The organism is Litchfieldella xinjiangensis, from assembly GCF_000759345.1.
Lineage (GTDB): Bacteria > Pseudomonadota > Gammaproteobacteria > Pseudomonadales > Halomonadaceae > Litchfieldella_A > Litchfieldella_A xinjiangensis.
The window spans coordinates 113,062-228,404 of record NZ_JPZL01000003.1 but is presented as its reverse complement, the minus strand read 5'-3'; the positions used below and the strand labels follow the sequence as shown (position 1 = coordinate 228,404).

Annotated in this window: 105 protein-coding genes, 1 tRNA gene and 1 pseudogene (2 of these 107 only partly in view); 68 read left to right on the top strand and 39 right to left on the bottom strand. The window is 61.7% G+C overall.

Going from position 1 to position 115,343, the window contains the following annotated elements; all coding sequences use genetic code 11:
• Positions 1-360: the 3' portion of a tRNA (uridine(34)/cytosine(34)/5-carboxymethylaminomethyluridine(34)-2'-O)-methyltransferase TrmL gene (trmL, locus tag JH15_RS13300; protein WP_043531134.1), read on the top strand. It extends 129 nt beyond the left edge of the window; the window shows 360 of its 489 coding nt (coding positions 130-489); its start codon lies off the left edge, out of view; the stop codon is at positions 358-360.
• A 2-nt stretch (positions 361-362) separates the two neighbouring features.
• Entirely contained in the window at positions 363-2,414 is a 2,052-nt protein-coding gene (gene rep / locus JH15_RS13295) for a DNA helicase Rep (protein WP_043531132.1), read from the top strand.
• Positions 2,415-2,491: 77 nt separating this feature from the next.
• Here the strand turns inward: rep and JH15_RS13290 are convergent, their stop codons facing one another.
• Positions 2,492-3,352, bottom strand: a complete 861-nt coding sequence (locus JH15_RS13290; protein ID WP_231566441.1) for a c-type cytochrome — start codon at positions 3,350-3,352, stop codon at positions 2,492-2,494.
• A gap of 394 nt (positions 3,353-3,746) precedes the next feature.
• On the opposite strand from JH15_RS13290, the gene JH15_RS13285 reads away from it, so the two are divergent.
• A tRNA-Arg gene (locus tag JH15_RS13285) sits at positions 3,747-3,823 on the top strand.
• A 1,093-nt stretch (positions 3,824-4,916) separates the two neighbouring features.
• Here the strand turns inward: JH15_RS13285 and JH15_RS13275 are convergent.
• Together JH15_RS13275 and JH15_RS18130 are read right to left on the bottom strand one after the other, a co-directional pair.
• Positions 4,917-5,660, bottom strand: a complete 744-nt coding sequence (locus tag JH15_RS13275) for an SDR family oxidoreductase (protein ID WP_197053322.1) — start codon at positions 5,658-5,660, stop codon at positions 4,917-4,919.
• Complete coding sequence (locus JH15_RS18130; protein ID WP_156105320.1) at positions 5,644-5,793, bottom strand: hypothetical protein; 150 nt, start codon at positions 5,791-5,793, stop codon at positions 5,644-5,646. Before JH15_RS18130 ends, JH15_RS13275 begins: the two co-directional genes overlap by 17 nt.
• Before the next feature lie 237 nt (positions 5,794-6,030).
• On the opposite strand from JH15_RS18130, the gene JH15_RS13270 reads away from it, so the two are divergent.
• Genes JH15_RS13270 through JH15_RS13260 form a run of 3 tightly spaced genes read left to right on the top strand, consistent with a single transcriptional unit; the run spans position 6,031 to position 10,904 of the window.
• Positions 6,031-7,749 carry an NADH-ubiquinone oxidoreductase-F iron-sulfur binding region domain-containing protein gene (locus tag JH15_RS13270; protein WP_043531126.1) on the top strand — a complete coding sequence of 573 codons (1,719 nt, stop codon included), beginning with the start codon at positions 6,031-6,033 and terminating at the stop codon, positions 7,747-7,749.
• A gap of 11 nt (positions 7,750-7,760) precedes the next feature.
• Complete coding sequence (gene fdhF, locus JH15_RS13265; RefSeq protein ID WP_043531125.1) at positions 7,761-10,613, top strand: formate dehydrogenase subunit alpha; 2,853 nt, start codon at positions 7,761-7,763, stop codon at positions 10,611-10,613.
• A gap of 51 nt (positions 10,614-10,664) precedes the next feature.
• The gene (locus tag JH15_RS13260) at positions 10,665-10,904 is read left to right on the top strand and encodes a hypothetical protein (RefSeq protein ID WP_043531124.1); all 240 of its coding nucleotides are present in this window, start codon (positions 10,665-10,667) and stop codon (positions 10,902-10,904) included.
• Between the two features lie 86 nt (positions 10,905-10,990).
• Here JH15_RS13260 and JH15_RS13255 read toward each other — a convergent pair whose 3' ends face one another.
• Positions 10,991-12,022, bottom strand: a complete 1,032-nt coding sequence (locus JH15_RS13255; protein WP_043531121.1) for a GlxA family transcriptional regulator — start codon at positions 12,020-12,022, stop codon at positions 10,991-10,993.
• Positions 12,023-12,528: 506 nt separating this feature from the next.
• Here JH15_RS13255 and gbdR point away from each other — a divergent pair.
• The 7 genes from gbdR (at position 12,529) to etfB (ending at position 21,919) form a co-directional block, all read left to right on the top strand.
• Complete coding sequence (gene gbdR, locus JH15_RS13250; protein ID WP_156105336.1) at positions 12,529-13,671, top strand: choline metabolism transcriptional regulator GbdR; 1,143 nt, start codon at positions 12,529-12,531, stop codon at positions 13,669-13,671.
• 211 nt (positions 13,672-13,882) lie between these two features.
• On the top strand, positions 13,883-14,860 hold the full coding sequence (locus JH15_RS13245; RefSeq protein ID WP_043531119.1) for a dipeptidase: 978 nt from the start codon (positions 13,883-13,885) through the stop codon (positions 14,858-14,860).
• A gap of 181 nt (positions 14,861-15,041) precedes the next feature.
• The gene (locus JH15_RS13240; RefSeq protein WP_043531117.1) at positions 15,042-15,575 is read left to right on the top strand and encodes a 4-vinyl reductase; all 534 of its coding nucleotides are present in this window, start codon (positions 15,042-15,044) and stop codon (positions 15,573-15,575) included.
• Between the two features lie 11 nt (positions 15,576-15,586).
• Complete coding sequence (gene dgcA, locus JH15_RS13235; RefSeq protein ID WP_043531115.1) at positions 15,587-17,659, top strand: dimethylglycine demethylation protein DgcA; 2,073 nt, start codon at positions 15,587-15,589, stop codon at positions 17,657-17,659.
• A 174-nt stretch (positions 17,660-17,833) separates the two neighbouring features.
• Positions 17,834-19,840 (top strand): (Fe-S)-binding protein, encoded by a 2,007-nt coding sequence (locus tag JH15_RS13230; RefSeq protein ID WP_043531113.1) that lies wholly within the window; start codon positions 17,834-17,836, stop codon positions 19,838-19,840.
• Entirely contained in the window at positions 19,837-21,120 is a 1,284-nt protein-coding gene (gene etfA, locus JH15_RS13225) for an electron transfer flavoprotein subunit alpha (protein WP_043531111.1), read from the top strand. Before JH15_RS13230 ends, etfA begins: the two co-directional genes overlap by 4 nt.
• The gene (etfB, locus tag JH15_RS13220; RefSeq protein WP_043531108.1) at positions 21,110-21,919 is read left to right on the top strand and encodes an electron transfer flavoprotein subunit beta; all 810 of its coding nucleotides are present in this window, start codon (positions 21,110-21,112) and stop codon (positions 21,917-21,919) included. The genes etfA and etfB overlap by 11 nt, the downstream gene beginning before the upstream one ends.
• Before the next feature lie 44 nt (positions 21,920-21,963).
• On the opposite strand, the gene JH15_RS13215 is transcribed toward etfB, so the two are convergent.
• From JH15_RS13215 to JH15_RS13200, 4 genes are all read right to left on the bottom strand, one after another.
• Complete coding sequence (locus JH15_RS13215) at positions 21,964-22,860, bottom strand: DMT family transporter (protein ID WP_043531106.1); 897 nt, start codon at positions 22,858-22,860, stop codon at positions 21,964-21,966.
• Between the two features lie 105 nt (positions 22,861-22,965).
• Entirely contained in the window at positions 22,966-24,708 is a 1,743-nt protein-coding gene (locus JH15_RS13210) for a sodium:solute symporter family protein (RefSeq protein WP_043531685.1), read from the bottom strand.
• 160 nt (positions 24,709-24,868) lie between these two features.
• A complete protein-coding gene (locus JH15_RS13205) occupies positions 24,869-26,461 on the bottom strand; it encodes a BCCT family transporter (protein ID WP_043531104.1) in 1,593 nt (530 codons plus the stop codon).
• Positions 26,462-26,690: 229 nt separating this feature from the next.
• A complete protein-coding gene (locus JH15_RS13200) occupies positions 26,691-27,977 on the bottom strand; it encodes an aromatic ring-hydroxylating oxygenase subunit alpha (RefSeq protein WP_043531102.1) in 1,287 nt (428 codons plus the stop codon).
• A 361-nt stretch (positions 27,978-28,338) separates the two neighbouring features.
• On the opposite strand from JH15_RS13200, the gene JH15_RS13195 reads away from it, so the two are divergent.
• Complete coding sequence (locus JH15_RS13195; protein ID WP_043531100.1) at positions 28,339-29,445, top strand: FAD-binding oxidoreductase; 1,107 nt, start codon at positions 28,339-28,341, stop codon at positions 29,443-29,445.
• Positions 29,446-29,595: 150 nt separating this feature from the next.
• On the opposite strand, the gene fdhA is transcribed toward JH15_RS13195, so the two are convergent.
• Positions 29,596-30,783 carry a formaldehyde dehydrogenase, glutathione-independent gene (gene fdhA, locus JH15_RS13190; protein WP_043531098.1) on the bottom strand — a complete coding sequence of 396 codons (1,188 nt, stop codon included), beginning with the start codon at positions 30,781-30,783 and terminating at the stop codon, positions 29,596-29,598.
• 381 nt (positions 30,784-31,164) lie between these two features.
• Between fdhA and glyA the strand changes: the two genes are divergently transcribed.
• From glyA to ruvX, 17 genes are all read left to right on the top strand, one after another.
• Positions 31,165-32,490 (top strand): serine hydroxymethyltransferase, encoded by a 1,326-nt coding sequence (gene glyA / locus JH15_RS13185; protein WP_043531096.1) that lies wholly within the window; start codon positions 31,165-31,167, stop codon positions 32,488-32,490.
• Positions 32,491-32,536: 46 nt separating this feature from the next.
• Positions 32,537-33,787 (top strand): sarcosine oxidase subunit beta family protein, encoded by a 1,251-nt coding sequence (locus JH15_RS13180; RefSeq protein ID WP_043531094.1) that lies wholly within the window; start codon positions 32,537-32,539, stop codon positions 33,785-33,787.
• Positions 33,788-33,799: 12 nt separating this feature from the next.
• A complete protein-coding gene (locus JH15_RS13175) occupies positions 33,800-34,204 on the top strand; it encodes a sarcosine oxidase subunit delta (RefSeq protein WP_043531092.1) in 405 nt (134 codons plus the stop codon).
• On the top strand, positions 34,201-37,245 hold the full coding sequence (locus JH15_RS13170; protein WP_043531090.1) for a sarcosine oxidase subunit alpha family protein: 3,045 nt from the start codon (positions 34,201-34,203) through the stop codon (positions 37,243-37,245). The genes JH15_RS13175 and JH15_RS13170 overlap by 4 nt, the downstream gene beginning before the upstream one ends.
• Entirely contained in the window at positions 37,238-37,873 is a 636-nt protein-coding gene (locus JH15_RS13165) for a sarcosine oxidase subunit gamma (RefSeq protein ID WP_043531088.1), read from the top strand. Before JH15_RS13170 ends, JH15_RS13165 begins: the two co-directional genes overlap by 8 nt.
• 62 nt (positions 37,874-37,935) lie before the next feature.
• Positions 37,936-38,802 carry a formyltetrahydrofolate deformylase gene (purU, locus tag JH15_RS13160; protein WP_043531086.1) on the top strand — a complete coding sequence of 289 codons (867 nt, stop codon included), beginning with the start codon at positions 37,936-37,938 and terminating at the stop codon, positions 38,800-38,802.
• A gap of 261 nt (positions 38,803-39,063) precedes the next feature.
• Complete coding sequence (locus JH15_RS13155; RefSeq protein WP_043531084.1) at positions 39,064-39,552, top strand: pyridoxamine 5'-phosphate oxidase family protein; 489 nt, start codon at positions 39,064-39,066, stop codon at positions 39,550-39,552.
• On the top strand, positions 39,545-40,111 hold the full coding sequence (locus JH15_RS13150; RefSeq protein WP_231566440.1) for a CAP domain-containing protein: 567 nt from the start codon (positions 39,545-39,547) through the stop codon (positions 40,109-40,111). The genes JH15_RS13155 and JH15_RS13150 overlap by 8 nt, the downstream gene beginning before the upstream one ends.
• Positions 40,112-40,167: 56 nt before the next feature.
• The gene (locus tag JH15_RS13145) at positions 40,168-40,512 is read left to right on the top strand and encodes an FCD domain-containing protein (protein ID WP_081949053.1); all 345 of its coding nucleotides are present in this window, start codon (positions 40,168-40,170) and stop codon (positions 40,510-40,512) included.
• Positions 40,513-40,789: 277 nt separating this feature from the next.
• The gene (locus JH15_RS13140; protein WP_231566439.1) at positions 40,790-42,730 is read left to right on the top strand and encodes a methyl-accepting chemotaxis protein; all 1,941 of its coding nucleotides are present in this window, start codon (positions 40,790-40,792) and stop codon (positions 42,728-42,730) included.
• A gap of 201 nt (positions 42,731-42,931) precedes the next feature.
• Complete coding sequence (locus JH15_RS13135; protein ID WP_043531081.1) at positions 42,932-43,354, top strand: rhodanese-like domain-containing protein; 423 nt, start codon at positions 42,932-42,934, stop codon at positions 43,352-43,354.
• Between the two features lie 48 nt (positions 43,355-43,402).
• Positions 43,403-43,915 (top strand): protein-export chaperone SecB, encoded by a 513-nt coding sequence (gene secB, locus JH15_RS13130; RefSeq protein ID WP_043531079.1) that lies wholly within the window; start codon positions 43,403-43,405, stop codon positions 43,913-43,915.
• Positions 43,916-43,930: 15 nt separating this feature from the next.
• Complete coding sequence (locus JH15_RS13125) at positions 43,931-44,659, top strand: 16S rRNA (uracil(1498)-N(3))-methyltransferase (protein ID WP_043531077.1); 729 nt, start codon at positions 43,931-43,933, stop codon at positions 44,657-44,659.
• Between the two features lie 106 nt (positions 44,660-44,765).
• A complete protein-coding gene (locus JH15_RS13120) occupies positions 44,766-45,500 on the top strand; it encodes a CvfB family protein (protein ID WP_043531075.1) in 735 nt (244 codons plus the stop codon).
• A gap of 67 nt (positions 45,501-45,567) precedes the next feature.
• A complete protein-coding gene (gene gshB / locus JH15_RS13115) occupies positions 45,568-46,527 on the top strand; it encodes a glutathione synthase (RefSeq protein WP_043531073.1) in 960 nt (319 codons plus the stop codon).
• Positions 46,528-46,622: 95 nt separating this feature from the next.
• Positions 46,623-47,180 (top strand): YqgE/AlgH family protein, encoded by a 558-nt coding sequence (locus tag JH15_RS13110; RefSeq protein WP_043531071.1) that lies wholly within the window; start codon positions 46,623-46,625, stop codon positions 47,178-47,180.
• 13 nt (positions 47,181-47,193) lie between these two features.
• A complete protein-coding gene (ruvX, locus tag JH15_RS13105; protein ID WP_043531068.1) occupies positions 47,194-47,640 on the top strand; it encodes a Holliday junction resolvase RuvX in 447 nt (148 codons plus the stop codon).
• Between the two features lie 2 nt (positions 47,641-47,642).
• Here the strand turns inward: ruvX and JH15_RS13100 are convergent, their stop codons facing one another.
• Complete coding sequence (locus JH15_RS13100; RefSeq protein WP_043531066.1) at positions 47,643-48,323, bottom strand: MFS transporter; 681 nt, start codon at positions 48,321-48,323, stop codon at positions 47,643-47,645.
• Between the two features lie 170 nt (positions 48,324-48,493).
• Entirely contained in the window at positions 48,494-49,525 is a 1,032-nt protein-coding gene (locus tag JH15_RS13095) for an aspartate carbamoyltransferase (RefSeq protein ID WP_043531064.1), read from the bottom strand.
• Between the two features lie 176 nt (positions 49,526-49,701).
• On the opposite strand from JH15_RS13095, the gene JH15_RS13090 reads away from it, so the two are divergent.
• Positions 49,702-50,625, top strand: a complete 924-nt coding sequence (locus JH15_RS13090) for an SDR family oxidoreductase (protein ID WP_081949029.1) — start codon at positions 49,702-49,704, stop codon at positions 50,623-50,625.
• Positions 50,626-50,650: 25 nt separating this feature from the next.
• Here the strand turns inward: JH15_RS13090 and JH15_RS13085 are convergent, their stop codons facing one another.
• Together JH15_RS13085 and uraD are read right to left on the bottom strand one after the other, a co-directional pair.
• Positions 50,651-51,502 carry an IclR family transcriptional regulator domain-containing protein gene (locus tag JH15_RS13085; protein WP_043531060.1) on the bottom strand — a complete coding sequence of 284 codons (852 nt, stop codon included), beginning with the start codon at positions 51,500-51,502 and terminating at the stop codon, positions 50,651-50,653.
• Between the two features lie 113 nt (positions 51,503-51,615).
• Positions 51,616-52,143: a 2-oxo-4-hydroxy-4-carboxy-5-ureidoimidazoline decarboxylase gene (uraD, locus tag JH15_RS13080; protein ID WP_043531058.1), complete on the bottom strand. Its 528-nt coding sequence runs from the start codon at positions 52,141-52,143 to the stop codon at positions 51,616-51,618.
• A gap of 144 nt (positions 52,144-52,287) precedes the next feature.
• Between uraD and uraH the strand changes: the two genes are divergently transcribed.
• The 3 genes from uraH (at position 52,288) to JH15_RS13065 (ending at position 54,655) form a co-directional block, all read left to right on the top strand.
• The gene (gene uraH / locus JH15_RS13075) at positions 52,288-52,641 is read left to right on the top strand and encodes a hydroxyisourate hydrolase (protein ID WP_043531057.1); all 354 of its coding nucleotides are present in this window, start codon (positions 52,288-52,290) and stop codon (positions 52,639-52,641) included.
• Between the two features lie 4 nt (positions 52,642-52,645).
• Positions 52,646-53,851 (top strand): urate hydroxylase PuuD, encoded by a 1,206-nt coding sequence (locus JH15_RS13070; protein WP_043531055.1) that lies wholly within the window; start codon positions 52,646-52,648, stop codon positions 53,849-53,851.
• A 69-nt stretch (positions 53,852-53,920) separates the two neighbouring features.
• Positions 53,921-54,655, top strand: a complete 735-nt coding sequence (locus JH15_RS13065) for a GntR family transcriptional regulator (RefSeq protein ID WP_043531053.1) — start codon at positions 53,921-53,923, stop codon at positions 54,653-54,655.
• Between the two features lie 72 nt (positions 54,656-54,727).
• Here JH15_RS13065 and JH15_RS13060 read toward each other — a convergent pair whose 3' ends face one another.
• The 4 genes from JH15_RS13060 to JH15_RS13045 all read right to left on the bottom strand — a co-directional run bounded on the left by JH15_RS13060 (position 54,728) and on the right by JH15_RS13045 (position 60,422).
• Positions 54,728-56,197, bottom strand: a complete 1,470-nt coding sequence (locus tag JH15_RS13060) for an NCS1 family nucleobase:cation symporter-1 (protein ID WP_043531051.1) — start codon at positions 56,195-56,197, stop codon at positions 54,728-54,730.
• Between the two features lie 28 nt (positions 56,198-56,225).
• Positions 56,226-57,590: an NCS1 family transporter gene (locus JH15_RS13055; protein WP_052384117.1), complete on the bottom strand. Its 1,365-nt coding sequence runs from the start codon at positions 57,588-57,590 to the stop codon at positions 56,226-56,228.
• Between the two features lie 149 nt (positions 57,591-57,739).
• Complete coding sequence (locus JH15_RS13050) at positions 57,740-58,489, bottom strand: aspartate/glutamate racemase family protein (protein ID WP_043531049.1); 750 nt, start codon at positions 58,487-58,489, stop codon at positions 57,740-57,742.
• 220 nt (positions 58,490-58,709) lie between these two features.
• Positions 58,710-60,422, bottom strand: coding sequence for a catalase (locus tag JH15_RS13045; RefSeq protein ID WP_052384116.1), 1,713 nt, complete (start codon positions 60,420-60,422; stop codon positions 58,710-58,712).
• 249 nt (positions 60,423-60,671) lie between these two features.
• On the opposite strand from JH15_RS13045, the gene puuE reads away from it, so the two are divergent.
• The 3 genes from puuE to JH15_RS13030 are packed head-to-tail and all read left to right on the top strand — an operon-like array spanning position 60,672 to position 62,966.
• Positions 60,672-61,607, top strand: a complete 936-nt coding sequence (gene puuE / locus JH15_RS13040; RefSeq protein WP_043531047.1) for an allantoinase PuuE — start codon at positions 60,672-60,674, stop codon at positions 61,605-61,607.
• Positions 61,608-61,624: 17 nt separating this feature from the next.
• Complete coding sequence (locus JH15_RS13035; protein WP_043531045.1) at positions 61,625-62,461, top strand: bifunctional allantoicase/(S)-ureidoglycine aminohydrolase; 837 nt, start codon at positions 61,625-61,627, stop codon at positions 62,459-62,461.
• 10 nt (positions 62,462-62,471) lie between these two features.
• Positions 62,472-62,966, top strand: a complete 495-nt coding sequence (locus JH15_RS13030) for an ureidoglycolate lyase (protein ID WP_043531042.1) — start codon at positions 62,472-62,474, stop codon at positions 62,964-62,966.
• A 16-nt stretch (positions 62,967-62,982) separates the two neighbouring features.
• Here the strand turns inward: JH15_RS13030 and JH15_RS13025 are convergent, their stop codons facing one another.
• The 3 genes from JH15_RS13025 to serA form a co-directional block, all read right to left on the bottom strand.
• On the bottom strand, positions 62,983-63,210 hold the full coding sequence (locus JH15_RS13025; protein ID WP_043531040.1) for a hypothetical protein: 228 nt from the start codon (positions 63,208-63,210) through the stop codon (positions 62,983-62,985).
• A gap of 81 nt (positions 63,211-63,291) precedes the next feature.
• On the bottom strand, positions 63,292-64,251 hold the full coding sequence (gene trhO, locus JH15_RS13020) for an oxygen-dependent tRNA uridine(34) hydroxylase TrhO (RefSeq protein ID WP_043531038.1): 960 nt from the start codon (positions 64,249-64,251) through the stop codon (positions 63,292-63,294).
• Between the two features lie 118 nt (positions 64,252-64,369).
• Complete coding sequence (gene serA / locus JH15_RS13015; protein WP_043531036.1) at positions 64,370-65,620, bottom strand: phosphoglycerate dehydrogenase; 1,251 nt, start codon at positions 65,618-65,620, stop codon at positions 64,370-64,372.
• A gap of 269 nt (positions 65,621-65,889) precedes the next feature.
• Here serA and JH15_RS13010 point away from each other — a divergent pair, with 269 nt between their 5' ends.
• Genes JH15_RS13010 through djlA form a run of 4 tightly spaced genes read left to right on the top strand, consistent with a single transcriptional unit; the run spans position 65,890 to position 69,801 of the window.
• Positions 65,890-66,171, top strand: coding sequence for an exodeoxyribonuclease VII small subunit (locus JH15_RS13010; protein WP_052384115.1), 282 nt, complete (start codon positions 65,890-65,892; stop codon positions 66,169-66,171).
• Positions 66,161-67,051 (top strand): (2E,6E)-farnesyl diphosphate synthase, encoded by an 891-nt coding sequence (gene ispA / locus JH15_RS13005; protein WP_052384114.1) that lies wholly within the window; start codon positions 66,161-66,163, stop codon positions 67,049-67,051. The genes JH15_RS13010 and ispA overlap by 11 nt, the downstream gene beginning before the upstream one ends.
• Before the next feature lie 30 nt (positions 67,052-67,081).
• Positions 67,082-69,025, top strand: a complete 1,944-nt coding sequence (gene dxs / locus JH15_RS13000; protein WP_043531034.1) for a 1-deoxy-D-xylulose-5-phosphate synthase — start codon at positions 67,082-67,084, stop codon at positions 69,023-69,025.
• Positions 69,022-69,801, top strand: a complete 780-nt coding sequence (gene djlA / locus JH15_RS12995; RefSeq protein ID WP_043531032.1) for a co-chaperone DjlA — start codon at positions 69,022-69,024, stop codon at positions 69,799-69,801. The genes dxs and djlA overlap by 4 nt, the downstream gene beginning before the upstream one ends.
• Here djlA and trhA read toward each other — a convergent pair.
• Positions 69,794-70,483 carry a PAQR family membrane homeostasis protein TrhA gene (gene trhA, locus JH15_RS12990; RefSeq protein WP_052384113.1) on the bottom strand — a complete coding sequence of 230 codons (690 nt, stop codon included), beginning with the start codon at positions 70,481-70,483 and terminating at the stop codon, positions 69,794-69,796. The two genes, djlA and trhA, sit on opposite strands and share 8 nt — an antisense overlap.
• 74 nt (positions 70,484-70,557) lie before the next feature.
• Positions 70,558-71,193, bottom strand: coding sequence for a GTP cyclohydrolase II (ribA, locus tag JH15_RS12985; RefSeq protein WP_043531030.1), 636 nt, complete (start codon positions 71,191-71,193; stop codon positions 70,558-70,560).
• Positions 71,194-71,402: 209 nt separating this feature from the next.
• Between ribA and hemE the strand changes: the two genes are divergently transcribed.
• From hemE to JH15_RS12955, 6 genes are all read left to right on the top strand, one after another.
• Positions 71,403-72,479, top strand: a complete 1,077-nt coding sequence (hemE, locus tag JH15_RS12980) for a uroporphyrinogen decarboxylase (protein WP_043531669.1) — start codon at positions 71,403-71,405, stop codon at positions 72,477-72,479.
• Positions 72,472-72,855 (top strand): VanZ family protein, encoded by a 384-nt coding sequence (locus JH15_RS12975; protein ID WP_043531028.1) that lies wholly within the window; start codon positions 72,472-72,474, stop codon positions 72,853-72,855. Before hemE ends, JH15_RS12975 begins: the two co-directional genes overlap by 8 nt.
• A gap of 284 nt (positions 72,856-73,139) precedes the next feature.
• Positions 73,140-74,168, top strand: coding sequence for an amino acid ABC transporter substrate-binding protein (locus tag JH15_RS12970; protein ID WP_043531026.1), 1,029 nt, complete (start codon positions 73,140-73,142; stop codon positions 74,166-74,168).
• A gap of 110 nt (positions 74,169-74,278) precedes the next feature.
• The gene (locus JH15_RS12965) at positions 74,279-75,469 is read left to right on the top strand and encodes an amino acid ABC transporter permease (RefSeq protein WP_043531024.1); all 1,191 of its coding nucleotides are present in this window, start codon (positions 74,279-74,281) and stop codon (positions 75,467-75,469) included.
• A gap of 9 nt (positions 75,470-75,478) precedes the next feature.
• On the top strand, positions 75,479-76,579 hold the full coding sequence (locus JH15_RS12960) for an amino acid ABC transporter permease (RefSeq protein WP_043531021.1): 1,101 nt from the start codon (positions 75,479-75,481) through the stop codon (positions 76,577-76,579).
• A gap of 61 nt (positions 76,580-76,640) precedes the next feature.
• The gene (locus JH15_RS12955) at positions 76,641-77,369 is read left to right on the top strand and encodes an amino acid ABC transporter ATP-binding protein (protein ID WP_043531667.1); all 729 of its coding nucleotides are present in this window, start codon (positions 76,641-76,643) and stop codon (positions 77,367-77,369) included.
• 113 nt (positions 77,370-77,482) lie between these two features.
• Here JH15_RS12955 and JH15_RS12950 read toward each other — a convergent pair whose 3' ends face one another.
• Positions 77,483-77,965, bottom strand: a complete 483-nt coding sequence (locus JH15_RS12950) for a hypothetical protein (protein WP_043531019.1) — start codon at positions 77,963-77,965, stop codon at positions 77,483-77,485.
• A 353-nt stretch (positions 77,966-78,318) separates the two neighbouring features.
• Between JH15_RS12950 and fdhF (JH15_RS12945) the strand changes: the two genes are divergently transcribed.
• The 6 genes from fdhF (JH15_RS12945) (at position 78,319) to JH15_RS12920 (ending at position 88,418) form a co-directional block, all read left to right on the top strand.
• A complete protein-coding gene (fdhF, locus tag JH15_RS12945) occupies positions 78,319-81,291 on the top strand; it encodes a formate dehydrogenase subunit alpha (protein ID WP_043531018.1) in 2,973 nt (990 codons plus the stop codon).
• Positions 81,291-81,776, top strand: a complete 486-nt coding sequence (locus JH15_RS12940; protein ID WP_043531016.1) for a helical membrane plugin domain-containing protein — start codon at positions 81,291-81,293, stop codon at positions 81,774-81,776. The genes fdhF (JH15_RS12945) and JH15_RS12940 overlap by 1 nt, the downstream gene beginning before the upstream one ends.
• Positions 81,777-81,942: 166 nt before the next feature.
• Entirely contained in the window at positions 81,943-82,365 is a 423-nt protein-coding gene (locus JH15_RS12935) for a host attachment protein (RefSeq protein WP_043531014.1), read from the top strand.
• A gap of 180 nt (positions 82,366-82,545) precedes the next feature.
• Entirely contained in the window at positions 82,546-84,210 is a 1,665-nt protein-coding gene (locus JH15_RS12930) for a methyl-accepting chemotaxis protein (RefSeq protein WP_052384112.1), read from the top strand.
• Between the two features lie 199 nt (positions 84,211-84,409).
• Complete coding sequence (locus JH15_RS12925) at positions 84,410-86,302, top strand: methyl-accepting chemotaxis protein (RefSeq protein ID WP_043531012.1); 1,893 nt, start codon at positions 84,410-84,412, stop codon at positions 86,300-86,302.
• Positions 86,292-88,418, top strand: a complete 2,127-nt coding sequence (locus JH15_RS12920) for a methyl-accepting chemotaxis protein (RefSeq protein WP_043531010.1) — start codon at positions 86,292-86,294, stop codon at positions 88,416-88,418. Before JH15_RS12925 ends, JH15_RS12920 begins: the two co-directional genes overlap by 11 nt.
• Positions 88,419-88,477: 59 nt before the next feature.
• Here the strand turns inward: JH15_RS12920 and JH15_RS12915 are convergent, their stop codons facing one another.
• Positions 88,478-89,404, bottom strand: a complete 927-nt coding sequence (locus JH15_RS12915; protein ID WP_043531007.1) for a LysR family transcriptional regulator — start codon at positions 89,402-89,404, stop codon at positions 88,478-88,480.
• Between the two features lie 142 nt (positions 89,405-89,546).
• On the opposite strand from JH15_RS12915, the gene JH15_RS12910 reads away from it, so the two are divergent.
• A complete protein-coding gene (locus JH15_RS12910) occupies positions 89,547-90,323 on the top strand; it encodes a ferredoxin--NADP reductase (RefSeq protein WP_043531005.1) in 777 nt (258 codons plus the stop codon).
• Positions 90,324-90,409: 86 nt separating this feature from the next.
• Here the strand turns inward: JH15_RS12910 and glnK are convergent, their stop codons facing one another.
• The 3 genes from glnK to JH15_RS12895 all read right to left on the bottom strand — a co-directional run bounded on the left by glnK (position 90,410) and on the right by JH15_RS12895 (position 92,586).
• A complete protein-coding gene (gene glnK, locus JH15_RS12905; protein WP_043531003.1) occupies positions 90,410-90,748 on the bottom strand; it encodes a P-II family nitrogen regulator in 339 nt (112 codons plus the stop codon).
• A gap of 171 nt (positions 90,749-90,919) precedes the next feature.
• Positions 90,920-92,170 carry an ammonium transporter gene (locus JH15_RS12900; protein WP_043531001.1) on the bottom strand — a complete coding sequence of 417 codons (1,251 nt, stop codon included), beginning with the start codon at positions 92,168-92,170 and terminating at the stop codon, positions 90,920-90,922.
• Positions 92,171-92,247: 77 nt separating this feature from the next.
• A complete protein-coding gene (locus JH15_RS12895) occupies positions 92,248-92,586 on the bottom strand; it encodes a P-II family nitrogen regulator (protein ID WP_043530999.1) in 339 nt (112 codons plus the stop codon).
• Positions 92,587-92,867: 281 nt separating this feature from the next.
• Here JH15_RS12895 and JH15_RS12890 point away from each other — a divergent pair, with 281 nt between their 5' ends.
• The 3 genes from JH15_RS12890 to JH15_RS12880 all read left to right on the top strand — a co-directional run bounded on the left by JH15_RS12890 (position 92,868) and on the right by JH15_RS12880 (position 96,113).
• Complete coding sequence (locus tag JH15_RS12890; RefSeq protein WP_043530997.1) at positions 92,868-93,302, top strand: accessory factor UbiK family protein; 435 nt, start codon at positions 92,868-92,870, stop codon at positions 93,300-93,302.
• Positions 93,303-93,399: 97 nt separating this feature from the next.
• Complete coding sequence (locus JH15_RS12885; protein WP_043530995.1) at positions 93,400-94,908, top strand: YifB family Mg chelatase-like AAA ATPase; 1,509 nt, start codon at positions 93,400-93,402, stop codon at positions 94,906-94,908.
• A 167-nt stretch (positions 94,909-95,075) separates the two neighbouring features.
• Positions 95,076-96,113 (top strand): sodium:calcium antiporter, encoded by a 1,038-nt coding sequence (locus JH15_RS12880; protein ID WP_043530993.1) that lies wholly within the window; start codon positions 95,076-95,078, stop codon positions 96,111-96,113.
• A 16-nt stretch (positions 96,114-96,129) separates the two neighbouring features.
• Here JH15_RS12880 and JH15_RS12875 read toward each other — a convergent pair whose 3' ends face one another.
• Together JH15_RS12875 and JH15_RS12870 are read right to left on the bottom strand one after the other, a co-directional pair.
• Positions 96,130-96,621 (bottom strand): hypothetical protein, encoded by a 492-nt coding sequence (locus JH15_RS12875; protein WP_043530992.1) that lies wholly within the window; start codon positions 96,619-96,621, stop codon positions 96,130-96,132.
• On the bottom strand, positions 96,618-97,622 hold the full coding sequence (locus JH15_RS12870) for an alpha/beta hydrolase (protein WP_043531664.1): 1,005 nt from the start codon (positions 97,620-97,622) through the stop codon (positions 96,618-96,620). The genes JH15_RS12875 and JH15_RS12870 overlap by 4 nt, the downstream gene beginning before the upstream one ends.
• 258 nt (positions 97,623-97,880) lie before the next feature.
• On the opposite strand from JH15_RS12870, the gene JH15_RS12865 reads away from it, so the two are divergent.
• The gene (locus JH15_RS12865; protein WP_043530991.1) at positions 97,881-100,058 is read left to right on the top strand and encodes a malate synthase G; all 2,178 of its coding nucleotides are present in this window, start codon (positions 97,881-97,883) and stop codon (positions 100,056-100,058) included.
• 158 nt (positions 100,059-100,216) lie between these two features.
• Entirely contained in the window at positions 100,217-100,642 is a 426-nt protein-coding gene (locus JH15_RS12860; RefSeq protein ID WP_043530989.1) for a PaaI family thioesterase, read from the top strand.
• Here JH15_RS12860 and JH15_RS12855 read toward each other — a convergent pair.
• Positions 100,606-101,010, bottom strand: coding sequence for a DUF423 domain-containing protein (locus tag JH15_RS12855; protein ID WP_043530987.1), 405 nt, complete (start codon positions 101,008-101,010; stop codon positions 100,606-100,608). The two genes, JH15_RS12860 and JH15_RS12855, sit on opposite strands and share 37 nt — an antisense overlap.
• A 174-nt stretch (positions 101,011-101,184) precedes the next feature.
• On the opposite strand from JH15_RS12855, the gene JH15_RS12850 reads away from it, so the two are divergent.
• From JH15_RS12850 to trmB, 4 genes are all read left to right on the top strand, one after another.
• Positions 101,185-102,654, top strand: a complete 1,470-nt coding sequence (locus JH15_RS12850) for an alanine/glycine:cation symporter family protein (RefSeq protein WP_043530985.1) — start codon at positions 101,185-101,187, stop codon at positions 102,652-102,654.
• Positions 102,655-102,738: 84 nt separating this feature from the next.
• Positions 102,739-102,939, top strand: coding sequence for a sulfur carrier protein ThiS (thiS, locus tag JH15_RS12845; protein WP_043530983.1), 201 nt, complete (start codon positions 102,739-102,741; stop codon positions 102,937-102,939).
• Between the two features lie 21 nt (positions 102,940-102,960).
• Positions 102,961-103,758 (top strand): thiazole synthase, encoded by a 798-nt coding sequence (locus JH15_RS12840; protein WP_043530981.1) that lies wholly within the window; start codon positions 102,961-102,963, stop codon positions 103,756-103,758.
• A gap of 27 nt (positions 103,759-103,785) precedes the next feature.
• Positions 103,786-104,541, top strand: coding sequence for a tRNA (guanosine(46)-N7)-methyltransferase TrmB (gene trmB / locus JH15_RS18365; RefSeq protein WP_081949027.1), 756 nt, complete (start codon positions 103,786-103,788; stop codon positions 104,539-104,541).
• A gap of 10 nt (positions 104,542-104,551) precedes the next feature.
• Here trmB and JH15_RS12830 read toward each other — a convergent pair.
• A pseudogene (locus JH15_RS12830) lies at positions 104,552-105,403 on the bottom strand (DMT family transporter); the annotation flags it as partial.
• Positions 105,404-105,490: 87 nt separating this feature from the next.
• On the opposite strand from JH15_RS12830, the gene JH15_RS12825 reads away from it, so the two are divergent.
• Positions 105,491-106,408 (top strand): LysR family transcriptional regulator, encoded by a 918-nt coding sequence (locus tag JH15_RS12825; protein ID WP_052384110.1) that lies wholly within the window; start codon positions 105,491-105,493, stop codon positions 106,406-106,408.
• Positions 106,409-106,603: 195 nt separating this feature from the next.
• On the opposite strand, the gene JH15_RS12820 is transcribed toward JH15_RS12825, so the two are convergent.
• A complete protein-coding gene (locus JH15_RS12820; protein ID WP_043530977.1) occupies positions 106,604-107,521 on the bottom strand; it encodes an AEC family transporter in 918 nt (305 codons plus the stop codon).
• A 129-nt stretch (positions 107,522-107,650) separates the two neighbouring features.
• On the opposite strand from JH15_RS12820, the gene JH15_RS12815 reads away from it, so the two are divergent.
• The gene (locus tag JH15_RS12815) at positions 107,651-108,160 is read left to right on the top strand and encodes a hypothetical protein (RefSeq protein WP_043530975.1); all 510 of its coding nucleotides are present in this window, start codon (positions 107,651-107,653) and stop codon (positions 108,158-108,160) included.
• Positions 108,157-108,759, top strand: a complete 603-nt coding sequence (locus JH15_RS12810; protein ID WP_043530973.1) for an SCO family protein — start codon at positions 108,157-108,159, stop codon at positions 108,757-108,759. Before JH15_RS12815 ends, JH15_RS12810 begins: the two co-directional genes overlap by 4 nt.
• Positions 108,760-108,778: 19 nt before the next feature.
• Here the strand turns inward: JH15_RS12810 and JH15_RS12805 are convergent, their stop codons facing one another.
• From JH15_RS12805 to JH15_RS17585, 7 genes are all read right to left on the bottom strand, one after another.
• Positions 108,779-109,843, bottom strand: a complete 1,065-nt coding sequence (locus JH15_RS12805; protein WP_043530971.1) for an extracellular catalytic domain type 2 short-chain-length polyhydroxyalkanoate depolymerase — start codon at positions 109,841-109,843, stop codon at positions 108,779-108,781.
• A 10-nt stretch (positions 109,844-109,853) separates the two neighbouring features.
• Positions 109,854-110,540 carry a BamJ family beta-barrel-assembly machinery protein gene (locus tag JH15_RS12800; RefSeq protein ID WP_043530969.1) on the bottom strand — a complete coding sequence of 229 codons (687 nt, stop codon included), beginning with the start codon at positions 110,538-110,540 and terminating at the stop codon, positions 109,854-109,856.
• A gap of 98 nt (positions 110,541-110,638) precedes the next feature.
• Positions 110,639-111,076 (bottom strand): universal stress protein, encoded by a 438-nt coding sequence (locus JH15_RS12795; protein WP_043530967.1) that lies wholly within the window; start codon positions 111,074-111,076, stop codon positions 110,639-110,641.
• Positions 111,077-111,097: 21 nt separating this feature from the next.
• Positions 111,098-112,384 (bottom strand): TRAP transporter large permease, encoded by a 1,287-nt coding sequence (locus JH15_RS12790; protein WP_043530965.1) that lies wholly within the window; start codon positions 112,382-112,384, stop codon positions 111,098-111,100.
• 29 nt (positions 112,385-112,413) lie between these two features.
• A complete protein-coding gene (locus JH15_RS12785; protein ID WP_043530963.1) occupies positions 112,414-112,992 on the bottom strand; it encodes a TRAP transporter small permease in 579 nt (192 codons plus the stop codon).
• Between the two features lie 172 nt (positions 112,993-113,164).
• Positions 113,165-114,181 carry a TRAP transporter substrate-binding protein gene (locus JH15_RS12780; RefSeq protein WP_043530962.1) on the bottom strand — a complete coding sequence of 339 codons (1,017 nt, stop codon included), beginning with the start codon at positions 114,179-114,181 and terminating at the stop codon, positions 113,165-113,167.
• An 83-nt stretch (positions 114,182-114,264) separates the two neighbouring features.
• Positions 114,265-114,801, bottom strand: coding sequence for a TIGR02444 family protein (locus tag JH15_RS17585; RefSeq protein ID WP_052384109.1), 537 nt, complete (start codon positions 114,799-114,801; stop codon positions 114,265-114,267).
• Positions 114,802-114,854: 53 nt separating this feature from the next.
• Here JH15_RS17585 and JH15_RS12770 point away from each other — a divergent pair, with 53 nt between their 5' ends.
• On the top strand, positions 114,855-115,343 hold the beginning of the coding sequence (locus JH15_RS12770) for an ATP-binding cassette domain-containing protein (RefSeq protein WP_043530961.1). 1,452 nt of this gene lie beyond the right edge of the window; 489 of the gene's 1,941 nt are visible here — the first part of the coding sequence; its start codon is at positions 114,855-114,857; its stop codon lies beyond the right edge, outside the window.

Here is a 115,343-nt window from a genome sequence, read left to right as displayed (position 1 = left end):
CTGCGCCGTGCCGGGCTCGATTACCACGAGTGGGCCGCCGTGCGAGTGCACCGCGACTGGCCAGCATTCATGGAAGCCGTGGCGCCACAGCGGGTTTTCGCGATCTCCACCCGAGGCCGCACCGGCTACCACGAGCCCAGCTATCGTGCAGGCGATGCGCTGGTGTTCGGCCCCGAGACCCGCGGCCTGCCCCAGGCGATGCTCGATGCACTGCCCGAATCGCAGCGCCTACGTATCCCCATGCTGCCTGACAGCCGCAGCCTGAATCTCTCCAATGCCTGTGCGGTGATCGTCTTCGAAGCCTGGCGACAGTTCGGCTTTGCGGGTGCCGTCAATGTCGGCGTTGCCGACAAGGAGTAAGCGTGTCGATCCGCCAACGCCTCGCCAAGCTTAACCCGCGCCAGCAGGAAGCGGTGCGCCATATCGACGGGCCCTGCCTGGTGCTGGCCGGTGCCGGCTCGGGCAAGACCAGCGTGATCACCACCAAGATCGCCTACCTGGTGCAGGAGTGCGGCATGAGCGCTCGGCGTATCGCGGCGGTGACCTTTACCAACAAGGCCGCCCGCGAGATGAAGGAACGCGTGGGCCAGATGCTCAAGGGCAAGGAGGGGCATGGCCTCACCGTGTCCACCTTCCACACGCTGGGGTTGAACATCATTCGCGCCGAACTCAAGGCGCTGGGCTATAAGCCCGGCTTCTCGCTGTTCGATCCCGACGATGCCAAGGCCTTGCTCCGCGACCTGATGAACAAGGATGCCCAGGTCGATGCCGAGCAGATAAATGCCGTGCAGGGGCAGATCTCGCAGTGGAAGAACGACCTGGTGCTGCCCGGCGAAGCGCTGTCCCATGCCGCCAACGACGACGAACAGTTCGCGGCGCGTGTCTACGAAGCCTATGGCCGTCATCTCAAGGCCTACAACGCGGTCGATTTCGACGACCTGATCCTGCTACCCGTGGTGTTGCTCCAGCGCGACCCCGAGGCGTTGGCCCGCTGGCGGCGCAAGATCCACTACATGTTGGTCGACGAGTACCAGGACACCAACGTCACCCAGTACCTGCTGGTCAAGCTGCTGATGAGCGAGCGCGCGACCTTCACCGTGGTGGGTGACGACGATCAGTCGATCTATGCCTGGCGCGGGGCGCGCCCCGAGAACCTGGTCACCCTGGGTGAGGATTTCCCGCGGCTGAATGTGATCAAGCTGGAGCAGAACTACCGTTCTACCGGAACCATCCTGCGCGCCGCCAATACGCTGATTGCCAATAACCCCCACGTCTACGAGAAGACCCTGTGGTCCGAAATGGGCCCTGGCGTGCCGATCCGTGTAGTGGTCAACCGCCACGAGGAGGCCGAGGCCGAACGCGTGGCCAGCGAGATCCTCACCCGGCGGATCAAGGAACGTTCGGAGTGGCGCGATTTCGCGGTGCTCTATCGGGGCAACTTCCAGGCGCGGTTGCTGGAACTCAAGCTCCAGCACTACCAGATTCCCTACAAGCTCTCGGGGGGCACCTCGTTCTTCTCGCGGGGCGAGATCAAGGACGCCATGGCCTACCTACGTCTCCTGATCAACCCCGCCGACGACAATGCCTTCCTGCGCATCGTCAACGTGCCGCGGCGGGAGATCGGCCCCGGCACGCTCGAAAAGCTCGCCAACTACGCTACCGAGCGGGGTGGTTCGCTGTTCGCCGCCTGTCATGAGCTGGGGCTGGAGCAAGTATTACCGACACGGGCGGTGGAGCGTCTGTCGCGATTCACTCATTTCATCGACGGGGTTCGTCGTCGCATGGATCAGGGCGATGCCCTGGCAGCCATACGCGACATGATGCGCGACATGGATTACGAGGCCTGGCTCTACCAGAATGCCAGCGCCCCGACCATTGCCGAGCGACGCATGGCCAACGTCTGGATTCTCATCGACCAGCTCGAGAAATCGATGCAGCGCGACCCCGAGGAGCGTGAGGCCAGCGAGGACACTGAAACCGACAGCGTCGAGGCGGCCATTTCGCGACTGGTACTGCGCGATATCCTCGAGCAGCAGGCCGAGGAGGACGACTCCGACCGCGTGCAGTTACTGACCATGCATGCTTCCAAGGGGCTGGAGTTCCCTCATGTCTACCTGCTGGGGCTTGAAGAGGAGTTGCTGCCACATCGCAACGCCATCGAGGCCGGCACGGTGGAGGAAGAGCGCCGCCTGGCCTACGTGGGCATCACCCGCGCCCGCCAGACCCTGACCCTGACGCTGGCGCGACAGCGCAAGGCCTATGGCGAACTGATGGATTGCACGCCGAGCCGCTTCCTCGACGAGCTACCCGCCGACGATCTCGAATGGGAAGGGCGCGCCGACAAGGAAGACCCCGACAAGAAGCAGGCCCGCGGCAAGGACGCCCTGGCAGGCATTCGCTCATTGCTGGGGTAAGCCCCGCGTAAAATCGCGGCATTAAAAAAGCGCGCCTGGGAAGGCGCGCTTTTGCTTGTTGAAGCGGAGGCTTCAGGTTACTGCGACTGCTCGACCATGTGATCGACGATTGCTTTAACCTCGTCATCGGAGAGACTGGTATTGCCTCCCTTGGGCGGCATGGCGCCAATGCCGTTGATGGCGCTGGAGTAGAGCTCTTCCTTACCCTTCTCAATGCGTGGTGCCCAGTCATCGGCATTGCCTACGATAGGCGCGCCCGCGGCACCGCTGGAATGGCAGGCTGCGCAACCGGCGCCGGCGTACAGCGATTCGCCATCCAGATTGCTGGCGCCTTCACTGGCCGCTTCACCCTCTTGAGCCGCGTCACCTTGCTGGGTAGTGGCCTCTGCATCGCTCTCGCCGGACGCGGCCGCAGCGGTTTCTGCCTCGGCGGCATCGCCATTGGATTCAGCCTCGGCCTGAGTGGCTTCACCTTCACCGCCCCCACCGATTTCGGGCAGGTCCTCCATCAGCGGGTCGACCAGGTGGTTGACGGCGGCCTTGACCTCGTCATCGGAGAGGCTGGGGTTACCGCCCTTGGGCGGCATGGCACCGATACCCGTGATGGCGTGCTCATAGAGTGTCTCGATACCCTGGTCGATACGAGCGGTCCACTGGTCCTCTTCACCACGAACCGGAGCCCCGGCAGCGCCGCTATCGTGACAGGCGGCGCATACATTACCGTAAATGCCACTACCGGAAATCTCGCCGCCCCCACCGCCTGAGCTTGCCGCGGGTGCAGAAGCCGAACCGCAATCCTGGCCCTGCATGCAGAGCTGGCCGACCGGCTTGAGTCGTTCGGCGATGGCCTCGTGCTCGGCATTGTCCTGGGCGTGAGCCGTGCCTGCCAGCGACAGGCCCAGGGTGGCCAGACACCCCATGATCAATTTGAATTTCACTCTCACCACCTCTTCACGGTCCTGTAATCGGTTCTTATGCACCCGCACACTTATATACCCGCACAAAGGGGGACAGTATACCGGCAACCCATTTGACAGGAAAATGCCGCGCCTCGCCTATTCGGCGTAGTCTGCCTTATGTCAGGAAGGCGATCGGCACGATGGAGGCTGGACAGGCCAAGGCCCGGGCGGGTAGGATACGCGCGTCGACTGCGCGCTCATGTCGCAGTCTTCCGCCCTTAGCTCAGCTGGGCGGAGCCGGAAATGCAGAAGCCTAGCTTCTGTCCGGCGAAGCGCCTTTGCGGTGTAACGCAAAGGCCGGCCCCGAAGGCACAGCCTGAGGGGAGTGTTGCCGGCATCGCACAGCGATGCCGGTAGCCACAAAACGAGTTACCCGCCCTTAGCTCAGCTGGATAGAGCGTTGCCCTCCGGAGGCAAAGGTCATAGGTTCGAATCCTATAGGGCGGGCCAGAACAGCAAGGCCCTGCGAGCAATCGCAGGGCCTTTTTTCATTTCTTTGTGGCCAGCCTTAAGCTTAGGAAGAGGGAAGGGGATCCCATCAGGCCATCGCGCCACTAGACCAAACCGAGTCAGCAAGAGCCTCGATCAAGATACTCTGCAGGACGCGTTGGCTTGTCGATGAAATGGGGCTGGCGGGCAAAGCTTATAATAGGATTTCTTAAGCGAATCATGCCGCGTGGTGGGAGTACCTCACTTCATTCGGCCAGATGCCGCCAAGGAAAGCACTGACCAGCAGCGGGCAGTTATATTCAATACCCTGCAGCTTAGGATTTGCCACTACAAGCAGTACTGGCCGAATAACATGCTCGACCGGGACAGCAATTGCTTTGCCAAATTGCCTCCATGTTGATTCGTAATGGCTTTGAAACCACTGGGCTGAGGACACACCTAATAATTCACCGCGCCCTGGCAGCAGCCGGAGGCGAGGACCATAACGACAGGGAAATAAACCATGGGTCTCCTTCTATGCATCGCCGTTTGCTTCCTCACAGACGCAATTGCCGCCCCAGCCGCACAGCGGGTTAGTTGTTCTAACGCCAAGGCGTGGCTGTTTACCGCCTGTACCTTGGTGCTTGCGTTCGCGTTTCTGGGCGAGAGCTATTTGCTGGCCACTGCCGTGAGTGAGGTGCTTCCGCACCCGCTGGGCTGGGAGCCTCCGGTAGCAGAGATACCTCGACCACTACCCGGGAGCGGAACGATTACATTGGCGAGCGTGCAGCACTACGGCGTGATGGGCCTTATCTATTTTGTCTTTCCCTTGATGGTGGCCTTGCTGGGCATTGTCATGCATCGGCTCAGAAAGCAACGTAAAGCGGCCCTGGTTGCCGAGGCTTCGAGCAGTCGGGCGTCTGCAGTCGACGATCTAACAAGGCCAGCTGGCCCCTAGCAGTAAACGAACACGGGATTTCGTCCTCTATTGCCATGGCCCCTATAGGACGGCCAGAACAGTAGATAATGCAGTGTGCCCATTAACGCCGAGGCCACACCCGCCTTGGAAAATGGCCCTATCGGCCATTTCCTTGTCAGTAGTGACTCAACCGGCCTACCAGGTCAGCGTCTGGCCCTCGAAATCGACAAAACGCTGCTCAACCTGCCCCAATGCGTCCTCCATCACGTTCACCAACCCGGTCACGCTCTGCTCGATCGTGACCGGTGCCTCGCTTCCGCCCATGTCGGTCTGTACCCAACCCGGATGCAGATTGAGCACACCGATACCGGCGGGTAGCGCCTCATTGATGGCAAAGCCGCGTGAGAGGCTGTTGAGCGCTGCCTTGCTGGCCCGATAGAGCTCACGATCACCGGTATCGTTGAGCGACACGCTGCCCATCCTGGAACTCAGAAAGCCGATCACGCCGCCCGATGCCATGATCGGCAACAGCGCTCTGGCGATACGCAGCGGGGCCATGGCGTTGATATCAAAAAGCTCACCGACCGATTCAGGCGTGACCTGCTCTGCGCGCTGGTGACCCGGCCCCATGATGCCGGCCGAGATGATCAGCAGATCCAGGGCCTGCGATCCGAGTGACTCGGCAAGGGTGGGGAGCCGGGAGGGCTGGGCGAGGTCGAACTCAACGATCTCCAGTGCAGCGCCATGTGCGTTTTTCAATTCCGAGAGCGCCTGTGGCGTGCGCGTGGTGTTGCGTATCGTGGCGGTCACCTGCCAGCCGTGCGCGAGCAGCACGCGCGTGATTCCCAGTCCTATCCCGCGGGAGGCACCGATCACCAGCGCCCGGCGCGATGAGTGCTCAGCGGATGCGGTGCCGATCATGTCATCTCCAGTCGTCATCGAGGTGCTCCGTCATGTTGCCCAGTGGTTTAATATGAAAATCGTAAAATAAAATTAAAGGAGATGTCTTGCCGGTATGCTCGGCAAGCTTGGCTTCTACCTTTTTTGTTCCCGCCACCGCTGCGACAGGCATGACGTTTTCAAAGCATTGTTCGTCGTATTCAGGTGCAATGGAGCCGGTAAGGGGCGTTACCCTTGCGGGAAGCCCCTCTTGGATCAGGAGCGTCGCTTTTCTCCGCTAGCGTAATGCGCTTCCGCGATATCCCTCTTTTTATGAACAGAGCGAAACCATCCGGGCCGGTGGCCACGTCACAATAGGCCAGTCACACCAGCGCCCGGGCAAGTGTCCATCGATAACAACGAGCATGCCATGACCGTCGAGACTGTCACTCCCAAGCGCCGTTTCCGCGGCAGGCCCCGCGGCCGCGACCTGTCCCCCGTTGCCCTGGCTTCGCTGCGCGAGTTGCTCGGTGACGAGCGCATCGATCCGAGGCTGCGTCAACGCGATCGGCTGATCGAGCACCTGCACGTCATCCAGGATATCCACGGTCACCTGGCGTTGGCCAATCTGCGAGCGCTGGCCGCCTACATGAACTTGCCGATGGCAGCGGTCTACGAGACGGCGACCTTCTATGCCCACTTCGATGTCGTGCATGACGACCAGACGCCCCCGCCAGCGGTAACGGTGAGGGTCTGCGACTCACTCTCATGTCAGCTGGCGGGCGCGGCGACACTCAAGGCGGAACTGGAAGCCGGCGCCGATCCTGAAGCCGTGCGGGTGGTGCGCGCCCCTTGCATGGGGCGCTGCGAGACCGCGCCGGTGGTGGAAGTGGGGCATCACCACGTGTTGTTCGCTACCCGCGAGGGCGTCGAGTCGGTGGTCGAAACCGGTCATTTCCATCCTGAAACGATCCTCTGGCAGCGCCTCGCCGACTATCGTGCGGCTGGAGGATGCCGGCTGCTCGACGAGTGTCGCGCTGGCCGCGTGACCGTGGAGACGCTGATGCAGACGCTGGAGGCGGCCAACCTGCGCGGCCTGGGCGGTGCCGGCTTCCCCACATTCAAGAAGTGGTACTTCGTGCGCCAGGAACCGGGGCCGCGCTACTGCGCCATCAACGCAGACGAGGGCGAACCCGGCACGTTCAAGGATCGCTACTACCTGGAGCGCTCCCCGCACCGTTTCCTCGAGGGGGCGCTGATCAGTGCCTGGGCGGTGGAGGCCGAGGCACTCTATATCTATCTGCGTGACGAGTACCCCGGGCTGCACCGGGTGCTTCACGAGGCGATCGACGAACTCGAGGCCGCTGGCCTGGTGTCGTCGGGCTACATCGTGCTCCGTCGTGGTGCCGGAGCCTACATCTGTGGCGAGGAGTCGGCGATGATCGAGTCCCTGGAAGGCAAGCCCGGCAAGCCTCGCCATCGTCCCCCCTTCGTCGCCCAGAAAGGGCTCTTCGATCGTCCGACCCTGGTCAACAATGTCGAGACCGTCTACTGGGTCCCGTTGATCTGGGAAAAAGGGGCCGATTGGTTCGCCGGTCACGGTCGCCATGGGCGCAAGGGGCTGCGGAGCTTTTCCGTTTCCGGTCGGGTAAAGCGTCCGGGTGTGCACCTGGCACCCGCCGGCATCACACTCAACGAGTTGCTCGAAGAATATTGTGGCGGCATGGCCGAAGGGCATCGGCTTGCCGGCTACCTGCCCGGCGGCGCCTCGGGAGGAATATTGCCCGCGAACAAGGCCGATATTCCGCTGGATTTCGACACCCTGCAGCCGGAAGGCGGCTTCGTCGGCTCAGCGGCCGTCATCGTCCTGTCGGACCGAGATGATCTCAGGGAGGTGGCGACCAACCTGCTGGCTTTCTTCGCCGACGAATCATGCGGGCAGTGCACCCCGTGCCGGGTCGGCACCGAGAAAATGCTGACGCTGCTCGAGCGCGACGAATGGCAGATCGATGAGCTGGAGCGGCTGTCCCAGGTGATGATGGATGCGTCCATTTGTGGCCTGGGCCAGGCGGCGCCCAACCCGGTGCTCGGGCTGTTGCGGGGCTTTCGCAGCGAACTCGCCAGCCAGAACGTGATCGTGAAAGGGTAAGGAGACTGACAATGGTACAAGACATTTTTACCCTGACATTGGATGGTGCCGAGGTGACGGCATACCGGGGCGAGACCTTGTGGCAGGTAGCGAAACGGGCTGGCGAGACGATTCCTCATCTTTGCTTCAAGGACGCCCCCGGCTACCGCTCTGACGGGAATTGCCGTGCCTGCATGGTGGAGATCGAGGGCGAACGTGCGCTGGTGGCGAGCTGCCTGCGCGAAGCCGGTCCGGGAATGGTGGTGCGCAGCGCCACGTCAGAGCGGGCCCGCGTGTCCCGCGAAGGCGTGATGGAACTGTTGATGGTCGACCAGCCCGAGCGTGACGATAGCCCCGACCGCTCGAGCCACTTCTGGGCGATGGCCGAGTTGCTCGCCATCGATGCCGCGGCGGTGCGCGAGCGGCTGCCGGCGCGGGCCGAGCGGGAAGCGCCCACGGTGCATCATGTCGCCGAGCGGGCGGCCTCGCTCCCCCATGCCCACGGCCATGACACCACTCATTCGGCGATGAACGTCAATCTCGAGTCCTGCATCGAGTGCAACCTCTGTGTGCGCGCTTGCCGCGAGGTACAGGGCAACGACGTCATCGGCATGGCCCATCGCGGCGCGGCTTCCAAGGTCGTCTTCGACTTCGACGATGCCATGGGCGACAGCACCTGCGTGGCCTGCGGCGAGTGTGTCCAGGCCTGCCCCACCGGGGCGCTGATGCCGGCGACCCTGATCGACACCGCGGGCCGTGGCGACTCCAAGGCGGCCGATCGCACCGTCGATTCGGTCTGTCCCTATTGCGGAGTGGGCTGTCAGCTCACCTACCACATCAAGGACGAAAAGATCCTGTTTGTCGAAGGACGTGACGGACCATCGAACCAGAACCGGTTGTGCGTCAAGGGGCGCTTCGGATTCGACTACCCTAATCATCCCTCACGCATCACTACGCCGCTGATCCGCCGGCCGGGTGTGCCCAAGGGGCTCGACCCCGACTTCGACCCGCTCGCGCCGCTGACCCACTTCCGCGAGGCGAGCTGGGAGGAGGCGCTGGATGCCGCCGCCAAGGGGCTTGTCGATCTCAAGGGAGCTCATGGGCCTGACGCCCTGGCTGGCTTTGGCAGTGCCAAGTGCTCCAACGAGGAGGCCTGGCTATTCCAGAAGCTGGTGCGTACCGGCTTTGGCTCCAACCATGTCGACCATTGCACCCGGCTCTGCCATGCCAGTTCGGTGGCGGCACTGATGGAGTGCATCGGGTCGGGTGCGGTGACAGCCTCCTTCATGCAGGCGCTGCAAGCCGACGTGGTGATACTCACCGGGTGTAACCCGGCGATCAACCACCCGGTGGCGGCCACCTATTTCAAGCAGGCGGCAAGAAACGGCACCAAGCTGATCATCATCGATCCCCGCGGCCAGGCGCTGGATGCCTACGCTCACCACAGCGTGCGCTTCACTCCCGGTGGCGATGTGTCGCTCTACAACGCCATGCTCAACGTGATCGTCAGTGAGGAGCTCTACGACCAGGACTATATCGACGCCCACACCGAGGGATTCGAGGCACTCAAGGCCCATGTGCGCGAGTTGACCCCCGAGGCCATGTTCCCCGCCTGCGGCGTCGAGCCGGAATTGGTTCGTGAGCTCGCCCGGCTCTATGCAACCGCCGACAAGGCGATGATCTTCTGGGGCATGGGCATCTCACAGCACGTGCATGGCACTGACAATGCGCGCTGCCTGATCTCGCTGGCGCTGGCCTGCGGCCAGACCGGTCGCCCCGGAACCGGCCTGCATCCGCTACGCGGCCAGAACAACGTCCAGGGGGCCTCGGACGCCGGCCTGATTCCCATGGTGCTGCCCGACTACCAGCCGGTCACCGACGCCCAGGTACGTGCCGCCTTCGAAGAGCTGTGGAACACCCCGCTCAATGAGACGCCGGGGCTCACCGTGGTCGAGATCATGGATGCCATCGTGGCGGGAACCATCAAGGGGATGTACATTCAGGGCGAGAATCCTGCGATGTCCGATCCGGACCTCGACCATGCCCGGGCGGCCCTGGCCAAGCTCGAGCACCTGGTGGTGCAGGACCTGTTCGTCACCGAGACCGCCCAGTTCGCCGACGTGATCCTGCCTGCATCGGCGTGGCCTGAAAAGAACGGCAGCGTCACCAATACCAACCGCCAGGTACAGCTGGGGCGTGCCGCCATGCCGCTGCCCGGCGAAGCGAAGCCTGACTGGTGGATTATCCAGGAAATCGCCAATCGCTTTGGCCTGGGTTGGCAATACACCCATCCCCGTGAGGTGTTCGACGAAATGAAGCAGGGCATGTCGTCACTCGACCACATCACCTGGGATCGCCTGGAGCGAGAGGGGTCGGTGACCTATCCCTGCCCGGCCGATGACGCGCCGGGGGCAGACGTGGTATTCAGCGATGCCTTCCCGACTGGCAGCGGGCGGGCGAAGTTCGCCCCGACCCGGCCCCTGCCGCCCGACGAGCCCATCGATGGGGATTTCCCCACGGTGCTGACGACCGGTCGCCAACTGGAGCACTGGCACACCGGTTCCATGACACGCCGCACCCGGGTGCTCGACGATCTCGAGCCTGAGGCCGTGGCGAGCTTGGCTCCGGCCGAGCTGGTGCGTTTGCGTATGGCGCCGGGTGAACCGATCGTCATCACTACCCGGCGCGGGGCTATCACGCTGAAGACGCGGGTCGATCCGTTGATGCCTGAGGGTCTGGTATTCGTGCCCTTCTGCTATGTGGAAGCGGCAGCCAATATCCTGACCAACCCGGCACTGGATCCTTACGGGAAGATCCCCGAATTCAAGTACGCCGCTTGTCATCTGAGTCGTGCGCAAGCACCGGCGCTAGTGGAAAGTGAATGAGGCGCCGCGCATGAGTGTAAATGCCACATCCGTGTCGCAGGAGGATAGCCCATGATGATCGTTGACCTGATCGATGGCGATGATTTCCGAGATCGCCTTGTGTCGCTCGGTATCAGCCTCCCTGAGGGGGCCAGTCCGGATGCCTGCGCTCGTATGGCCCAGCTCATGCATGCTGAGGTGGGGGTGCCCGGGTTACAGGCGTTGGTACGGGAGCTTGGTGAGCAGACCGATATCATGCTGCCCTCGGTGCGGTCGGCGCTGGAGCGGTTCCTCCTGCCGGTCCTGAGATAGTGGAACCGAGCGGCCTGTGGCATTGGCGGCGGGTATTTCGTGCAGCGTCGGGGCTTCTAATGTTCGGTATGAACATTAGAAGCCTCTCAAGGAGTCTGGTGGTAAAAATCCTTGCGGAATCGCCCGGGCGAGACGTCGAACAATTGTTGGAAGCACCGACGAAAGTGAGAGATGCTGACAAAGCCGGTCGCTACGGCCACCTCAGCGATCGGCTTGTTGGTTTGCTGGAGTAACTGGCGGGCATAGGTAAGGCGTAGTTCGAGATAATAGCGTGATGGGCTGGCGTCGAGATGGAGGCAGAATAGCCGCTCGAGCTGGCGCCTCGAGATGCCGACGCAGTGGGCGATTTCACTGATTGAAAGCGGTTCGTCGATATTGCTGTGCATCAGCTCCAGCGCCGACTTGAGTGGCTGGGGCAGGGTCGGGTTGTTGTCCACGCTGAGCACCGAGACATCAATGACTTCGGTCATCTTGTCGCAGCTCAACACTTCTTCGATGGCGTTGGCAAAGGGCTTGCCGCAGTCGTTCCTCACTACAGCCAGCATCATGTCCAGCGAACTGCTGGCCCCGGCGCAGCTGATACGATTCCGATCCAGCACATAGCTGTGGTTGGAAATCCTGACCTCCGGGAAATCCTCCCGCATCATCGCCCGGCCATCAGGGTGAAAGGCGCATTCGTAGCCATCCAGTAGCCCGGCCTCGGCAAGGAAATAAGCGCCGTTCCATAGGCCACCTAGCATTACCCCCGCATTGCTTGCCGTCTTGAGCTTGGCGCGCATGGCCGGGTCGGCACGCGGTTTGACACGGTAGCCTCCGCACAAGATCAACATGTCCAACTCATGCTCGTCGAGTTGGGAAAGCTGGCAATTGACCGGGATGTCGATGGACAAATCGCTGAGTACCGTCTCGCCCCCGGTGCCCACGATCAATACCTTGTAGAGCATGGCAGGCCGCATCAGGTTGGCGGTGACCAAGGCATCGACCGCGCCGGTCAGGGCCATCATGGAGAAATGCTCTAACAAGAAGAAAGCGACTCGCTTGACCTGGGGCAAAGGCACGTCAGGTTCGATATACGCCCTGTTCTTGTTCTTCAATAGACTCTCGAAGCGCGGTGCCATGATGAGAACCCATCCCAATAAGGTTAATGACGTGCACTCAAGTCATGATAAAGCGCGAATCACGATAGCAAGTGAATTTCTACGAGTATAGAAGCGTCTTTGATGTCGCAAATGAGCTCGTAAATGTCGCAAGTACCCCCGCAGGCTGATGAGTCAGCCGCTCAAGATGGCATCACATGCGCTCACCTTCACACCTCTACGCCCAGGCTGCGGCGTGAGCACGAATGAGATTGGCTAAGAGAACTTTCGTAGCGACACCGTGAGTATTCTCCTCGGGTTGGGAGTTGGCGCGGCTTACTGGCCGACTACGACACCTGGCGTTCTATTTGCGACGCTTTGGCCAACGCAAAAGATGGGGCCTCGACCATTCTCAGCGCATTCATGCCAATATGCGACATACAACATGGACACAACTAAGCGGGACGACACTCCACTGCAGTCACTTCTGCAAGGGATGCCTTCCTCAGCGATAAGAGCAACAAGAGCAAGATGATGGAGTAACGATGATGGCCTCAGACCTGACGAAAGACACGAAAGCAGCGGCCGGTCGCTCCGGCACGCCCCAGACTCTGGGCTTCCTACTGCTTGATAACTTTACCTTGATCTCCCTCGCGTCGGCGATAGAGCCGTTGCGGATGGCGAATCAACTAGCAGGTCGGGAACTGTATCGCTGGTATACCCTAACCCAGGATGGCTCGCCGGTGCGGGCCAGCGACGGTCTTCAGGTCACGCCCGATGCGTCCACCACCATTCCGCTGTCACTGGATTGGGTGGTGGTGTGTGGCGGTGTTGCGCCGCAGCATAGTATCAGCCGTGAACATGTCCAGTGGCTTCAGTCGCAATCGCGCCAGTTGCGTAGGCTGGGTGCGGTGTGTACGGGAAGTTGGGCCTTGGCCAAGGCAGGGCTCCTCGACCATTACGAGACCAGCATCCATTGGGAATGTCTGGCCTCCATGCAGGAAGCGTTTCCGAAGGTCGCGCTGACCACTCGGCTATTCTCCATCGACCGTGACCGGTTCACGGCCTCTGGCGGAACGGCGCCGCTGGACATGATGTTGAACCTGATCGGGCACGATCATGGCCGGGAGCTCGCAGCGGGCATCTCCGAGATGTTCATCTACGATCGGGTACGTAACGAGCAGGACCAGCAGCGTGTGCCGCTCAAGCATGTGCTGGGGACGACCCAGCCCAAGCTGTTGGAAATCGTTGCGTTAATGGAGTCCAACCTCGAAGAGCCGATCGAACTCGATGAGCTTGCCAGTTACGTCAATGTCTCCCGGCGGCAACTAGAACGCCTGTTCCAGAAGTACCTGCATTGTTCGCCATCGCGCTACTACCTCAAGTTGCGCCTGGTGCGGGCACGTCAGTTGCTGAAACAGACGTCCCTGTCGATCATTGAGGTCGCTTCCGTATGCGGTTTCGTCTCTACGCCTCATTTTTCGAAGTGCTATCGGGAGTATTTCGGCGTACCACCGCGGGATGAGCGCTCCGGTGTTCAAAACCGACAGGGCCGACATGGCGGCGCACCCTATGCCACCAAGTCGTGGGCTGCCGAGCCAGCCGCCAATGAGCCCGTATCCAGTGCCTTGCTGGCGCTGGTTCATGCCCAGGGCGAACCCACCTTTGCCAGCGTGCCGCTGGTCAATTGATATCCACCAGACCTGAATCCCCTTAGCTTCCAATCGTCATGCGAGCTGCCTGAACCAAGGGCAGCTCTTTTTTTATTCCTGCCACACCTTGCTCGTTCGTCGTGTTCACGACGTTATGACGTTTTTGGAATTTTCGCCGTCGCTTCCAAGAGCCGAGCGGTATCGAGGCAGGGCTATGCTCCTCGCATAAGTCACCGCTTGGAGCGTCGCCATGACCCCTGCCGAACTGCACGACGATGCCATCGTCATCGATGGCCTGATCATCGCCAAATGGAACCGTGAACTGCTCGAGGACATGCGCCGGGGCGGTCTGACCGCGGCCAATTGCACCGTGTCGGTGTGGGAAGGTTTCCAGGCCACGGTCGATAACATCGTGGCTTCCAACACGTTGATGGCCGAGTGCAGCGACCTGGTCCGTACGGTGCGCACCACGGCAGACATCACCCGGGCCAAGGAAGAAGGCAAGACCGGCATCATCTACGGATTCCAGAATGCCCATGCCTTCGAGGATCAGATCGGCTACGTCGAGGTCTTCAAGCAGCTCGGCGTGGGCATCGTGCAGATGTGCTACAACACCCAGAATCTCGTCGGTACTGGCTGCTACGAGCGTGACGGTGGCCTGTCCGGTTTCGGCCGCGAGATCGTCGCCGAGATGAACCGTGTCGGCGTCATGTGCGACCTGTCCCATGTCGGCGCCAAGACTTCCGAGGAAGTCATCCTCGAATCACAAAAACCGGTCTGCTACTCGCATTGCCTGCCCTCCGGCCTCAAGGAGCACCCGCGCAACAAGTCCGACGAGGAACTCAAGTTCATTGCCGATCATGGCGGCTTCGTGGGCGTCACGATGTTCACCCCGTTCCTCAAGAAGGGCGTCGACTCGACCATCGACGACTACTGCGAGGCCATCGAATACGTGATGAACATCGTCGGCGAGGATGCCATCGGTATCGGCACCGACTTCACCCAGGGGCACGACCAGTCGTTCTTCGAGTGGCTGACCCACGACAAGGGCTACGCCCGCCGCCTGACCAACTTCGGCAAGATCGTCAATCCGGAAGGCATCCGCACCATCGGCGAGTTCCCCAACCTGACCGAGGCGCTGCTCAAGCGCGGCCTCTCCGAGACCCAGGTGCGCAAGATTATGGGCGAGAACTGGGTGCGCGTTTTGAAAGAGGTATGGGGTTCTTAACCGACCTGCGGGCCTATTGCGCTGGCGGTTACTGTGTTGCGAAGTCGTTCGAAATGCTCATGGACACCTTGTCCACTCCGCTTTCTCCCAACTTCGCGCCTTGTTCCCGCTGCGCTCATGACGGCCCGGACTCATGCGCGACTCACAAGTGCCAAGAACAACGATTTCGAGGAGTTAGACCGTGACCAAGATGGCCCCCGAACTGCCCATCGAAGTGGACTCGGAAACCGGCGTATGGACCACCGATGCGCTGCCGATGCTCTACGTGCCGCGCCACTTTTTCATCAACAATCACGTTGCCGTTGAAGAGGCGCTGGGTGCCGATACGTACGCCAAGATCCTCTACGACGCCGGATACAAGAGTGCCTGGCACTGGTGCGAGAAGGAAGCCGAGCTGCACGGCCTGAGCGGCGTCGAGGTGTTCGAGCACTATATGACGCGCCTGTCGCAGCGTGGCTGGGGCAGGTTCATTACCGAACAGATCGACCTGGAGGCGGGGACGGCACGGGTGCGCCTGGAAAACAGTGCGTTCGTCTACCAGCTCGGCAAGGTGGGCAGAAAGGTCGAGTACATGTTCACCGGCTGGTTCGCCGGCGCCATGGACCAGATCCTCAGCGCCCGGGGCAGCGAACTGCGCACCGTCGCCGAGCAGGTCCAAAGCGCCGCCGAAGAAGGCTGCGACCATGGCCTGTTTGTTGTTACTCCTGCCAACTGAGGATTGTCGAGATGGCTTTCGAGGCGCTATTCCAGCCGATCCAGATCGGCAACCAGACTATCCGTAACCGAGTGGTCAGCACCGCCCACGCCGAGGTCTATGCGACCGACGGCGGCATGACCACCGAGCGCTACGTCAAATACTACGAAGAGAAGGCGAAGGGCGGCTGTGGCCTGTGCATCTGTGGCGGTTCTTCGGTGGTCTCCATCGATAGCCCGCAGGCCTGGTGGAGTTCGGTCAACCTGTCCACGGATCGCATCATTCCGCATTTCCAGAATCTTGCCGACGCGGTGCACAAGCACGGCGGCAAGATCATGATCCAGATTACCCACATGGGCCGCCGCTCGCGCTGGGACGGCTTCGACTGGTCGACCCTGCTGTCGCCGTCGGGCATTCGCGAGCCGGTGCACCGCTCGACCTGCAAGACCATCGAGGAAGAGGATATCTGGCGCATCGTCGGCGACTTCGCCCAGGCGGCGCGGCGCGCCAAGGAAGGCGGGCTGGATGGCGTTGAGCTTTCAGCCGTTCACCAGCACCTGATCGACCAGTTCTGGAGCCCGCGCGTCAACAAGCGGACCGACGAATGGGGCGGCAGCTTCGAGAACCGCATGCGTTTTGGCATGGAGGTGCTCAAGGCGGTGCGCGCCGAGGTTGGCGACGATTTCGTGGTTGGCATGCGCATCACGGGCGATGAATTCCACCCGGACGGCTTGACCCATGACGACATGAAGCAGATCGCGGCTTACTACGACGCGACCGGAATGGTCGATTTCTTCGGCGTGGTCGGCTCGGGCTGCGACACCCACAATACGCTGGCCAACGTGATCCCCAACATGGCCTATCCGCCGGAGCCCTTCCTGCACCTGGCGGCAGGTATCAAGGAAGTGGTCAGCGTACCGGTGATTCATGCCCAGAACATCAAGGACCCCAACCAGGCGCAGCGCATCCTTGAAGGGGGTTACGTCGATCTGGTGGGCATGACCCGCGCCCATATCGCCGATCCGCACTTCATCGCCAAGATCAAGATGGACCAGGTCGACCAGATCAAGCAGTGCGTGGGGGCCAACTACTGCATCGACCGCCAATATCAGGGGCTCGACGTGCTGTGCATCCAGAACGCAGCGACCTCGCGCGAATACATGGGCGTTCCGCACATCGTCGAGAAGAGTGAGGGGCCCAAGCGCAAGGTGGTCGTGGTCGGCGGCGGCCCCGGCGGCATGGAGGCGGCGCGTGTCAGTGCCGAGCGCGGCCACGACGTCACGCTGTTCGAAGCGGCCGAGCAACTCGGCGGCCAGATCACGCTGGCCTCCAAGGCACCGCAGCGTGACCAGATCGCCGGGATTACCCGCTGGTATCAGCTGGAGCTGGCACGTCTCGGTGTCGATCAGCGCCTGGGGACCCGCGCCGACGAGGCGACGATCGCCGACCTGCGCCCGGATATCGTGATATTGGCGACCGGCGGCCAGCCGTTCCTGTCGCAGGTGCCCGAATGGGGGTATGCCGAGTCGCGCGAGGAGAGCCTGGTGGTCAGCACCTGGGACATCCTCAGTGGCGCCGTAGAGCCGGGCAAGAACGTGCTGATCTACGACACCATCTGCGAATTTGCCGGCGTATCGGCGGCCGACTATTTGGCCGACAAGGGCGCCAAGGTCGAGATCGTGACCGACGACATCAAGCCCGGCGCCGCAGTGGGGGGCACCACCTTCCCGACCTATTACCGCAGCCTCTACGAGAAGGAGGTGATCATGACCTCCGACCTGGCGCTCCATAAGGTGTATCGCGAAGGCGACTCGCTGGTGGCGGTATTGGAGAACGAATACACCGGTGCCCAGGAAGAGCGCGTTGTCGATCAGATCGTCGTCGAGAACGGCGTGCGCCCCGACGAATCGTTGTACTACGCCCTCAAGGGGCAGTCACGCAACAAGGGGCAGATCGATATCGAGGCGCTGTACGCGATACAGCCACAGCCGTGCCTGTCGGAGAGTGGCGAGGGTTTCTTGCTGTTCCGGCTGGGCGATTGCACGGCGCCACGCAATACGCACGCCGCGATCTATGATGCCCTGCGGTTATGCAAAGACTTCTGACTGAGCGATAGCTGCACGATGAGGGGCGTCGGGGGCAGGTCGCAGCGAGGGTCATTTGCCAAGGATGGCAAATGTAGCGCCCAGGGATGGGTTCACAGCGCCCTCGCAGAGGTCTACCGCCGGGACAGCCCCGATGCCAAAGCCAACGGTTGCTCCTGAGACGAGGTGAGCATCATGCTCGACACTCTCCTGCCAATACTCTTCTTTTCCGCCTTGGCGCTGGCGGCGATCGGTGCCGTGCGCCGTGTTCGCCTGTGGCGCCAGGGGCGGCACTCGCCGGTTTCGCTCATCCGAGGCCTGATCGCGATGCCGCGGCGCTATCTGGTCGATCTGCACCATGTCGTTGCGCGCGACAAGGCGATGTCCAACACGCACGTCGCTACGGCCGGCGGCTTCGTGCTGGCGGCCTTGCTGGCCATCGTCGTGCATGGCCTTGGGCTGGACAGCGCGATCCTGGCCTGGGCGCTGCTCGCCGCCACGACCTGCATGTTCGTCGGTAGCCTGTTCGTCGCCAAGCGTCGTCGCAACCCGCCGCCACGCCTATCCAAGGGCCCGTGGATGCGCCTGCCCAAGAGCCTGATCGCCTTTTCGCTGGGCGTGTTCCTGGTCACGCTGCCGACGGCCGGCATACTGCCGGAAGACCTTGGCAGTTGGGTGCTGGCGCTGGCGCTGGCCGGCGTGGTGGCCTGGGGGCTGGGCGAACTGTTCTTCGGCATGACCTGGGGGGGGCCGATGAAGCACGCCTTTGCCGGCGCGCTTCACCTTGCCTTTCATCGCCGCCCCGAGCGATTTTCGGACAAGCATGGGGGCGAAGGTCGCTCCACAGGGCTCAAGGCGCTGCGTCTGGAAGATCCCGCGACAAAGTTGGGCGTCGAGAAACCGGCCGATTTCGCTTGGAACCAATTGCTGGGCTTCGATGCCTGCGTGCAGTGCGGACGCTGCGAGGCGGCGTGTCCGGCCTTCGCTGCCGGGCAGCCCCTCAATCCCAAGAAGCTGATCCAGGACATGGTCGTCGGCATGGTCGGTGGCAGCGATGCCCACTATGCGGGTTCCCCCTATCCGGGCAAGCCGGTAGGCGAGCATGCCGGCGAACCCCACGGGCCGATCGTGACGCGGCCCTCCACAAAAGGGGGCACGGCGCTGGTCGATGCCGAGACGCTATGGTCGTGCACCACGTGCCGCGCCTGCGTCGAGGAGTGCCCGATGATGATCGAGCATGTCGATGCCATCGTGGACATGCGCCGTTTCCTGACGCTCGAGCATGGCAATACCCCTAACAAGGGGGCCGAGGTGCTCGATAACCTGATCGCGACCGACAACCCCGGCGGCTTTGACCCTGGCTCGCGCACGCACTGGGCAGCGGATCTCAACCTGCCGTTGATGGCCGACAAGCGCGAAGCCGAGGTGCTGCTGTGGCTGGGTGACGGCGTCTTCGACATGCGCAACCAGAGAACCCTGCGAGCGCTGGTGAAAGTGCTGCGCGCCGCCCAGGTCGACTTCGCCGTGCTGGGCAACGAGGAGCGAGACAGCGGTGACGTGGCGCGCCGTCTGGGCGACGAGGCGACCTTCCAGTCGCTGGCCAAGCGCAACATCGCCACCCTGGGGCAGTATCGCTTTGCGCGTATCGTCACCTGCGATCCGCACAGTTTCCATGTGCTCAAGAACGAATACGGTGAGTTAGGCGGGAATTACGAGGTCTACCATCACAGCACTTATCTCAATCGCCTGCTCGAGGAGGGCAAACTGTCCCTGAAAGCCTGGAAGGGCGGTACCGTGACCTATCACGATCCGTGCTATCTGGGGCGCTACAACGGTGAATACGAAGCGCCGCGCGACGTGCTCAGGGCGCTCGGGATCGAGGTCGAGGAAATGGCTCGCTCGGGCTACCGGTCGCGCTGCTGCGGCGGCGGCGGTGGGGCGCCCATTACCGATATTCCCGGCAAGCAGCGTATTCCCGACATGCGCATGAACGATGTACGCGAGACCGGCGCCGAGCTGGTCGCCGTGGGATGTCCGCAATGCACGGCCATGCTCGAGGGAGTGGTGGAGCCGCGGGCCGAGATCAAGGACATCGCTGAGCTGGTCGCCGATGCGTTGATCGAGGATGACTCGGCGGAAAGTACATCGCGGGATGAGGCAGCTGGCAAGGCACGTCGCGCCGAGGAAGAGGTGACGCTATGAGCGATATCGTTCGTCGTGATCCACGCAAGGAATGGATTGCACGCAATCGCCTGCACCCCGAGCATTCCGAGGTGCTTGCGGAATTGTGCGGGGGCGCTTCGCCCAGCGAATGGATAGGCCCCAGTGGACTGACACGCCGCAATCCGCATGCCGTAGGCTTCACTGGGCCCAACGGTATCAAGCGCATCGATCGCAGTGGCGCGCAACAGGCCGCGACCCAGCCCGGAGGCCGTCAGGCGCAGCCCAAGGACACGCGTCGCCGCGTCGAGATCGAGACACCGCACTTTCTTGTCGCCGTGGTGCCCGATCTGCCGGGGGGACGGTTGTCGTCGCATGATCGTGACGTGTTGGGGCTGGCCCGGCAACTGGCCGATGCCGATCCCGAACGGCCAGGGGCGGTGCTGGCGATTGTCTTCGGCGCGCACAAGGAAACCACGTTCGACGAGGCCGGTGTCGATCGCTTGCTGCCTATGGAGGACGCAGAATCGTCTGGCTACCTGTCGGAACTGCGTATCGCCGCGCTGCAGAGCGTCGAACGCGAGCTGGCACCACGCTACTGGTTGCTGCCCGATTCCTCGCTCGGTGGGGGCGAACTGGGCCGGCGACTGGCCGCGCGGCTGGGTGAGCGTCCGGCAACCCAGGTCTGGCAGGTCGAGGCAGATGTCGACAGCGACACCGGCTGGCGCTGCACGGCACGCGGTGCCGCAGGCACGAAGGATATTACGCGCGACCTGCCGCGCGTGGCCCTGGCGTTGGCGGAGTGCGCCGAGCCGGTCAGCGAGACGCGCCATGCCACCCAGGCGGTCAGGCTGAACCAGGCACTGCCCGACGTACTCGGGCGCATCGAGGACCTGGGCGAGGTCGCCGTCGACCCGGCCAGTGTGTCGCTGGCCGAGGCGGAGTTCATTCTATCGGCCGGCAACGGTGTCAAGGACTGGGAGGGCTATCATCACGCCGCTCAGGTGCTCGGCGCGACCGAGGGTGCGTCGCGCGTCGCGGTCGATGACGGATACATGCCGCGAGACCGGCAGGTTGGGGCGACCGGCACCTGGGTATCAGCGCGGGTCTACGTGGCGGTGGGTATCTCGGGGGCCATCCAGCATCTGCAAGGCATCCAGAGCTGCGACAAGGTCGTTGCCATCAACCTCAACGAGGGATGCGACATGGTCAAGCGTGCCGATCTCGCCGTGATCGGCGATGCCGGTGAGATTCTCGCCGCACTGGTGGCGCATATTGAACACTACCGGGAACAACAGCAGGAGAATCGCGATGCCGCATAACGCCACGTCGTCGAGTCATGCCGGGCTCCAGGTAGCCGTGCTGGTGTCGATAGGTCGCCATCCGTTGACCGCACGAGCAAGGCGCGCCGACCAGGATGCCCGGGCGGTGGAAATGGCGCTCTCCTTGGATGACGCCGCCATTCGTCTGGTTCATGCAGGTGGAAATGACGATGACAACGAGGAGGCCCTGCGCGGCTATCTCGGCATGGGCATCGACGAGATCAATGTGATCAAGCAGGCCTCAAACGCCGATATCGTCCCGGCATTGGTCACTTCACTGCGTGACGCCGCGCCGCAGCTGGTCTTTACAGGCTCGCGTGCCGAGGTGGGGGAAGGTTCGGGTCTGGTGCCGTATTTACTGGCCGAGGCACTAGGGTGGCCGGTGATCAATGGCCTGGCCCAAGTGGAATCCATCGAGCATGGCGTGGCGACGGTATTGCAGGCGTTGCCGCGAGGAAAGCGTCGACGCTTGCGGGTGCGCCTGCCAGCCATCGCGACAGTGGATAGCAATGCACCGCCTGCGCGCCAGAGTGCCTTTGGCCCGGCGCGACGCGGTGAGCTTGCTGCTCGCGCCTGTTCCAGTATGCCCGACGAACTGCAGGCACAGTGGCATATGCAGACGGCCCGTAAGCGCCCCAAGCGGCTCAAGATCGTCAAGTCGGCCTCGGCCCGAGATCGCTTCAAGGCGGCAGCGGCCAAGGCGGAGGGCGGCAGCGGACAAGTACTTAGCGATGTATCGCCGGAGCAGGGGGCCGAAGCGATCTTTAAGCTGCTCAAGGAAGAAGACGTGCTGCGCTGACGGTGACAGCCTGGCTAGTAAGAGTGGTTTTGCCCCGCCGCGGTTCAGGTGGGGCTTTTCATTGGGACACAGTCTTTGCGAAGCCGTACGTTCTTGCCTTCCCTGCGCAATCCAAACCATGCATGAACCAGCAGTGTCATGATGATCACGCTACCGCCGAGCAAGCTCGATGCCGTGGGTGACTCTCCTAGAAGCCACCAGACCCAGAGCGTGCCAAGCACGGTCTCGACGAGGTAGAACAGCGCCACCTCGGCCGAGGGCAGATAGCGAGTCGCGCTGTTGATGAGCACGGTTGCCAGCGGCATCTGAACCAGCCCCATGAGGGCCAGCACGGCATAGCTTTGCCCGCCGAGTGCCAGGGGGGCGGTGGCCATGGGCAATGCAACCACTGCTGCCAGAATGCCGCCTCCGGCAATGAGCGGTATGCGATCGATCGTGGGGTAGCGGCGCAGCAAGGTCAGGTTGCCGCCCACGGCGGCAGCGGCTGCCAGGGCATACAGGTTGCCTTCGAGCATGCCGCCAGTCTCCGAGCCCATGAAGACCAGCAGCATGCCGACCATGCATGCGACGATCGCCAACAGTGTGCGATACGGCACCTTCTCATGCAGGAACAGGCGCGAAAACAGGGCGGCAAATAATGGCGCTGCGCTCAGGATGACGACAACATTGGCCACGCTGGCGTGCATGATGGCAAGCACGAAGAAAATGGAAATCAGGCCGAGGAGCACGGCGGATGCCAGTGAAGCCTTGGGGTGGCTTCGTAGCGTGGCCAGCCGGTTTCCCAGGCAGCCGACCAGGCCAAGCGCACCGAACATGAACAGGCCGCGCCAGAACACGATGGTCCAGCCCTCCGTGCCGGCGAGCCGTATCAACAGGCCATCGAAACTGAGGAAGACGATACCTGTGAACACCATGACGAGACCACGCCGATAGGGAGTCATTTGCAGAGCATTGCCTCTTGTGCGGCTAGAAACCAACCGCCAGCAACGTGTGCTGGCGGTCGAGAACGAAGGGACTGATTAGCTTGGCTCATGGGCCTGGCATGCTCAGGGTCTAGCCAGGCGTACTTCCTGCAAGGCGAGCTTGCGCGGACGAACTACCCAATACCCCACGGCTCCGGCGATGAGCAGCATGCCACCACACCCGATGGCCAGCATGTAGCCACCCAGGACGGTCCCCTCGGGTATCGCGTAGCGTCCGGCAAGTTGGGCCAGCGTCGTTGCATACTGGCGCCAAAGGAATGCCCCCACGGCGATCCCGGTCAGCATGGTGCACGCTGCCACCCAACGGGTGCCGGAAACCCACTTGGCCTCCAGGCTCGTGTCTCGCTGGTGCAGGAAGGCCCGGTAGTCCCGCTCGGCCTGGCTGACCTGGGTCAAATGCGATGCCAGCAAGATGGCCACCAGTGCCGCGAGCGTGCTGAGAATCACGGGGTGCAGATAGACCGGCAAAGTGACCCATCCCGCTTGGAGCATCAATGACAGGGCGAGATTGCTGACGAAACCGATGGTCAGGCCCCAGCCTGCCCCAGCGGCGGTAATTCGTCGGCTCCATATGCTCATCAGCGCCACGGGCCCCCAGGACGAGGCGAATAGTGTCGCCGCGAACCACACGACGGTCATCACCGCTGGCGGCTGAAAGAGGGCCAGCAGCAAGGTCACCAGACCCGCGACCAGGACAGCGATACGGCTGGTCCGCATGGCCGATGCCTCGTTCAGTGAAGGCGGGAGGATGTCGTTCGAGAGGCTGAAGCCGATGATCGACAGAAAGGTGGAACAGGACGAGAGCCCGGCGGCGAAAACGCCCGTGAGAATGACGATCCCAAGCCATGTCGGCAATATATTGAGTGCCACCCACACCATGGCGCGCTCGGGGTCGAGTTGATCGTTGTAGAGATTGATGGCGGCGCCGGACATCATCATCAATGCGTAGAAGATGGCTAGGGCCACTGCAGTGAGCATGGCTGAACGCATGACCACATGCTCGTTGCGTGCCATCAGGTAACGACTGGACTGCCACGGGCTGGCTGCCAGCACGGCGGCCCATACCAGCCCTAGTGTCAGGCTCCAGGTCAGCGCTTCCCCGGGGGTGGAGAAACTCGCTCCCTGGCCCTCGATGACGCCATGCCAAAGCGCTATGTCGGGTTTTTCCGACTGGCTCAGTAGCCCTTCGATGACCCCGTGCCAACCGCCCAGGTCCTGCAGGATATACAGCGAGCCACCCAAGGCCGCCAGCGAGAAGATCACGAACATGACCGTATCAGTCAGCATGACGCCAGGAGAGCCAGAGTAGAGGATGAACCCCGTGTAGGTCAGCCAGACCAGCACCAGGCCGACCCAGTAAGGCAGGCCCGTGAGTTCAGCGAACATGATGCCGGCCCCCTGCATGACGCCTAACAGATAGGCGCCGAGGCCAAGGATCGTGGTCAGGCCCGCGATGTTCTGGACACGCCGGGAAGCAAAGCGCTTACCAAAGAATTCGGGAACCGTTCTCGCACTGCTGCGCCGCAGGTAACGACCAAAGACCAGCGCACCCAATAGACACCCCGAGGTGCTCAGAGCGGCGAAAATCAACATCACCAGGGGATAGCCCTGATAGGCGAATCCGGTTTCACCGAGGAAGGCACTGGTACTCAAGTAGCTTGCGACCAGGGTGCCGAGAATGAAAAAGGTAGGCGCATTGCGGCCAGCGACCAGATAGTCGTCAAGATGCTTGACCCGGCGTCCAGCCAGATGACCAATGAGGAAGTAACCGACCAAACTCAGCAGGATTGCAATTGTGTAGATCATGGAGGCAGCCGTGGAGTCTTTAACGTTGTAGCCCGAATGATGCCGGGTGTCGCCGACGGTTTCATCGCTACTAGCGGCACGAGGCAAGGCAATTGCGACACGCAATGGTGCTAAGCAAAAGGATCGCCACGACATGGGGCGATCCTTTTGCGTTTCGGTATTACTGGGGTTCTGTCAGCGAAGGCGCTTTCGGGGTGATCGCAAGCTGGCGCCTTTCCTTGTGCAGGCCTACGTAGAGGCTGAAGCACATCGCCAGGAGTACCAGCGTGAAGGGCAATCCTGTCGCTACGGCACCGGCCTGGAGTGCCCCCAGCGCCGTGCTGCCGCCACCATACAGCAGGACGCCTGCGATGGCGCCTTCCAGTGTGGCCCAGAACACGCGCTGGCTCTTGGGCGCATCCGTTTTCCCACCGGCGGTGATGTTATCGATCACCAGCGAGCCGGAATCCGACGAGGTAATGAAGAAAACCAGGACCAGAATGATCGCCAGCGTCGATGTCAGGCTGGTCAACGGCAGCTGTTCGAGCATATGGAACATCGCCAGCGAGACGTCTCCGATGCCATTGGACAGCTCACCGATGCCGTTGGCCGCCTGATACAGTGCAGTACCGCCAAAGGCATTCATCCATACCAGGGTCACCAGCGTCGGTACCAGCAGCACGGCGACCAGGAACTCGCGCACCGTACGACCACGCGACACTCGGGCGATGAACATGCCGACGAACGGGGACCAGGAGATCCACCACGCCCAATAGAAGATCGTCCAGCCGTGGTACCAGGTGCCATCTTCGCGCCCGATCCAGTTAGACAACGGTAGGATATGCCCCAGATAGTCCAGGGTTGTGGTGCCGAGCCCTGTGATAATCATCAAGGTGGGGCCCGCGGCGATCACGAACATGAGCAGGGCTGCTGCGATAATCATGTTGATGTTCGAGAACAGCTTGACCCCCCCATCGATACCACGCCACACCGAGATCAGGGCAATTACCGTCACGACGATGATGATGGCCAGTTGCGTACCGATAGTATTGGGCACATCGAATAGATAGGCCAAGCCACCGGCCGCCTGGGTGGCGCCGAAGCCCAGCGAGGTGGCCAAGCCGAAGATGGTCGACAGTACGGCAAGGATATCGACGATATGGCCTGCCCAGCCGCGCGTGCGCTCGCCTAACAAGGGGTAGAAAGCCGAGCGCAGTGTCAGTGGCAGCCCTTTGTTATATGCAAAAAACGCCAGCGACAGCCCTACGACCGCGTATATGGCCCACGGGTGCAATCCCCAGTGGAACATTGTGGCACCCATGGCCGCGCTGGCCCCCTCTGGCGTACCGGCGGAGACGTTCAAGGGAGTGCCGTACCAGTCGGTGTAATAAGCGACCGGTTCGGCAACACTCCAGAACATCAGTCCGATGCCCATGCCCGCTGCGAACAGCATGGCAAACCAGGAAATGCGTGAAAATTCCGGCTTGGCGTCATTGCCGCCCAGACGAATCTTTCCTACCGGTAGGCAGATCAAAGCGATGCAGAACACCACGAAGATATTGCCGGCAATCATGAACAACCAATCGAAATGTTCGATTGACCAGTTTTTGGCCAAGCCTAGATGAACGTTGGCGGCATCTGGATAGACCAGTGCATAGACAATAAATGCCAGGATAGCGAACGCGGAGAGTGGAAAGACAGGGTTATGAAAATCCAACCCCATGACTTGCTTATTGTCCTGGCCGGGGGCCAGGACAGGATCCTCATGGTCCATAAATCATCCTCTTTTGTTATTGTGCAAGCGCCTGATTGCCCATGCGGCAAGTACGCGGGATCATTCTTGGATGACAGGGCAAACGGCAATTGTTTGAAACCGACCTCGGCATAGCTACTGCCGCACTGCAGGCAATCCTTGTCGATCACTGAGTGTGGTCAGTGCCAGGTTACCCATTAAAAAGACTGGCCCGCTTAGGCGGGCCAGTCGAGGGAGTGTTGTGGCGTCCTCAGCCTTGAGCCAGTTGTAGAGCCGGCGCGTCATAGCCCAGGTTGTTCAGCATGCGTTCTGAATACCAGTCGATAAAGTCGATGACGCCAAACTCGTAGGTCTCTGAGTAGGGGCCGGGCTGGTAGGCCTTCGAGTTGATGCCACGCTGGTTCTCCTCGGCGAGGCGGCGGTCCTGATCGTTGGTGGCGTCCCAGACCCTGCGCAGCTGTTCAGGATCGTAATCGACACCTTCGACGGCATCCTTGTGTACCAGCCACTTGGTAGTGACCATTGTCTGTTGCGGGCCTAGCGGCAGCACACGGAACACGACGGCATGGTCGCCCATGAAGTGATTCCAGGAATTGGGCAAATGCAGGATGCGCAGCGAGCCCATATCCGGACTCGTCAGGCGTCCCATTAGTTTCTTGGAGCCCGGCTGGCCGTCCATGGTCATCGAGACGATGCCGTCCAGAAGCGGAGTTCGGGTCAAGCGGTTGCGCTTGCCGAAGCGCTTGAGCTGCCAGGGCACTTGCTCGTTATCCCAGTCCCCCTGTTTACGAGCGACCAGCGACTTGTACTCAGGCGTGGCCCGCGGATCTTCGGTATCGTCGAATTCCTGCAGCGAGTTGAGCAGTTCCGGGTGGGCGCCATTGCAGTGGTAGCACTCACGGTTGTTCTCGATCACCAGCTTCCAGTTGGCCTGCTCGACGATGCTCGACTCCACGGCCACCTTGACGTTATCCATCTGGTACGGCTCGAGGTAATGCTCCAGCGTCACCAGGAAGTCGTCGATGGCCGGCGGGGTCTCGCTCAGGCTGATAAAGATGAAGCCCCCAGCCGTTCGCACATTGATTGGCTTCAGGCCATAGCTGGCAAGATCGAAGTCACTCCCCATGTCGCTGCCGGCGAACAACAGCCGGCCATCGAGTTCATAGGTCCACTGATGGTAAGGGCAGACCAGCTTGGCCACCTTTCCCTTGTCCTTGACGCAAAGACGGGAACCGCGGTGACGGCAGACATTGTGGAAGGCATGAACCTGTCCATCGTTGCCACGCACGAGGATGATCGGATTCTCCCCGACATCGAGGGTCATGAAGTTGCCCTTGGTGGGGATTTCACTCGTCATGCCAGCAAACAGCCACTCCTTCTCGAAAATCTCCTGCATGTCGAGTGCGAACAGTCTGGCATCATTATAGAACGGCTGGGGAAGTGAAAAAGTGCGTGTCCTTGTCTGCAGCATGTGAGCAGTCGCCTCGCGTGCCTTGGCCAAGGGATCGCCCAATTCGTGAGTCGCTAGCAGGTCCATACCAAATATCCTTTTCTAGGCCGCCTCCCCGCGAGAGCGGCGAAACGGTCAAGTGTTGATGTTCTTGTCGTGAGAGGCCTGGCATTGACGCATGAAATGATCTGTCGTCCGTTATTGTTGGGCCGATTGTGGTAGATGCCCATGGATGTCGATTGTCTATTCGCGACCTCAGATGGTGTAGCGGCGACTTGAAGGGACGAACGGAGCCAGGGATTGGGGGAGGGAGGCATGTGCGTGTCGCTGCCAGACAAGCCAGCCATTTTGGGCATACCCAGAATGCTGAGAAGGAAAGGGCGCTGGACCGTTTGGGCGCAACGGTACGGTGAAGGCATAGCCACGGTACTGCCAGGTAGAGACAACGATGACAATGAACTTTTTCAATCCGGTCACGACCCAGACCTGGACCAACGGTCGCCACTCGGTTCGCTGCGTAAAGGTGATTCAGGAAACCTGGGATGTACGCACGTTCTGTTTCATGGCTGAGCAGCCAGTGCTGTTCTTCTTCAAACCGGGTCAGTTCGTTACCCTGGAGCTGGAGATCGATGATCAACCGATCATGCGCTCATATACAATCTCCAGTTCACCTTCCATACCTTATAGTTTCTCGATTACCGTCAAGCGGATCCCGGGCGGCCACGTATCCAATTGGCTACATGAGAACCTGAAGGTAGGTGATGAGCTTATAGTTCACGGCCCGGTCGGCAACTTCAACTCGATCGACTTTCCCGCCGATAAAGTTCTTTTTCTTTCCGGCGGGGTAGGAATCACACCTTTGATGTCGATGACTCGTTGGCTATTCGATACCAATGCCAATGTCGATGTCGAATTCATTCATAGTGCAAGAGCGCCCCGCGATGTGATTTATCATCGTGAACTCGTGCATATGTTCTCCCGGATACCTGAGTTCAAGCTGCATATCGTTTGCGAACATAAGGACGACATTGGTGAGGCTTGGGCGGGTTACCGTGGCTACCTGACACAACCCATGCTGGAGTTGATGGCGCCTGATTTCCTCGATAGGGAAATTTTCTGCTGCGGGCCTACGCCGTACATGAATGCCATCAAGAATATTCTTCGTAGCAACGGCTTCGACATGAGCCATTACCACGAAGAATCGTTTGGGGCAACGCCCCAGGAAGTGCGAGAGGATGTGCGGGAGCTGGCCGAGCAGGCCGAGGCGGAAGCGGAGGACGTGGATTATGAGGACCTACTGAGTGTCGAATTTTCAGGTTCGGGGAAAAGCGTCCGTATCCAACCTGGCGAAACGGTGCATGCGGCTGCATCGAAGCTTGGCCTGCACATTCCCAAGGCATGTGGTATGGGGATATGCGGCACCTGTCGCGTCGGGCTCAAGTCTGGCGAGGTTGAAATGGACCACAATGGCGGGATAACCGAAGAGGATATTGAAGAGGGTTATATCCTGTCCTGCTGTAGTCGTCCAAAGGGCAATCTGGTCGTCGATTTCTAATTGGAAAGGGCTGGGCATGGAGCGTTTGCTACGCTCTGTGCCTTGGATCTGGATAGCTATTTAACCAGGAAGTACGCAATTCAGCCCGCATGGCGATGACCATGCGGGCTGAATTCGATGTCTACCGGAGTAGCATCTACCAGGATCGAATTACGCTGCGCCCAACAGGCCATGCGGATCAAGCACGAACTTGCTGGCCGCCCCCGAATCGAATTGCTGGTATCCCTGCGGCGCATCTTCCAGCGAAATTACCTGGGCATTGACGATCTCTGCAATATTGAGCCTGCCATGCAAGATGGCCTGCATCAGCTGGCGGTTATATTGCACCACCGGTGTCTGGCCGGTATGGAAAGAATGGCCCTTGGCCCAACCCAGGCCGAAACGCAGGCTGAGGCTACCCGTCTTTGCTGCCTTCTCCGTCGCACCGGGGTCCTCGGTAACGTACAGCCCGGGAATACCGATGGAGCCGGCCTCGCGGGTGACCTCCATCATCTGGTTGAGCACCACGGCGGGTTGTTCCTTGCCGCCATGACCCACCGCCTCGAAGCCGACTGCATCGATGGCGCTATCGACCTGGGGCTCGCCGACGATCGCGGCGATCATTTCTCCCAGCCGATCGTGCTTGCTGAGATCCACCGGCTCGAATCCCATGTTGCGAGCATGTTCCAGGCGTTGCTGGTTGAAATCGCCGATCATCACCACGGCGGCACCCAGCAGACGTGCCGAGGCCGCTGCTGCCAGGCCTACTGGGCCGGCGCCTGCTACATACACAGTCGAGCCTGCGCCGACCTTGGCATTCAGCGCGCCATGGAAACCGGTCGGCAGGATGTCGCTAAGCATGGTCAGGTCGCGAATTCTGGCCATGGCCTGGTCGCGGTCAGGGAACTTGAGCAGATTGAAGTCTGCATACGGCACCATGACATAGCGAGCCTGGCCACCGACCCAGCCGCCCATGTCGACATAGCCATAAGCCCCACCGGCCCGGTCGTCGTTCACATGTAGACAGACCCCGGTATGCCCTTCCTTGCAGGTACGGCAGCGCCCGCACGCGACATTGAAGGGGACCGAGACAAGATCGCCGATATTGAGAAACTCGACATCCTTGCCTTTTTCAATCACCTCGCCGGTGATCTCGTGACCCAGCACCATACCCGAGGGGGCGGTGGTCCTTCCGCGGACCATGTGCTGGTCGGACCCACAGATATTGGTAGAAACGACCTTCAGGATGACCCCATGTTCGATGGCTCGGCCGTTGGGCGTTTCCATCCTGGGGTAGGCAATGTCCTGTACCTCGACTTCGCCCGGACCGATATAAACGACACCGCGATTATCTGACATGCTGCTTCCTCTTGTGCGTTTGCCGTGACCTCGCTTGAAAGGGAGGCCGAGGCGATTCTTGTTGGTCTTGTGACGCCTTGGTTGGTAATGGCCAGGCGTGCATAAGCCTGGGCCTCAAGCGTGGCTCAGGCTCAAGCGAGAGAGTTATCCATGAACGACGCCGGGCAACAGATTGGCGACGTCACGATCTCGCGGACTGACATTCAATGACCGTATCGATCCGCATGTCGCAAATACACCGAGCGGTGACGTCGTTAAGCATCTTGAGGGCGGGGGGCAGCGATACCATCGCGGCAGGATAGCGCTCGTGGAACAAGGGTGGCTTGGTTCTTCGACGCTTCGCATGGCCAATACCGGACAATAAATGAATGAGGAGGCGACATGCTTCACAACGGTTTTTCACCCCAGGCCCGCTTGGCCAATTCCGATAGCGCGTTAGCCATGGCGATCGATGAAGAAGCGGCACGCCAGGAAGCGCATATCGAACTGATCGCCTCCGAAAACTACGCTAGCCGGCTCGTCATGGAGGCGCAGGGCACCCAACTGACCAACAAGTACGCCGAAGGCTATCCCGGGCGCCGCTACTATGGTGGCTGCGAGTACGTCGACAAGGTCGAGACGCTGGCCATCGAGCGCGCTTGCGACTTGTTTGGTGCTGATTTCGCTAACGTCCAGCCACACTCGGGTGCCCAGGCCAACGCGGCGGTCTTTATGGCGCTTATCAAGCCGGGGGATACCGTGCTGGGCATGAGCCTGGCGCATGGCGGACACCTGACCCATGGCGCCGCACCGAACTTTTCCGGCAAGCACTACAACGCCGTGCAGTACGGCTTGAACGCCGACACAGGGGAAATCGACTACGACGAGGTCGAGCGCCTTGCGCGCGAGCACCAGCCAAAAATGATCATCGCTGGCTTTTCTGCGTATTCCCGGGTGGTCGATTGGCGGCGTTTCCGGGTCATTGCCGACGAAGTAGGCGCGTACTTGATGGTCGACATGGCCCACATTGCCGGGCTTGTCGCTGCGGGACTTTACCCCAGCCCGTTACCGCATGCCCATGTGGTGACCACGACGACCCATAAGACACTGCGTGGCCCGCGTGGGGGGCTGATCCTGTCGGCGAATGCGGATGAAGCGCTGGTCAAGAAGCTCAATGGAGCGGTGTTCCCCGGGCAGCAGGGCGGTCCGCTCATGCACGTCATTGCGGCCAAGGCCGTCGCCTTCAAGGAAGCCATGAGTCAGGACTTCGTCAATTACCAGCGACAGGTCATCGCCAATGCGCGTTCCATGGCGCACGTGTTCATGGAGCGCGGCTACGACGTCGTCTCCGGCGGCACCGACGATCATCTTTTCCTGGTGTCGTTGATCAAGCAAGGCGTCACCGGCAAGGACGCGGATGCCGCGCTAGGCCGGGCCCACATTACCGTCAACAAGAACGCTGTACCCAACGATCCGCAGAGCCCCTTCGTGACCTCGGGCTTGCGCATCGGGACCCCTGCGGTCAGCACGCGCGGCTTCGTCGAGTCCGATTGCGAACAACTGGCAGGTTGGATCTGCGACATTCTCGATGTGCTTGCCGATGAGGGCGATACCGGGACGATAGAAGCCGAGGTTCGCGACAAGGTGGTCTCACTGTGCGCGCGCTATCCAGTCTATGGCGAAGCCGCGGTTGGCGAGCCGGGAATCAGCGAGACATCCGTGGCCTGAGCCTGTTCATGAGCAGGCTTTAAAAGGCCGATCGAGGAGAAGACCTATGCAACGCTATTCCGGCTTCGGGTTGGTCAAGCACGCGCTCAGCCATCATGAAAATTGGCAGCGTCAATGGCGCAATCCGACCCCCAAGAAAGAGTACGACGTCATCATTGTCGGTGGTGGTGGCCACGGCTTGGCTACCGCCTATTACCTGGCCAAAGAGCACGGCATCACCAACGTTGCGGTGATCGAGAAAGGCTGGCTGGGGGGCGGCAACACCGCACGCAATACCACGATCGTGCGTTCAAACTATCTTTGGGACGAGGCGGCAGCCCTCTACGAACACTCCATGAAACTCTGGGAGGGCTTGTCTCAGGACCTCAACTATAACGTGATGTTCTCGCAGCGCGGGGTGCTGAACCTTGGCCACACCTTGCAGGACATGCGCGATATTCAGCGCCGTGTGAATGCCAACCGGTTGAACGGCATCGATAGCCAGGTACTGGATGCCAAGGGGGTCCAGGAACTGGTTCCGATAATGGACTGCTCCAAGGGGGCCCGTTATCCGGTCATGGGCGCATCATGGCAACCGCGTGCCGGGGTGGCGCGTCATGACGCGGTGGCGTGGGGCTTTGCGCGTGGTGCCGATGCACGTGGCGTCGATATTCTTCAGCAGACCGAGGTCACCGGTTTCAAGATTCTCGATGGCCGGATCGTCGGGGTACATACCAACCGTGGCGATATCGGGGCCAAGACCGTCGGTTGTGTTGCGGCCGGCAATTCCGGTGTGCTGGCCAAGATGGCCGGCTTCAACCTACCGCTGGAGTCGCATCCCCTGCAGGCCTTGGTGTCCGAACCGCTCAAGCCGATTCTCGATACGGTGGTGATGTCCAATCATGTGCATGGCTATATCAGCCAGTCGGACAAGGGCGATCTGGTCATCGGCGCGGGCATAGACGGGTACTTGGGCTACGGTCAGCGCGGTAGCTACTCGACGGTGGAGCATACCCTGCAAGCCATCGTCGAGATGTTCCCGATCTTCTCCCGGGTCCGGATGAACCGGCAATGGGGTGGCATCGTGGATACCTGTCCGGATGCCTGTCCCATCCTGTCAGCCACCCCGGTCAAGGGCTTGTTCTTCAATTGCGGTTGGGGCACTGGGGGGTTTAAGGCTACGCCGGGCTCGGGGCATGTGTTCGCTGCCAGCCTGGCCAAGGGCGAGATGCATCCCATCGCTGCACCATTTTCCATCGACCGTTTCCACACGGGGGCCCTCGTCGACGAGCATGGCGCCGCCGGTGTCGCGCACTGAGGAAACACTGTCATGTTCCATATTTATTGCCCGTACTGCGAAGAGCATCGCGAGGAAGAGGAATTTCACCCCAAGGGACAAGCGCATATCCAGCGCCCCGCGGATCCTGAGGCCTGCTCCGACGAAGCCTGGGGGGACTACCTGTTCTTCCGCGACAATCCGCGAGGTGTTCACCATGAGCTGTGGGTGCATGCCGTTGGCTGCCGCAAGTTCTTCAATATCACTCGCCATACGGTGAGCTACGAGATTCTCGAGACGTACAAGATGGGGGAGGCGCCCACGGTTACGGCGAAAAGCGTTTCCGAGAAAGACAAGCAGGCCGGCGTACAGGCGGCCACGGGGGGGTGGCAGACCGTGGGTGCCCGGCCCGAGAGCGAGGCATTGAACGACGCATCGAACCAAGGAGCGCGGGTATGAGCCAGGTCAACCGTCTGTCGCAAGGGGGCCGGATCGACCGCTCCCGCCAGCTTCACTTCACCTTCAACGGCAAGCCGTACGTGGGCTATGCCGGCGATACTCTGGCTTCTGCGTTGCTCGCCAACGGCATCGATATCGTAAACCGCAGTTTCAAGTACTCCCGCCCGCGAGGCATTGTCGCCGCCGGGGCGGAAGAGCCCAACGCGATAGTGCAACTAGGATCCAGCGAAGCGACCCAGGTCCCCAATGTGCGCGCGACACAGCAGGCCCTTTACGAAGGGCTGACGGCCCGCAGCACCAACGGTTGGCCCAACGTACAGCGTGACCTGATGGGGATGGTCGGCAAGCTGAGCGGCACCTTCATGCCGCCGGGGTTCTATTACAAGACCTTCATGGCGCCCGCGTCGTTATGGATGACCTACGAGAAATACATCCGCAAGAGTGCCGGCTTGGGACGCAGCCCCACCGAACCCGATCCGGACAGTTATGACCACATCAACCAGCATTGCGATGTGTTGGTCATCGGTGCCGGTCCGGCAGGCCTGGCCGCTGCAGTGACAGCGGCACGCAATGGCGCACGGGTCATCCTTTGCGATGAGCAGGAGGAAATGGGCGGCTCGCTGCTGGACAGCCGCGAGCTGATCGATGATTCGCCGGCAGTGCAATGGGTCGATCGGGTGATCGACGAACTCGCCGCCATGGACAACGTCACTCTACTGCCGCGTACCACGGCCAACGGGTATCACGATCACAACTTCGTGACGCTGCACGAGCGTTGTACCGAGCACCTGGCCGATAGCGCGCCTGCCTCCGGCAGTCGCCGTCAGGCCCGTTCTCGCATGCATCGGGTGCGTGCCAGCCAGGTCGTGCTGGCCACGGGTGCCCATGAGCGTCCGCTGGTCTATGCCAATAACGATGTGCCCGGCAACCTGCTCGCCGGTGCCGTTTCTACGTATATTCGTCGCTATGGGGTGGCACCGGGCCAGAAGCTCGTGCTCTCCGCGACCAATGACCACGCCTACCGCGCTGCACTGGACTGGCGTGAAGCCGGCCGTGAGGTAGTGGCGATTGTCGATGCGCGTGCCAATCCCCAGGGGGATCTGGTCGCCAAGGCCCGGACGCTAGGTATCCCCATCATCACGGAAAGTGCCGTGATCGAGGCCAAGGGCGCCGAGCGCGTCAGTGGCGCCAGGGTCGCCAAGATCGATGCCACGCGGTTTACCGTGGCGGGGGAAGTCGAGGAGCTGGCTTGCGACACTATCGCCAGCTCCGGGGGCTACAGCCCGGTCATCCACCTTTCCTCGCACACCGGCACGCGGCCGACGTGGCGGGACGATATCCTGGGCTTCGTGCCAGGCGAGGTGAAGGGGCTCACATCGGTGGGTGGTGCACGTGGCGTCTATCCGCTCGACGATGTCATCCGTGATGGCATCGATGGAGGGCGGCAGGCGACCCAGGCGGCAGGCCTCGATGCCAATGCCGTCACCGGCCTAGTGCCGCAGGTCTCTGCTCGTGAGGATGGCGCTGCCTGTGCGCTCTACCAGGTTCCGCATCTCAAGCCATCGATGCGTGCGCCCAAGCAGTTCGTCGATCTACAGAACGACGTCACTGCGGCTGGCATCGAGCTGGCTACACGCGAGGGCTTCGAGTCCATCGAGCACGTCAAGCGCTACACAGCGATGGGCTTCGGCACCGACCAGGGCAAGCTCGGCAACATCAATGGCATGGCGATCGCTGCGCGCTGTCTGCATCGTTCGATTCCCGAAGTAGGCACTACCGTCTTCCGGCCAAACTATACGCCGGTCACCTTCGGCGCCATCGTGGGGCGGCATTGCCGCGACCTGTTCGACCCCGAACGCTACACCGCGCTGCATCAGTGGCATGTCGAGCAGGGGGCCGAGTTCGAGGATGTGGGGCAGTGGAAACGCCCCTGGTACTTCCCGCGGACCGTCAACGGCAAGAAGGAAACCCTGCACGAGGCCGTGGCGCGCGAGTGCCTCGCGGTGCGCGAGCGTGTCGGCATCCTCGACGCCTCGACCCTGGGCAAGATCGATATCCAAGGGGCCGATGCGCGTGAGTTCCTGGGCCGCGTCTACACCAACAAGTGGGCCAAGCTGGCACCGGGTCGGGTTCGCTATGGGCTGATGTGCAAGGACGACGGCATGCTCATGGATGACGGGACGACCAGTTGTCTGGGCGAGAATCATTTCCTGATGACCACGACCACGGGCGGGGCTGCCGGAGTGATGGAGTGGCTGGAACTCTGGCACCAGACCGAATGGCCCGAACTGGACGTCTATTTCACGTCGGTCACCGATCACTGGGCGACCATGACCGTGACAGGCCCTGACGCACGCAAGTTGTTGGCTGAGCTTACTGACATCGATCTCGACAAAGAGCAGTTCAAGTTCATGGACTGGCGAGAGGGGACCGTCGCCGGCGTGCCGGCGCGTGTATTCCGCATCTCCTTCACGGGCGAGCTGGCCTACGAGATCAATGTGCAGGCCAACTACGCCATGCATGTCTGGACGGCGCTCTTCAAGCATGGCGAGAAGTACGACCTCACGCCCTACGGCACCGAGACCATGCACGTGCTGCGCGCCGAAAAGGGCCTGATCATCGTCGGCCAGGATACCGATGGCTCGGTCACGCCCGAGGACCTGGGCATGCAGTGGGCCATCGGTTATGACAAGCCGTATTCCTGGATCGGCAAACGGGCCCTGTCCCGCTCTGATACCCGGCGCACCGACCGCAAGCAGTTCGTCGGCCTGAAGCCCAAGGACCCCAAGGTGGTACTGGAAGAAGGGGCGCAGATCGTTTTCGACCCCAACCAGAGCATTCCCATGAGCATGGTAGGTCATGTGACCTCCAGCTATTACAGCCCCACGCTGGGGCATGGCTTTGCCCTGGCCGTAGTGAAAGGTGGGCATGAGCGAATGGGCGAGACCGTCTATTTGCCCATGGTCGACGGCAAGGTTCACGAGGCGGAAATCGTTAGCCCCGTATTCCTCGACCCCAAAGGAGAGCGGCAAAATGTCTGACGTGAAAGAGTTCGATACCCGGCCTGCCGGAAGCCCGAGTGCCGAGTCGCCGTTGGCGTGGTCCTTTCATCGCCGGGGAACGCCGCCTCGTGAAGCCGGTGCAGGCGTGACGCTACGCGAGAAAGCGTTTCTGGGGCACATGGTCCTGCGTGGTGGGGCCATTGTTCTGGACGAGGCCGTGCGTGAGGTGCTGGGCATCACATTGCCTGCCCGGCCCAATACCTTGGCGCTGGATGATAGTGGTGAACGTTCGATCCAATGGCTGTCGCCCGATGAGTGGCTCGTCATCGTGCCCGGTGGCGAGGAGTTTGCGCTGGAAGGGCGGTTGCGCGAGGTGCTGGGACAGGCGCATTACAGCATCGTCAACGTTAGCGGGGGACAGACCGTATTGACGCTACGGGGCGAGAAAGCGCGTGAAACCCTCATGAAGTCAACGCCATACGATGTGCACCCGCAAGCATTCCCGGTGGGCAAGGGCGTCACCACGGTCTTTGCCAAGGCAACGGTCATTCTACGCAGGCCAACCGAAGATACCTGGGAGCTTGTGTTGCGCAGGAGCTTCGCCGATTACTGCTATCGATGGCTGTTGGATGCGGCGGCAGAGTACGGCGTTACAGTAGAACGATAAACCCACAGGCCGGACATGTGCCGGCCTTCTTCCTTGCAAGCCGGTAACCCGTAGGGGACAGCATGAGTCGAACTGCCGATACTTGGATTCTTGCCGCCCAATGTCCCAGTCGTCTGGGGACGGTGGACGTCGTGACGCGCTTTCTAAAAGAGCAGCTTTGCTACATTACCGAGCTCAACTCCTTCGATGATCGGCAGGGGGGGCAATTTTTCATTCGTGCCGAATTCAGGCCCGAAATCGAGGGATTCAGCGACACGGCGTTCTGCGAGGCCTTTGCGTCGCGGGCAGCGGAGTTCGAAATGACGTTCGAACTGACGCCCCCGGGCAAGCGTACCGGGACCGTGATACTCGTTTCCAAGGCTGATCATTGTCTTAACGATTTACTGTATCGCTATCGTACCGGCCAGTTGCCTCTGGATATTCGGGCCATCGTTTCCAACCATCCCGATCTTGAATCCCTGGCGGAATGGCATGGGTTACCCTACTACTACTTGCCCATTACGCCTGAAACCAAGCTACAACAAGAGGCGCAGATCAAGGACATCATCGAGGGTACCGGGGCCGAGCTCGTAGTACTGGCGCGTTACATGCAGGTGTTGTCGCCGGCCATGTGTGAGCGGCTCTCGGGGCGGGCGATCAATATCCACCACTCTCTACTGCCGGGGTTCAAAGGTGCCAAACCCTACCATCAAGCCTACGAGAAGGGGGTCAAGCTCGTCGGTGCGACGGCGCATTACATTAACAATGACCTGGACGAAGGCCCGATCATAGCCCAGGGCGTCGAGCCGGTGGATCACGCTCACTATCCCGAGGACTTGGTGGCGAAGGGGCGTGATATCGAATGTCTGACTCTGGCGCGGGCCATTAGCTACCACCTGGAGCGTCGCGTGTTTCTCCATGCTGGACGAACGGTGGTGTTCGGTAACTGACAGCGGGATGCCTCTTTATCTATTGTTTACCTGTATGTCTGCGACTGAGACCGCCCATGAACATTGGCATCTAGGATGTAACGACGAATGATTCATGGTCGGGGCTGATCCTCCGTCCCCTAGCCCCGATATCTCATCCTATCCACAGGCAGGTAGGTTTGCTGAGGTGGATGGGGATGGCTAGGCTGATTCAGGCCTATTCGATGCATTGGCATCGTTTTTTTCTATCCGCCGCACCGTATTCAACAGGAGGTTGAAGCCATGTCCAGCCCGGAGCACAAGCAGAAGATCTGGAAAATGATCGAGGATATCAAGGTCGGCATGCTGGTTACGCTGGATGGTGAGATGCCTCGTGCCCGGCCGATGCACCTGGTTCAGGACGAGTACGACGGCACCCTATGGTTCTACACCCGCCGCAGTGCCGAGAAGGTCTTTGAAGCCGCTACCGATCGTGACGTTTGCCTCAGCTTTTCCGATCAGGAAGAGGGTGTGTACGTATCGCTATCAGGTAAGGCCAACCTGACCGATAACCGCGAGCTGATCGAGAAGTACTGGAATCCGTTCATTGCGGCCTGGTTCCCCGAAGGCAAGGATGACCCGGATGTCGCGTTGCTGGAGATCAAGGTCCAGATGGGTGAGCACTGGAAGGCCAAGGAGAGCAAGACGTTCCAGCTTTACGAAATAGCCAAGGCCAACGTGAAGAAAGATGCCATCCCGGATATGGGCGAGAATGAGAAGTTCGGTGGCTAGTCCTGACATGACACGTTGTGCATTCGGTGTATTGGCCTGCATGCTGGGGCTCATGGTCTTCAACGGGGCATGGGCCGAGGAGGGCGTATCGGAAGGCAACGCGGAGGCTGAGGCTGCCTGCGAGCTGACCGATCGCAAGCGTGAAATGCTGTCGCGGGTCAACGAGGCGCGCAGCCAGGCCCGACAATGCGGCGATCAGCATTTTGAGGCGGCGGAACCATTGACCTGGAATTGCACGCTCGAAGCCGCTGCCGAAGCGCACTCCCGGGACATGGCCGAGAATGACTACTTCAGTCATACCGGTCCAGATGGCGTGGGAATCCAACAGCGGGTCAGTAACCGGGATTATGTGTGGCGCGCGGTGGGTGAGAACATCGCCGCGGGTCAGATGTCCATCGCCGCTGTAGTCGATGGCTGGCTGGAAAGTCCGGGCCATTGCCGCAACATCATGCAGGACGTCTTCACCGAGATGGGCATGGCCAAGGTCGATTCTGAATCGGATGATTCGGAGTCGACCTATTCTTCCTACTGGACGCAGGTTCTGGCCCAGCCGCGCTAGGCTTTCAAGCGCTGCCTGACGGTCAGGCCCAAGCCTTGTTCATTGCCGTGGCTGGCATGAAAACGGCGCCGTGGCGAGCCTTGGAGGTGCTTGGTGTGCTGGAAGGATTGGCGGCGCGACGACTGTCCGAAAGGGGACTGACGCCTGAGGTAGGCGAGGCGTTAGTCCGGTATATCGAACAGGGGGAATTGTTGCTTGGCAAAGGCTATCTGACGAAGGAGGACATCGACCACTGGGGCGAGATCAACGAGGCCTTTCACCGCGCCATCGTCGAGTCAACCGGCAGCCTGGTGATCGGCGATGCCATCAATCGCAACAATCCCTTGTCGACTCTCGAGCGCGATCTGGCCTACTTGCTCGCCACTAGTGCCCCTTGCGGTGGGGCGACTAGCATACGTTAAAAAATTTAATTGTCATGAAATCCACTTGTTCCCCACCGTCTCTTGATTCATCGCAAGTGTTTTTTTTGATCTCGTCAATTCTTAAGTAAAGTTAATTCGACTTTGGTCGATAGTGTGCTGGAGCTGTGCGAGAGCCCTGTCTCGTTCGGACACGTCGTTGTTTCGACTTAGCCCTAGTACACAAAACACCACTTGAGATACTGAGATTATGCAAGCCCTTCACCGCGTAAAAATGGGCCACAAGTTTGTACTTGCCTTAGCACTTCCTTTGATTGCTATGACGTGGCTGGCAGCGGCCGGCATACTCGAACGACAACAGATCGCTTCACAGATGGGACACCTGCAGGAAATGGCCAAGTTAGGGCAGAATGCAGGCAGCCTAGTTCACGAACTTCAGCGTGAGCGTGGAATGACAGCGGCCTTCCTGGGCAGCGAAGGGCGTAACTTTCGTGCCGAGCTACCTGGTCAGCGCCAAGCGACCGATCAGCAGATCGATAACTTCCGCCAGTACCTTTCGTCGATTGAATTCGATGCTCGAGATCGGGTTATCGCGGAGCAGGTCGACAAGGCGCTTGTCTTGTTGAGCGAAACAGGCTCCATCAGGCAGCGCGCCGACGATCTGGCCATAAAAGGTGAGGTATCCAGCGCACACTTTACTGCACTCAATGCCGAACTGATTAAATTTGTCAGCAAGCTCACCTTCGGCGTCGATAATGCCGAGGTGGCTCGGCAATTAACTGCCTATTACAACTTGCTTTATATCAAGGAACTGGCGGGTATCGAGCGGGCCCTGTTGACCACCGCCTTCAGTACTGACGCGATGTCCCCGACCATGTACAGGAACCTGCTGTCGCTGACAGGTAGATCGCAAGCATTCACCAATAGCTTTCAGGATCTTGCGAACGCGGACATCCAGTCTTCCCTGGCAGCGATACTTGGCGGCAACCTCGTCGAACGACTGACTAACATGCGTAGTGTCGCTCTCGAGCGGGGCACTGCGGGTGGTTTCGGTATCAACCATCAGCAATGGTTCGAGGGTCAGACCACACAGATCGATCGCATGCATGAAGTGGGGCTCAAAGCTTCGAATATGCTGATGGAAACAGCCAGCGGTCTCGGCAGCCAGGCCCAGAAGGAGCTGCTGCAATATCTGATCTTGTCCGTCATTGCCGCAGGCTTGGCTATCATCCTGTCGTTCGTAACGGTTCGCAGCATCGTGGTACCCCTCAAAAAGGCCTTGGCTAATATTCAAGGCCGTGGGGGAGACCTGACCCAGCGTCTGGATGTGCCCGGCAGTGATGAACTCTCTCAACTCTATTCAGCGTTCAATGATTCTACCGTCAGTACTGAGCAGTTGGTTGCCAATATCAAGCAGGGGGCTCTGTCCGTTGAAATGGCCAGTGGTGAGATAGCTCAAGGCAACCAGGATCTCGCACAGCGTACTGAAGAGCAGTCGGCATCGCTGGTAGAAACCGCCTCCAGCCTGGAGCAGATCACGGCGACCGTCAGGCAGAGTGCAGATACGGCGCGGCAGGCCCAGGACATGACACAGGAAATGGCCAGTCAGGCGGGACAGGCCAGCGGTATCGCTGCACAGGCGAATGCTGCCATGGAGCAGATCCATGCAGCCAACCAGAAAGTCACCAAGATTGTGGAAGCAATCGATGATATCGCCTTCCAGACCAACATTCTTGCATTGAATGCTTCCGTGGAAGCCGCACGAGCCGGCGAGCAGGGGCGTGGATTCGCCGTCGTGGCGTCTGAAGTGCGTAAACTTGCTAGTCGTAGCGCCGAGGAAGCCAAGCAGATACGGTTGCTGATCAATACCAACGTTGAGCGGATCGATGAAGGTGAGCGATTGGTCACTTCGACCACCAACACCTTGGGCATTATTGCAGACCGGGCCCAGAAGGCTGCGGCGTTGGTGTCTGAAATCTCTACGGCCACGCTTGAACAGTCGGCCGGTATCGAACAGATCAACCAGGCTGTAGCGCAGCTGGAAGACGTCACCCAGCAGAACGCCGCCCTGGTCGAGCAGGTCGCGACGGCAAGTCGCTCCCTGGATGATCAGGCGGGTGACATGGCACGCATGGTGGGTCGCTTCACGGTCAATGAAAACCACGCAGAAATGGCTCCCGACTGGCAGGGCATGAGCCTACCCTCACAGGAGGTGGCAGCATCAGAAAGCAAGCGCTCCACAAGGCTTCTGGCTGGATGATCGGGATCTGGCAGGTTGGGCCTGACGTCATGTAGCGAGGAATAGGAGCCCGGTATCACACTTGCCCCGTAACCGCGGACGTACGCGGGAGGCTCGTGTATACTGGGCGCCGCTTTCCAGCCACAGGCAGCATGGCCCGCGAACGGGCGAGCACGTGGTTGGCTCTAGAATGGTGTTTTCCAACGAGAGTTATCCGGACCCATGATTGATCAGCTGTTCGAATTCGTGCAGAACCACCCGTTGCTGGTGGGGGCCTTCCTGGTGGTGCTGACCGCATGGATCGCCTATGAAGTCAGGGGGGCGTCCCGCAGCGGTGTCACGTCCAGCGAGGCGACACAGCTGATCAACCGCGAGGATGCCGTGATCGTCGACATTCGCGAGACCAACGACTTCAAGGCAGGCCATATCGCCGGGGCGCGCAATATTCCTCAAAGCCGTATCGACGATCGGATGAACGAACTGGAAAAGGTCAAGGACAAGCCGATTATCGTGGTCTGCAAGCATGGGCAGTCCTCGGGCATCGTCCTGGCCAAGTTGCAGAAGGCGGGCTTCGAGCGCGCCTTCAAGTTGCGTGGTGGCATGGCCCAATGGCAAGCCGATGGGCTGCCGCTGGTCAAGAAGTGATCGCACCAGTCTCTCTTCCTTATTTCTCCAGTACCAAGGATCTACAACATGGCGGAAGACAATAACCAGAGCGCAGGTGGCAACGCCCAGCAGGCAGCCGCAGATTCGCAGAAGCCGCAACTGCAGTTCGCGCTGCAGCGTATCTATGTAAAGGACATCTCCTTCGAGTCGCCGAATGCGCCTCAGGTGTTCCAGCAGCCGTTCAAGCCCAAGGTCGGCCTCGACCTGAACACGACCAGCAGCCAGGTCAGTGAGGGGCTTTATGAAGTGATCGTCAAGGTCACCGCCCAGGTCTCGCACAGCGAGAGCGGCACGACCTCGTTTCTGGTCGAAGTCGAGCAGGCCGGCCTGTTCCGCATCTCCGGCATCGAAGGCGACCAGCTCGACCATACATTGGGTGCGTTCTGCCCCAACGTGCTGTTCCCCTATGCGCGTGAATGTATCGACAACCTGGTCAATCGCGGTGGCTTCCCGCCGCTGATGCTGGCGCCGGTCAACTTCGAGGCCATGTATGCCCAGAAGAAGCGGCGCGAGACACAAGGTTCCGAGACGACACAGTAAGCGAGCGTTCGCTGCATGAGCGGTCCGCGCATCCACGTCGCCGCCGACTTCCCGGTCGGCGGCGACGTCGTTCTTCCCGACGGCGCTGCACGTCACGTGGCCCTGGTGTTGCGTCTGCGTGAGGGTGCTTCGCTTACCCTGTTCGACGGTGCCGGCAATGAGGCCGCGGCGGTGCTGGTCGAGGCCGGACGCAAGCGTGTCGTGGCCCGCATCGAGCATGTCGAGACCGGGCGGGGCGAGTCGCCGCTTTCGGTGCATCTCGGCCAAGCGATCTCCAAGGGCGATCGCATGGATTACGCCATACAGAAGGCCGTCGAGCTGGGCGTGGCGGTCATCACGCCGCTCTACACCGAGCACGGCGACGTCCGCCTCAAGGGCGACCGCGAAGCCAAGAAGCTGGCGCACTGGCAGGGTGTGGCGGCCAGTGCCTGTGAGCAGTGTGGCCGCGCCACGATCCCGCCGGTGCATCCTCCCTGTTCGCTGCAAGCGTGGCTAGCACAGCGCGATGAACCGCTACGGCTGGTGCTGCACCCCGCCACGCAGGGCGTGCTTCAGCCCGAGCTATCGCCCGCTGCTGCAGCCTTGCTGATCGGCCCGGAAGGCGGGCTCTCCGAGGCTGAAGTCGCAGCCGCGCGTGAGGCGAAGTTCACGCCGCTCAGCCTGGGGCCGCGTATCCTGCGCACCGAGACGGCACCGGTGGTGGCGCTCTCGCTGTTGCAATATCGATTCGGTGACTTGGCTTAGCCGTTGAGCTGGCTGGCTTGGTCGCTGAGTTATCTCTGTGGATCAAGCCCCTGTCATCGTCCCGCATCACGTCGCATACTGACGCCAGATTACCCGGGAGTTTCCCATGTCCGACACCCACACAGGCCGCCGCGGCGGACGTCCCGAGCCGGTATCCGGCGCCCAGCGCTCGCGCCGTGTTGAGAATGCCGAACCGGTCGAGGTCGGCCAGGTAGCCTATCTCGAGGTCGTCACGGTCAACGATACCGGGGCCTTTCTCGCCTGGGGGCGGCCCAAGGATCTCCTGCTGCCCTTCGGCGAACAGCGCTTTCGTCCCACGCCCGGCAAACGGGTGCTGGTCATGATCTACGTCGACGACCGCCAGCGGCCGGTGGCCTCGCAGCGCCTGGATCGCTTCATCAAGGATGAAGCCGAGGGGCTGGCACCCGGCGATGCCGTCTCGCTGGTGATAGCCGATCGCACGGACCTCGGCGTCAAGTCCGTGGTCAACCATCGTTTCTGGGGCGTGCTTTACCACGATGACCTGCCCAAGATCCCGCGGCGTGGGGATCGCCTGCCCGGTTACGTGAAGCGCGTTCGCGACGATGGCCGACTGGACCTTTCCCTGCTGCCCTCGGGCTCGGCGCGCCTGGACACCGTAGGCGACAAGATCCTGGCCTTGTTGCGGCGCGCGGATGGGTACCTGGCGCTTTCCGACAAGAGTCCGGCCGACGAGATCAAGGCCCGTCTTGGGGTGAGCAAGAACGCCTTCAAGCAAGCCATCGGACGACTCTACAAGCAGCGGCGCATCGTGATCGAGCGCGAGGGCATTCGTTTGATCGAGGATAGCGACGAAGCCTGACCCCGCTTGGTCTCCTCGGAGGCCTGGTTCATACTGCGCCCATCACTTCGCATTGGACGATCGATCGATGAGCGAACGCGGACTCAAGGTCGGTGTGGTGATGGATCCCATCGCCGACATCGCCTACAAGAAGGACACCACCCTGGCCATGCTGTGGGCGGCCCAGGAGCGGGGCTGGTCGCTGTATTACCTGGAGCAGGAAGACCTGTTCCTGCAGAACGGACGGGCCTGGGGTAGGATGCGCGACCTGGAGGCATTTCACGATCCCCAGCGCTGGTACCGCCTGGGCGAACCGACAAGCCGGCCACTCGCGGAACTCGACGTGATCCTGATGCGCAAGGATCCGCCGGTCGACAGTCATTTCCTCAATGCCGTACACCTGCTGGGCTTCGCCGAGCGTGAGGGTGTGTTGGTGGTCAACCCCACCCGGGCCCTGCTCGAGTGCAACGAAAAGCTCTTTGCCCAGCAGTTCCCCCAGTGCTGCGTCCCGACCACCGTATCCTGCAGTGAGCCGGTACTTCGTGCCTTTCATGCCGAGCATCGCGACGTGATCTTCAAGCCTCTGGATGGCATGGGCGGCACCGGGATCTTCCATGTCCAGCCCGAGGGTCGCAACATCGGTGCGATCATCGAGACGCTGAGCGAGCGCGGCCAGCGCCAGATCATGGCGCAACGCTATATTCCCGAGATCAAGGATGGAGATACCCGCATCCTGCTGGTCGATGGCGAGCCGGTGCCCTATGGCCTGGCGCGGGTGCCCATGGCCGGTGAAACCCGCGGCAACCTGGCCGCCGGCGGGCGCGGCGTCAGCCGGGAGCTGACTGACCGAGACTACTGGTTGATCGAGCAGGTCACGCCGATGATCCGTGAGAAGGGCTTGATGTTCGTGGGGCTCGATGTGATTGGCGATTACATTACCGAAATCAACGTGACCAGCCCTACCTGTGTGCGTGAAATAGACGATCAGCGCGGTACCGATATCGCCGGCTTGTTGATGGATGCTATCCAGCGCCGCCTTCCCCACTGAGGCGACTGCAGGCGGTAGTGATACAATCGGCGAGACACACTGAACTCGACCAGGTGGCCATGGCGATTACACGCCAATGGCCGCCCAGGAGGCCCATGCAAAGCCTGAAGAATCATTTCCTGCTGGCGATGCCTCACCTCGAGGATTCGCAGTTCGCCGGCACGCTCAGTTACCTGTGCGACTACGACGACAACGGCACCATGGGAGTGATGGTCAACCGACCACTCGATATCACGCTCGATGCGCTGTTCGACCAACTCGACCTGGGCGGGGAAGATAGCCCACATAACGACGCCCCGGTCTATTATGGCGGCCCGGTGCATCGCGACCGCGGCTTCATCCTGCATCGCGGCAGTAGCGAGCCCTGGGATTCGAGTATTCAAGTGACCGAGGATATCGCGCTCACGACATCGATGGACATGCTGCAGGCGCTTGCCGCCGGCAAGGGCCCCAAGGACTTTCTCGTCTGCCTGGGCTGCGCCGGATGGGAGTCGGGGCAGCTCGAGGAGGAGCTCAAGGAGAACACCTGGCTGACGGTGGAAGGCCGGGCCGAGGTGCTCTTCGATGTCCCCACCGAACAGCGTCTCAACGCCGCCGCAGGCATCCTCGGCATCGACCTTAACCTCATGAGCCGCGAGGCGGGGCATAGCTGATGGGCATGGCGCCATGACCCCGAGCGGACAACGCCTGGTTCTGGCCTTCGATTTCGGCGTGCGGCGTATCGGCGTGGCGGTGGGCAACGAAATGATTGCCAGTGCCACGGCGCTCGACCCGTTGCCGGCCCGCGACGGAATTCCCGATTGGCAGGTGGTGTCACGCCTGGTGGCAGAATGGCAGCCCGATCTCTTCGTGGTTGGCCTGCCGCTGAACATGGACGGCAGCGAATCGCAGATGAGTACCCGGGCCAGGAAGTTCGGCAAGCGTCTCTACGGACGCTACGGAAAACCCTGCGAAATGGTCGACGAGCGCGGTTCGACCCGCGAGGCCAAGGCGATTGCCAGGGAGGCCGGACATCGCGGCAATTACCGCGAGGAAGGGGTCGACGGCATTGCCGCCCAGCTCATCCTCGAGAGTCACTTTGCCACCCTCGAAGGTCTGCCGCCGCGCGGCTGAAATCAGGCGAAGGCGCCTTCGCCCGTGCTTTGATCATTACGGTCATCGCGATTCGATGACGAATACTGACGGGCGAAATCGTCGGTCGAAATGCAGGTGTACTTCTCGATGAAAAAGGCCAGCGTGGCTGGATTCGAGAAGCGCTCTTCGAAATGCTCTTCGTTCTCGCCCTGCCCGCGTGTGACGCTGGCACGATAGCGATCGCCCTCGCGGGTGACGGTGACCGTCGCCTGACGGTCGGCCTCCCGCTTCTCCACCCGTAGGCCCTGATGCTCGGTCAGAAGTTCGTCGAGCAGCTTCCCGCCCTGGATCTCCTCCGATGTGGCCCACCAGTCGCGATCGCGGTCGCCATACACGTACAGCACCCAAACCAGATAGATCGAGAACACGATCCCGATCATCAACTGCGCCATGACGGTGCCTGAAGGCGAGGCGGTGAAGAGATACACGACCTGAGCGACCACCCCCACGGCAAGAAACAGCGCCAGTGGTCGCCAGATACGAGGACTCATGAAGCCCTTGCCGAGCATGAACCCCCACAGGCCGGTCACGGCCAGCGCGCCAACGCCGATCTGGATGAGGATGACCGGTGACCCGCCGCCCCCCATGAGGGCGATGATGCCGACGGCGACGAGTGCGGTGTAGAAAGCCGCGAACAGAAGATAGGCGCGATGCAGGTTCATGGTCATGCCTCCTTGGGGAGATCATACGTGGGCTGCCCGCACGGGCCCGTTTCAATACCGGTAGGCAGCCTGCTGGTCCATTCCGCTTGGCAGATGAGTGTTCTAGCTTCGCATAGTAGTCCAGGCCGAGCAGCCCTGCCTTGGTCTTAGGCGATCTGCTCCGCCTCACGTTACAGCTGACGATCATCGATGCCGATACGCGTGGGAACGAACCAGCGCACCTCGCGCAGATCCTTCTCGATCAGGTCGTCGACCTGCAGCAGGGTGGCGAAGATCGCCATGCGCACCGGGATACCGTTATCGGTCTGGCGGAAGATGGCCAGGCGGGGGTCGCCATTCAGGTCGACGCTGAGATCGTTGGCGCCGGGGCGACTATCGCGAGGCAGCGGATGCATGACGATAGTGGTGTCGGTGCAGTGGCGGTCGAGGAAGGCACGGTCGACGGTGAAGTCCTGCGAGACCCCGGCGAAGCTTTCGATCATGTCTTCGGTGAAGCGCTCCTTCTGGATACGCGTGGTGTAGACCACGTCCAAATCGGAGAAGTCCGAGTTCAGGCTATCGCGCTGCTCGACGCGATGACCGCGGGATTCGACCAGGTCGATCAGGTAACCGGGCATTTCCAGGCCGGGGGGGGAAACTAGGGTGATGCGCATGGGGTCGTAGAGCGACAACAGCTTGATCAGCGAATGCACGGTACGGCCATACTTGAGATCGCCGGTCAGCAGCAGGTGCGCCCCGGCCAGCGTCTTGCCCAGGCGGGTGAATTCCTTGTCGATGGTATAGAAATCCAGCAGGGCCTGGCTGGGGTGCTCCCCGGGGCCGTCCCCGCCGTTGATCACCGGCACATTGGTGGCTGCCGCGAATTCGGCCACCGAGCCTTGATCGGGATGACGCATGACGATGGCATCGCAGTAGCCGCTCATCACGCGACTGGTGTCGTACAGCGACTCGCCCTTGGCCATCGAGGAAAAGGTGAACCCCGTGGTGTCGCAGACGCTGCCCCCGAGCCGGCAGAACGCGGCATGGAAGCTGACCCGTGTGCGGGTGCTGGCCTCGAAGAACAGATTGCCGAGCACGGCGCCCTCCAGCACACGCGTTACCTGGCGACGCTGGGCGATCGGTTCCATGCGGCTCGCCACCCGCATCAGGTGGTTGACGTGTTCGCGGGACAGGGAATCGACGGAGAGCAGGTGGGAACTCATCACGGACCTCGGCGCTGGGGAATTGCCGGCTAGTGTAACCGGCCCGGGGGCATTCATCACGGCCCTGCAGCACCGACTGTGCTTGGCGTTAGCGGCCGGTTGCCCTTGGCGCTTCCAAGCGTGCTCTTCTATCTTCAAGACACGTTTTGGACACGATTCAGCGGCGGTTCGCAAGAATGAAGAATCCGGTGAATCGTGTCATTCGAGTGAGACCTCTTTCTCGGTGCAAGCAAGGAGCAAGGCACATGAGCGATCAGAAACAACCCCCCCAGCATCAGAACAAGCAACCCGGTGACGAACATCAAATGCAGCCGGAGCCGGAGTTCATCCGCGCAAGCTACCGTGGCACCGACAAGCTCAAGGGCAAGGTGGCCATCATTACAGGGGGCGATAGCGGCATCGGGCGTGCCGTGGCCATCCATTACGCTCGGGAAGGCGCGGACTGCGTGCTGGCCTATCTCGATGAAGAGCGCGACGCCGAGGATACGCGGGCGCTGGTTGAGGCCGAGGGCCAGCAGTGCATGCTGATTCACGGCGATGTCGGCGATCCGGCCTTCTGCCGCGAAATCGTCGACAAGACCCTGGATCGCTGCGGCAAGCTCAATATTCTGGTCAACAACGCAGCCGAGCAGCATGACTGGGACGATGTTACCGAGATTCCCGACGACCAGCTGCAACGTACGTTCCAGACCAATATCTTCAGCCACTTCTACATGGCCAAGGCGGCGTTACCGCATATGGGCGAGGGCGACACCATCATCGCCACATCATCGATCAACGCCTTCAAGGGCAACCCGACCTTGATTGATTACACCGCCACCAAGGGCGCGATCCAAGGGCTGGTGCGCTCGCTCGCGACGTCACTGGTCGATAAGGGAATTCGTGTCAATGCTGTGGCACCGGGCCCGGTGTGGACACCGCTGATTCCGGCCAGCTTCCCCGAAGACAAGGTCGAGAAGTTCGGCGGTCAGGTTCCCATGGATCGGGCCGGCCAACCCAGCGAGATGGGGCCCGCCTATGTCTACCTGGCCAGCGAGGAGTCTTCCTATATGACGGGCCAGACGCTACATCTCAACGGCGGTGTGGTTCTCAATACCTGACAGGTGCCGTTCCAGAGCGCGCCGCTCAGGCGCGCTCGGCCTGGCGCGCTTCCAGTTTGGGCTGAACGCCTCCCAGGCGAGTGGTGATCTCGCGTGCTGCCCGACTGACCAGGCCGCCGAGTTCGGCCAGTCGTGATTCGGGAATCCGGGCGACCGGCCCCGAGACCGAGATCGCTGCCAGGGGATGGCCCTGCTCGTCATGTATGGAGGCAGCCACACAGTGCAGGCCGACGGCATGCTCTTCGCGGTCGCAGGCATACCCGTGACGACGAATCTCGGCCAAGCCTTCGCGAAGTCGCGCGGGGGTATCGAGCGTATTCGCCGTGACACGGGGCAGGCCGCGTGCCTGGAGAATACGTTCCACCTCCTTGTCCGGAAGCCAGGCCAGCAGCGCCTTGCCTACGCCGGAGGCATGCATCGGAGCCCGTGAGCCGAGCCGGGTGATCATGCGCATCATCTGGGGTGATTCGCTCTGGGCCAGAAAGACCGCCCAGCCGTCATCGCGGATACCCAGGTTGGCCGACTCGCCGGTCTCCTCGGTGAGCTGGCGCAGGAACGGGCGAGCCGTGGCGACCACGTCGCGCGCCTCTAGAAAGGTATTGCCGATCTGGAAGGTCTTGACGCCGATCTTCCAGAGTCCGAGTTCGGCATCCTGCGAGATGAAGCCCTGCTTATGCAGTGCCTGCAGCAGTCGGTGAGTCGTGGACGGTGCGAGACCGACGATCTGGGCGATGTCCGTCAGGCCCAATCCTCCAGGCGCTGCTGCCAGCCCCTCGAGGATATTCAGGCCACGTACCAGCGATTGGCTATGCCCGCCCGTGCTTTTGCCCGATCCGGCGGGGCGCCCCACCGGCTTGCGTCTGGTCTCGGTCGTCACGCCTCATTCTCCATCACCGATGTCATTGCCTGGGTCTGGTTCAATTGCCAAGCATACACCCTCGTATGGGGACTGTCGTGTTGGCGGAAACGCCTTCCACTTTTGCTCGCCCACTATGGTTCGGCGCGGTCGCGTAAGCGCAACAGGGCGATACGGTTGATCTGTTCGATGGCGGTCCGGCGTTCCTCATCGTGATCGTTTTCCAGGCGTGTCTCGAAGGCTTCAAGAATCGCATGCCGGTCCTGCCCCTTGACGGCCATTACGAAGGGAAAGCCGAAGCGGTCCTTGTAGGCGGCATTGAGGCGCTCGAAGCGTGCCAACTCTTCGGGGTTGCATTGGTCGAGCCCGGCCCCGGCCTGCTCGCGGGTGGAATCGTCGGTCAGGCCGCCGGCCAATGCCGCCTTGCCGGCGAGATCGGGGTGGGCACGAATCACTTCGAGCTGACGCGAAGGCTCGGCATCGGCCAGTACCTGGCCCATCGCTGCAGCGAGGCCTTCCGGTGTGTCATGTTCCGGGCCCAGCCCGCGCTCCCAGGCCAGCGACGCCACCCAGGGGGAAAGTTCGTAGATATCGGCGAAACGGGCCATGAAGGCCCCGTGGTCGAGCGTGTGGGGAGGCGGGGAGAGCGTCTTGTCGGGCATGGGCAGGGGAACCTCCAGATATGCCGTGGTTTGGTCAACGCATCGATAGCGTTAATGTATACAAGAAAATCTTGTAATGTATTTCTTATACGATACAACTGACACCATCGCTGACAGCCTATCGCATCACACGGGAGACCCTCTATGGGACGCTTGACCACACACGTGCTCGATACCGCTCACGGCCGGCCCGGCCAAGGCATTCGCATCGAGATCTTTCGCCTGGATGGCGATCGACACACGCGCCTGGGCGAGGTCGTCACCAATGACGATGGACGCTGTGATGCCCCCCTGCTCGAGGGCGAAGCGTTGAGCGTGGGGGAATATGAATTGCTGTTCCACGCCGGTGATTACCTGGCGCGCCAGGGCGTGTCGGGAGACACGCCGCGCTTCCTGGATCGCATTCCGATCCGCTTCGGCGTGGCCGATGCCGAGGCGCATTACCATGTCCCGCTACTGCTCTCGCCCTACAGCTACTCCTCGTACCGGGGCAGCTGAGTCCATGGAAGCGTACCTCCACGAATTCACCAACATGCTGCTGCGCTGGCTGCATGTGATCGCGGCCATCGCCTGGATCGGCGAGTCGATCTATTTCGTCATGCTCGACAATAGCCTGCGCACACCGAAGGACGAGAGCGCTCGGCGCCGGGGTGTGGCCGGTGAAATGTGGGCCGTGCATGGCGGGGGGTTCTATCACAACCAGAAGTACGCCACGAGCCCCGAAGGGCTGCCCGACGACCTGCACTGGTCGTACTGGAAGGCCTATACCACCTGGCTGTCGGGGTTTGCCCTGTTCGTGCTGCTGTACATGGCCAATCCCGCCTTCTACCTGGTCAACCCCGACAGCGCCTGGGCCTGGGCGGCCGGACTGTCGGGATGGCAGGTCAACCTGCTGGCGCTGGCGTTCCTGCTGCTGGGCTGGGTGGTCTACAACGAGTTATGCAAGCGGCTCAGCCCCAACATGGAGCGCGATGGCCTGCTGAGCCTGGCCGTGGCGGTGATGATCGTTATCGTAGCCTACCTGAGTACCCAGCTGTTCTCCGGTCGTGCCGCGTTCCTGCTGACCGGGGCGGTCATGGCCACGGCGATGTCGGCCAATGTGTTCTTCTGGATCATTCCCGGCCAGCGCCGCATGGTCAAGGCGATGCGGGCGGGAGAGACCCCCGATCCGCTCGATGGCAAGCGAGGCAAGCAGCGCTCGGTCCATAACACCTACTTCACGTTGCCCGTCGTGTTGCTGATGATCAGCAACCACTACGCCTTTCTTTATACCCATGAGCATGCCTGGTTGCTCATGGCCCTGTTCATCATTGCCGGGGCCCTGATTCGCCAGTTCTTCGTGGTCATGCATGCGGGCAAGATCCAGTCCGCCTACCCGGTGGCGGGTGCGGCATTGATCCTGGTCAGCCTGTGGCTGGCCATGCCCCAAGGCGGCGGGAGCGACACGGCCAGGGCGGCAGGCTATGGCCCCTCCCTGGAGGAGGTACATGCGATCGTCACCGAGCGTTGCGTGACCTGCCATTCGCAATCGCCTTCCCAGCCCGGGTTCGCCTCGCCTCCGGCCGGCGTCGCCTACGATACCCAGGCGCAGCTGCAGCAGCTCATGGCGAGGACCAAGCAGGTGGTCGCCAGCGGCTACATGCCGCTCGGCAACATGACACAGATGACCGAGGCGGAGCGCGCAACGATCGCGGCCTGGTCGCAATAACCGGTCGCAGTAACCCGTTGCAGCCACCGTAAACACTCGTTCGACCCCTAGTGAGGAGTCCTGACCAACATGCCCGAGCGAACCCCGGCCCGCCAGGCAACCCAGCGTCCCAGGCGCCAAGGCAAGAACGGCGACGGCGCCGAGCGCCATGATGCGATCTACCGCTCGATCAGCGATGCCATCATAGAGCATCGCCTGAAGCCCGGCGCGCGGCTGCGCGAGGATGCCCTGGCCGAGGTCTTCGGCGTCAGCCGTACCGGCATCCGCAAGATATTGCAGCGCCTGGCACTCGAGCAGTTGGTCACCTTGACGCCGCGCCGTGGGGCCAGTGTGACGCGCCCGACTGCCGATGAGGCCAAGGATGTATTCGATGCACGGCAGATGGTGGAGTGTGGGCTGATGCCGGAGGTGGCGCGGCGTATCACCGAAGCCGATGTCCGCGAACTGCGCGACATGGCGACCCGCGAACGGCAGGCCTTGCGGGCTGGCGAGCAGAGCGTGGCGATCAAGTTGTCGGCCGCCTTTCACGAGCGTTTGGCTGCGCTATCGGGCAATGCCACGCTGGCGGAATTCGTCGGTCGGTTGTGCTCGCGTTCGTCGCTGATCCTGGCGGTCTATGGCAATGCGGGCCACCTCGGTTGCGAGTCGCACGACCATGAAGACCTCATCAATCACCTCGAGCAAGGCAATGGCGAGCGCGCCAAGGCGTTCATGAGCCGCCATCTCAAGGCCATCGAAGCGTCGCTATCCATCATCGAGGAATCCGACGAAGCGCCCGATCTGCATCGCATCTTCGCGGACTGACGCCGGTCTAGAACGGCAGCGCCCCGAACCTGAGGGTCGGGGCGCTGTCGTTTGATGCAGGACGCCTGCCGATTAGACGCCGCGGGCCGGAGCAACCGCCGCGTGCCGCTGCATCAGCACATAGTAGATCGCACCGCCAAGACCCGCCCCGATCAACCAGGCATAGCCCTGCAGGGCGGCCAATGCCGGCACCCACACCGAGGCGATGGAGAACAGGGCCGCCAGGCCGAAGGCCGCCAGCCCTTTCTGGTTCCATCCCTTGACGTAGTAATACGCACTATCGGGAGCTGACGAGAATAGCTGCTGCATATCCAGATGCTGCCGCTTCACCAAGTAGTAATCGACCACGATGATGCCGTAGAACGGCGCCACGATGGCCCCCAGTGCATTGACGAAGCCGGGGACGCCGATCTTGCTGATCAGCGACACCCACAGCGCGCCGATGAAAAAGGCGATGATCGCGGTGATCAGGCCGCCGGTGCGGAAGCTGACCTTGCTGGGAAACAGGTTGGCCAGGTCATAGGCCGGCGGGATGAAGTTGGCGACCAGATTGATGCCCACGGTGGCGGCGAAGAACGTCAGTGCCGCGACGATGGTCAGCGGGAGTGAGTCGACTCGCGCCACGATGTCGGTGGGGTTGGTCAGGGCATCGCCGAACAGCACCAAGGTGCCGGCGGTGATGATCAATGCAATGAACGAGAAGAAGGCCACATTGAGCGGAAGCCCGAGGAGGTTGCCGAGCTTCATCTGCCGCTCGCTCTTCACGAAGCGGGTAAAATCTCCGAAATTGATCACTACCGCCGCGAAGTAGGCGACCATGGTGCCGACGATGGCCAGGAAGGCACCGATTCCGCCGCCGGCCTCGCCAGAGCGACTGAAGATGGAGCCGATGGCCGGGATCAGCTCGCTGCCGGCCTGTACCCATACCACGATCATCAGCACGATCATGACCACATAGACCAGAGGGCCGGCCCAGTTGAGGAAGTGCTTGATGCGCTCGATGCCCTGCCAGAAGATCGCGATCTGGAACAGCCACACGATGGTGAACGATAGCCACGCCACGCCGGACAGCCCCAGGAACGTCGCCCCATCGCCACCGCCGAACAGGGCCGTGATCAGTAGCGTTACCGCCGTGGAGGCGAAGTAGGTCTGTACGCCATACCAGAAGATGCCGATGATTGCCCGCAACATGGCTGGCAGGTTGGCGCCACGTACGCCCATGCTGGCACGCACCATGACAGGGAAGGGAATGCCATATTTGACGCTGGGCTTGCCGGTCAGGTTGACCAGCCACATCACGATCACCCCGGCCAGTATGATCGCGGCCATGACCGCCCAGCCGTTCAACCCATAGGTAAGGAACAGCGACGCGGCCAGGGTGTAGCCGAACAGACTCTGAATGTCGTTGGACCACACATTGAATATCTCGAAGGCCCCCCAGGTCCGCTTGTGATACGGGATAGGCGCCAGGTCGGCGTTATACAGCGTCGGGTCGTCGCCGCGTACGTTCAGGTCAGTGTCATTCAGGTTGCTGTCGTTCATGTCGAAGGCCTTGTTATTCGGTGGCGACTCATTGGCGGAAGCGTTGGCAGGGCGCCCAGTGCTGCATGAGCAGATAATAGGCCGCGCCAGCGGGAATCAGGCTGGCGTACCAGGACACGGAAGAGAAAGACAACGCAGCGACGATGCCCACCCCGGTGGCGATGAGGGCTGCATAATTGATGCCGCGGTAGGGGCCGTTCTCGTCATAGAGCTTGTCGAGATCGAGCGTACGACGGCGAATCAGGTAGTAATCGACCACCAGCACGGCGAGGATCGGGCCCAGAAAGGCGGAATAGGTCTGGACAAACAACTGCAGTCCGGCGGAAGACTCGTCCTTGACCAGTTCCCAGGGGAAGGTGGTGAAGGCCAGTAGGCCAACGATCACGCTGGCAGTACGGAATTTAAGCTTGAAGATATCCATCAGCACATAGGTCGGTGGCACCACGTTATTGAGCACGTTGGTGGTGACCTGGGCGAAGGCGATGAACAGCAGCGTGGTCATCAATAGCGGGGTGTTGTCGACCGCGTTGGCGAAGACCTTGATGGGATCGTTGACCCCGGTGGCTTCGGACACCATGAAGCCGATCAGGCCCATGAACAGGGTGCAGGGCAGGATCGACATTGAATAGATGGTGGTCAGCAGCCCGGGTCCGCTGCCCGACTTGAGTTCACGAGCGTAGTCGCTGACATTGAGCATCATGGTGCTGTAGATACCCAGGAACAGCATGGTGGCGCCCCAGAACGGCATGCCCCATGAGCCTTCCATGGTGAATAGGCTGGCGGAGAGCTGGTCGCCGTAGCGCTGCACGGTGGCAATGAACATGTACACCAGCGACGCCAGGATGAAGGCGCTGCCGATGTTCTCCAGCCACTTGATGCCCTGAAAACCCAGCACGGAGAGCGCGATCTGCAAGAACTGGAAGGCAATGAAATAGAAGACCAGGTTATCGAAGCCGAACAGCGTGGCCGAGACCATGTTCAGCGCACCGGCGCCGATCCAGCTCTGGAAGCCGTACCACACGATGGCCGGCACCGCGCGTACCAGACCCGGTAGTCGTGTCCCGCCGAAACCGAAGGCACTGCGCGCCTGGACCATGAAGGGGATGCCGTACTTGTAGCCGGGCGCGCCATTGATGGCCAGTGCCACACCGATGACCAGGCAGCCGATGGCGATCGCCACGGTGGCCTGGATCAGGTTGAGGGTGCCCACCACGCTCGAGCCCATGGCGAAGGTACCGATCGACACACAGCCGCCGAACCAGGCCAGGAAGTAGGAGCTTCGCCCCATGATTCGGGTTTTCTGAGGCGCCAGGGATTCGTCCCCCGGAGCCTTGCTCAAGGTAATGGGAGTACCGGCCAGCGGGGGCGGGACCGGTATGGACTCTTGACTCATCGTTCTATCCTCGCAAGGTCTAATGGCGGTGTTGTTGTTTTACGCCCCACCCATCGAGGGGTGGGATGTCTCTTGCGGCGTGCTCGTTATTCTTGGTGTTTTTCGTTGTTCTTTGTCGTTTCTTGTCTCAAGCCTCTTGCGTCGCCCGGTTACAGGTCGAGATGCGAGAGGTGTTCGTAGCGACCGGTGAAGGCCTTGGGTCTTGGGAAAGCCAGATCACCGTGCTTGCTGGTGCCCAACCCTAGCCCGACCAGACTTTCGGCCAGCTTTACAGCCGCGGTTACACCCTCGACCACGGGGAGCCCGACCTCGTGGCTGATTCGCGCTGTCAAGCGAGCCATTCCGCCACAGCCCAGCACGATGGCACCGATGTTGTCCTCGTCCCGGGCGCGGCGACATTCGGCGATAATGCGCTCGAGTGCGGCATCGGCATTCTCTTCGAGCTCCAGCACCGGGATTTCCGCCGCTCGGATACGGCGGCAGTGGCGTTCGAAGCCGTACTGGTCGAGCAGGTGTTCGGCGATGATCGCGGTGCGCCCCAGCGTGGTGACGATGGAGAATCGGGTGCTGATCAGGCTGGCCACGTGGAAGGCGGCTTCGGCGATACCTATCACCGGGGCACGGGTCAGCTCCCGGGCGGCCTGGAGGCCGGGGTCGCCGAAGCAGGCAACGATGTAGGCGCTAATGGGGTCGTTACGGTCATGCTCGCCGGCCAGAACTTCTTCGGCCACCCCTACGGCACTGATCGCCTCGTCGAAGTGGCTTTCGATCGAGACCGGCCCATGGTCGGGTTGAGTGGCACTAATACGGGTTCCCGGGGCAGCGATCGCTTGAGCTGCCTCGCCGATGGAGGCTGTCATGGCCGCCGTGGTGTTGGGGTTGATGACCCGGATGTGCATTCCGTGGAGCTCCTGAGGCGAACCATTGTGTAAGCCGAGTTGCGTATATTTGTTGTGAACAAATAAATCGGCTTTTGTACACAAAATAGATATCGCGCCTCCTGAGTGCAAGCATGGGGAGATACTTTTTGAACGAAAAGGCGAGGGTCTGGATTCCTGCAGACATAAAAAAACCGGACGCCTTGGCGTCCGGTTTCGTTGGGGTGAATCACCCTGTCGTTTACTTCATGTCGCTGGTCTCACGGGCCTCGCCGAGCTGGGTGTAGGCCAGCTTGCCCACCGTGCCATTGAGGACATCCTCGGCCTTGGCCTGATGATTGACCACGGAACTGGTCCACTGACCCCAGACCTCCGGGTTGATATCGTCACCGTTGTTGCCCAAGTTTTGCAGACGCTGCTTGTCGTCATCGGTGAGCACTTGCTTGGGCAGCGGCTGGAGGTGTTTGACATCGTCCACTGACATGCCGAGCTTCTCTGCCGCGCGCTTGCCGTAGTCATCGTGAACCAGGAAGAAGTGCCATACCATGCGCTCCTGCACGTCACGTTCGCACTGGCCGAGCAGATTGCCCATGTTATTTATCAGGTCGTCACGCTCCCAATCCATCATGGTATTGAAGCGACCGCGAGCGTGCAGATAGTCGTTACGGCGCTCCAGCACGCTGCGTGTCAGACGGCCTTTCACCTCGGGCGGATTGTTCGGCTCTTCGCGGTCGGCTTCCTCGAGCCCCTGGTGAATCGACGGCTCGTAGTTGACGTGCGGGTTCTGGCCCGGGGCCAGGTCCACCCCGTAGGACATCTCGCCACCGCGCTGGTTGGTATGCACCTGGCCCTTGACGCCCTTGGGCTGGTTGACCGGCAACTGGAGGTAGTTGGGTCCCACCCGGTAGCGCTGGGTGTCGGAGTAGGAGAACGTCCGTCCGATCAGCATCTTGTCGTCGGAGAAATCGAGGCCATCGACCAGGACCCCGGTGCCCATGGCGATCTGCTCGTTTTCGTTGTGGAAATCGTCCACGTTGCGATTGAGCGTCATCACCCCGATGTGGCGCAGCGGGAAATCCTTTTCCGGCCAGATCTTGGTGTCGTCCAGCGGATCCCACTCCAGCTCGGGATGCTCGTGGTCCTCCATGATCTGCACGTAGACGTCCCACTGCGGGTAGTCGCCGCGCTCGATGGCTTCGTAGAGATCCTTCGAGGCGGAGCCGAGCTCTTGGCCCTGCACCTTGGCGGCTTCCTCGTCGGTCAGGCTCGCCACGCCGCAACGCGGATGGAAGTGATACTTGACCAGGACCGTGTCGCCTTGCGCATTGACCATCTTGTAGGTGTTGACGCCGAACCCTTCCATGTGGCGATAGGACGCCGGAATTCCACGGGGGCTGAACAGGTGCGTCAGCATGTGCATCGACTCCGGCGTCTGGCTCATGAAGTCGAAGATGCGGTTGGGTTCCTGGCGGAAGGTGACGGGATCCGGCTTCAGCGCATGGATGACGTCCGGGAACTTGATGGCGTCACGGATGAAGAAGATCGCCAGGTTGTTGCCAACCAGATCCCAGTTGCCCTCTTCGGTATAGAATTTCACGGCAAAGCCGCGCGGGTCGCGGGCGACCTCGGACGAATCGCGGCCACCGATCACCGTGGAGAAGCGAATGGCGAGATCGGTCTTCTTGCCCGCGTCCTGGAACAGCTTGGCGCGCGTATAGGTAGAGGCCGGCTCATCGCCGATCTTGCCGGTGGCCTCGAATTGCCCATAGGCCACGAACCCCCGCGCGTGGACGACCCGCTCAGGGATACGCTCACGATCGAAATGACTGATCTTTTCCAGAAACTGGTAATTCTCGAGGGTCGCCGGGCCGCGGCTGCCAATGGTGCGCTGGGACTGATTGTTACTGACGGGATGGCCTTGACGATTCGTCAGGACCCGGTCCTTGTTATCCATGCGTTTCTCCTATGCTCTAGTTCCAGGCCGGTACTGCTGGCCGGCGCCACGTTCGCAAATTGCCTATTGAGCTTAGCAGCCAAGCGGCCAGTGCTGGCTTGAGTTTGCCAATGGAATGCATAGCGTCAGCCAATTGCCGTGGTGAGCGGCATGCCCCCGCCATTGCGGGGGCGAAGTGCTTGAATCTTGTTTGGATACAGCATAGCTTTCTAATGTATACAACCTCCAAGAACGACCCAGGATGCCCCCATGACGTCACCCTCGACGACTGCCTACCCGCGTGATCTCGTCGGCTACGGACGGAACCCGCCTCAGGCGAACTGGCCGGGCCAGGCGCGTATCGCCGTTCAGTTCGTGCTCAATTACGAAGAAGGCGGTGAGAATTGTGTCTTGCATGGCGATAGCCATTCCGAGAAATTTCTCTCCGAGATCGTCGGCGCCGAGGCCTATCCCGAACGTCACATGAGCATGGAATCGATCTATGAATACGGTTCGCGTGCCGGGGTCTGGCGCCTCCTGAAGGAATTCGAGCGACGCAACCTGCCACTGACCGTGTTCGGGGTCGCCATGGCGCTGGAACGCCACCCCGAGGTGGCCCACGCCTTCCGTGAACTGGGGCATGAAGTGGCCTGCCATGGCTGGCGCTGGCTGCATTACCAGGGGGTGCCGGAAAATATCGAGCGTGAACACATGCGTCGTGCACTCGATATTTTCCAGTCGCTGTACGGCGAGAAGCCGCTGGGCTGGTACACCGGCCGGGATACGCCCAATACCCGGCGCCTGGTGGTCGATGAAGGCACCTTCCTCTACGACAGCGATTATTACGGCGACGATCTGCCGTTCTGGACGCGCGTCGAGGACAGCCAGGGGGAGGCGCATCAGCACCTTGTGGTGCCCTATACCCTGGACACCAACGACATGCGTTTCGCCACGCCCCAAGGGTTCAATACCGGCGATCACTTCTTCACCTATCTGCGCGATGCCTTCGACGTCCTCTACGCCGAAGGTGAGGAAACCCCCAAGATGCTCTCCATCGGCTTGCACTGTCGCCTGGTCGGCCGCCCCGGTCGCTTCCGCGGCCTGCAGCGCTTTCTCGACCACATCGAGGCCCATGATCGGGTCTGGGTGACCCGACGGATCGACATCGCCCGCCACTGGGCCGAGCAGCATCCCGCGCATTCATGAATCCATCGAGACCGACCATGCCCAGTCGCAACTACTACGCGCCCCACGGGGGGCATCCGCCACAGACGCAACTATTGTCCGATCGTGCGGTATTCACCGAAGCCTATGCGGTGATCCCCAAGGGGGTGATGCGCGATATCGTCACCAGCCAGTTGCCCTTCTGGGACAAGACTCGCTTGTGGGTCCTGTCGCGGCCTTTGTCGGGGTTCGCCGAGACCTTCTCGCAATACATCATGGACGTTGCGCCGGGTGGGGGTAGCGAGAAGCCCGAGCTGGACCCCGCTGCCGAGGGGGTGCTGTTCGTGGTCGAGGGCGAACTGACCCTGACCCTGGCTGGCGAACCGCACCGCATGGGGCCGGGAGGCTACGCCTTCCTGCCACCGGGAAGCCGTTGGCAGCTTCGCAACGAGAGTGAAGCGCCCGTCCGCTTCCACTGGGTTCGAAAGGCGTATGAGTTCGTCGAGGGTATCGAGGTGCCGGCGCCCTTCGTGACCAACGAGAACGACATTGCGCCTCGCGAAATGCCGGATACCGAAGGGCGCTGGGCCACCACGCGCTTCGTCGATCCCGACGATATTCGCCACGACATGCACGTCAATATCGTCACCTTCCAGCCAGGCGGGGTGATTCCCTTTGACGAGACCCACGTGATGGAGCACGGCCTCTACGTGCTCGAGGGCAAGGCGGTGTATCACCTCAACCAGGATTGGGTCGAGGTCGAGGCCGGCGATTTCATGTGGCTGCGCGCGTTTTGCCCACAGGCGTGCTATGCCGGAGGCCCGGGGCCGTTTCGCTACCTGCTCTACAAGGATGTGAACCGGCACATGAAACTGTCGCCCTTCGGCGCTCGCTGAGGAGTAAGTCATGCTGGAATTGAATGCCGAGCCGCTGACACCCGAGGCCTTCGCACCGTTCGGCGAGGTCATCGACACACGCGGTAGCGACTATTTTCATATCAACGCCGGACGCACCCGACGTTACCACGACTTGGCCAAGGTCGAAATCCTGGGCGAGGGCGCCCGTACACTGATCAACCTTTTCGTCAGCCAGCCGATCGCCCTCCCCCTGGAGCTCGATTTCCTCGAGCGGCACCCGCTGGGCAGTCAGGCATTCATGCCGCTGCATGGCGAGCGCTTCATAGTGGTGGTGGCGCCCCCGGGGGAAAAGATCGAGCCGAGTGAGGTGCGCGCCTTCGTCACGGATGGTCGACAGGGGGTGAACTACCGGGCCGGCACCTGGCATGCGATCCAGTCGGTACTGGATCGTGAGGGGGAATTTCTGGTCATCGATCGAGGTGGGGAGGGGAATAACTGCGAGGAGTATCCCCTCAAGCTGCGCGTCACGTGCGACGCGCAGTAACCTGAAGCACCGATTTCTACATCGCGATGCCGTTGGCCTTGAGCTGGCTTGCCAGGCCATTGGCGACGCGGTCGAGTTGGCTGGTGTCCACACCGGGCAGCAGTTTGCGGGCTTCGGTGAACAGCGGTTCGGCCGTCTGGTGGCGCCCTGAATAGATCAATAGCACCAGCATGCCTTCGATATCCTTGTCGCTATAGATGTTTTCGGGCTTCTTGCTGGTCTGGCGTGTCCGTGAAATTCGCAAGCGGTCATCTCCGACAGGAAGGGGAATGAAATGAAACGGGATAACAGCTTTATCGGCAGAGATGCGTGAATCTTTAGCGGCTCAGCCCTCGCTGGCCTTCATCAGACGTGGATCGCGCCCGATCGGATGAGGCTCGCCGCGGGCCTTGGCCAACTCGATCTGGCGTTGACGCTCGCGTGCGGCGGCACGGGTCTTCTCGGGCAGCGAATCCCAGCAGTGCGGACAGCTCACCCCAGGTTCGTACTGGTCGGACTGCATCTCCTCGGCCGATACCGGCATGCGGCAGGCGTGGCACTGCTCGAAATCGCCTTCACTCAGGTCGTGACGTACCGTGACCCGGTTATCGAACACAAAGCACTCGCCGCGCCATAGCGATTGCGCTTCGGGGACCTTTTCCAGGTAGTTCAACACGCCACCCTTGAGGTGATAGACCTCCTCGAAGCCCTCCTTGAGCATGAAGCTCGAGGCCTTCTCGCAGCGGATACCGCCGGTACAGAACATGGCCACTTTCTTGTGCTTGGCCGGGTCGTAGTGCGCCCTGACGTAGTCGGGAAACTCGCGAAACGACTTGGTCCTGGGATCGATGGCGCGCTCGAAGCTGCCGATCGCCACCTCGTAGTCGTTACGTGTATCGATCACCAGCACCTCGGGGTCGGCGATGATGTCGTTCCACTGCTCGGGCTCGACGTAGGTGCCCACGGTATCGTTGGGGTCGATATCCGGCACGCCGATGGTGACGATCTCCCGCTTCAGCTTGACCTTGGTGCGGTAGAAGGGCGGCGTGTCGCAGTAGGATTCCTTGTGGTCGATGTCGACCAGGCGCGGATCGGCCTTGAGCCAGGCGAGCAGGGCATCGATGCCCTCGCGGCTACCTGCCACGGTGCCGTTGATCCCTTCTTTGGCGAGCAGAAGGGTTCCCCTCACGTCATTGTCGAGCATCGTCTGGCGCAGGGGCTCGCGTAGAGTCTCGTAATCGTCCAGGGTGACGAACTTGTACAACGCCGCGACGACGACGCATGGTGAGTCGGTGGTGTCTTGCATGCTGGGCTCCAGTTGTCGTCCTCGCAAAGGACGGACCGGTTGAATTTCGACGCGCATGATACACCAAGGCCCCGCGCCATGCAGCGTCGGGGCCTTGGTTCAGGCGGGTTGCCCTGGCTCACTCCTGGAAATTGGATTCCGAGTAGAGTGCACGCAGGCGCAGGGTATGGTCGACCTGCTTGAGCGCGGTCAGCGCTTGCGGGCCGTAGGCCTTGTCCACGTCGACCACCACGTAACCGACCTTCTCGTTGGTTTGCAGGTACTGTCCCGAGATATTGATGCCGTTCTCGGACAACACGCGGTTGATCTCGGAGAGCACCCCGGGCACGTTGTCGTGGATGTGCAGCAGGCGGTGCTTGTCCGGGTGGGCCGGCAGCGCCACTTCGGGAAAGTTGACCGAGGTGATGGTGGTGCCGTTGTCGGAGTACGTGATCAGCTTCTCGGAGACCTCGATGCCGATATTCTCCTGAGCCTCCAGCGTGGAGCCGCCGATATGCGGGGTGAGGATCACATTCGGGAGGCCGCGCAGCGGGCTCTCGAACTCCTCGCTGTTGCCCTTGGGCTCGACCGGGAAGACATCGATGGCCGCGCCCAGCAGCTTGCCGCTCTTGAGCGCTTCGGCCAGCGCCTCGATGACCACGACACTACCCCGTGACGCATTGATCAGGATGCCGCCCTGCTTCATCAGGGCGATCTGCTGCTCGCCGATCATCCAGCGGGTGGAGGGCATGTCGGGGACGTGAAGGCTGACGACATCCGCACGGGCCAGCAGCTCCTCGAGGCTCGCGACCTGGCGGGCATTGCCCATGCCGAGCTTGGTGACCACGTCGTAGTAGATGACATCGAGGCCGAGTGACTCGGCAAGCACCGAAAGTTGCGCGCCGATATTGCCGTAGCCGACGATGCCCAGCGTCTTGCCGCGTGCCTCGTGGGCATTCTTGGCCGACTTCAGCCAACCGCCCTGGTGGGCCCGGGTGCTCTTTTCCGGGATGCCCCGCAGCAACATGATGGCTTCAGCCAGCACCAGCTCGGCGACCGAGCGGGTGTTCGAATAAGGCGCATTGAACACCGGGATGCCCCGGGAAAGGGCCGCCTGGAGATCGACCTGGTTGGTACCGATGCAGAAGCAGCCTACTGCGGTCAGCTTCTCGGCGGCATCGAAGACGCGCTCGGTGAGCTGGGTGCGCGAGCGAATACCGAGGAAGTGGACGTCGCGGATCTTTTCGATCAGCGATTCCTCATCCAGCGAAGTCGCCAGATGCTCGATATTTGTATACCCGGCGTTAAGAAAGTTGTCCACCGCGCTCTGGTGGACGCCCTCGAGTAGCAGGATCTTGATCTTGCTCTTGTCCAGGGACGTTTTGGCCATCGTCGATTCAACCCTTTCCGCGGCAGGCGCCGCAAGCTGTCAGTGTGGTGTGAAACGGGCACTATCCTACCATAACCCCGGGCGATGCCAGTCTTGTCGGGGATGAAAATGCACGGGCAAGAACATGAGCGGCGCTCATGTTGCCAAGGCATGGGGGAAGACGCGCCTCGGGGAAGAGCGTGTATACTGGGGGCTCGAATTTCCGGCGGGCACGGCGCGTAGTCGGTAGGAGTAGACTGCCGTGCGACTGCAAGACGAGCGAGAACCCCATGGCTGACAAGGAACTGCCGTCCTCCGAACGGGAGGCCCCCCAGGATTTCGCCACGACGCTCGAGCGACTGGAGACGCTGGTCCAGCGACTCGAGGCCGGCGACCTGTCGCTGGAGGATTCGCTGGCCGCCTTCGAGCAGGGCGTGACCCTGACTCGCGACGCCCAGCGACGCCTGGACGCGGCTGAGCTCAAGGTTCGCGCCCTGGTCGATCAGCCCGACGACACCCTGCGTGAACGTCCCTTTTCCGCCTCCGAGACGGGGGGCGGCGGTGAGCGCTGAATCCACATCGCTGGAAGGGCGGCTGGCCCGCGACCGGGAGCGCATCGATGCTTGGCTGGAGCGGCTTTTCACGCAACGCCAGCCTGCGTCGCCGCGACTCGAGGCGGCCATGCGCCACGGCGTGCTGGGCGGCGGCAAGCGCCTGCGCCCGGTACTGGTCTATGCTACCGGCCATGCCCTGGGGGCTGACGATACCCTGCTCGATGCGCCGGCCGCGGCTGTCGAACTGATCCATGCCTACTCGCTGGTGCACGATGACCTGCCGGCCATGGACGATGACGACCTGCGGCGTGGCCAGCCGACGGTACACAAGGCCTTCGACGAAGCCACGGCGATTCTTGCCGGCGATGCCCTGCAGACTCTCGCATTCGAAGTCCTGGCAGCCCTCGATCATCCGCGCCTGGCGGCACTGATACGTACGTTGGCTGCAGCTTCGGGGCGAGACGGCATGGCGGCCGGGCAGGCACTGGACCTGGATGCCGTTGGTGGCCATCCTGATGCTGAATCCTTGGCGACCATGCATCACCACAAGACAGGCGCCCTGATCCGCGCCGCGGTGGGCCTGGGCGCACGGGTGGCTCTGCCTGAAGACGACGCGCGGCTCGGCGCCCTGGATCGCTATGCTCAGGCCATTGGCCTGGCGTTCCAGATACAGGACGATATTCTCGACGTGACCGGTGATGCGGCAACACTTGGCAAGGCTTCCGGCGCCGATGCGGCCCGCGACAAGCCGACCTACCCGGCCCTGCTCGGGCTCGACGGTGCGCGTGCCAAGGCCGCTGCCCTGCTCGACGACGCTCTGACGGCGCTCGAGCCGCTAGGCGAGGCGGGCGCGCCCTTGGCCCAACTGGCCCGATACATGATCGAGCGTGACCACTGATCGCTGTGCTCAACGGACAAAGATGACTTCATGAAGCTGTTCGACGAAATCCCCGCCGAGCGTCCGGCGACACCGTTGCTCGATACGCTGGAGACGCCGTCCGCCCTGCGCGCGATGAACCAGGCCCAGCTGGCCCAGCTGGCCGACGAACTTCGCGCGTATCTACTCTATAGCGTTGGCTGTAGCGGCGGTCATTTCGGGGCCGGTCTCGGCGTGGTCGAGCTGACCGTGGCCCTTCACCATGCCCTCGAAACGCCCCATGATCGGCTGGTGTGGGATGTAGGTCATCAGGCCTACCCCCACAAGATATTGACCGGGCGTCGCGAGCAGATGCCAAGCATTCGTCAGTATGGCGGTCTCGCGGCCTTTCCCCGGCGTGCCGAATCGGAATTCGATACCTTCGGCGTGGGCCATTCCAGCACCTCGATCTCCGCGGCCCTCGGCATGGCCCTTGCCGCCCGCACCCGGGACGAGAAGCGGCGGGTATGCGCGGTGATTGGCGATGGCGCGCTGACTGCCGGCATGGCGTTCGAGGCGCTGGCGCATGCCGGCCACGTCGATGCCAACCTGCTGGTCGTGCTCAACGACAATGAAATGTCGATTTCCGAGAACGTCGGTGGCATGGCGACCTACCTGGCGCGCATTCTGACCAGCAAGCCCTATACCTTGATGCGTGAGAACGGCAAGCGGGTCCTGTCGCGACTGCCCGGCGCGCTGGAGCTCGCTCGGCGCACCGAGGAGCACATGAAGGGCATGGTCAGCCCGGCGACGCTGTTCGAGGAGATGGGCTTCAACTATATCGGGCCCATCGACGGCCATGATCTGCCGGAGCTGGCGCACACCCTGCGCAACATGCGCGATCTCGACGGGCCGCAATTTCTTCACATCAAGACCCGCAAGGGGCGAGGCTTCCAGCCTGCCGAAGCCGACCCCATCGGCTACCACGCCATCACCAAGCTGGAAAAGGCCGCGCCGGCACCGCCGCCGAAGATCGATCCGCAACTGCCCCCAGCCGCACCCGACAGCCCCTTGCCCCCGGCCCCGCGCAAGTATTGCAACGTCTTCGGTGACTGGCTGTGCGACATGGCAGCGGCCGACCCGCGCCTGATTGGTATCACGCCGGCCATGCGCGAAGGCTCGGACCTGATCCGTTTCTCAAGGGAGTACCCCGAACGCTACTACGATGTGGCGATCGCCGAGCAGCATGCCGTGACGCTGGCGGCCGGCCTGGCCTGCGAGGCCATGAAACCGGTGGTGGCCATCTATTCGACGTTTCTCCAGCGCGGCTACGACCAGCTGATACACGACGTGGCGGTGCAGGGGCTCGACGTGACCTTCGCCATCGACCGCGCCGGCCTGGTCGGCGAAGACGGCCCGACTCACCACGGCGCACTCGATCTTTCCTTCCTGCGCTGCGTTCCCGGCATGGTCCTCATGGCGCCGGCCGACGAAGCCGAATGCCGGGCGATGCTGACCACGGCCTATCACTATCCGGGGCCGGCCGCGGTTCGTTATCCCCGGGGAACCGGACCGGGCACGCCCATCCCCGAGACACTCGAAACGCTCAAGGTAGGTGAGGCCGAGATGCGCCGCCGCGGCTCGCGTGTGGCCCTGCTCGCCTTCGGCAGTCTCAACACCCCGGCCGCGGATGTGGCCGAGCGGCTCGATGCCAGTCATCTCAATATGCGTTCGATTAAGCCGCTGGACCGCGAAGCGATCCTGACGGCAGCGCGCGAGCACGAACTGCTCGTGACCTTGGAGGAGAACGTCGTGGCGGGCGGGGCCGGCAGCGCCGTCAACGAACTGCTGGCCGCCGAGGGTGTCCAGGTCGCGATACTCAACCTGGGGCTGCCCGATGCGTTCGTCGAGCATGGCAAGCCGGGCGAGCTATTGTCGGAATGTGGGTTGGACGCCGAGGGAATAGAAGCCTCCATCCGCCAGCGACTCGATGTTCGACAAAAGGAAAGCACATGATCATAGCGACACTCATCGGTGCACTCATCGGCTACTTGATCGGTGACTTCCTGGGCATGCTGGTGGGTGCGGCACTGGCTTACTGGGGTGCGCGTCGCCTCATGCGCAATAGCCTGCTGGCCAAGATGGCGAGTGTGCAGACGCAATTCCTGGATTCGACCTTTGCGGTCATGGGGTGCCTGTGCAAGGCCGATGGCCAGGTGACCGAGAATGAGTTGAACGTGTCCCGGCAGGTGTGGGATCGCTTGCGCCTGAACGAAGCGCAGCGTGCCCAGGCTCGGGCATCCTTCAACCGAGGTAAGGCGCCGGATTTCGATCTCGATACCGAACTCGCCACCGTGCGACGTATCGCCGGTGGCCAACGTGCGCTATTGGCCATCTTCCTGCAGGTGCAGCTTTCGGCTATTGCTGCCGACGGGGTCATGCATCCCGAAGAGCATGCCATGTTGCTGCGTATTGCGCGGGGCCTGGGCATGTCCGAGGCGGAAATCGCCCGCATCGAGGCCATGCTGTCCGGCGCGGGTAGCCAGGCACCGGGCGCTTCCTCCGGTCAGTCGCTGGAAGAGGCCTATCGGGTGTTGGGCGTTGAAGCCAGCGCCAGCGATAGCGAGATCAAGCGAGCCTACCGCCGACTCATGAGCGAGAATCACCCCGACAAACTGGCGAGCAAAGGTTTGCCGGAGAGCATGCGCGAGATGGCCAAGGAGCGTACCAGCGAGATCAGCAACGCCTACGATCTGATCAAGAAGACCCGCGATCGTCAGGGCGCTAGCTGAGCGGCGACGGCAGCACGGCGGTGTATACCGCGAAATAGTGGCAAATACTGCCCCCCAGCACGAACAGGTGCCAGATGGCATGATTGTAGGGGATGGCACGTATGGCAAAGAACACCACCCCCAGCGTGTACGAGAGTCCGCCGGCCACGAGCAGGATCAGGCCGGTCGAGGAGAGGTGCTCCACCATTTCATCCCCTGCCAGTACGATCAGCCAGCCCATCACCAGATAGACCGTCACCCGAAGCACGCCGAACCGATGTGGCCAGGCCAGCTTCAAGGCTATGCCACCCAGTGCCAGGCCCCACACCAGGGCGAACAGGGTCCAGCCTGTCGGGCCGCGCAGGTTGACCAGCAGAAAGGGCGTATAGGTGCCGGCGATCAGCAGGTAGATGGCGCAGTGATCGCAAAGCTGGAAGAAGCGCTTGAGGTCGGGTCGGCTGACGCTGTGATAACACGTGGACGCGGTATACAGCAGCACCAAGCTAAGACCATACAGCGAGATACTGGCGATTTTCCACGGATCAGTATGAGTGGCGAGACTCGCCAGCACGATCAATAGGATCATCCCGACCAGGCTGAGCACCGCACCGATCGCGTGACTGATACTGTGCAGGGCCTCCTCGAAACTGCTGAAGGGCATGTCAGCCCGGGCGTGACGAGGGGACTGCGGCGATTCTGTCATGGGCGACTCTCTGCGATTTCAATTGAGACGTCTATGAGACAGAGTAGTTCACTTCGAGCGAGTCAACGAAGCGGTCAGGGCTTGCGCGTGGTGTCCACATCCGAGGCCTGGGTGAAGTCTCCCAGCGCCATCATGTGGCCCAGCTTACCGGCCTTGGTGGCCAGGTATTGCTCATTATGCGGGTTGAGGCCGGTGGTGATCGGCAGCCGCTCGGCAACGGTCACGCCATCGCGTGTCAGGGCATCGACCTTGCGAGGATTGTTGGTCATCAACCTGAGTCCGCGGACCCCGAGATGCTCGAGCATCGGCACGCACAGGTCGTATCGGCGCATGTCGGCGCCGAAGCCCAACCGCTCATTGGCTTCTACCGTATCGGCCCCCTGATCCTGAAGATGGTAGGCACGAATCTTGTTGAGCAGGCCGATGCCCCGCCCTTCCTGGCGAAGATAGAGCAACACGCCACGCCCTTCATCGGCTATACGCTTGAGCGCCTCCTGAAGCTGGTAGCCGCAATCGCAGCGCATCGAAAACAGCGCATCCCCCGTCAGGCATTCCGAATGCACGCGCCCCAGCACCGGCTCGCCATCGGCGATGTCGCCCAGGGTCAGCGCAATATGGTCCTTACCCGTGGCGTCGTCCTCGAAGCCGTGCATGGTGAACGTGGCCCAGGGGGTGGGTAACTGGGAAGCGGCGATGAATCGGATCGTCACAGGATACCTCGGTGGTGGTCGCGGCAAGCCGGCGAAGCGGCCCTATTCTATCAGTAACGCCTGTTGGGCTCACGGCGACGCGGAGAGGAATGATTCGATACAGGCGATGAATTATCTCTATAGATGGGGCAGATAGGCAGCTGAATCAAGCCGCCAACGTGATGTTTGGGTACAATGCCGGACAAATTCCCAAGCCGGTGACCTCCGACATGGAACTCAAGAACGATCGCTTTCTGCGTGCCTTGGCGCGCAAGCCCGTGGACCGCACTCCGGTGTGGATGATGCGCCAGGCTGGCCGTTATCTTCCCGAATACCGTGAAGTGCGCGGCCATGCCGGCAGCTTCATGGACCTGTGTCGCAATCGCGATCTGGCCTGTGAGGTCACCCTGCAGCCGCTCGAGCGTTACCCGCTCGATGCCGCCATCCTGTTTTCGGACATCCTGACCATTCCCGATGCCATGGGCCTGGGCCTGTACTTCGAGACGGGGGAGGGGCCCAAGTTCCGCAAGCCGGTACGCACGCCGGAGGAGGTCGCGGCGTTACAGGTGCCGGATGCCGAGCGCGACCTCGATTATGTCATGAACGCGGTGAGTACCATTCGTCGGGAACTCAATGGTCGAGTGCCGCTGATCGGTTTCTCCGGAAGCCCCTGGACGCTGGCGACCTACATGGTCGAGGGAGCCTCCAGCAAGGACTTCCGCCATGTGAAGACCATGCTCTACGACACGCCGGATGCCATGCACCAGTTGCTGGATCTACTGGCCCAGGCGGTCACCGATTACCTCAACGCGCAGATCCGTGCGGGTGCCCAGGCGGTACAGATCTTCGATACCTGGGGTGGCACCCTGTCCACCCCTGCCTATCTCGAATTTTCGCTGCGCTACATGGAGCAGATCGTCGCCGGGTTGATCCGTGAGCATGACGGGCGACGCGTGCCGGTGATCCTGTTCACCAAGAATGGCGGGCAGTGGATCGAACATATTGCCAGCGCCGGTCCCGATGCTGTTGGCCTGGACTGGACGACGGAAATGTCCCAGGCACGGGCCCAGGTCGGTCACCGGGTTGCCCTGCAAGGCAATCTCGACCCCAACGTGCTGTTTGCCAAACCTTCGGCGATCCGTGCCGAGGTGGCCCGCATCCTCGACAGTTATGGCGAGGGGCCGGGTCATATCTTCAACCTGGGTCACGGCATCAGTCAGTTCACCGATCCGGACCATGTGACCGCGTTCATGGACGCGCTGCATGAGTTGAGCCCGGCCTACCACCGTCGAATCCAGAATGTCTGAGCCCTCCTGGCTCAGGCGCTGGCATGAGCGTCGCTGGCTATGGGCATTACTGGCCCTGTCGGCGGCGCTTGTGATCGCGCTGGGTAGCCTGACCCCCGGCGACCAGATGCCCAGCCAATTGCCATGGGACAAGCTCAACCACTTCCTGGGCTACGCCGGACTGGCCGGCCTGCTGGGATTGGCCGGCCTGCGTCTGGGCGTGGCGTTTCTGGCAGCGGCGGCGTACGGGCTGGGCATAGAATACTTGCAGCTCCTCGTTCCCGGGCGTAGTGGCGGCGACGGCTGGGATATCCTGGCCAATGCCCTGGGGGCATTTACCGGTGCCGGCTTCGTTTTCCTTTTTCGCCAGTTTTTTCTGCGTCAACGCTCCCCTTGATACCTCGTCAGGGCCTGCTCGCAGTGTCATTGCGTTGAAAGGGGGCAAAGTTCGAGCGCTTGTTTGAATTTTGCCTCTCTTTGGTGCGATATCCCTCACTAATCTCGCTAACTACACGCTGCTTGAACGGTATGAGAGGCCTGGTTCCCGGCTTTTTAATGCACTTGGTGCGTTGAATCAGGGTTTTCGCCCCTCTATCCCGAAGATGGAACACTCTTTGCTAAGGTGCTGGCACATGCACACGCATGCTCCAAGAATTCCAAAACCATCTGAGGGAACTCTTCATGTCACACAAGAACAACAAGTTTGCACTGCTGACGGCCGCAACCGGTCTGGCCCTGGCCACTACCGCTGCTGCCCAGGCCGCTACCCTGGAAGATACCCGCGCGCAGGGCGTCGTCCAGTGTGGCGTCAGTGACGGTCTGCCGGGTTTCTCCTCACCCAACGATCAGGGTGAATGGCAGGGCATCGACGTCGATGTCTGCCGTGCCGTGGCTGCCGCCGTCTTTGGCGACTCGGAAGCGGTACGCTACGTTCCGCTCAACGCCGTCGAGCGGTTCACCGCACTCCAGTCCGGCGAAGTCGACGTGCTGTCACGTAATACCACCTGGACCACCACCCGCGACACCACGTTGGGCCTGAACTTTACCGGCGTGACCTTCTACGATGGCATCGGCTTCCTGGTCAACAAGGACCTTGGACTTTCCAGTGCCAAGGAGCTCGATGGCGCTGCGATCTGCGTTCAGGCTGGTACCACGACCGAACTCAACGTGGCCGATTACTTCCGGGCCAACGGCATGCAATTCGACCCGATCGTCTTCGATACCTCCGAGCAGACCGTGGGTGGCTTCCAGGCCGGCCGTTGCGACGTGTTGACCTCCGATACGTCCCAGCTGGCTGCGCTACGCATTCAGCTCGAAAACCCCGACAGTGCCGTAGTTCTGCCTGAAGTCATTTCCAAGGAGCCGCTGGGTCCGGTGGTGCGCCAAGGCGACGATCAGTGGTTCAACATCGTCAAGTGGTCGCTGTTTGCCATGCTCAACGCCGAAGAGATGGGCATCAGCAGTGACAATGTCGATGACATGCTTTCCTCCGACAACCCCGATATCGCCCGCCTGCTGGGCCAGGATGGCAACTACGGCGAAGCCATGGGTCTCGAGGCTGATTGGGCCTATAACATCATCAGCCAGGTCGGCAACTACGGTCAGGTTTTCGACCGTAACGTGGGCATGGATTCACCGCTGCAGATCGAGCGTGGGATCAACGAGCTGTGGACCAACGGTGGCATTCATTACGCACCGCCGGTTCGTTAAACGTCTCGCCTGAAGGCTCCGGCATCCGCCGGAGCCCTGTTTCGGTGCAGGGCCGGAAGATCCCGGCCCTGCACGCGGTAGCTATCTGACTCCTGGCGGGGACGTAACCCATGTCTGTACCATCAAAGGCTCCCTTGCGGCGCCCCAAGCCTCCGTTCTGGCGTGATCCCGCCAAGCGTGCCCTGACCTTCCAGATCCTGTTGATGATCGGTGTAGCGATCTTCCTGCTGGGGATCGTCAACAACACTCAGGACAACCTGGCGGCACGTGGCATCACGACCGGCTTCGGCTTTCTAACCAATACTGCAGGCTTCGGTATCGTCCAGAGCCTGATCGATTACTCTTCGGAAAGCAGCTACGGTCGCACGTTCCTGGTGGGCCTGCTCAATACGCTGATCGTTTCGGCGCTCGGGGTACTGGCGGCCACGATCATCGGCTTCGTCGTGGGTATCGCACGTCTGTCACCCAACTGGCTGATCGCTCGGCTCGCGACGTGCTACATCGAGATATTTCGCAATATCCCTCTGCTGTTGCAGATTTTCTTCTGGTATTTCGCGGTGCTGCGGACCATGCCCAGCGCACGCGAGAGCATGTCCCTCGGCGAGGTGATCTTCCTCAACGTGCGCGGGCTCTACCTGCCCGAACCGCAGTTCCTTTCGGGGTTTGGACTGATTCCCGCGGCCTTCGTCATTGCCGTGGTGGCGAGTATTGCCTTCGCTCTCTGGAATAAGCGCCGGCAAGAGGCGACCGGCAAGCGACTGCCCGCCGGCTGGATCAGTCTCGCGCTGATTCTCGGTCTGCCGTTACTGGTATTGCTCGTGACTGGGGTGCCGGTGACCTGGGACGTGCCGGCCTTGAGTGGCTTCAATTTCCGCGGCGGGATCACGGTCATCCCTGAATTCCTGGCACTGTGGCTGGCGCTATCGATCTATACCGCCTCGTTCATTGCCGAGATCGTGCGTTCGGGCATTCAGGCCATTTCCCATGGCCAGACCGAAGCCGCCCAGGCACTCAGCCTGCCGCAGGGCCTGATCCTGCGGCTGGTCATCGTGCCCCAGGCCATGCGCGTGATCATCCCACCGCTGACCAGCCAGTACCTCAACCTGATCAAGAACTCCTCGCTGGCCACAGCCATCGGCTATCCCGACCTGGTGTCGGTGTTCGCCGGTACCACGCTCAACCAGACCGGCCAGGCGATCGAGGTCATTGCCATGACCATGGCGGTCTACCTGACCATCAGCTTGCTGGTATCGACGTTCATGAACTGGTTCAACGCCCGTGTGGCGCTGGTGGAACGCTAGGAGAGCGTCATGATTCATAATCGAACCGTGATCGAGGCGCGACCGGCGCCGACCCATACCATCGGCCCTGTCGCCTGGTTGCGCGCCAACCTGTTCAGTGGCCCGATCAACACGATCCTCAGCCTGGCGGCTATCTACCTGTTGGTCTCGCTGCTGGTACCGACGATTCAGTGGGCCTTCATCGATGCCGATTGGGTGGGTACCAGCCGGGACGACTGCTCCCGCGAGGGGGCCTGCTGGGTATTCATCAATGCCCGTATCGGCCAGTTCATCTACGGGCTCTATCCGCGCCATGAGATCTGGCGAGTCAACGTGACCTTCGGCCTGTTTGCCGTGCTGATCGCCTGGTTGGCCATCCCGCGGCTGCCTCTCAAGCGCTGGGTAGCCGTCGCGACCCTGGTGGTGTTTCCCTTCGTCGCTTTCGCCCTGTTGTATGGCGGACGCTTCGGACTGCCCGTGGTCGAGACGCACCGCTGGGGCGGGCTGATGCTGACGCTGGTGCTGGCCGTGGTGGGGATGGTCGCGGCGCTGCCCATCGGGACACTGCTGGCGCTGGGGCGTCGCTCGAAGATGCCCATCGTCAAGAGCTTCAGCGTGATCTTCATCGAGTTCTGGCGAGGCGTTCCGCTGATTACGGTGCTGTTCATGGCCTCGGTCATGCTGCCGTTGTTCCTGCCGACCGGCATGAACGTCGACCGCCTGGTTCGGGCCTTGATCGGTATCACCCTATTCCAGAGCGCCTACATGGCCGAGGTCATTCGGGGCGGGTTGCAGGCGATTCCGCGGGGCCAGGAAGAGGCGGCTGCCGCCCTGGGCATGGGCTACTGGAAGCGCATGGGTCTGATCGTGCTTCCCCAGGCCCTGAAAATGATGATTCCAGGGATCGTCAACACCTTCATCTCGCTGTTCAAGGACACCACCCTGGTCATGATCATCGGCCTCTTCGACCTGCTGGGCATCGTACAGGCGGCACTGTCGGATTCCCGCTGGCTGGGCTTCTCGGTGGAAGGTTATGCCTTCGCCGCCCTGGTGTTCTGGATCTTCTGTTTCAGCATGTCGCGCTATAGCCAGTATCTCGAGCGGAAGCTGCACACCGGCCATAAGCGCTGAGCACGCAAGGATAAACATAATGAGTGAACAAGCGATTTCCCAGTCCAACGCGACGACACCGATGGTCGAGATGCGAGGCGTCAACAAGTGGTACGGGGACTTCCACGTACTGCGCGACATCAACCTCTCGGTGAAGCGCGGCGAGCGGATCGTCATCTGTGGCCCGTCGGGCTCCGGCAAGTCGACCATGATCCGCTGCATCAATCACCTTGAGGAGCACCAGCAGGGCGAGATCGAGGTGGCGGGGCTAGCGCTGACCCAGGACGTCAAGCGCATCGAGGAGATCCGTCGTCATGTCGGCATGGTCTTCCAGCACTTCAATCTGTTCCCCCACCTGACGGTGCTCGAGAATTGTTGTCTGGCGCAGATGTGGGTGCAGAAGAAGCCGCGGCGAGAGGCCGAGCGAATGGCCATGCAATATCTCGAGCGGGTCAAGATCGCCGAGCAGGCACGCAAGTACCCGGGTCAGCTCTCCGGTGGGCAACAGCAGCGCGTGGCGATTGCGCGTTCGCTGTGCATGCATCCCGAAGTGATGCTGTTCGACGAGCCGACCTCGGCCCTTGATCCGGAAATGATCAAGGAGGTGCTGGATGTCATGGTCGAGCTCGCCGAAGAGGGCATGACCATGCTCTGTGTGACGCATGAAATGGGCTTCGCCAAGACCGTTGCCGATCGGGTGATCTTCATGGATCAGGGGCAGATCATCGAAGAGAATGCACCCGAACCGTTCTTCAACAATCCGCAGTCCGAGCGAACCCAGCTCTTCCTGAGCCAGATCCTAGGGCACTGAGTCCTGGCATCCTGTCGCTTGCGCGGTAAAACAAAAGCCCCGGCTCAAGTCCGGGGCTTTTGCATTGTGGATATCCCATCCAACGAGAGTGCAGGGCGAGTGAAGCCGTAACCTTACAGTTGCGGTTCCTGGCGAGTCGTCGTGCTGGTGAAGTCGAGCGTCGGCTCCGCTTTGTTTCGGCGGCGCATCATGGGAGTGGCCGGCTGGGTGACACGCGCTTCCCCCAGCACGGCATCGTCATCCTCGCGCCGTTGACCACTGATCCAGCTGTCCTGCGTGTCGTGGACGGCCGGGCGGCGATCGAAGGAGCGGGTGATGACCGCGCTGGGCGCAAAGCCGTCACGCTGGGCTGCCAGGTAGTGGGGGAGCAGCGCAAGTTCGACCACCAGGCGCAGGCCCGCCATGCCGAGCAGAGTAACAGCGATGCCGAGCACCAGGGGCGGCCAAGCCTCGGCCCAGGTCGTGTCGGCAAGCCATGGCGTGCGAGGAGCAAGCCAAGCCACTGCGACGACCAGCAGGGTAATTTGCAGCATCAGATGACAAGACAACAGGGTGCGTCGCGACAAGGGGCGACGCGGGAATAGGAACTGTCGCATATGAGGGGACCTCCCAGTGAGTCGGCACGAGCGATGCAGGCCGGTTGCGCCGACCTCCGTGCCGGCAAGGGCGATGCTAACAGGTTCTGGGGACAAGTGCGCCATCTCGCGTGAGGACGAAAAGCCGTGTGTCGCCGGGTAGCCTTGTGTGTCTTTTCGACCGTTCTGTATTGCCTTTCTTGCTCTTGAAACCTGACGTTTAGACAACCCACTGGCCTTTGACTAGGTTCAAGGGACACCGATGCCTCTCGTACCGGTACTCCCGTCATCGACGCGACGGACGCTTCGACTGCCAGGGAGACGTCTCGTGCCGGCAGTGTGTCGGTGCCCCAGAAAGCAATCAGGGATGACACATGAACAAGGCCTCCGACTGCACCATCGTCTATGACGGCAAGCGACTCTCCGGAAAGCAAGGCATGCCCCTGGTCGAGTTTCTCGAGACCCACGACATCGATCTGCCGCATGTCTGTTACCACCCGTCTCTCGGAGCGATCGAGACGTGCGATGCCTGCTGGGTCGAGGTCGACGGCGAACTCAAGCGAGGCTGTACCCTGCAGGCCAATGAGGGCCTGGAAGTATCGAGCCAACATGAAGGCGCTCGAGCCGCCCGTGAAGAGGGCATGGACCGTCTGCTCAGCAAACACGAGCTCTACTGCACGGTCTGCGAGAACAACAATGGGGATTGCACCCTGCATAACGCCATGGTGGATATGCAGATCCCCATTCAGCAGTATGAGTTCAAGGGCAAGCCGTACCCCAAGGACACCTCCAGCCCCTTTTATACCTACGACCCGGACCAATGCATCTTGTGTGGCCGCTGCGTCGAGGCCTGCCAGAACGTCGAGGTCAACGAGACCCTGACCATCGACTATGCCAGCGATAATCCACGCGTGCTGTGGGACGGCGGCAAGGAGATCAACGATTCCAGCTGCGTGCACTGCGGTCACTGTGTCACCGTCTGTCCCTGCAATGCGTTGATGGAAAACAGCATGAACACGCATGCGGGGCCGTTCACCGACATGCCTTGGTCGCTGAAGCGTCCCATGATCGAAGCGATCAAGGTATTGGAAACCACCACCGGGGCGACGCCGGTGTCGGGGCTGTCCGAGATGGATTCAGCCTGGCGTCAGCCGGGGCTCAAGAAGACCAAGACGGTATGTACCTACTGCGGTGTCGGCTGCTCGTTCGAGATGTGGACGCGCGATCGACACATCCTCAAGGTCCAGCCGACGCCGGACGCCCCCGCCAATGGCATCTCAACGTGCATCAAGGGCAAGTTCGCCTGGGACTTCGTCAACAGCGAGAAACGCCTGACCATGCCCTTGATCCGTGAGAACGGACGCTTCCGTGAAGCGGGGTGGGACGAGGCGCTGGACCTGGTGGCGCGGCGTCTGCTCAAGGTTCGTGACACTCATGGCCCGGATAGCCTGGGCTTCATCGGCTCGAGCAAGGGCAGTAACGAGCAGGCCTATCTGGTACAGAAGATTGCGCGGCTGATCATAGGGACGAACAGCGTAGACAATTCGTCGCGTTACTGCCAGAACCCGGCCACCAAGGGCCTGTTCCGTACCGTCGGCTACGGTGGGGATGCGGGAACGATCCAGGATATCGAGCGGGCCGAGGTGGTGGTGATCGTGGGCAGCAACACTGCCGAGAATCACCCGGTCATCGCCTCCAAGATCAAGGCGGCCCACAAGCTGCGCGGACAGAAACTGATTGTCGTTGATCCGCGCAAGCATGAAATGGCCGAGCGTGCCGATATCTTCCTGCGTCCCAACGCCAGCACCGATCTGGTCTGGGCTTCGGCACTGTCGCGTTACATGTTCGACAATGATCTTGCCGACATGCCCTTTCTCGAGAAATGGGTCAACGATGTCGCCGCGTACCGCGAATCCCTCGAGCCGTTCACCCTGGAGTATGCCGAGCGCATTACCGGTATCTCGCGCCAGGCATTGATCGACACCGCCGAGATGATCGGCCGTGCCGATAGCGTTTGCCTGCTGTGGGCCATGGGTATCACCCAGCACAGCCACGGTTCGGACATCAGCACCTCGCTCTCCAACCTGCTGCTGGTTACCGGCAACTATGGCAAGCCGGGCACCGGTGGTTACCCGATGCGCGGCCACAACAACGTGCAGGGGGCCAGTGACTTCGGCTGCCTGCGCAATATGTATCCCGGCTATGAGAAGGTCTCCGACCCCGAGGCGCGCAAGCGTTGGGCCAAGGGGTGGGGGGTCGATCCCGAGCAGCTCTCCGACAAGGTGGGCGAAGGCAACTTTCTGATGGTGCAGTCGGCAGAGAAGGGCAATATCAAGGCCATGTACGTCATCGGCGAGGAGACCGCCTTCTCCGATGCCAACACGCACAATGTGCACTCGGCCTTCGAGAATCTCGACTTCATGGTGGTGCAGGATGTCTTCCTGAGCCGCACTGCCGAGTTCGCCGATGTGGTCCTGCCCGCCTGTCCGAGCGTCGAGCAAGAGGGTACCTACGTCAATACCGAGCGGCGCATCCAGCGCGCCTACCAGGTGCTCGAACCGTTGGGCGATAGCCGCCCCGACTGGCGGATCCTGACTGACCTGGCGGCCCGCATGGGCTACGACTGGGGGTATACCCACCCGTCACAGATCATGGACGAGTGCGCGAGCATTGCACCGATGTTCGCCGGGGTCAGCTATGAGCGTCTGGAGGGCTGGAAGTCGCTTTCCTGGCCAGTCGCCGCGGATGGCACCGATTCGCCACTTCTCTATACCGATGGTTTTCCCAACCCCGATGGCAGGGCCAACCTTTACCCGCTCGAGTGGCAGGCACCGGAGGAAACCGTCGACGACGAGTACGATCTCATGCTCGACAATGGTCGTTTGCTGGAGCAATTCCAGGGCGCCAACCAGACCGGACGCTCTGCAGGCATCTGGGATCAGGTACCGCACGGCTTCATCGAGGTTAGCCCCGAGCTTGCTGCCGAACGCGGTATCGAGGAAGGCACATGGCTACGTGTGACTTCACGCCGCGACAGTATCGAGTTTCCGGCCGTCATTACCGACAGGGTGGCCGGGAAGACCTTGTTCATGCCGATTCACTTCGGCAAGCCGGGGGTCAATGCGCTGACTGGCGAGCATAACGATCCCGATGTGCAGACCCCGGCCTACAAGGAGACTGCGGTCAAGCTCGAGGTGCTCGACAAGCGTGGCGCCCCACCTCTACCCAGCACCAACTACCGTTTCGGGCGACGCACACCCAGCCGCGGTGTCGAGGTCGAGGTCAAGTGGGCCCGGGACGACTATCGGTTACCACCGCATACTCTAGCCAATCCGAGGAAGTTGTAATGGCCGAACGAATCTCGCACGACGTTACCCCACCGCGGATCGGGAAGACGGCCCGCGAGGAGCTCGACCAGCTCCTGGAGACGCTGCATGAGCATGGCGTGCTGCGCTTTACCAACGACCTGGTGGCGGCCAATCCCCAGGTCGCCAAGGTGCTAGTAGACGGCTTGTGCAAGCCAGGCACGCTCAATGCCATACAGAACGTGTCCGTATTGGCGATGATGCTTTCGGATATGCCTCCGGAGCGCTTCTACAAAGTGACCTTTGCGATCAAGGCGGCGCTCGACGCGGTCGGCCAGCATTCCCCGACACAGGAGGGCGGTTCGGCACCGGGGGTCAGTGGGGTCTACAAGATGCTCAACGACGACGCGTTGTGGCAGGCCATCCTGCCCTTGGTCGATGGTTTGAAGGCGTTCGCCGAACGCCTCGACAAGGATGTGGACATGCCCGTCTCCGATTACACGGGGAAAGCGACCGAAGGCCCTTGAGTGGATGGGGTGCTTGCAGGAGTTGAGACGTCGCCAGCTATGACCCATCCTGTAGGCAGAGACGTCAGGAGCGCCCGTGATACCGGGCGACCTGCAACGAAGGGAAGCGGATTCCGCCCTGAAGACTTCAGGGGAGTCACGAGACATCGACAGCAATGGAGGCAACATGACGACTTATATCGTGGTCAGCGATGCGGCTCGCGCGCGTGTTTTTGCCCAATCAGCAGGGGCGCTGCAGGAAGTGGATACCCTCGTCCATCCGGAGAGCCAGCGCCATGCAGGTGACCTGCGCACGGGGGGTAAAGGTGAAGTCGACCAGTCGGTCGGTGACGGCAGGAACCAGTCGGATGCTTCAGTCACGACCATGGAAAAACATTCCATGACGTTTGCCAAGGAAGTGGCCGACTACCTGTATCAGGCCCGGACCCAGCACAAGGCCGATGAGTTCGTGCTGGTCGCGGCACCCAAATTCCTGGGCGATCTGCGCGACAAGCTGGACAAGCCGACCCGGGACCTGGTGACCCGGGAGATCGACAAGGATCTGTCGAAGGCGAGCGAAACCCAGATTGCGGAAACCCTCAACCACTGAGCCAGCAATTTTCTGGTTACGATCAAGGACCGCCCCGTGCGGTCCTTGGTGTTTTTTAGATCCCGCTTCGTGCCCTGCATCGGCTCATCTCGCTGAAACCCTAAAGTCCAGGCCCTGAGTGCCGATAGTGCTGAGAAAGTACGATTCCAAGCACTCTCATCGCATAGGGGCAGATGGGCAATGAAGCACGTTTCAATCAAGTGGAGCCTGACGACAGCGCTATCGGCCCTGGTGCTGATGATTGGCCTGATCAGTGGACTGGGATTCTATGCCAATAATGCCAGCGAAACGGCATTGCGTGACCTGGCCGAAACCAATGTCCGTCTGACCAACCTGGCCAACCGTAGCCAGGTGAATGTGCTTCGGGCACAGACATTCCTGGATCGCTTCGCCAGCCTGAGTACCCAAGGTAACCCTGACAAGGGGCGCGAATATCAAGCCCTGGCTGTCGAGGCCTTGGCTGCCGCCAATGAACGCTTTGCCGACTTTCGTGCAGTCGAGATGACGGCGAACGATCCTCGCGCCGAATACGTCCAGGCCATCGTGACGGCCTATGATGCCTACGTCACCGAGGGCCTCGCGCCGCTCACCGAGGCTATCCCCTTCCAGATACAGCGCAGCCAGGAGCGATTGGCGGCGCTAGGTATCGAGCTCGATGCTGCCATGGAGAATTTCGTCGGGTTTACCGAGCAGCGTGGCACGGCCACCATCGAGCAGGTCGCCGATCTGGGTCGCTTCGTCGAGACCAGTGCCATTGTCCTGCTGGTCCTGTCCCTTCTGGCGGCCATCGCCGTGCGTATGGGCATGGTGCAGTGGGTAGTCAAGCCGCTCGAGGAAGCGGCCACTCATTTCGAGCGCATCGCCGAAGGCGACCTGACCGGGCATATCGATGATCGCGGCCGCAATGAAATCGGCCGACTGTTCGGAGCCTTGCATCGCATGCAGGACAAGCTCAAGGGGCTGGTCGTTTCGCTGCGCAGCAGCAGCGATGGCGTATTCACGGGAGCCGGTGAGATTGCCTCGGGTAGTCAGGATCTGTCATCGCGTACCGAAGAGCAGGCTTCGGCCTTGCAGGAAACGGCGACCAGCATGGAGCAGATGGCCGCGACCATCGTCAAGAACAGCGAGTCGGCGCTCGAAGCCGACCGGCTTTCGGCCAGTGCTTCGCAAGCGGCCGAAGCCGGGGGGGAGGAGGTCGAGCGGACCGTACAACTGATGCGCGAGATGGCGGAGCAGTCGCGCCGCATCAACGAGATCATCGGGGTCATCGACGGCATCGCCTTCCAGACCAATATCCTGGCCTTGAATGCGTCAGTCGAAGCTGCGCGGGCCGGTGAACACGGGCGAGGCTTTGCGGTAGTGGCCGAAGAAGTCCGGGCCTTGGCCAGCCGTAGCGCGGAGTCCGCCAAGGAAATCCGTGGCATGATCGAAGAGACCACATCACGCATCGTCAGTGGTGCGGAGCAGGCCGAGCGCAGCGGCCAGACGATAAGCGATACGGTCACTTCGATTCGCCAGGTGTCGGCCCTGATGGGGGAGATCTCCACGGCCACACAGGAACAGACCAGCGGTATCGAGCAGATCAATGTCGCTCTGACACAGATGGACTCGGTCACCCAGGAAAATGCTTCGCTGGTGGAACAGACCAGCGTCGCGGCAGCCTCGCTCGAAGCCCAGGCCAAGCAGCTGGCGCACCTGATTGCCACCTTCCGCGTCGAGGCTGGGGCCGCAGGCTCGGGGCGCCTCGCTCAGGCCGAGGCTGGCCAACCTGCACGAATCAAACAGCTTCCCGAAGGGAACGAAACCGTCGAGGAGCTGGCGCTTCCAGGCGCAGCGAAGGCCTGATTGCACAAGGGGCGGTGCGTGCGGTTTCGGAGCCAACAAGAGGCAATGCATGAATCGGCCCTTGTTGCTTTGATCCAGATCAGGAAGTCGGCAACGGCTCAAGTTTTAGAGGCCAGGGTCGATAGTAGAGCATTGTGCGTGCCCGTTTCATGGGGCACGCGGCGCAACTGCTCCATGATCCTGACCGAGACGCCCGCCGATGTTCGCTTCCCTGAAACGCCGCATACAGCTCGTCTGTGTAATCATTATCGCTCTGGCCATGTTGTTGGTGGCCGGGGTGAGCTACTTCACCGTCAAGTCGCACTTCGAAGCGGCTGTAGAAACGAACCTGCAGGGCGTAACGGCCAGTAGCGTAGCTGCTATCGAAGAGTGGGTAGCGTCTCGTTCCGTCATGCTCAGCGCAGCCAAGAATCAGCTTACCGAGCAGGGGGAAGTGGCGGTACTAAGCCAGTTAGCCGACTCTGGTGGTTTCCGCACTGCCTATGTGGGTTACGCTTCGGATGGTTCACTCAACACATCGGAAGGCTTCAGCCCCCCCGCAGGGTACGATGCGCGTCAGCGGCCTTGGTACCTGGCGGCTGCCCAGCAAGAGAGTGTCGCTGTCTCGGATCCATTCACCGATGCAAATACCGGACAGACCGTCGTGAGTCTTTCTCTGCGTATTATGGATCAAGGGCAGATGCGTGGCGTTATTGGCGGCAATATGACCATCGAAAACATCGTCGCCAATATCGAGAAGATTCAACCCACCCCTTCCAGCTTCGCTTTCCTGAGTTCGAATGGAACGCTAATCGCCCACCCTGATGGCGATCTCGCGGGTCAGCCGCTTTCAAGCCTTTCCCAGGAAATTAGCCCTGAGCGAATCGAGACATTGCTTTCTCTTGGCGAGGCCATGTCGCTACCTATTGAAGGAAGGGAGAAACAACTATCCCTGACGCCTATTCCTGGTACCGACTGGGAACTTGGCGTGGCACTCGATCGCCAGGAGGCCTATGCCGGCCTGAGGGCCATCATCGTGTCGGCCCTGGTCACGCTGCTTGTGGTCACCGGCATCGCCGCGGTGCTGCTCGGTGTGTTGCTGTCTCGTTCCTTGGGCGGCCTGGTACGTGCGCGTGATGCCATGGCAGACATCGCCAGTGGTAATGGCGATTTGACGCGCCGCCTGCCCGAAGATGGTCGCGATGAAGTGGCTCAGATCGCCTCTGCCTTCAATCGCTTCGTGGCCAAGATGGAACAGGTGATGTTGACCATCCGTGACAGCAGTGAAGCTGTTCGGGTCGCCGCCAGCGAGATTGCCAACGGTGGCCAGGACCTGTCGCGGCGTACTGAAACGGCGGCGGCGAGCCTGCAGCAGACCTCCGCCTCGATGGAAGAAATCACCAGTACCGTGGAGCATACCGCCGAATCGTCGCGTCAGGCCGATGGCTTATCGCAGTCGGCCTCCAGCGTGGCGGCCCGTGGCGGCGAGGTCGTGTCCCGCGTAGTGACCACCATGGACGAGATCAATGACTCGGCCCGTCGGATTGCCGAGATCGTTACATTGATGGATGGCATTGCCTTCCAGACCAACCTGTTGGCGCTCAACGCCTCGGTCGAAGCGGCACGTGCCGGTGAGCAGGGTCGCGGCTTCGCGGTGGTCGCCGGCGAAGTCCGCCAGCTGGCAGGCCGCTCCGCGGACGCCGCGCGTCAGATCCGCTCGCTGATCGATACCTCCGTATCACGGACCCAGGAAGGCGCCACGCTGGTACGCACCGCCGGTGCCACCATGGACGAAATCGTGGCGAGCATTACGCGCGTTGCCGACGTGTTGGGCGAAATCACCTCCGCCACCACCGAGCAGAGCGACGGCATCGGCCAGGTGAATGTCGCCGTTTCCGAGCTCGATCGCATGATTCAGGAGAATGCCGCCCTGGTCGAAGAGTCCACCACCGCCGCCGAGCAATTGAAGGATCAAGCCGACCGTCTGGCGGAAGCCGTTGGCGGTTTCACCCTGTCGCAATCGACAGCGCCCTCCGTCGCTGCCCCTCGCTTGACGACCTCCAGTAGCCATCGCTCCATCACTCGAAAGGAAGAGCCGGCCGATGCATTTTAAATCGATTCGTGGCGCCATCGTTAGCCTGGCCGGCGCCTGCCTACTGGTCGTCATCGCGGTGCTACTGGGTTACGCCGCCTACACCGCGTCGCAGACCCAGGCCACCATGGAGGCGCGAACCGAGGAGCTGCTTCGTCAGGCCATCGGCGAGCGCCTCGAGTCGCTGGGTGCCGCCCAGGTCGGTCAGATACAGCGACAGTTGGACAGGCCGATGACCGTGGCCGGCATGCTGGCCAAGACCAATGCCTTGATGGGCGAAACCGGGCCCAACGGTACACCGCAGATCTGGATGAACCGGGACGAACTGTCGAGCCTGGTCCGCGAGACCTTGGCGGTGCACCCCGAACTATTGGACGTCTATGTCGGCTGGGAGCCCAACGCGTTCGATGTCGACCGCTTCTTCACCGGTCGCGAGTCGGATGGCTATGAGGCTGACACCGGGCGCTTCATGCCCTGGTGGTATCGCAACACCTATGGCAGCCTCAGCGTGCTGCCCCTGGGCGAGACCCTGGAGAGCGAGGCGCTGCTGCCTAGTGGGATACGTGAAGGGGAGTACTACCTCTGCGTGCGTGAACGGCAAGCGCCCTGTGTCATCGATCCGGCCCGCTACGACTACGAGGGCGAAACCCGTCTGGTCACCTCCTTCAACGTGCCGATCATGGTCGAAGGGGAGTTCCGTGGCGTAGCGGGGGCCGATCTTGAGATAGGCTTCGTTCAGGACCTTCTCAATGCGGCCAACGCTGACCTGTACGACGGTGCCGGCAGCATGTCGCTGATTGCCGAGAGAGGGGGCCTGGTGGGCCATACGGCCGATGCCAGTCGTCTCGGCAGTTCGGCCGAGGACGTGTTCGACGCCGAGCGGCTTGCCGAGATTGCCGAACGGCAGGGTAACCAATCGCACCTAGAATGGGCGCCTGGGGCCGAGACCATCGCCTTCTATCAGCCCTTCGAGATCGGCGATACTGGCATTCAATGGACGCTGGTGATGACCTTGCCCGAAGCCGCGGTACTGGCCGACCTCCAGGCGTTTCAGGGGGAGCTTCGCAGCGACAACCAGGCCACCATGCTCGGCATGCTACTGCTTGGCCTGGCCATCGCCGCGATCGGTCTGCTGGCCATGGCCTGGGTGGGCGGGAGAATTTCTCGACCGCTCAAGGAGCTAGCATCGCGCATGCGAGAGATCGCGTCGGGCGATGGCGACTTGACCCAGCGTCTGCCGATCAAGACGCGCGATGAAAGCGCCGAACTGGCAATTCAGTTCAACGCCTTTGCCGACAAGATCCATGACGTGCTGGTCGAGGTACGTGCCAGTAGCGATGCAGTGAGCCTGGCCGCGACGGAAATTGCCAGCGGTGGCCAGGATTTGTCGCGACGCACCGAAATCGCGGCAGCCAGTCTTCAAGAGACCTCCGCCTCGATGGAGGAGATCACCAGTACCGTGGAGCACACCGCCGCGTCGGCGCGTGAAGCCAACGACCTGTCTCGTTCGGCATCGCAGGTGGCCGCCCGGGGCGGTGAGGTAGTCGCTCAGGTGGTATCGACCATGGACGACATCACGGCCTCATCGCGCCAGATCGGCGAGATCGTCGCGGTCATGGATGGCATCGCCTTCCAGACCAACTTGCTGGCGCTCAACGCCTCGGTGGAAGCCGCACGCGCCGGTGAGCAGGGGCGTGGCTTCGCCGTGGTCGCCGGTGAGGTTCGCCAGCTCGCCAGCCGCAGCGCCACTGCCGCCCGTGAAATTAAGGGGCTGATCGATACGTCGGGCGAGCGCGTACGTAGCGGGACACAGCTCGTGCGTGAGGCGGGCGAGACGATGGACGAAATCGTCGCCAGCGTGGCCCGTGTCTCGGATGTGCTTCGTGAAATCAGCGCCGCCGCCGGCGAGCAGAGCGACGGCATCGGGCAGGTCAATGTGGCCGTGGCCGAGATGGATCGCATGACCCAGGAGAACGCTGCCCTGGTCGAGGAGTCGAGTGCCGCAGCTGAGCAGCTCAAGAGCCAGTCGCGCCACCTCGCCGAGGTCATCGGCGGCTTTACCCTCGCCGATGCGGCGAGCGCGTCCTCCTTGCGCCTCTCATCGCCTGCCCCCCGGCGACTGCCCGAGCCTGCCTGAGGCTCGGAGTACCAAGCACACTGCCCGGCTTCGGCCGGGCAGTGTCGTTTCAGGCCGCTTCAGGAGACGTAGGGCAGTTCGATCTCGTCACTGCGGGTCACGCCCTCGGTCATTTGCCGGCACAGCCGCAGGAACTCGCGAATCCCGGTGGTCAAGTACTTGTGACGATGCCAGATGAATGAGAACTGGCGCTTCAGATCGAGCTCCGGGGTCTCGATGGGGACCAGGCTGCCGCGCCGGAAGGCATCGCGCAGGGCCAGGCGCGATACGCAACCGATCCCCAGCCCCGACTCCACGGCGCGCTTGATGCCTTCGGTATGTTCGAGCTCGAGCAGAATGTTGAAGCGTCCGCGTCGATGACGCGCCGCATGTTCCAGCGTCAGGCGTGTCCCCGAGCCCTGCTCGCGCATGATCCATGGGGCGCGGAGCAGACTGTCCATGTCCAGCGAGCCGGCATTGGCCAGGGGGTGCCGGGGAGAACAGAACACGACCAGTTCATCCTCGACCCACGGCTGGATGACCACATCCTCATGCTGGCAATCGCCCTCGATGAGACCCAGGTCAAGTTCGTGCAGCACGATACGGTCGATAATCGCCGAGGTATTGCGTACCTGGAGCCGTACCCGGCTGTCCGGGTGGCGTTGCAGGAAATCGCTGATCAGTAGCGTCGCCAAGTAGTTGCCGATGGTCAGGGTCGCGCCCACGTCCAGCGGGCCGATACCACGCTGGCCGCGCAGCATTTCCTCGACCTCCTCGGCGCGGTCGAGCAGGCCGACGGCCTTGGGCAGGATCTGGAAACCCAGGGCATTGAGCTTGAGCCGCTTGCCGACGCGGTCGAGCAACTGGCAATCGAACTGTCGCTCGAGCTCGGCCAGCGCCGTGCTGGTCGCCGACTGCGACAGGGCCAATGCCCGCGCCGCCCGAGACACACTCTCGAACTGGGCAACGGCGACGAAGACTTCCAATTGGCGAAGGGTATAGCGCACGGCAGGCTCTCCTGAACGATGTATCGGTATTATAGATAACCGTTATCCATACAATCCATTTAACAGATAGGTGGGGCCCGCTTAGAATTACCCCATAGCGATAACGTCGGTGTTATTCGACAACGGAATAAAGGAGTCGGTCGTGAGCAAGTTTGCCCTGGAAGAGGTACTTAGCGTCCATCACTGGAACGACAGCCTGTTCAGTTTTCGTACCACTCGCGAGCGCAGCTTGCGTTTCAAGAACGGCCAATTCGTGATGATCGGGCTCGAAGTCGAAGGCAAGCCGCTGATGCGGGCCTACTCGATTGCCAGCCCCAACTACGAGGATCATCTCGAGTTCTTCAGCATTAAGGTTCAGGATGGCCCGCTGACCTCACGTCTGCAGCACCTCAAAGTCGGCGACCAGATCATGGTCAGCCGCAAGCCCACCGGGACCCTGGTGACCGATGATCTGCTGCCGGGTCGCAACCTCTACATGCTGTCGACCGGTACCGGGCTCGCGCCGTTTTTAAGCCTGATCCAGGACCCCGAAGCCTATGAGCGCTTCGAGAAGATCGTGCTGGTGCATGGGGTGCGTACCGTCAGCGAACTGGCCTACGCCGATTTCATTACCCAGGAATTGCCGGCCCATGAATACCTGGGCGACGAAATCCGCGAGAAGCTCGTCTACTATCCCACCGTCACGCGGGAAGACTTCCATACTACCGGGCGCCTGACCGACCATATCCGGACGGGCAAGCTGTTCGATGACACCGGCCTGCCGGCAATCGATCCCAAGCAGGACCGCGCCATGATCTGTGGCAGCCCGGCGATGCTTGACGACACCAGCGGCCTGCTCGACGACCTGGGCTTCCAAATCTCGCCGCGCATGGGCGAGCCGGGCGACTACGTTATCGAGCGTGCCTTCGTCGAGAAATGAGTTTAGACGGCAAGCGATACCCCTGACGCAAGAGGCCCCACCGAATGGTGGGGCCTCTTGCGTTGCGGCTCGGCGCTCAGGCGGGGTTACACCGCGTCCTTTCCAGTTTCTCCGGTACGGATGCGAATGACCTGCTCCAGGGGCGAGACGAAGATCTTGCCATCGCCGATCTTGCCGGTATTGGCGACCTGGGTGATCGCGTCGATGACCTGTTCGGCCATGGCGTCGTCCACGGCGACCTCGAGCTTCACCTTGGGCAGGAAGTCGACCACGTATTCGGCACCGCGGTACAGCTCGGTATGCCCCTTCTGCCGCCCGAAACCCTTGACCTCGGTGACAGTAATCCCTTGAACGCCGATCTCGGAAAGCGATTCGCGAACGTCGTCGAGCTTGAACGGCTTGATGATGGCAGTCACCAGTTTCATGGTCATCTTTCCTCGCATCTGTTGTACGGGTGGCGCACCGAGCCCCCACGTTGAATGTTCGTTTCATGCCAAGCGGTAAGGCTCATAAGCATACACCGCTCGGCGGGGGAATAAAAAAGGCCCCCACGAAGGGGGCCAGGGGAGCACGCCAGCTCACTCGGTATGTCGCGCTTACTTCTTCGCAACGTTGAATTCGGGATAGGCTTCCAGTCCGCATTCCGCCAGGTCGACGCCTTCGTACTCTTCCTCTTCGCTGACACGGATGCCCATGACGGCCTTGAGGATCAGCCAGACGATCAGGCTGGCGATGAACACCCAGGCGAAGATGCCGATGATGCCGATGAACTGCGCACCGAAGGAAGCATCGCCATTGGTGACCGGCACCACCATCACGCCCCACATGCCGACCACACCGTGTACCGAGATGGCACCGACCGGATCGTCGATCTTCAGCTTGTCGAGGGTCACGATGGAGGCCACCACGATCAGGCCGCCGATGGCTCCTATGATTGTCGCGCCCAAGGCCGACGGAGAGAGCGGATCGGCCGTAATCGCAACCAGGCCGGCCAGGGCACCGTTGAGGGCCATGGTCAGGTCCGCCTTGCGGAACCACAGCTTGGCGAGGATCAACGCGGCGATGACGCCACCGGCGGCCGCAGCATTGGTATTGACGAAGACTTGGGCCACGTTGTTGGCGGAAACGCCATCGGACAGCTTCAGCTCGGAACCGCCGTTGAAGCCGAACCAGCCCATCCACAGGATGAAGGTACCCAGCGTGGCCAACGGCATGTTGGAACCCGGAATGGCGTAGATGGAACCATCCTTGCCGTACTTACCCTTGCGTGCACCGAGCACCAGTACACCAGCGAGGGCTGCGGCTGCACCGGCAAGGTGTACGATGCCGGAACCGGCATAGTCGGAATACCCGACCTCGGAGAGCCAGCCACCGCCCCATGTCCAGTAACCGGAGGTGGGGTAGATGAAGCCAGTCATGACCACGGCGAAGGCCAGGAAGGCCCACAGCTTCATGCGTTCGGCCACGGCACCCGAAACGATGGACATGGCGGTCGCCACGAACACCACCTGGAAGAAGAAGTCGGAGCGCATTGAGTAATACGGTGCGTCCTCACCGCCGGCCGTGATGGCGTCGACGGTGTTCTCGCCACCGATCAGAAAGCCCAGGCTGGGCAGGAAACCGCCGGCAGAACTGGAGTACATGATGTAGTAGCCGATCAGCAGGTACATCGTACAGGCGATGGCGAACAGGGCGATGTTCTTGGTCAGGATCTCGGCCGTGTTCTTGGCGCGCACCAGGCCCGCTTCGAGCATCGCGAAACCGGCGGCCATCCATAGGACCAGCACGCCGCAGATCAAGAAATAGAAGGTATCGAGCGCGTAAGTCAGCTCTGAAAGTTCGTTCATGAAAATATCTCCTGAGCCAGCGTCATTTTTCGGATAGTTGCGTTGGCATGGTTCCTGCGCACCTTGGCCGGCACGTCTCAGACGGCGTCGGCACCCCGTTCGCCGGTACGAATCCGGATCACATCTTCCAGCGGGGTCACGAACAGCTTGCCGTCACCGATCTTTCCGCTATTAGCCGCATTGCGAATGGCATCCAGCACGGCTTCCAGGCGGTCGTCATCCACGGCCACTTCCACCTTGACCTTGGGCAGGAAGTCGACGACGTATTCCGCGCCACGATAAAGCTCGGTGTGGCCTTTCTGGCGGCCAAACCCTTTGACTTCGGTTACGGTGATGCCCTGCACGCCGTTGTCGGCAAGTGCTTCACGAACATCGTCAAGCTTGAATGGCTTGATAATGGCGGTGATGAGTTTCATCTCAGTTCTCCCGTCTATGGCGTGCGTTGAAATGGCTCGCGCCTGGCCTAGACAAAGCGCAAAGCGTGCCACACCTGTCTCCGGCTTTTAAAAACAATGGGATAGGAAGTGATTGCACCATGATGAGGAGCGAGACGTGCACCAAGGATGAGGTGGCTGCACTCAAATGGTGCGGCATAAGATGGCTCGTGCATCCTATTTGGGCGCATGGGAGGCATGCGTTGTCCGGCGGGGTTGCGTATGCTGTTACCGATGGTTCAATAGCGTTCAAGGAGCGACCCATGGGCAACAATGATCGTCTCAGTCGGCTGGCCCAGCGGCTTGGAGAGCGGCTGCAGGATGCCTCGCATGCCCCCGAAGAGCTACAGCGCGGTGTCCACCAGGCCATGCGCGGCGCCTTCGACCGGATGGAACTGGTCTCGCGCGAAGATTTCGACATCCTGATGGATGTCCTGCAACGGACCCGGGCGCGTGTCGAGGCGCTGGAAACCCAGGTGGCCTCTCTGGAGGCGGCTCTGGTCACCCAGACCTCTTCGTCCACGACGCCGTCACCAAGCGCGGCCCCTACTCAGGGCGCAGCCCCGACAACGACACCGAGCGGACCGCCGAACCAGAGCGCAGCCTCGACGACGCCAAGCGCGACCGAGGACGGGCCGGCACCCGCCGAGGACGCCGGTGCGGGCGAAGCCAGCGACGGCCCATCAACCCGGGGCTGAACACGGCAATATAAACCGCTAATATAGGCGTTCCTGCTCGCGGCCCCCTTGCCGCGACGCCTGTTCTTGGACGAACCGCAATGCGCAAGGAACGCCAATGACGCTGGCCATCGTCAATACCCGGGCCAGCGTCGGCCTGGAAGCCCCCGAGGTGCTGGTCGAGGTCCACCTGGCCAATGGCCTGCCGGGGCTAACCCTGGTGGGCCTGCCTGAAACGGCCGTCAAGGAAAGTCGGGAGCGCGTACGTAGCGCCCTGGTCAATGCCGGCTTCGAGTTTCCCAATACCCGTCGCATCACCCTCAATCTTGCCCCCGCCGACTTGCCCAAGGAAGGTGGTCGCTTCGACCTGCCGATCGCCCTGGGCATACTGGTCGCGTCGGGCCAAGTGCCCGCCGAGGCGATCGATGGCGTCGAATGCCTGGGAGAACTGGCGCTGGACGGCCGGCTGCGGCCGGTTACCGGGGTATTGCCGGTGGCGTTGGCGACACGCCAGGCGCGCAGGCGCCTGATTGTGCCTCGCGAGAACGCCGACGAAGCTGCCCTGGCCGGCGATCTGGAGGTCTTGCCGGCGGGACATCTTCTGGAGGTGGTCGCGCACCTGTTGGGCCAGACACGCATCCCCGCCCATCGGCTCGCCACGCCCCCCACGATACCCGACACCAGTGCCGACCTGCTCGAGGTCCGCGGACAGCACCAGGCGCGCCGGGCCTTGGAAGTTGCCGCCGCCGGTGCCCATAACCTGTTGTTCGCTGGCCCGCCAGGCACCGGCAAGACCATGCTTGCCAGCCGACTGCCCGGCATCCTGCCGCGATTGACCGACGACGAGGCGCTGGAAGTCGCGGCGATCCGCTCGGTTGCAGGGCTCAGCCTGCGTGACGAATGGGGCGAGCGTCCGTTTCGCTCTCCCCATCACACGGCGAGTGCCGTGGCGCTGGTCGGTGGCGGCTCCAAGCCGCGTCCCGGCGAGATCTCGCTGGCTCACCAGGGCGTGCTGTTTCTCGACGAGCTGCCCGAGTTCAGCCGCAGCGTGCTCGAGGTCATGCGCGAGCCCATGGAGTCGGGGTGCATCTCGATCTCCCGGGCTAACCATCAGCGCCGGTACCCGGCCCGGTTCCAGCTGGTGGCGGCAATGAACCCATGCCCGTGCGGCCACCTGGGCGATCCGCGACAGCGCTGCCAGTGTACTGCAGCGCAGATCCAGCGTTACCAGTCGCGGCTATCGGGTCCGCTCCTTGATCGGATCGACTTGCAGGTCGAAGTTCCTGCCCTACCACCCGAGCAATTGACCTCGACCCAGGCGGGAGAGAGCTCGGCGCAGGTGCGTGCCCGGGTCGAGGCGGCGCGAGAGCGGCAATATGCCCGGGGTGGTTTGAATGCCCATTTGCCGGGACGTGAACTGGAAGCGGCGTGCGCGTTGGGCACGGCGGAGCGCACGTGGCTAGCCGAGGTGCTTGAGCGGTTAAATCTTTCGGCCCGCGCCTACCATCGCGTGCTGCGTGTGGCACTGACATTGGCCGACCTGGCCGGTGAGCCACAGCCAGCGAAAGCGCACCTGATGGAAGCCATCGGTTATCGCCAGCTCGACCGTCTGCTGCGGCGGGCCTGAGGGTAACGTTCCCTCACTGGGGTTTAACGGCCGTTGGCCAGGGCATGGTCTACGCTGGTAGCCGTGGCGCGGGCCTTCCGTGCCAGAACCCTTTCGACGCCCGGAGGCCCGATGTCAGGCAGCCAGATGCTAGTAGTACCCAGACGCTCCAAGCCAGTGGGTAACTGATGTTGGACGACCTGTCGCTTCCTCTGGCTATCGGCCTGTTCATTGCCAGCGCCGCTGTCATCGGTGTAGTGGGGACTCGATTGGCAAGCATTGTCGATGAGCTCGCCGATCGCACCGGGCTTGGGGAGGCGATCGCTGGCGCTGTACTACTGGGGTTGGCGACCTCCTTGGCAGGTATCGTCCTGTCGGTTTCGGCGGCATGGGGTGGTCGCCCCGAACTGGCCATGAGTAATGCGCTGGGGGGTATCGCGGCGCAGACGTTGTTCCTGACCGTCGCCGACCTGGCCTATCGTCGCGCCAATCTCGAGCATGCCGCTGCTTCGATAGGCAACATGATGCAGGGTGCGTTGCTCTTGTGCCTGCTGGCGTTGCTGTTGGTAGGGCGTTTCTCGACCGAGATCACGATCTGGGGCGTGCATCCGGTCACGCCAGTATTGTTCTGCGGGTACGTGTTTGGCCTGCGCCTGATCAACCAGGCCCAGATTGATCCCATGTGGAGCCCGGCGCGGACCATGGAAACGCGTGTTGACGAACCCGACGAAGCGGAGAGCCGCCGCTCCTTGACCCGGCTTTGGCTGGTATTCGTTGTACTGGCTACCTTGCTGGGTTTATCAGGTTGGGCAATGGAGCGCAGCGCCACGGTCATTTCCGATGTCTCGGGGCTCGACCAGGCGGCCGTGGGGGTACTGATGACGTCGGTGGCGACATCGCTACCCGAGCTGGTGACGACTGTCGCTGCGGTGCGGCGTGGGGCGCTCACGCTGGCCGTGGCTGGTATCATTGGCGGCAATGCCTTCGATACGCTGTTTGCCGGGGCGGCCGATATCGCCTATCGCGAGGGCTCCATCTATCATGCCACCCCGGATTCGGTCTCGTTGTGGATCGCGCTTTCGCTTCTGATGACGGGGGTGTTGCTGGTAGGACTGATCCGCCGCGAAGAGCAGGGGCCAGGTCGGATCGGCTTCGAAAGCGTTGCGATCATTGCCTGTTATGCGGTGGGTGTGGTGATGGTGCTGGTTGGAGGCGAAGGGGGCTAAGCCCCACGTCACATGTTTACAGCGCAGTGGTATCGATAGCGCCGGTTAGCTGCTGCTGCCAGCGAGGGCTTTCTTCGCCCGGGCGCCGTAGCGTCAAGGTCAGCTTATACGGCAGCAGCTCGCGATCCGACAGGCGCAACCGAGGCCCATCCGCCAACAGTCGGCTCTCGAGTAACCACTGGTTATCTTTGGCCGCTTCGGTCATCCCCGGCGTGGCATCGATCACCTGAGGGCCGTCCCGCTGCGCCAGCAAGGCCCGGCTCAAGTGTTCGCGGAAGCGCTCTACCTCGATCCCCAGAGCACGATCCACTTCAGGATCGGCCACCAGCATGACGACATCTTCAAGCGCCTGGGTCCAGTCAGGCGCGCGGATGACCTGCTGCGCAGCCCGATCGCTGAGGCTCACCAGGGCCTGGCGCACTGGCGAGGGCTGCGGCGGTGCGGAACCACAGCCAACCTGCAGCAGGGCTATCGACGAGAGCAGTAAACCCACGACGATGCGCTTCATGAACGATCGCCCGAGACATCGGAAGTGGAGGGTGTCGAAACTGGTGAAGCGCTGGCAAGCGAGGCGAGAAATCCATCGAGTGCCTCGAACAGCTCGTTGCGTATGGCCTGTGTTTCGTTGACCAGGTGATGGCGTGCCTCGGGATGACGGAAAATCGTCGCGTTGGGGAACTTGCGCGCCAGGACATCCAGGTTCCATTCCCAGTCCACCGTCATGTCCTGTTCACCCTGCAGGATCATGACCGGCACCTCATTGGGGGGCAGGGCGAGCAGTCGGGGCATCCAGCGGCGCATGGCGCTTACCCACGGGATCATTACACGGTCGGGTTGAAGCGGGTCGTGCTCGCGCAGGAAGGTGGCGAATTCCCCATCGGTGGAATTGGCGCGGTACTTGCGCGGCAGGGTGCGAATGAACGGGCTGGCCAGCAGGTGGATCCAGCTTGACTGCTGCCACCCCCACGGCCGGACCAGCGGCGCCAGCAGCGCCAGGCCGTCCCAGTGGCACGCCTCGCCCCGACGCAGCGCATCGGTGGCCAGTATGGCCGCACCGGTACTCTGGCCAAGGCCGATCCACGGCCGCGGCGCCAGCCCACTTGAAGCAAGGTGCTGCTGCAATTCGCTCAGGCAGTGGCCGTACTCATCGAAGTCACCGATCGAGGCCCGCTCTCCACTGGACAGGCCATGCCCCGGAAGATCCCATAGCACCACGCGCCAGTTCCGCTCGAGAAGCCACTCCAGCAAGTGCCGATAGAGCCCCAGATGGTCAAAGTAGCCATGCACCACGAAGGCGGTGCCATGGGGTTCGCGGGGGCTCCAGACTTGAGTCCATAGACGAAAACCGCCCGCATCGACGAAGCCGACGTGCACACCGACATGCTCGGTGAGCAGGGGGGTGAGCCGGTAATGCTCGAAATAGCGGTCGAGGTGCTCGTCCCAGGGAGGCAGGCCGGGTCTGGCCCGGGTCATCGGCCCCAGGGCCTGCAGAGGGGAAAAATCGGTCATCGAACTCTCCATGTCATGTCTCATGCTAGCGCCTGGACCGCCACGAAGAAACAATGTTTCCTGCGCACCGGGACCAGCCTGCTAAGGTGAACAGCAGGTACGTGCCCATGCATCGTGCATCTTTAGTCGCGCCACTGGAGACGCGCGCGCCTTTTCGCGTATTATGTGGAAGCCTTTTCCATAAATTTATTCGGCGACCCGGGCGGCAGCATGACGCCGTCGGCGGTGCGTGCCGGCTGACGCATCAGGAGACCCAACATGACCGAACGAGTCACTCGCCATCGCCTTCAGGTGGCTTCCGAGCTGGAGCGCTTCATCAATGAGCAGGCGCTGCCCGGTACCGGCGTCGACGCCGAGGCCTTCTGGGCGGGTGTCGATGCCCTGTTTCATGATCTGACACCCAAGAATCAGGAATTGCTCGCCGAACGTGATCGCCTGCAGGCCGAGCTGGATGCCTGGCATCGCGAAAATCCCGGCCCGGTGCGCGACATGGCCGGCTACCGCGCCTTCTTGCAGAAGATCGGCTACCTGGTCGATGCCCCGGCCGGCGTCAAGGCCACTACGACCAACGTCGACCGCGAGATCGCCGAGCAGGCCGGGCCGCAGTTGGTGGTGCCGGTCAGCAATGCACGCTATGCCCTGAATGCCGCCAACGCCCGCTGGGGCAGCCTTTACGATGCGCTATACGGTACCGACGTCATCAGCGAGAAGGACGGCGCAGAGAAGGGCAGCGACTACAACCCCAAGCGCGGCGCCAAGGTCGTCGCCTACGCCCGTGGGGTTCTCGATCTGGCCGCTCCCCTGGCGACGGGCTCGCACCGCGATAGCGTCAACTACCAGGTGCGTGATGGCCACCTGGTGGTCAAGCTCGAAGGGGGGCGCGAGACCGGGCTCAAGGATCCCGGCAAGTTGGTCGGCTATCAGGGCGACAGTCACCACCCCGAAACGCTGCTGCTGACCCACAATGGCCTGCATCTGGAAATTCAGTTCGATGACCAGCACCCCATCGGCAAGACCGACCCGGCGGGCGTCAAGGATGTGGTGGTCGAGGCGGCCCTGACCACCATCATGGATTGCGAGGACTCGGTGGCGGCCGTGGATGCCGAGGACAAGGTCCTCGTCTATCGCAACTGGCTGGGCCTGATGAAGGGCGACCTGGAAGAACAGGTGGCCAAGGGCGGCAAGGCCCTGACCCGCCGTCTCAACCCCGATCGTGACTACCTCACGCCCCAGGGCGGCCATCTGCGGCTCCCCGGTCGTTCGCTGATGTTCGTACGTAACGTCGGTCACCTGATGACCACGCCGGCGATCCTCGACAGCGAGGGCAACGAACTGCCGGAAGGCATTCTCGATGCGGTGATGACCGGCCTGATTGCCCTGCATGACCTGAAGAAGGACGAGGGCAAGCCGCGCAACTCCCGTACCGGCTCGGTCTATATCGTCAAGCCCAAGATGCACGGGCCCAAGGAAGTGGCACTGGCCAACGAATTGTTCGGCCGCGTCGAGGATATCGTGGGCATGGCGCGCGACACCCTGAAGATGGGCATCATGGACGAGGAGCGCCGCACCTCGGTCAATCTCAAGGCATGTATCAACGAAGCCGCCTCGCGGGTGGTATTCATCAATACCGGTTTCCTCGACCGCACCGGCGACGAGATGCACACCGCCATGGAAGCCGGCCCGATGATCCGCAAGGGCGACATGAAAGGTGCGTCCTGGATCGGTGCCTATGAGCGCAATAACGTGTTGGTCGGCCTGGCGTGTGGACTGCGTGGCCGCGCCCAGATCGGCAAGGGGATGTGGGCGATGCCCGATCTGATGGCCGCCATGCTCGAGCAGAAGATTGGCCATCCCAAGTCCGGGGCCAACACGGCCTGGGTGCCGTCGCCCACGGCAGCCGCCTTGCACGCGCTGCACTATCACCAGATCGATGTCGATGCCATTCAGCGTGAGCTCGAAGCCCAGGGCGAGCAGGACCTGCTCGACGACCTGTTGACCGTGCCGGTGGCCGAGCAGGCCAACTGGGCGGATGACGAGATCCAGCAGGAGCTCGACAACAACTGCCAGGGCATCCTCGGCTACGTGGTGCGCTGGGTCGAGCATGGCGTGGGCTGCTCCAAGGTACCCGATATCCATGACGTGGGGCTGATGGAGGATCGCGCCACGCTGCGGATTTCTAGCCAGCACATTGCCAACTGGCTGCATCATGGTGTGGTCGATGCCGAGCGGGTCCGCAAGACGCTCGAGCGCATGGCCAAGGTGGTCGACGATCAGAATTCGGCCGATCCCGACTACACGCCGATGTCCGCCGATTTCGAAGGCTCCAGCGCCTTCCAGGCGGCCAGCGACCTGGTCTTCAAGGGACGCGCCCAGCCGGCGGGCTACACCGAGCCGCTACTGCATCACTGGCGTGCGGTCCACAAGGCCAAGCATTGAGTGCTTGGCATAACGTCATGATGTAAGCCCCGAACCGAAACGCTCCCACCATTGGCGGGAGCGTTTTTCGTTGCCGTCCCCCTCGGAGGCTGGGCGAGGTCAGCGCCTTGGGGTATCGTGTGGCGCAATGCCCATATCGTGCCGCTTGGAGAGCTCCCATGACCGTCATGACCGCTGCTGCGATCGAGGATTTTCTCGACGATGTCTTTCCTCATCGACAGGGAACCATCGAAGGGGTCGACGACATGCGGGCCACCATGAGCCTGGCCATCGAAGACGAACACTTGCGCCCGGGGGCAAGCGTTTCCGGTCCCAGCATGATGGGCCTGGCCGATGTCTGCCTCTACGTGGCGATCCTGGCCCAGATCGGCCCCGAGCCAATGGCCGTGACCACCGACCTGAATTGCCACTTCCTGCGCCGCGCCCGCGGCGACCGCGACCTGATCGCCAATGCGCGTATCGTCAAGCTGGGCCGCCGTCTGGTGGTGGGTGAGGTGGAGCTGTTTTCCGCCGGCGATGACGAACCCGTGGCTATCGTCACGGCCACCTATGCGGTTCCCGACCGCGACGAAGACGACGACTGAGCGCGCCAGGCACTGACCCCCAGCGCCAGCCAGCCAGCCATCATCAGTAATCCCCCGACCGGTGTCACCGGCCCCAGCCATCGGGCGCCGGTGAGTACCAGTAGATACAGCGATCCCGAAAACAGCACGATGCCCGTGCCCCACAAGGTCAGCACCAGTCGCTGGCCCTTGAGTGGCATGAATTGCCGCCATACCAGGATCCCCAGGCCTGCCAGGGTGTGCCAGGCCTGGTAACGTACGGCCGTCTCGAAGGCCTTGAGCGAGTTGGGCGCAACCTGGTCGGCCAGGGCGTGGGCGCCGAAGGCCCCGGCGGCCACGGTGACGAAACCGCTGAGGGCCACGGCCATCCAGGCGAGGCGATAAGGCATGTGTCGAGTCTCCCGAGTGTCTACGCTGTGGTTATAGCTTGGGTACAGTATTTATCAAAGATAGGAGCGGTTGGGTGCGGCCAGGGGGCGATGCCGCTACCATGCTCGACTTTCGCCGCGGCGTGCCCAGGCGAGGGCACGTTGCTGATTGCGTCTTCTCAGGAGAATCATGCCATGGAAACCTTCGAATCGCTGCGTGATGCCATCTACGCCGTGATGAATCCGGTCAGCGATTTTATCTGGAGCTATATTCTGGTCTACCTGCTACTTGGGGCCGGGGTCTGGTTCACGATTCTGACGCGAGGCATGCAGTTTCGCCTGTTCGGACACATGGCGCGCGTCACGGTGACCGCTCGTGGGGCCGGCGAGGGGGTCAGTGGCTTCCAGGCCTTTGCCACTTCCATGGCGGCCCGTGTGGGTACCGGGAACCTGGCGGGGGTCGCCCTGGCCCTTTGGGTCGGGGGGCCTGGCGCCATCTTCTGGATGTGGGTCACGGCACTGGTGGGGTTCGCCACGGCCTTCATCGAGTCGACATTGGCGCAGGTCTACAAGCACCGCAACGAGGATGGCGTGTTCCGGGGTGGCCCGGCCTACTACATCGAGCGCTGCCTGGGCTGGCGCTGGCTGGGTGCCCTGTTCGCCGTGTTCCTGATCATCGCCTATGGCCTGGCGTTCAACGCCGCACAGTCCAATACCATCGCCCAGGGCATGAATGGCGCCTTCGGCATTCCCAACTGGATCACGGGGCTGGTGATCGTCGTGCTTGCGGGTCTGGTGATCTACGGTGGGCTCAAGTCAGTGGCGCGCACCGCCGAGAAGATCGTGCCGATAATGGCTATTGCCTACCTGCTGGTCGCCCTGTATATCCTGTTCGTCAATATTGCCGCCGTTCCGGACATGCTCTCGCTGATTGTGATGAGTGCCTTCGGTTTCGGCCCTGCGGTCGGTGGGGCTGCCGGTTACGCCATCAAGGCGGCGATGGAGAACGGCATCAAGCGTGGGTTGTTCTCGAACGAGGCAGGCATGGGCTCGACTCCGAACGCCGCTGCGCAGGCCACGGTCAAGCACCCCGCGGCCCAGGGGCTGGTGCAGTCATTCGGGGTTTTCGTCGATACCATCGTGATCTGTAGCTGCACGGCCGTGGTGATCCTGCTGTCCGGGGTCTATGAGCGGCTGCTCTCCACCTCACCAGGCGAGAGCATCGAGGGCATTCAGCTGACCCAGGATGCCATGGTGGATCATCTGGGGAGCTTCGGCGAAATCTTCATCGCCCTGGCGATCCTGTTCTTCGCGTTTACTTCGATACTCGCCAACTTTTCATTTTCGGCGGTCAATATCGAATACCTTTTCCGGCGTCACGCCAAGGTCGCAGTGAGTGCCTTGAAGGTCGTCATTCTGGTCATGGTAATGGTTGGCTCGGTATCCGATCTGACATTCGTATGGAACTTCGCCGACCTGGCAATGGGCCTCATGGCTACGACCAACCTGTTCGCGATCCTGTTCATGGCCCCCATCGCCATCGGTGTACTCAAGGATTACGAGCGTCAACGCCGCGAGGGAGTTCATGAGCCCGTCTTCACGCCGTCGGTTCTCAAGCGACCCGAGCTGGTCGACAGGGACGTATGGCCCGACAGGGATGCCTGAGCGGGCGATTGAGGTTAAAATACCGGCCCGCGATTCGGCGGGCCCGCATGGCCCACGATGATGCGAGACGACTCGGAGGCAGGCATGCAGATTCAGCTCAACGGTGAGAAGACGACGGTAGACGACGCTGCCACGGTGCAGGCGCTCGTCGAGTCCCTGGGGCTGGCCGAGCGGCGGATTGCCGTCGAAGTCAACGAGGAAATCGTGCCACGCAGCCAGCACAGCGAGCGGCGTCTAGCCGACGGCGACAGCGTGGAAATCGTACATGCCATTGGCGGTGGTTGAGCACCGCGCAAGGAGACATAGATGTCTTTACCGTTTCAGGATCCGCCGCTGACCATCGCCGGGCGCGAGTTTTCGTCGCGACTGTTGGTCGGCACCGGCAAGTACAAGGACTTCGACGAGACGGCACGAGCCATCGATGCCAGCGGCGCAGAGATCGTGACCTTTGCCGTGCGTCGCACCAACCTCGGTCAGGAGGCGGGCGAGCCCAACCTGCTCGACGCGGTTTCTCCCCAGCGTTACACCCTGCTGCCCAATACCGCCGGTTGCTATACCGCCAAGGATGCCGTGCGTACCTGCAAGCTCGCACGTGAGCTGCTCGATGGCCACAAACTGGTCAAGCTCGAGGTGCTGGGCGATACCGATACGTTGTATCCCAACGTGGTGGAAACGCTCAAGGCCGCCGATGAGCTGCTCAAGGACGGCTTCGACGTCATGGTCTATACCAGTGACGATCCGATCGTCGCCAAGGAGCTCGAAGCGCGGGGCTGCTGTGCGGTGATGCCGCTGGGCTCGCTGATCGGCTCCGGCCATGGTCTGCAGAACCCGCACAACCTGAGCCTGATCGTCGAACGCGCCAGTGTGCCTGTGCTGGTCGATGCCGGCATCGGTACCGCCTCGGATGCCGCCATGGCCATGGAGCTGGGCTGTGACGCCGTGCTGATGAACTCGGCCATTGCCCATGCCCGGCAGCCCGAACTGATGGCCCGTGCGATGCGCAAGGCAGTGGAGGCAGGGCGCGAGGCATTCCTGGCCGGCCGTATGCCACGCCGCCAGAGCGCCGAACCCTCTTCCCCATTTGCCGGCCGCATCAACGGCTGATTTCTTTCAACGACTGCTGCGAGCCGTATGAACGACCGATACTCCGAGACGCCTGAGGTCACTGACTCTCACTCCGCTGCTCCTGGCGAACCGGCCCCGTTACATCGTCGGGGCATCAAGAGCTACGTACTGCGCGCAGGGCGCATGACCGCGGCCCAGACCCGCGGGTTGGAAGAAGTCTGGCCGCGCCTGGGCCTCACCCTGGCAGAGGGTCGCCAGGATCTGGACGCGCTGTTCGGCCGCCAGGCGCCACGCGTGGTGGAGGTGGGCTTCGGCATGGGGGGCTCGCTGATCGAGCAGGCCGAGACGCACCCCGATACCGATTTCATCGGTATCGAAGTCCATGCCCCGGGGGTCGGCAAGCTACTCGATGAAGCGGACAAGCACGGCCTGACCAACCTGCGGGTCTACCGTGAGGATGCCTTGCGGGTGCTCGACGAATGTATTCCCGAAGCCTCGATCGATACACTGCAGCTATTCTTCCCCGATCCCTGGCCGAAGAAGAAGCACCAGAAGCGCCGTATCCTTCAGCCGGCTTTCGCCGAACTGGTTCGTACCCGGCTCAAGCCCGGCGGGGTGTTCCATATGGCCACCGATTGGCAGAACTACGCCGAGCAGATGGCCGAGATCATGGCCGCTGCGCCGGGTTTTCGTAATACGGCGACCTCGGAAACGATGCCGTTCGTGCCACGTCCCACGTTTCGTCCGTTGACCAAGTTCGAGGCGCGCGGTGAGCGACTGGGGCACGGGGTGTGGGATCTGATTTTCGCGCGCTGCGAATAGCCACCGCGACCCCGAAGCCCGCCACCGCCATCCCGACGAGTGCCCACAACCCGGGGTATTCGCCGAACATGGCGGCGGTCCAGACGAGGGTCACCGCCGGGGTCAGGTAGACCAGGGTCGAGGTCTTCGTGACCCCGAGCTGGCGCAAGCTCGCCACGAACAGGCCATATCCGCCCAAGCTCGACAGGACCACCAGCCAGCCGATGGCCCACAGGCTGTCGGTATCGGTCTGGGGCAACGCCAGGCTGCCCCCGATCCACGCAGCCAGCGTGAAGATCAGCGCGGCGCCTGTCAGTTGTATCGTCAGCGTGGCGGGCAGTGACATCGCCGAGGGCCCGCGTACGGTCAGCAAGCTACCCAACGTCACCGATATCACCGACAGCAAGGGCAAGCCATAGCTCCACAAGGGCGGGCTCGTTGCGTTGGTGGCGAGGTCGCCGACGACACATAGACCCATGCCCAGGCTGGCGATGATCATGCCCAACCAGCCGCGGCCGGAGAGGCGCTCACCCAGCCAGGGGCCTGCCAGGGCCGATGCCAGGATTGGTTGCAGCGCGGTCATCAGCGCCACGATGCCGGCATTGACGCCCTGCTCGATCGCCAGGATCACGCCAAGCAGGTAGCCGCCCATGGTCAGGCTGCCGGTCAGCAGCTCACGCAGCATCTCCTGTCTCGCTAAGGGCCGGCTCCCCTTGAGCCACCACCAGAGCCCGACCAACAGGGCAGCCAGCACGAAGCGCCATGCGAACAGCGAGAGCACCGGCGTAGCCGCTTCGCTGGCGAGCCTGCCCCCGATGAAGCCGGAACTCCAGCACACCACAAAGCCGATGGCGATGAGTAGCGAACCGATGGGCGTCGACATGCAAGGCTCCTTGTCGGTGAATGGACCTTGAGGATGGACGAAATTCAGTATTCAATGAATCGATTAATTTTACATCCAGGGTTCAATATGTCTGAAGTCTCGTTGGCTGCGCTGGATCTGGAATTGCTGCGCAGCTTCCATGCGGCCGCTGAATTGGGCTCGTTCGCCGCCGCGGCCCAGCAACGGCATCGCACCGTTAGTGCCATCAGCATGCAGATCAAGCGGCTTGAGGAGATACTTGATACTCGTCTGCTCGAGCGCGGATCGCGGGGGGTGAGACCGACCGCCATCGGCGAATCGCTGCTGCAGGAGTCGCGCGAATTGCTCCGCCTTCACGATGGGCTGCTGTCTCGCTTCACCGGGCGTGGGCTTGGCGGTAAGGTGCGCCTGGGGCTGCCGGAAGATTACGCCCGTGAACTGCTCGGCAATGTCCTGCCCGAATTCATGGCCCTGCACCCCGACGTGCATCTTGAGGTCGTTACCGCGACCAGCGGCTCTCTGGCACATCAATTGATGCGCTCCCGTTTGACGCTGGCCGTCATCCTGGATAGGCCGCATGCGCTGCCTGGCGGGGAAACGTTATGGCTGACCTCGCCGGTGTGGGCCGGACCCAGGGCGGGCGACCTCGCGGAGCGCACCCCCCTGCCGTTGGCTCTGCATGAAGAAGATTGCCCCTACCGGACACTGGCAATCGAGTCGCTGGAACGTATCGACAGGGCTTGGCGAGGCGTCTTTACCAGTACCAGTATCCACGCCGTGGAGAAAGCCGTGGAAATGGGCTTGGCGATCAGCGTGCTCGATCGTGAGCGGTTGACGCCTGCCATGCGCGAATTGGGCGCGGCCGAGGGGTTGCCCGAGCTTTCTCGCTGCGAGGCCGGCCTGCACTTCGCGCGCAAGATCGACGCCGGTTCGCGCCCGGCCGTGAACGCATTGGCAGACCTGCTGCGTGAGCGGCTTGCGCATCGGGGACCCTGGCGGACGGGCTGGCCATCGTTGCCGTCATGAACAAAAAAACGCCACCCTGGTGGGTGGCGGTAAGACCGTGACTAGCTTGATGAGGAGAAACCATGGCAGAGAACCTGACATCCTCTGCGATGGCGTGTAGCGCCTGGCAAGCGCCACGGTTATTAAGATAATCATTCTCATTTGATTGGTCAAGCGTAACGAGAATATTTTTTATTCGTATCTTCTCTGCCGCGCTCAAGCGCTGCCCAGACTCATCCACAGGGGGAGCGTCAGCATGGCCAATAGCGTTTGCCCGGTGATCAATGCCGCCATCATTTCGGCATCGCCCCCGAGTTGGCGCGCCAGGATATAGGCGGAGGTGGCGGTCGGCAGGGCGGCAAACAGCAGGGTGATGTCGCGGCTGACAGGGTCGAGCCCCAGGGCGGTCCCCAGCCCCAGCACCAGGGCTGGCATCAAGCCCAGCTTGATGAGATTGGCCGTCCACACGCCCCGGTCGAGGCGAATCAAGGCCTGGGGCCGAAGCGCGACGCCGACGGCCACCAGGCCGAGGGGTAAGGCGGCCCGCCCGAGCAACGCAACCGCCTCTGCGCTCCAACCGGGCAGTCCGATGCCCGTGAGGTTAAGTGCGATTCCGAGTACACAGGCCAGGATCAGCGGGTTACGAAGCAGGGCGGCCACGCTGCGTCCCAGACTGGCGGAGCCCAGGGTGCCGGCAGCAATGAAGCTGCCCACGCACAGGATATTGACCACAGGCACCATCAGCGCCACGGCCACGGCCGCCACCGTGGCCCCGGCACTGCCGTGCAGTGCGCTGGCGCCGGCGACACCGACATAGGTATTGAAGCGCAGGCTCCCCTGGAAGACCGAGGTGAAGGCCGGCGAGCCGAGCCCGAGACGGTGACGCAGTGCCCATAACACCAGGGCGAACAGCAGCATGGCGCCGAGCAGGCTGATCGCCACTCGCGTTACCGGGACTTGGCTGACGTCGGCGGTGGCCAGGGTGGACACCAGCATGGCCGGGAACAAAAGGAAGTAGATGATCCGCTCGAGCTGGGGCCAGAAATCGCCCCCCGGCAGGCGTCGCCATCCCAGCACGGCGCCGAGTAGAATCAATAGGAACAGCGGTCCCAAGGCGTTGTCGACGCCGGCCATGTCACCTCCCAGTCAATACCTGGCAATTAGGTCCGTACCTTGCTGCGACAACCCTTCGCAGCGCCCAGTAGCACGAATAGCTGTTAAGCTTACCGCTTTGCCGCCCCGATCGGAGGGACTTTCGCCGCAATGTCCGCCCCGCTTACGCATAGCGACGATGAAACGCCGCGCTCGCCGCTCCTCAACCTGCTGATTGTCGTGACCCTGGTCACGGTGGTCGTGGCGCTCTGGTACCTGGCCGATTATTACCTGCGCGGCAGTACCGAGGATGTCACATGGTATCCCCCCTCCACGCCGTGCGATCTCCAGCAGGGGCCCTGTGAGGCCAACCTGGGCTTGAGCGCATGGCTCGAACTGGAGGTGGGCGGTGACCTGCAGCCGTTGGAGCCTTTCCCGATCGAGGTGCGTGTCGATGGGGTCGAGGTCGAGTCGGTGCGGGTCGAATTCGTCGGCCGCAACATGAACATGGGCATCAACCGCTTCAGCCTGGCGCCGGCGGATCGAGGCCATTTCATCGGAAATGGCCAGATCGGCGTATGCAGCGAGTCACTCATGCCATGGCGGGCTCAGGTGATCATCACCACGCCAGATGGGCGCAAGGGTAGCTGGTTCGATTTCGATATCAGGAGAAGGACATGATGGCGCGCAAGGGAATCTGGATCGGGCTAGGGGCGATTTTGGTACTGGTGCTGGGGTTAAGCGCTTGGGCCTTCCTCCATCAGCAAAATGCGCGGCAGGGCGAGCCGGAGGGGGGGGACATCGCCCTGCCCTCGACCCAGGGTGGCGAATTCTCGTTGGCCCAGCTCGAGGAAGACCAACTGGCGGCGGTGTTCTTCGGTTATACCTACTGCCCCGATGTCTGCCCGCTGACCCTCGGGGTGGTGCGTCAGGCCCTGCAGCAGGTCGACGAGGAGCTCGCAAGGCGAGTGGTGCCGGTGCTGATCACGGTCGATCCCGAGCGCGATACCCTCGATCGACTGGAGACCTATGTAGGCCATTTTGGAGACCGTTTCATCGGTTTGCGTGGCAGCGAGGCCGAGCTTGACGATATTACCCAGCGCTACGGTGTGTTCTGGCGCAAGGCCGAGATGGAAGATTCCCAGATGGGTTATACCGTCGATCATAGCTCGACCCTGTTCCTGGTCGATAGGAACGGCACGATTCAACAGCGGGTACTCTATTCACCCAATCCCAACAGTCTGATTTCGGCACTGCGCACCGAGTTGGAAGACGCCTGAGGCAGGGCTTGAATAGGCCTCAGGGCGCCTCGGTGACTTCCTGTCCGGTGAGCTTAGCGATCATGCCCATCAGCGCTTGCACCTGACGCCCCTGGCGAGTGTCATGCAAGGGCTTGGGCTGCCAGGTGCTTTCGGCATAGCCCCACCAGTCCCAGCACCCCTGCGGGTTGGGGAGGCTGGGGGCGGCCTGGGGATAGAGCACGACCAGCGCATTGGTCGCTGCCCAGGCGTTGAGGCCCGTCTCGCGCACGAAGGTTTCACCGACCTGTTCACGGCCCATGCCACACCCGTGCAAGGCCACCACCAGCCGGCACTCGGTACCGGTATCGCATACTTCGGGAACAAACACATAGCCGACGTCATCGATGCTACGCCCGCCCTCGAAAGGGGACTGATCGAACGTGCGCAGCTCGCCGGGGGCTTTCGGGTCGGCGGGTTGCAGCTCACCGTAAAACCATTCCAGGGCGCGTCCCGCCCCATCGACGCCGCAATCCAGCAGGTAGGGGCTACCGCCTTCACTGCAATGGGCGAGTGATGACGAATCACTCCCTTCGCTGTCGACCGGCCAGCCGTGGGCCGCGTTCGCGGTCGTCTCGCGCCGCAGCTGGTCGTCGCTATCGAGCCAGCCACGATACTGCCGGGCAAGTAGCTCACTGAGCGCGGGCTTCACGGTGGGATCCTGTTCGCCATGCCAGAGGTAGACCCGCTGTGTCGCAAGCGCATCGGTGGCGCCCACCCGATCATGCTCACGATAGTCGGCGTAGCGTTCGGCCAATGTCGATAGGTCGGGAAGCCCCAGGCGGGTTTTCATGCACTGGCCCAGCGCCCGTCCAAGCGCACCTTGAGCACAGCCCCAGGGGCCGGCCGCAAAAACGCCCAGGCCATGAAAGCGTGAGGGGTAGGCCACGGCAAGCTGGGTGGCCATATAACCGCCCGACGACACGCCGAGTACGCTCGTCGCGTCGCCATCCAGGGTCAGCGTGGGAAGAGGCGCGAGGGCCTCCTCCGCCAAGGCCACGACCGGGCTACCCAGTGTCGAGGTCAGCGCCAATGCCAGGCCGAGGCCGATCAGGGAGACCCTCATGCGGGGTATATCACTCGGTCACGCCAAGCAGTTCGACCTTGAAGGTCAGTGTCTCGTTGGGGCCGATGGGACCTTGACCGCGGGGGCCATAGGCCAGGTCGGCGGGAATGTAGACCATCCACGTATCGCCAACGCTCATCAGCTGCAACGCTTCCTGCCAGCCTTCGATGACCTGGCCTACCTGGAAGCTGACCGGCTCGCCGCGCTCATACGAGCTGTCGAACACGGTGCCATCGAGCAGACGGCCTTCGTAATGAACTTCGACGGTGGACTCGGCCGTGGGCGACTCGCCATCACCCTCTTCCAGCACTTCGTACTGGAGACCGGATTCGGTCACGGTGACGCCTTCTTTCTCGGCGTTCTCCTCGAGGAACGCCTCGCCAAGTTCCAGGTTCTTGCTGGCCTGCTCCTGTGCCTGACGCTGGCTTTCGGCCATGGCCTGCTCCTGGAAGCGGGTCAGGGCTTCGGCCATTTCCTCTTCGGTCATGGCCAGTTCGTTGTCGGCATAGACATCTTCGAGTGCCTGACTGAAGGCATCCAGGTCCAGTTCGGCGACATCCTGAACCAGGCTCTGCCCCAGGGTCACGCCCAGGCTGTAGCTGAGCTTGGCCTCGTCGCTTTCCGGTTGCTGTGCCAGTGCGAACGTCGAGACGCTAAGCAGGGCGCCGAGCGTCGTGGCGGTGACCAATGATTTCATGAAGGATCCTTAACACATGGAGATAGATAGGAACCCTTGGGACTCTAACAGGCCCCGCCAGGTTCCGCATCCGATGAGTCTGGCGGTCGTTTATGTCACTAGACCACCAGGGTGGGGCAGCGGGTCATGCTGGCGACTCGCTGCGAGACGCTTCCCAGGGAGGTGGACTTTTCGCCATTGGTGCCGTGTGAGCCCATCACGATCAAGTCCAGCCCCCGCTTCTGGGCAAAGCGCACGATGGTGTTCGAGGGGCGCCCGCCCTTGACGAAAGCGCGCACCTTGGTCGCGCCGAGCTCCACCGCCTTGTTCTTGGCCTGCACGGCGATCTCGGTCGCGTACTCCTTTAACGCATCATCGGGAATGTCGAGACGCTGGGGCCTGACCATCGATAGCGATGCCTCGAGCAGGCTGTGATGCTTGAATACGCAGAGTACATAGATCTCGGCATCGGTCAGCTTGGCGAGTTGTACGGCCTTGGTCAGTGCCTTGAGAGCCCCCTTCGAGCCATCGACCGGCACCAGTATCTTCTCGAACATGACACGTTCCTTTCCAAGCGGTTAGTCGGCAAAGGCCAGGTCCCGGAGGAACAGGGCGATCTGCGGGAACATGATCAGTAGTGCCGCAGCCAGGATCAGCATGAACACGAACGGCGGCGTGCCACGAATCACATCCCAGTAGGGGCGCTTGAATATGGCGATGGCCGTGAATATGTCGCACCCGAACGGTGGTGTTGCCGAGCCTATGGCTACCTGGAGTGTGATCAGGATGCCCACCAGCACTGGATCGAGCCCGGTACTGGCCACGGCGGGGGCGAAGATCGGCGTCAAGACCAAAATGACCACGATGGGATCGACGAACATGCACGCCACGAAGAAGGAGATGCAGATCGCGATCAGTACCCCTGTGGGGCCGGCCTCGTTGATCCCCACCGCCTCGAGCAGCGCCTGGGGAATCTGGGCGAAGGAAATGATCCATGAAAAGCCGTTGCCGACCGCCACCAGAATGAAGACTACCGCCGTGATCAGGCCGGTGGACTTGGCCACGGCATAGATGTCCGACATCTTCAGCGAGCGGAAGACCACGAACTCGAGCAGCACGGCATACAGGACGCACGCCGCGGCGGCTTCCGTGGGGCTGAAGACCCCGCCGTAGATGCCGCCGACAATAATGACCGGGAACCCCAGCGGCCAGAGTGCCTGCTGGACGGCCGAGAGCCGCTCACGCCAGGTCGACTTGGCCTCGGTGGGAACATCCTTGATGACGGCGTAGGCCACGCAATAGGCCGAGAACATGAGCAGGATCAGGAGTCCGGGCCCGATGCCGGCGATGAATAGCTCGCCGATCGACGTGCCCGAAATGACGCCATAGATGATCATGCCGATGCTGGGCGGAATCAGGAAGGCGATGTCGCTGGCATTGATGATCAGCGCTAGGGTGAAGGAGTCGGAATAGCCTGCCTTGAGCATCTTGGGCCGCAGCGGAGACCCAACCGCGACCACGGTGGCCTGGGTCGAGCCCGACACCGCGCCGAATAGGGTGCAGGAGGCTGCGGTGCTGACGGCCAGGCCGCCCTTGATGTGGCCAATGAACGCCATGACCATGGCAATCAGGCGATTGGCCGACTGGCCGCGTGTCATGATGTCGGCCGCCAGGATGAACATCGGCACCGCAATCAGCGAGGCCGGGCGAATCCCCGCCATCATCTGCTGGATCAGCGTGTCCATCTGGCCCAGGCCGTTGAACATCATGTAGAAGCCGATCGCCGCTGCGGTGATCAGCGGGATCATCATGGGAAAGCCCAGCAACAGCAGGGCAATCATGGTGGAGACCATTATCGTCGTCATCGTACGTTCCTCGTGACCAAGCGCCCAGCCTAGACTTCCGTTTCCGTATCCTTGTACCCGTCGACCACCGAGGTCGAAAGGTAGACGTCATGCGTATTGAAGTTCTTGATTGCGGTCAGCAGATATTGTATGCCCGTGATCAAAAAGCCCAACGGTACCCACAGGTAGATGAGATAGATCGGGATGCCCAGCGCTGGCAATACACGGCCCTTGTCGTACAGATCCAAGATGTAAATCACCGAGTAATACAGCAGGAAAAACATGACTAGGGACGTGAACAATGCAATGACGATCATCAGTGCCTTGCGTCCGCCTACGGGCAGCGCATCATAAATCGCCGACATCCGGATATGGCGCCCGTGGCGAGCGGCATAGCCGATACCGGCAAAGGTGATCATTATGATCAGGATACGGTTGATCTCACCGCTGAAAAATATGCTCTGGCCGAAGACGAAGCGTCCGATGACATTCGCTACGGTATTCAAGGCCATGAGCAGGACCCCCATGGCGAGGATGACCGCTTCGAGACGGCTGATGAACGTATCGACGGTGCCCAATATGCCGGGCAGGCCGGAGCGATAGTTCTTTTCTGTTTCCTCGTCGGACATGAACATCACTCCTTCTGTGAACGAGCGGGCTGTTACGCGCCCTCTTCAACAAGGCTAATCCATATGCCTCGGGTCGTGGCTGCCTCCCTCAACGTTTGGTAGACGCTTCGGGAGTCAGGCATGCAAAAGGGGCAGCAATTGCTGCCCCTGTCTTGGCCTGCCGAGTGAGTTCTTACTCCTCGGTAACCGCTTCAAGGTCTTCCTTGAACTGATTGAGCAATTCTTCACCCTTCTCGCCGGTCATTTCGAGGTACTTCTCCTCGACCTGCGGGGCGCGCTCGCGGAAGGCCTGGATCTGCTCTTCATCGAGGCGGGTCACGGTGACTTCGTCGGAGGCTTCCTTGATCTTCTCGAGCGAGTCCTCGGCAAGGCCCTGGATGTGCTCGATGGTGTGATCGTAGGCCGCATCTGCTGCGTCCTGGACCAGTTGTTGATCCTCATCGGAAAGGCCTTCGTAGAAGTCCTGGTTGGCCATCATGGCCGTGGTGAACCAGCCATGGCCGGTGAAGGTCAGATGAGGTGATACCTCATACAGGCCGCCGGATTCGATCCAGAAGATCGGGTTTTCCTGACCGTCGAGGATGCCAGTCTGCAGCCCACCATAGACCTCACCCCAGGGCAGCGGCGTCGGCGTTGCGCCGAAGGCGTTGTAGGTTTCGGAGAGCAGCGGATTGGTCATGACCCGGATCTTCTTGTTCTCGAAGTCTTCCGGTGAGGTGATCGGCTCGTCTGCGGTCACCACCATCTCGCCTTCGGGATACATCTTGAGAAGTTCCAGCCCTTGCTCGGCATAAAGCTCGGGGAACATCTCGTTGATGGCCTTGCTCTCGTCGAAGAATTCGAGGACGGTTTCCTCGTCGGTGGGCAGCAAGTAAGGGATGAAGAAAATCTGGGCTTCGGGAATCAGCGAGCCGGTGAACCCGGGCGATTGGTTGACGAACTGCAGGATGCCATTCTGGGTCTGCTCCATGATGTCGTCGGATTCACCGAGCTCACCGAAGCGATAGACCTGTACGCTATGGTCGGAATTCTCTTCGATATAGTCCTTGAAGGCGATGGCGAACACGTCCTGAACATCGCCCTCATATTCTTCGTGAGCGTAGCGCCAATTATCGGAGTAGGCGGCACTGGACATGCCCAGCACCACAGCGCCTACGCTGGCCGTCGTCAGCAGCTTGTTTAGCGACATCGATCAGTTCCCCTTATTGAGATTGAAAGCGTGAAATTGAGTGTCTTGTTAACACGCCTTTACAAAGGTCCGGTAGTTTGAGGCTAGCGTGACGGCTGGGGAGGGTCAAGGTGGTTTTCCAAGGTCTTGAGTAGCAGAAGATGGTTTTTTTCTTGTATTTTCAAGGCCTTGGCGAGGTGTTTTTGCAGGGAAAAGGGAGCGGGCGAGCCGGCGATAAGTTCAGGGCACGCCTCGCTGAGGCGTTGAAGCCGCTCCAGGGTTTCTCGCTCGGCAGCGAGTTCGGCCTGCTTGATATGTCGACGCACCTCGGCCACCCCCGGAGCCTCCAGTGCCTCGGCCTTCAGCGCACGGCGCAAGCGCCGCAAGGGGCGGGTCGTCTCCACCTGCCACTGGTGTACCGCAGCAAGCCCCGCCGGAGCGTGCCTCAATCCGAGACCATGTCGATGCAGCCAGCAATGCCATAACAGCTCGCAGACATCGACACCGGCCTCATCCTGCAGTGTCAGGCAAGCGGTCTCTACTTCGGGCTGGGCATAGAAGGCCAGTGCGAAGTCCCATAGGCCTGGGCGGTTCAGGCGATGCCGCAGAGTCGCGGCCGATCGGGTAGAATCATCGGTCATTGGCATGGTTGGCCGGCCGAGGCCAGCCTCAACGAATCTCGAGTGGAGCCTGCATGATTGCATTGCGCCAGGTTGCCCTGCAACGCGGCACCCAGACCCTGCTGGAAAACGCGGATTTGACACTGCACGCCGGCCACAAGGCGGGCATTGTCGGTCCCAACGGGGCTGGCAAGTCGAGCCTTTTTCAGCTGCTTCTGGGAGGGCTGGCCCCTGACAAGGGCGATGTCGAGATTGCCGGCGGGCAGCGTATCGCGCACATGGCGCAGGAAGTGGCCTCTCTCGATCGGGCCATTGTCGACTACGTGCTCGATGGGGATCGTGCGCTGCGCGAAACCGAGCGTGCATTGGCGATGGCGCGACAGCATGACGATGCCCACCGCGAGGCCGAATTGCATGGCCGCATCGAGGCACTCGATGGCTACAGTGCCCGGGCGCGTGCCTCACAGTTGCTGGTCGGGCTGGGCTTCGTGCAGGGCGATCTCGAGCGGCCGCTCTCCGACTTCTCGGGGGGCTGGCGCATGCGGGTCAACCTGGCCCAGACC

Bases quoted from the DNA above. Each gene is read 5' to 3' on its own strand.
- JH15_RS12855 (WP_043530987.1), bottom strand. From the start codon at position 101,010: ATGCCTTATCGCCTCGCCTGGATGGCCGTGGCCCTCAGCGGTTTCGTC.
- uraD (WP_043531058.1), bottom strand. From the start codon at position 52,143: ATGCCCGACAAGACGCTCTCCCCGCCTCCCCACACGCTCGACCACGGG.
- JH15_RS12865 (WP_043530991.1), top strand. From the start codon at position 97,881: ATGACCGAACGAGTCACTCGCCATCGCCTTCAGGTGGCTTCCGAGCTG.
- JH15_RS13050 (WP_043531049.1), bottom strand. From the start codon at position 58,489: ATGCACATCCGGGTCATCAACCCCAACACCACGGCGGCCATGACAGCC.
- JH15_RS12890 (WP_043530997.1), top strand. From the start codon at position 92,868: ATGGGCAACAATGATCGTCTCAGTCGGCTGGCCCAGCGGCTTGGAGAG.
- JH15_RS13070 (WP_043531055.1), top strand. From the start codon at position 52,646: ATGGAAGCGTACCTCCACGAATTCACCAACATGCTGCTGCGCTGGCTG.
- JH15_RS13045 (WP_052384116.1), bottom strand. From the start codon at position 60,422: ATGGATAACAAGGACCGGGTCCTGACGAATCGTCAAGGCCATCCCGTC.
- JH15_RS13275 (WP_197053322.1), bottom strand. From the start codon at position 5,660: ATGACGACTGGAGATGACATGATCGGCACCGCATCCGCTGAGCACTCA.
- JH15_RS13140 (WP_231566439.1), top strand. From the start codon at position 40,790: ATGACGTGGCTGGCAGCGGCCGGCATACTCGAACGACAACAGATCGCT.
- JH15_RS12785 (WP_043530963.1), bottom strand. From the start codon at position 112,992: ATGTCCGACGAGGAAACAGAAAAGAACTATCGCTCCGGCCTGCCCGGC.
- JH15_RS13165 (WP_043531088.1), top strand. From the start codon at position 37,238: ATGTCTGACGTGAAAGAGTTCGATACCCGGCCTGCCGGAAGCCCGAGT.
- fdhA (WP_043531098.1), bottom strand. From the start codon at position 30,783: ATGTCAGATAATCGCGGTGTCGTTTATATCGGTCCGGGCGAAGTCGAG.
- fdhF (WP_043531018.1), top strand. From the start codon at position 78,319: ATGAACAAGGCCTCCGACTGCACCATCGTCTATGACGGCAAGCGACTC.
- JH15_RS12875 (WP_043530992.1), bottom strand. From the start codon at position 96,621: ATGAAGCGCATCGTCGTGGGTTTACTGCTCTCGTCGATAGCCCTGCTG.
- gbdR (WP_156105336.1), top strand. From the start codon at position 12,529: ATGGCCTCAGACCTGACGAAAGACACGAAAGCAGCGGCCGGTCGCTCC.
- JH15_RS12925 (WP_043531012.1), top strand. From the start codon at position 84,410: ATGTTCGCTTCCCTGAAACGCCGCATACAGCTCGTCTGTGTAATCATT.
- JH15_RS12965 (WP_043531024.1), top strand. From the start codon at position 74,279: ATGTCTGTACCATCAAAGGCTCCCTTGCGGCGCCCCAAGCCTCCGTTC.
- JH15_RS12970 (WP_043531026.1), top strand. From the start codon at position 73,140: ATGTCACACAAGAACAACAAGTTTGCACTGCTGACGGCCGCAACCGGT.
- JH15_RS12780 (WP_043530962.1), bottom strand. From the start codon at position 114,181: ATGTCGCTAAACAAGCTGCTGACGACGGCCAGCGTAGGCGCTGTGGTG.
- JH15_RS12920 (WP_043531010.1), top strand. From the start codon at position 86,292: ATGCATTTTAAATCGATTCGTGGCGCCATCGTTAGCCTGGCCGGCGCC.
- JH15_RS12960 (WP_043531021.1), top strand. From the start codon at position 75,479: ATGATTCATAATCGAACCGTGATCGAGGCGCGACCGGCGCCGACCCAT.
- etfA (WP_043531111.1), top strand. From the start codon at position 19,837: ATGAGCGATATCGTTCGTCGTGATCCACGCAAGGAATGGATTGCACGC.
- etfB (WP_043531108.1), top strand. From the start codon at position 21,110: ATGCCGCATAACGCCACGTCGTCGAGTCATGCCGGGCTCCAGGTAGCC.
- glnK (WP_043531003.1), bottom strand. From the start codon at position 90,748: ATGAAACTGGTGACTGCCATCATCAAGCCGTTCAAGCTCGACGACGTT.
- JH15_RS13100 (WP_043531066.1), bottom strand. From the start codon at position 48,323: ATGAACCTGCATCGCGCCTATCTTCTGTTCGCGGCTTTCTACACCGCA.
- JH15_RS13035 (WP_043531045.1), top strand. From the start codon at position 61,625: ATGCCCAGTCGCAACTACTACGCGCCCCACGGGGGGCATCCGCCACAG.
- JH15_RS12880 (WP_043530993.1), top strand. From the start codon at position 95,076: ATGTTGGACGACCTGTCGCTTCCTCTGGCTATCGGCCTGTTCATTGCC.
- JH15_RS13210 (WP_043531685.1), bottom strand. From the start codon at position 24,708: ATGATCTACACAATTGCAATCCTGCTGAGTTTGGTCGGTTACTTCCTC.
- JH15_RS13110 (WP_043531071.1), top strand. From the start codon at position 46,623: ATGCAAAGCCTGAAGAATCATTTCCTGCTGGCGATGCCTCACCTCGAG.
- JH15_RS13030 (WP_043531042.1), top strand. From the start codon at position 62,472: ATGCTGGAATTGAATGCCGAGCCGCTGACACCCGAGGCCTTCGCACCG.
- JH15_RS13095 (WP_043531064.1), bottom strand. From the start codon at position 49,525: ATGAGTTCCCACCTGCTCTCCGTCGATTCCCTGTCCCGCGAACACGTC.
- JH15_RS12895 (WP_043530999.1), bottom strand. From the start codon at position 92,586: ATGAAACTCATCACCGCCATTATCAAGCCATTCAAGCTTGACGATGTT.
- JH15_RS13260 (WP_043531124.1), top strand. From the start codon at position 10,665: ATGATGATCGTTGACCTGATCGATGGCGATGATTTCCGAGATCGCCTT.
- JH15_RS12850 (WP_043530985.1), top strand. From the start codon at position 101,185: ATGGAAACCTTCGAATCGCTGCGTGATGCCATCTACGCCGTGATGAAT.
- secB (WP_043531079.1), top strand. From the start codon at position 43,403: ATGGCGGAAGACAATAACCAGAGCGCAGGTGGCAACGCCCAGCAGGCA.
- JH15_RS12810 (WP_043530973.1), top strand. From the start codon at position 108,157: ATGATGGCGCGCAAGGGAATCTGGATCGGGCTAGGGGCGATTTTGGTA.
- JH15_RS13270 (WP_043531126.1), top strand. From the start codon at position 6,031: ATGACCGTCGAGACTGTCACTCCCAAGCGCCGTTTCCGCGGCAGGCCC.
- JH15_RS13195 (WP_043531100.1), top strand. From the start codon at position 28,339: ATGACAATGAACTTTTTCAATCCGGTCACGACCCAGACCTGGACCAAC.
- JH15_RS17585 (WP_052384109.1), bottom strand. From the start codon at position 114,801: ATGACCGATGATTCTACCCGATCGGCCGCGACTCTGCGGCATCGCCTG.
- JH15_RS12900 (WP_043531001.1), bottom strand. From the start codon at position 92,170: ATGAACGAACTTTCAGAGCTGACTTACGCGCTCGATACCTTCTATTTC.
- JH15_RS12930 (WP_052384112.1), top strand. From the start codon at position 82,546: ATGAAGCACGTTTCAATCAAGTGGAGCCTGACGACAGCGCTATCGGCC.
- JH15_RS13245 (WP_043531119.1), top strand. From the start codon at position 13,883: ATGACCCCTGCCGAACTGCACGACGATGCCATCGTCATCGATGGCCTG.
- JH15_RS13135 (WP_043531081.1), top strand. From the start codon at position 42,932: ATGATTGATCAGCTGTTCGAATTCGTGCAGAACCACCCGTTGCTGGTG.
- JH15_RS13205 (WP_043531104.1), bottom strand. From the start codon at position 26,461: ATGGACCATGAGGATCCTGTCCTGGCCCCCGGCCAGGACAATAAGCAA.
- JH15_RS12935 (WP_043531014.1), top strand. From the start codon at position 81,943: ATGACGACTTATATCGTGGTCAGCGATGCGGCTCGCGCGCGTGTTTTT.
- JH15_RS13065 (WP_043531053.1), top strand. From the start codon at position 53,921: ATGCCCGAGCGAACCCCGGCCCGCCAGGCAACCCAGCGTCCCAGGCGC.
- glyA (WP_043531096.1), top strand. From the start codon at position 31,165: ATGCTTCACAACGGTTTTTCACCCCAGGCCCGCTTGGCCAATTCCGAT.
- dxs (WP_043531034.1), top strand. From the start codon at position 67,082: ATGAAGCTGTTCGACGAAATCCCCGCCGAGCGTCCGGCGACACCGTTG.
- JH15_RS12955 (WP_043531667.1), top strand. From the start codon at position 76,641: ATGGTCGAGATGCGAGGCGTCAACAAGTGGTACGGGGACTTCCACGTA.
- JH15_RS12825 (WP_052384110.1), top strand. From the start codon at position 105,491: ATGTCTGAAGTCTCGTTGGCTGCGCTGGATCTGGAATTGCTGCGCAGC.
- JH15_RS13120 (WP_043531075.1), top strand. From the start codon at position 44,766: ATGTCCGACACCCACACAGGCCGCCGCGGCGGACGTCCCGAGCCGGTA.
- dgcA (WP_043531115.1), top strand. From the start codon at position 15,587: ATGGCTTTCGAGGCGCTATTCCAGCCGATCCAGATCGGCAACCAGACT.
- puuE (WP_043531047.1), top strand. From the start codon at position 60,672: ATGACGTCACCCTCGACGACTGCCTACCCGCGTGATCTCGTCGGCTAC.
- JH15_RS13125 (WP_043531077.1), top strand. From the start codon at position 43,931: ATGAGCGGTCCGCGCATCCACGTCGCCGCCGACTTCCCGGTCGGCGGC.
- JH15_RS18130 (WP_156105320.1), bottom strand. From the start codon at position 5,793: ATGCCTGTCGCAGCGGTGGCGGGAACAAAAAAGGTAGAAGCCAAGCTT.
- JH15_RS13255 (WP_043531121.1), bottom strand. From the start codon at position 12,022: ATGGCACCGCGCTTCGAGAGTCTATTGAAGAACAAGAACAGGGCGTAT.
- JH15_RS12870 (WP_043531664.1), bottom strand. From the start codon at position 97,622: ATGACCGATTTTTCCCCTCTGCAGGCCCTGGGGCCGATGACCCGGGCC.
- JH15_RS13010 (WP_052384115.1), top strand. From the start codon at position 65,890: ATGGCTGACAAGGAACTGCCGTCCTCCGAACGGGAGGCCCCCCAGGAT.
- trhA (WP_052384113.1), bottom strand. From the start codon at position 70,483: ATGACAGAATCGCCGCAGTCCCCTCGTCACGCCCGGGCTGACATGCCC.
- fdhF (WP_043531125.1), top strand. From the start codon at position 7,761: ATGGTACAAGACATTTTTACCCTGACATTGGATGGTGCCGAGGTGACG.
- uraH (WP_043531057.1), top strand. From the start codon at position 52,288: ATGGGACGCTTGACCACACACGTGCTCGATACCGCTCACGGCCGGCCC.
- JH15_RS12795 (WP_043530967.1), bottom strand. From the start codon at position 111,076: ATGTTCGAGAAGATACTGGTGCCGGTCGATGGCTCGAAGGGGGCTCTC.
- JH15_RS13230 (WP_043531113.1), top strand. From the start codon at position 17,834: ATGCTCGACACTCTCCTGCCAATACTCTTCTTTTCCGCCTTGGCGCTG.
- JH15_RS13215 (WP_043531106.1), bottom strand. From the start codon at position 22,860: ATGACTCCCTATCGGCGTGGTCTCGTCATGGTGTTCACAGGTATCGTC.
- JH15_RS12805 (WP_043530971.1), bottom strand. From the start codon at position 109,843: ATGAGGGTCTCCCTGATCGGCCTCGGCCTGGCATTGGCGCTGACCTCG.
- JH15_RS12790 (WP_043530965.1), bottom strand. From the start codon at position 112,384: ATGACGACGATAATGGTCTCCACCATGATTGCCCTGCTGTTGCTGGGC.
- JH15_RS12820 (WP_043530977.1), bottom strand. From the start codon at position 107,521: ATGGCCGGCGTCGACAACGCCTTGGGACCGCTGTTCCTATTGATTCTA.
- trmB (WP_081949027.1), top strand. From the start codon at position 103,786: ATGAACGACCGATACTCCGAGACGCCTGAGGTCACTGACTCTCACTCC.
- JH15_RS13200 (WP_043531102.1), bottom strand. From the start codon at position 27,977: ATGGACCTGCTAGCGACTCACGAATTGGGCGATCCCTTGGCCAAGGCA.
- JH15_RS12975 (WP_043531028.1), top strand. From the start codon at position 72,472: ATGTCTGAGCCCTCCTGGCTCAGGCGCTGGCATGAGCGTCGCTGGCTA.
- serA (WP_043531036.1), bottom strand. From the start codon at position 65,620: ATGGCCAAAACGTCCCTGGACAAGAGCAAGATCAAGATCCTGCTACTC.
- JH15_RS13145 (WP_081949053.1), top strand. From the start codon at position 40,168: ATGAAAACGGCGCCGTGGCGAGCCTTGGAGGTGCTTGGTGTGCTGGAA.
- thiS (WP_043530983.1), top strand. From the start codon at position 102,739: ATGCAGATTCAGCTCAACGGTGAGAAGACGACGGTAGACGACGCTGCC.
- JH15_RS12885 (WP_043530995.1), top strand. From the start codon at position 93,400: ATGACGCTGGCCATCGTCAATACCCGGGCCAGCGTCGGCCTGGAAGCC.
- gshB (WP_043531073.1), top strand. From the start codon at position 45,568: ATGAGCGAACGCGGACTCAAGGTCGGTGTGGTGATGGATCCCATCGCC.
- JH15_RS13175 (WP_043531092.1), top strand. From the start codon at position 33,800: ATGTTCCATATTTATTGCCCGTACTGCGAAGAGCATCGCGAGGAAGAG.
- JH15_RS13060 (WP_043531051.1), bottom strand. From the start codon at position 56,197: ATGAACGACAGCAACCTGAATGACACTGACCTGAACGTACGCGGCGAC.
- JH15_RS12840 (WP_043530981.1), top strand. From the start codon at position 102,961: ATGTCTTTACCGTTTCAGGATCCGCCGCTGACCATCGCCGGGCGCGAG.
- djlA (WP_043531032.1), top strand. From the start codon at position 69,022: ATGATCATAGCGACACTCATCGGTGCACTCATCGGCTACTTGATCGGT.
- hemE (WP_043531669.1), top strand. From the start codon at position 71,403: ATGGAACTCAAGAACGATCGCTTTCTGCGTGCCTTGGCGCGCAAGCCC.
- JH15_RS12800 (WP_043530969.1), bottom strand. From the start codon at position 110,540: ATGAAATCATTGGTCACCGCCACGACGCTCGGCGCCCTGCTTAGCGTC.
- JH15_RS12815 (WP_043530975.1), top strand. From the start codon at position 107,651: ATGTCCGCCCCGCTTACGCATAGCGACGATGAAACGCCGCGCTCGCCG.
- JH15_RS13155 (WP_043531084.1), top strand. From the start codon at position 39,064: ATGTCCAGCCCGGAGCACAAGCAGAAGATCTGGAAAATGATCGAGGAT.
- JH15_RS13055 (WP_052384117.1), bottom strand. From the start codon at position 57,590: ATGAGTCAAGAGTCCATACCGGTCCCGCCCCCGCTGGCCGGTACTCCC.
- JH15_RS13180 (WP_043531094.1), top strand. From the start codon at position 32,537: ATGCAACGCTATTCCGGCTTCGGGTTGGTCAAGCACGCGCTCAGCCAT.
- purU (WP_043531086.1), top strand. From the start codon at position 37,936: ATGAGTCGAACTGCCGATACTTGGATTCTTGCCGCCCAATGTCCCAGT.
- JH15_RS12860 (WP_043530989.1), top strand. From the start codon at position 100,217: ATGACCGTCATGACCGCTGCTGCGATCGAGGATTTTCTCGACGATGTC.
- ruvX (WP_043531068.1), top strand. From the start codon at position 47,194: ATGACCCCGAGCGGACAACGCCTGGTTCTGGCCTTCGATTTCGGCGTG.
- JH15_RS12940 (WP_043531016.1), top strand. From the start codon at position 81,291: ATGGCCGAACGAATCTCGCACGACGTTACCCCACCGCGGATCGGGAAG.
- trhO (WP_043531038.1), bottom strand. From the start codon at position 64,251: ATGCAAGACACCACCGACTCACCATGCGTCGTCGTCGCGGCGTTGTAC.
- JH15_RS13170 (WP_043531090.1), top strand. From the start codon at position 34,201: ATGAGCCAGGTCAACCGTCTGTCGCAAGGGGGCCGGATCGACCGCTCC.
- JH15_RS12950 (WP_043531019.1), bottom strand. From the start codon at position 77,965: ATGCGACAGTTCCTATTCCCGCGTCGCCCCTTGTCGCGACGCACCCTG.
- JH15_RS13090 (WP_081949029.1), top strand. From the start codon at position 49,702: ATGAAGAATCCGGTGAATCGTGTCATTCGAGTGAGACCTCTTTCTCGG.